The sequence below is a fragment of the Stieleria magnilauensis genome, assembly GCA_007753675.1.
Lineage (GTDB): Bacteria > Planctomycetota > Planctomycetia > Pirellulales > Pirellulaceae > Stieleria > Stieleria magnilauensis.
Genome location: CP036432.1, coordinates 5,758,856 through 5,874,198 on the forward strand (window position 1 = coordinate 5,758,856; position 115,343 = coordinate 5,874,198).

Here is a 115,343-nt window from a genome sequence, read left to right on the forward strand (position 1 = left end):
TCATCACCAGGATGACGTTAGGTCTGGACTCGGCGGCAACAGCGACCGTTACACTCGATAGACAGGCGACGATCCAAACGATGCTCTTCATGCTCATGTTGATTTCACCTTCCTATTCATTCCTGAGGTTTCGATGCCCGCTCGGAGCCAGCCATCTTAATGCACTCTGTGCGAGTTACGTACGATTGTGTCGTGGTAGCCGATAGCCGAGCAACTGGCGAGATAGCGCGGCGAATCGCGGTGGCCCGACAGCCGGCCCAGATCTCAAACTCTCTGCCGTACTCTGTCTCTTCTTTGGAATACTCTCGATGTCGCGCGGAACCGGCCAAAGTTGTTAACTGACGCCGGACGATTAACTCAGAGAGTTCGAGAGTATTCGTTGTGGGCCAAGGGGTAAGCTGCCACAAAGTACCTTCTCCGCGTCTCTCCGTCGGCTGAGCGAGAGAGGCGAGAAACACGGTCTAACGCCCGAAAGTCCCGGAAACCCGGGGATCAAACGCAAAAAGGCCGATGCGTGTGCATCGGCCTTTGGCGTTTACTGGCGGGCAGCATCATTTCGATACTGTCCGTGAAGGCTCAAATTTAACCTGCAGGACTGCTGACAAAACAGTTAGCTCAAATGAACGAAAACAGCGTATTTTGCGGCGTTTGGGGATCGCCCACGATCGAATCCGAAACCCGCGCTCGATCAAATTCGACTTGCTGAATTGGCATTCTTGGCCACTCAAGCTTTCCTAAAGCCGAGCATGCGAGGTTCTAATGAAGTCCAGGGCCTCGCCCCAGCCTTCCCACTTTCACCATTTTCCGTGTGGAGCCGAACGGGCAAACACTGCTATCCTATGCATCGATGGATGATCGTCATATTCGGAGAAAGTGATGTCAAACGAGTCGAAGATATTGCCGAGCGTCAGCACAGCCGGTCTGGAGGCGCTCGCTAGCTCAATGCTTGCCCCACGGTCCCAATCGCGACTTGATGACCTGTTGCAGCGCAACTCTGAAGGTGGACTTTCCAAGGAAGAAATTGACGAACTGGATTCTTTGTTGGAGCAGGTTGACGAGCTAAATTTGTCAAAGGCGCGAGCCGAATACACGCTTCGTCAACAACCGCAAACGGGTACGTCGTGACGGCATACGTGTCCGCAGAACTTCGCGCGCGAGTCAGTGAGTTCTTCGAAGCCCGCTGTGCCTACTGCCAAACGGCGGAGTCGCTTACCGTTACAATCTTTGAGATTGAACACCACGCAAGCAACGCTAAACCAACTACCAAATCAAATACAATGCTTTGATCAACATTGAAGCTTGTATCAATTTGGTTTTTTCAGATGTCTCCCACCTTCGATCGGTGCGCGATCTACACGCGGCAATCGCGAAGCAGCAGTAGCGTGCTGTCTTCCTGCGAAGCTCAGCAGCGAATCTGCAGGGACATGGCGGAGGTATTTAAGTGGAATATCGTCGACGTCTTCGAGGATCTGGGGCAGTCAAGTGAGACCCTGATGCGTCCGGCAATGCAACGGATGAGCACCAACGCCAGTTCACGCGGGAACATTCGGTATCGCCACTATCAGTGCCGATCCACAGCGGGAGGACGACCGCCGTGCCCGAGTGTTTGGTTAAATGCCTGGGACATGGAAGAGTTCGTCGCAGCGAGAATCGGCACTTGGGAGGCTTCACCTGAGCTGGCGAAAACGTTTCGTAATGATTGGCCCTCGATGGTTTCAGAATAGAAGTACCGGCTACTTCACGAGTACATCGTTAAAGTCACTTACAACGCGGACACAAGCGACGTTGATATGTAACCGTACACCAGAACCGTTGTAGGCGCGGGGTTTACCGTGGTGGGTTTTGTTTCGTTTCACCAAACGGAGAAAACTCATGCCCCGATCCAAAACTGCCAAGGTTTGGCAGGAACGGTTGCGTCGATTTGATCGCTCGCGAATGACCGTCGCCCAGTTCTGTCGAAATGAAGGCGTCTCGCAGCCGTCCTTCTATCAATGGAAGAAAAAGCTGCGCCAGTCGCCAGCACTCCTCGAGCCAGAGCCAGGCGAGCCGAACGTCCAGTTCGTGCCGCTTCGCCTACCTGGCCTGCCCGGCGATCAGGCTGGCGAGCCTGATCGGGTCGTCGGCCCGGCGACTGCCTGCACCACCATCGAACTTCCCGGCGGCATTCGAATCCGCGTGGAGGTCCCGACGGATCGGCAACCAAGCCAACAGCCGGAGGCCCGGCCATGATCGGGTTGCCCTCCGGTGTGCCGATTTATCTTTGCACCGAACCGGTCGATTTTCGCAAAGGCTTCGACGGACTGACCGGCATCGTCACCACTGCGATGAATCACAGCGTGACCGATGGTTCGTTGTTCCTGTTCGTCAATCGCAGACGCGATCGCATCAAAGCCCTGTGGTGGGAAACCGGCGGACTGACGCTCTGGTATCGAAGGCTCGAACAAGGCACCGTCGAAATACCAAAGGCAGAGGACGGCAGCTCGCACATCGTGATCGATAACGTCGAACTGGCCATGTGGATCGCAGGAGTGTCACTGAAAGCGGCCAAGACCCGACGCAAACGAATGGCAGCTTAGCCCATCGCCAATCGACTCGAAACGAACCGGCTCCACGAAATTTGTTTCGCGGAGTCGGTTTTTTTGCGCCTTGCTTTGCGCGATTTGGAGTGAAATTTATAATGTCGCCATCATGAATTCGAAGCCTCTTCCAAACGACATCGACGCTTGCCATCAACTGATTGCAGAGCTGCAATCGCAGGTCGGCGAACATCAACAGATCATTGGCAAGCAGGCCACCGAGCTATCGCTCAAAGACAAGCTGATCGAGGAGCAAGCTCATAGCGTCCTGGAACTCAAAGCCGATCACGACAAGCTCGACGAGAAGGTCATCGAGCTAAACCTGAAGATCGAAAAACTGCTCAAACAACTCTACGGGCGCAAGAGTGAACGACGCGTCGATGGCGAAGGCCAGTTGTTTTTGGATCTCGGAGAAGAGCCCACGCCCGAGGTGGTCAGCGCGCTGGAAGAAGCCATTCGCGAGGCCGAACAGATTGTCGATGACGCCGAAGAGGCAAACAAGAAACGCAGAAAGAAACGTCCGGAACCAAGCGACCGCAAGTTCCCCGAACACTTGCCGCGATACGAAAAGATCGTCGACCTGCCCGAAGCCCAACGCAAAGGCCTCATCCTGATCGGCTATGACGAAGTCGAGACGCTCGAAAGCACCGCCGGTGAACTGAAAGTCCGGGTGACCAAGTATGCCAAGTACGCTCACCCGACCGACAAATCACAAGGAATCGTCACTCCCGAGCGTCCCACCGGTCTGGTCGAAGGCGATCGCTTTGACGCCTCGATTGGAGTCGAAGTTGTGGCCTGGAAATACTTCTATCACCTGCCGTTTTATCGTCAGCAAGATCTGTTCGCCGGCAGTGGCTGGACGCCCAGTCGCAGCACATTGGGGAACATCGAAACGGCCGTCGAGTTCGCGCTTCGTCCGCTTGCTGATTACTTGCGAAGCGTTTTGAAGCACGATCGCACGGTCGGCTGCGACGACACCGGTGTGTTGTTGATCACACCGAAGGCCATGCCTGACCTATCGGAACATCCCCGCGGCAAGCGGATCGGCGAAGTGCTTGGAAATGCGATCGAGTCCGGCAAGCCAAGCATCAACGCAAACATGTGGGGCTACTACGCCTCACGTCTTCCGGTGGTGGTGTTCGATTTTACGGTGAGTCGTCACCGCGATGGACCGGATGATGTACTGAGTGATTTTAAAGGCAACGTCCTAGGAGACTGCTGGTCGGGTTTTCAAAAGATCGATCTACGAAGTGACTCGCGAATCACGTTCGCGGCATGCTGGGCGCATGCGCGTCGCAAGATCGATGAGTGTCGCGGTGCGTTCCCTCTGCAAGTGGCGAAGTTGGAGTCGCTGATTCGGATGCTTTACGACGTAGAAGACCAGATCAAGGAGCTTGACGATGCAGCGCGTCTTGCGCGACGTCAAAGCTTATCGCGTCATGTTCTCGACCAGATCGCGGAGTACCTCGACAGCGAAGCGATGCAGTCACCGTCGGTTCTTCCCAAGAGCAATCTCGGTGTGGCGGCTGGCTATGTGCGACGTCACTGGGAAGCACTGTGCCGCTTCACCGAGGACGCGACGATTCCGCTGGACAATAACGATTGCGAGCAGTTGATGAAACGCGTCGCCACGGGAAGGAAGAACTGGCTCTTTAAGGGCTCGGTGGCTTCAGGAGAGCGAGCAGCAAACCTGCTAACGATCATCGGCAGCGCGATCCGCAACGACTTGGACGTGCGAGCGTACTTGGACGATGTCTTACGGAGGGCGCTCGCCGGCGAGACAGACTGGTCCGTACTGACTCCCCACGCATGGAAAGCGGAGCACCCTGAATCGATTCGCGAGTACAGGCAGGACGAACGCCGCCAAGCCGCCGACCGCAAACGCACCCGCCGAGCCCGCCGCCGCCTCCTCAACAAGTCAACCAGACGTCGCTAACTGGTTCTGGTGTACGGTTACGCCTCAGAAGAGTTTCGCGATGGTGTAGCCAAGCTTGGGTGACGATGTCGGTGGCCGAATGGTTGCCATTGGTCGTGAGCTGCAAATCGGCCATGCTCAAATGATCCAGCACCACGTCGATCGCTCTGGGGGCGGACATCTGATCAATCATCGAAAGTGCATCGAGCAAATCTGGCGGCGCCTTTTCGCCGGGCGAAATTAGAATCGGCATCAATCGTTGGTGGTCGAGCCGTGAGGCTTTGCTCGGAGTTGGCAACTTCAACCCGCGAGACCTCAAGAACTCGGCGTGTGGTTTCAGCAGTGTGAGCAGACGAATCGGATCGATCGAGCGTACAACCTCGGGTTTAGAGAGACGCGTGAAGCGGAGGGTTGGCATTGATTTCCCTGTTTCAAAAACTGTTTTCACATGGTGCGGAGTAAGAAATGTCCTTCCCTGTTTGAAGCGAATCACCAGCAAGTCCAACAAGCTGCACGATACGAACCGGGTGGGGCGGCCGACGGATTCCACCGCCAAAGTTCCTGTATTGGGTCTCCATTCCGCTCATCCGTGGCCTGGTTCCTGAGCGTCCTAACAGCCACCCCATCTTTCCCGACTCGCAGCTGCTAGCATCTCAGCGACTTGTGACACCTCTGGTCACCAGCGAAAGAAAAATCGTTATTCCAATGAACGAACTCCGGCGCCGCTGTATTCGAGAAATGATTCTTGGCGGTCACCGGTCAAATGACTCGCAGTCCGGGTAGTTCAAGGGGTAGAGGCGGTGTGTGTTAACCGCCCGATCCCATTCCGTTTGTCTGGAGCGACCCTGATTTGGCTTTTACCAACCTCTCCGATATGCCGCAGGTCGATGTTCAACGCCGTCGCGAAATCGTCAATCTGCTTGCCGATGCGATCTTCGATTTCATCACGACGGCTGTGATCGAGCGTGCCAACACGACCAATCCTGGCGAACAAGAAACTTCGCAAAACTTATCAACAGATCGCTTGATCTCTTCGTCAACTGATCGCTCTCTGTGACACGCGGTAAACGACCGCGAGACAACCGATTCCCAGTCACGGAGAGAATATGAGTTTGAACATCAAGAAAGAGGTCGCTGCGCTAAGTCGCATGACGGTTGACCAGCTGCAAGACAAGTACTTCGATGTCTATGGCGAGACGACCAAAGGTCGCCACAAACAGTGGCTCATTAAAAGAATCGCCTGGCGAATGCAGGTGAATGAGTACGGAGGCTTGTCTGATCGAGCCCTTGCCCGCGCACGCGGAATCGCAAACACGGCTGACTTGCGCGTCATTCCGCCGTGCGATCCGACGGAGGTTCCAGAACGCATCCCCGATCGCATGCAACTACATCCTGAGAAGCAAGACGATCGACTTCCGGCACCGGGGCTAACAATTCCGCGAGTCTATAAAGGTGTTGAATACGTCGTAACCGTCATGGAAAGCGGCTTTGAGTTTGAAGGCGAGTTCTACAAATCGCTTTCCGCAATTGCCAAGAAGATCACCGGCCAACACTGGAACGGCTACCGCTTCTTCAAGCTCCAGAATCCGGAGCCACAACAATGAAGAAGGACAACCAAGCTAAAAAGCGGGTTTGTTGCGCGATCTACACACGCAAAAGCACCGAAGACGGACTTGAACAGGAGTTCAACAGCCTCGACGCACAACGTGACGCCGGCGAAGCCTACATTGCCAGCCAATTGCACGAGGGATGGGAGTGTTTGCCGACAAAATATGACGATGGCGGCTTCACAGGTGGCAATCTCGATCGGCCTGGTATGCAGCGACTAATGGCCGATATCGATGACGGAAAGATCGACTGCGTGGTCGTCTACAAGGTGGACCGCCTCAGCCGATCATTGATGGACTTCTCGCGAATTATGGAAAAGTTCGATGCCCGCGGCGTCGCGTTCGTTTCGGTGACCCAGCAATTCAACACTGCCAGCAGCATGGGCAGGCTGATCCTGAACGTGTTGTTATCTTTCGCCCAATTCGAGCGAGAAATGATTAGTGAACGGACGCGAGACAAAATCGCGGCTGCTCGCCGCCGTGGCAAATGGTCCGGTGGCATGCCGCTGCTTGGATACAACGTGATCGACTCCAAACTGGTTGTCATGTCCGAAGAGGCCGAACGTGTTCGACAAATCTTCAAACTCTATCTCCAGCACAATTCGCTGCTTCAGACCGTCAAAGAGACCAATGACCGCGGTTGGCGTACGAAATCATGGACCACGAAAAAAGGCACCGTCCGTGGTGGCAAGCTGTTCGAGAAAACTAACTTGCACACGCTGCTAACCAACCCGACGTACATCGGCCAGGTTCGCTACCGCGACGAGGTCCATCCTGGTGAGCACCAATCAATCGTTGACGAGTCGCTCTTCATGGCCGTGCAAAAACGCCTCCGCACCAACGGCCGCGGCAATGAAATATCACGCAACAAGCATGGCGCGTTGCTGCGGAGTCTTCTGCGGTGCAAGCACTGTGGCCGAGCGATGGTTCACAGCACGACCAGTAAGAGTAATCGGCGATATCGCTATTACGTCTGTGGCGGCGCCCAGAAAAGTGGTCACGCCAGCTGCCCATCGCCATCAATTCCCGCAGATCCAATCGAAGCATTCGTTGTTAGTGAAATCAAGGCGATTGCCAGTGACCACGAACTGATTGCCGACATCTATGAACAAATGCAGAGCAAGTCGAAAGCGAGGCGGGATGATCTCTTACGCGAGCGCGACGCCCTCATCGAATTTTTGCGTTCCTACCACGGACAACTCCAACACCTCGCCATCACAAACGGTCCGACGGAGCTGGTTGCCGATATACAAACTCGCATCTCGACCTCGGAGCGCCGCCATACCGAACTACAAGAACAGATCGCTGCCCTTGAGGCCAAAGCACCACGCCGCAGCGACATCGCTGATTCGCTCGCACGATTTGACGAGCTTTGGCAATCGATGAAATCCAAAGAACGCTGCAGCCTGGTCGAACTCCTCGTTGCCGGCATCGACTACGACGGCGTCCAAGGCAGCGTTGACATCCACTTCCACAGCACGGGCATTGCCACGCTTGGCACGGCCGCCGAAACACCGGAGAGCACTTCATGAACGAAACCACGTCCGTCAAACGAAGTTTCAACGTCCAGCGGAAAAGCCACGGCCGCCGCGCCGTCGTTTCTGGCACGGCCCCGACGCCGCCACCAGTCGGCCGTCTCCCGCGGATCACCCGCCTGATGGCATTGGCGATCCACTTCGACGACTTGCTACGGACCGGCGTCGTGCGTTCCCAAGCCGAACTCGCCAAACTCGGCCAGGTCACCCGCCCCCGGCTGACCCAAATCATGAACCTGCTCTATCTCTGTCCGAGCATCCAAGACGCGATCCTTTTCCATCCACCGATTACCTCTGGCCGTGATCCGATCACTGAACGTGATTTAAGAGCCGTTTCTCGGTCAGTGAATTGGCGGGAGCAGCGGCGGATATGGAGCCAGATCGGTGGCTGAGTCGCTGTCCTATGAAGCTGCTTAGCTGCTTTCGGTGTGGACGACCGCCTGCAGTTGGACAGTTGCAAAAGTCACCTCGGTTTGTCCAACCGCTGGCTCGAAGAAGAAACCGGAATTGCAGTCGGTCGATATCACCGACGCGAGCGAAAGCAATGGAGGTGCTCCTCAAGTCTTGTGTCAGTCTCCATTTCCTGATTGAGCTTTCTTGTCGCCTGATTCGGTTTGTTGGCTCTTGGCTCCCGCAGCGCTTCTTCCAACAGTGTCTCTCGGTCCGGCAAACCCCGGCCCGCCGGCCCCAACGTATCCGTGGCTGGCACCGGACTCGTCGGGACTGACCCAGAAGGCGTATAGGGCGCCGTTTTTGAGATGGAACCGGAACCGGACCCGTTTGCCGACAAGGGCCGAGAGATCGTTGTCTTCTTGCCAATTGACTTCCGCAAGTGTCTTGTCCCCGGAAACCGGATCACAGTTCTTTAGGGTAAACGGCTCGATCGCGTTCCCGCCCTCATCCAGTACTTCGACAGTCAATTCGCCCTCGGGGCAATCAACGTTCACGAACAGGTTCTTTCCCTGGAACGTCACCGGTCTCGTCGTAAGCGTTCCAACCTCTTTGCCTGCATTCATGGAGGCGAACCCGTCACGTCGCAGAATGGCTAAGCCGGTCGAGGCGTCTCGATCCCACGCATCGCCATGGCGCGGCTTGGCGTGGCCGCTGAAATAAAAGTACAGCTTGTCGCCCACGACCAGTGGGCCGCCGGCACATGACTGCACGTTGCCATACCTCCAGCTGCTTGCGTCCCAAGTGCAGGAAATGAACCGTTCCCGGCTCGGGCGGTCCCAGTGGAAACCGTCGCGGCTGAATCCTAGCAGGATGTCGTTTCGTTTTTGGAGGTTGAGTTCGCCGCATACTTCGTTCGATGGTCCCTGCCATATCGAGAATTGTCCGAGCATCAAGCTCTCGTACGGTGCCGCGTCCAGGTTGTACAATTGCGGGGCAATCTCAGAGAACCGTGAATCGGTGTGCCGAGGATCAAGTTTATCAGCCCCGGTCCAGTTCACAGACTCTCCCGTAGCCTCACCAAGGACCATCCTTTCTCCCTCGATGTGAGGTCCGTTGTATGTGACTTCGGACATCAAGTCTCCGACGGTCGGCCCTTCGATGTAGGATCGCGTCCTCCTCCCCTTGTCATCCTCCGTTCGTTGGCTGAGTACCCACACGTCCCGGAACGGATTATAGAAGGCGGTTGAGCGGTCGCCCCAAATCCTGGCTCGCTCATCCTTTGGCTCCGACCAATGAACCCCGTCGGCACTGCTGCGATAGGTGTAGAACCAGCCGATTTTATCGTCTTCAATATGAAAATCTTCGCTGGCAAAATACTTGAACTTCTCCTCCGTATTCGCGGCCCGATGATCCAGCCAAACCGTGCTCGAATTGACGCTCTCGGGGTGTAGTACCACGTTTGCGTGGTCCGTGCTCTCGGCGCGATTGGTCTTCCCGGCGGGATTGATTGCGAAGAAATCGAAACGGTCGGATGCCAGCATCGCCGCCGTCATTGTGAACACCCCGTTCCCACTCGCCGTGTCGAGAGTCCCGCGGTCGTCAAGGACAAAGCCTGCCTCGCCAAAGCCGATTTCGACGTGCTGGAGAGTCGAAAGGTCAATCTTCTTGCCTTGAGCGTCGATCGCCGTGAAGGAAACTTTATCGCCAGCGGTAACTTTTCTGGGAAGCTTCAAGCATACAGAACCGACCTCTCCGGAGACGCGTTTCAGCGGGCAATTCCCACCAGCGGCGAACGCGGCCGCGACGGATTTAAAGGGAGCATCTTCCTCCGGGTGCGCCAACACGCAGGCTAGCTCTCTGGGCAGGTCCGACGTTGCGCCGGGCTGGTTCCACCTCGGCGTTTCCCAATGGATTCCATCCCTGCTCGTCGCGTACAAGAGGGTGCTCTCGCCGCCCGAGTACCAGATCTTGAAAAGATTGTCGGCCGGATCGTACCACGCACCTCCGCTGAAGGGCGCTTGGTAGTCGCCGGGTCTGTCGCGCCGGATAACCGGGTTCTCCGCGCAGTACTCGGGCTGGTGGAAGGTGCGACGCAACGTGGTCGTTTCGATAAGAAAATCGTCGACAAAGAGCTGGCGCCCCACATCGATGGGAATGACCGCGGGGGGATGAGCAAGGTAAGGAACCGGCATCGGGTCGCGCGCTAATTCACCATAGTCCGGCGGCCATGCTTCCGGCAGCACGATGCCATTGTAGAGACATCTATCGACACTCACAGGACGATTCTGTTGCGGAGAGGTTGTGTTCGATCCCTCCTTTGATGGTCCTCGCTTATCGATGGTATTTTGGGAACAGCCGCACGTTAGCACGCAGAGTCCAACCATCAGTACTTTGAAGAGGCCTCGCAGCTCATCCATTACTCTTCATCCTTGTCATCGCGAGTCACATTGGCGTGTTCGTTGAACAGATTGCGCGCATCGGAACCAACCGATCGCGCCAGTGAATTGATCGGATCGTGGCGAACCGGACGATCTGTCTGTCGTAGCTTGCCTGCAAGCAGGGGCATCGCATTCGGATTGCTACTTCCACGTATCGGTTCCAAGGTATTGTATCCACCGTCGAACAGGGTGAGGGAGATGTATCGGATGGAGAATTGGATCGTCGCGGTGCATTTCCGTGCCGACTACAGGCGAGCCTCCCCTCTGATGAAGTTGCCTTTGTGTCCCCACGTCGCAGCGACGCCTTGCGCGCGGAGGTGAGGCACACCGCCTGCATTTCGCAGCCATTCGAACTCGCGTCGGTTGCATCGCCCTGCGCGACTTGGCTCATTTCCTTCGCCGCACAATTCCCTTCTATTCGGCTGGTTTCTGGGCGAACTCTGCAGATAGGTTTAGTCCCGAACTCGCTGCGAGTGCCCAAACTACAGCAGTCCTTTCGAGCTCAGCAGTTTCGAGGCTCGCTCAGGACACGCCTACTAGGGATTTGTGATCGTGACTCATGACGTTTTGTCCTGAGTCAGTTGGCAGCTGACGGCTTCTGCTCCCCGACAGTTGGACCGACGTGCCCAGTCAGCCCTTCGGGGTGATCTCTTCGCGGTGCTTGTTGAACTCGCGAATGGCTTCGATGAGGCCGGGGCGCGGGGCGAGGCCCTTGTCGAAGAAGCCCTGCTTGATGCCGCTTTTCTGGAAGCCGCCGGTGGAGTCGACGGGATTGCACCAGAAGGCGCCGATGAGGTAAGAGGTCGCCATGCCTTCGCGGAGGTAGGCGGTGTAGGCATCGCCGGCCGCCCTTGCGTTCTCTAAGGGCTTGTAGCCGCGGATGTTCTTGTCGCCGTCCACAAAGCGGATCGCGAAGTCGCAAATGAGGATGGGCTTGCCGGAGACCTTGTGGACGCGATCGAATTCCGCTTTCGGAAAGCCGGGATTGTAGTGGGGTTGGATCGCGATGGCGTCGACGTAGGGGAGCATCTCCTGGAGGACGTCGTAGTCGATCGTGAAGGGGGCGAAGCGGTCGCCGAAGATGAGGTGATTGGGATCGTACTTCCGGTTTGCCTCCCCAAGGACGCGGAAATACTCGGCAGCGATGCGGCGGAGGAAGGTCTGGTCGCGGGCTTCGGGGCCGTCCCCCTTCCAGGTTTCGAGGAAGGAGTCGTATGCTTTCCGGCCGGGGGCGCCCGCGGGAAGGTCGCGAGTGAATTCGACCCAATTGGTGCCCTGGTTGTTCTTCAGTCGCCAGACACCAAGATCGGTCCAGCAGTAGCCGATGAGGTTGGGGTTGTCCTTGTTCTGGTAGCAGAGGTGACGGATCTGACCATCGAGTCTCCACTGGACCTTGGGATCGAAGATGTCGACGTAGCTGAAGCTGCCGTCGCCGCGGTACATGGACATGGGGACGACGTGGTTCACGCTCGCGATGTAGGGCATGTCGTCCTTGAGCGAGTCGGGGCAGCCGTAGCCGTAGGCGTTGAAGCCGGCGTCCTTGCAGGCCTCGGCGATCTTCTCGTAGGGGTCGCCGATCTTCACCGTGCCGATGTGGGTGATACCGTGGGCAAAGAAAGGCTTGCCCTGCGAGTCGACGAGCCAGCTGCGACCGTCGATTTCCTCGAGGTGGATGAAGCCGGTGGCTTCTGCGGCGGTGGCGGCGGGGGGAACGAGCGAGGGAATGACGGCGGCGAGAACGAGGTGGACGAAGGATTTCATGATGAATTCCAATCGGTGGACTTACTGAAAGGTTAGAGTATTGCCGATCGTGCAAGAACTTTCCAACGCGATTGCACGGTCCTTCTTTGGCGGTCAGGCGGGGCGAGCGAACTGCTCACGATCGGCCTCATGACTTACAAGTCGCTATAACGGGACAGTCTCAAGCGAACGATCCTGCGGTTGCATCGACCGAAAGCTGCAATCGGCCTAGCTTCCTGCAGGCGGTGAAACAGACCTCCGCGCCGAATCGCCAACGGCTAACTGTCTCCGGTTGCATCGGCTGCCATTCGATGCATCGGTCACCCTCACCCAGTAGAGAAACAGGCAGTTGCAAACTGCGTGAGCAAGCTTTCGCCTGAGACTGTTAACCCGTGTGTTAACCGAGACTCCCTGTAAACCAGAGACTCTGAGAGTTCTGTTTTCAGAAAGTGTGAGCCCGGACCTGACCCCGAGGGTCGGGTTCGGGCTCGCACTTTCGGTTAGAGAACCGAGAGCGCGGCGAATTTGGGGTCCAGGGTGCCGAAAGGCCCCGGGAACCGGGGTTAAAACGAAAAACGCCCGCCGAGTGTTATTACCGGGCGGGCGTGAACCGTTGTGGCGAACAAAGTTCGCGAATTTTAAATCAGCTCCCCCGGCAGGACTCGAACCTGCATTCGCTCTGTTGGCTAGGCGTTGTGTCGGCGTCGGATTTGTGTTGTAAGTCATCTTGAGGGTGGGGGTTACTGAGACAGCACGTTGGATTGAGATTGTAACGAAGTTGGCCCGACGTTGCCAACATTGTCACTGATTTGTCACCGATTTTGGATACAAATTCCTCAGCGACCGCAGGCAACGCAAGACCGTGAAAACGGTTGTAGGTTCCAATCACAGTCGCCGTGCGAAGCGGCGGATAGGCAGTGATTGGTCAACGTGTCAGCACAGGTCGTCTGACGCTCTTGGCAGCTTTCGATGCATTCTTCCATGGATGCGGTTGCAGAACTCATTCGTTTCTCCTTTTGAAATCCTAGATGCGGCCCCGTTTCCGCTGAATAAGCGGTACGCAACTTGCATACCACTACGGGGTATATTGGAGAATGACTTTTTGACAGCTTGGAGAAATCGATGGACCACGCCAAAAATCACGAAACGTCATTGCCGGTCGCCGATCCGTCAATGCAAATTGATCCGGTTTGCGGCATGAAGGTGCCTAAAGACAGTCCCCGTTCGGCGGATTTCCAGGGCAAACACTACGTATTCTGTAGTGATGGATGTTTGAGTAAGTTCCAGGATGATCCCGCTGAGGTGCTGGCAAAACGAGCGCAAAAGGAGGCGGCAAGCGGTTCGATTTGTTGCGGTGGAGAAGCCACAATTCAGATCGGAGAATCCTCGACCACTTCGTCGTGCTGCGGTGGTCAACCATCGACCAAGGCGAGCGATTCTCCGGCAGACCCAACTGCCATTTACACCTGTCCCATGCATCCGGAGATCGAGCAGGCTGGGCCTGGCGATTGCCCAATTTGCGGGATGGATTTAGAGCCGAAGGTGGTTTCGTTGGCTGACGAGGGTGATGACCAACAGTACGCTGACATGAAACGTCGCTTTTGGGTTGGCGTCGCACTGTCAGTGCCACTGCTCATAATCGCGATGGGGCCGATGGTGGGATTGCGGATCGCGGATTGGATTAGCCAGACGATGTTTGGTTGGTTGCAATTGGCCCTCGCGACGCCAGTAGTTTTCTGGTGCGGATGGCCATTGTTGGTTCGCGGAGCCAAGTCGTTTCGCACAATGAACTTGAACATGTTCTCGCTGATCGCGGTGGGAACCTTGGCTGCGTACATGTTTAGCTTGGTCGTGGTGCTGCTTCCGGGGGTGATCCCGGAAGCCTTCTTCGAGAACGGTGTTCCACCGCTGTATTTTGAAGCGGCGGCGGTGATCATCACTTTGGTGTTGCTCGGACAAGTGCTGGAACTGCGAGCACGTCAGCAGACTGGCGGAGCAATTCGCGAACTCATGAAGCTTGCTCCCGATACGGCACACCGAATCACAGACGATGGCGAGGAAGACGTCTCGCTGGATTCAGTACACAAGGGTGATCGGTTGCGAGTTCGTCCCGGTGAGAAGGTTCCGGTCGATGGGAAAGTGCTTAGCGGGTCGAGCAGCGTCGATGAGTCGATGTTGACGGGCGAGCCGATGCCTGTGAAGAAGGTCGAGGGCGACGAAATCACTGGCGGAACGTTGAATCAGACCGGTGCACTTGTGATGGAAGCCGTCGGCGTCGGCGGGGACACGGTTCTCAGCCGCATCGTTCAGATGGTTGCAGACGCTCAACGAAGTCGTGCGCCGATTCAGAAACTGGTCGATGTGGTCGCTCGGTACTTTGTGCCAGCGGTGATCGTATGCTCGATTCTCGCGTTCATCGGATGGGCGGTGCTTGGTCCGCAGCCGCAACTGGCTCATGCGTTCGTAGCAGCCGTTGCAGTATTGATCATCGCATGCCCTTGTGCGTTGGGGCTGGCAACGCCGATGTCGGTGATGGTGGGCGTTGGCCGCGGTGCCAAGGAAGGCGTGCTGATCAAGAACGCAGAAGTCCTTGAGGTTATGGAGAAGGTCGACACGATCGTCGTCGACAAGACAGGTACACTCACGCAGGGCCGGCCGGAAGTGACCGGCGTCGAGACGTTTGGCAATTGGAATCAAGACGATGTGTTGACGTTGGCTGCGGCGGTCGAAGCGCAGAGCGAACATCCGCTAGCTCAGGCAGTCGTTCGTCGTGCCAAGGCGGGCGAGCTGCAGGCTGTGGAGGCACGTGAATTCAACAGTATTACCGGTGGCGGAGTTCAGGCGCGCGTCGATGATCATGATGTGTTGATCGGCAAGGCTGACTTGTTGGACGAACAGGGCATCGAGGGAGTCGATGCGGGAAGGGAAAAAGCGGGTTCGCATCAGGCCGAAGGCGCAACGGTTGTGTTTGTGGCGATCGATAACCAGTTGGCCGCTATCCTGGCAATCACGGACCCGATCAAGCAAAGCACGCCGGCAGCACTAAAGACGTTGCACGAACTGGGATTGAAGGTGGTGATGTTGACCGGCGACGCCGAACCGACCGCGAAAGCAGTCGCATCAAGGCTGGGTATCGACGAGTTTCATGCTGGGGTTTCTCCCGAGGAGAAGCATGATTTCGTTCGCAAGTTGAAGAAGGAAGGCAAGACGGTTGCGATGTGTGGGGATGGGATCAATGACGCTCCAGCTCTTGCCGAAGCGAATGTCGGCATCGCCATGGGCACGGGAACAGGCGTTGCGATTGAATCTGCGGGCGTCACGCTCGTCGGCGGCGATCTCCGCGGCGTTGCGGCGGCGGCGAACTTGAGCCGAAAAACGATGAGTAACATTCGCCAGAACTTGTTCTTCGCCTTCATCTACAACGCGCTGGGAATCCCAGTCGCAGCCGGATTGCTCTACCCATTCTTCGGCATATTGCTCAGCCCCATGATCGCAGCCGCAGCAATGAGTTTTAGTAGCGTATCGGTGATTGCAAATGCGTTAAGACTGCGGGCCGCAAAGCTCACCTGATCCTCGGCAGGAATCCATTTCCCATCACTAAGAGTTTTGGGCCATTGACGAAGCGATCGTGACGCCGCTGTAAAAGCGGGCGCAATTCCGTCAATCGTAAGCTTCGCAATTTGGCATACTTCGGCGCTTTCCTGCGTCTTTCTCTCTTCTCGCTCATCTAGGAGATCAACGACAGCTTTGGCGACATCTTCACTGGATCCATCGACTACCTTTCGGAGCGTGAAGAACTCGTCGATCAGGTCAGGAAACGCTTTGATCCGTAGAGTTAGCGAGATCGCTTTTTCTGATGTGATCTCAGGCCACCATTGCTTCGCAAAACTCACCAATTCACCTGATGGCGTTTTCTTGAGGAAGCTCTTCAGCGACTCTTCGGCTGCGGCTTGCCACTTTGCTTGATCGTCGATCAGACCCTGTGCGCCGCTGGTCAAGTCAGGAACCACATAGAACGTTACGCGATCAAATGGGCCGTCGAGACGCTTGTAAAATAGGTTGCTCACCAGCTTGGCAAGTTCAGCCTTGACTTGACTCGCGTCAACATTCTTCGAGAAACGCTTGCATTGAATGAGTTCAACATCGCCGTTGGCATGCCAACGAACAATGTCGCGTCCTTGATCTTTGGTCTTCCCGTAGTAAACGATCTTTTGGCCAGGATTCTCTGCTTTGAGAAGCAAGAAGCAGAGTATCTCGAACACATCACCGGAAAACTTCGAGAACGGTAGTTGCGTCTCGCCTTCGAGCCAGGGTGGCAACCCGAATGGTTCAAGTGATTTCAGTTCCAAACGAGCTTGCTCAATCGTTTGGCGTCTCGGTCTAGTCGGTTCTTGGTCTCCTTCGCTCGAATCATCGCTCACGTTTGGTGACACGGAAACGGCCAACTGTAGTAGTGCCGCGACTTTCTAGCCGCACTTGATATTAACAGTGCACTTCCCACCTCCCAAGGTCCGGGTTCGTTGCACGGGTTCCAGACGCTAAACGTGCTCACTATTTTACTGAGCTCTGGGGGCAGATCTGAAATTGGATTTGGTACAAACGGTTCAACCGCGCCTCTGAACGTCGTTGCTGCAGATGCAAGGTAATCGCAATTAGGCGTTCCACCTTCTGCAAACTCCAGGACGATCGTCGTGTTGGCTTCTTGGGGGATTTCTTCCGAAACACTAAACTGATGAAGCCGGTGCCTTTCATAGAACCACGCAAATCAGGCGAGGCTTGCATTTCCTTGCGCCACCGATAGGTGATTTCATGCGACGCTACGATGAATCGAGAAAAGACGATTTCGATCAGAGCCTTGAATTGGGTCGGGACAACCAAGAATGTCTCGACGGAATGAATGCTTGGTGTACCAACGTAGAAATCGCCCGGGAGAGCCAAGGGCTTTATGCCGAGATGAGCGGCCTTCCAATCGCGTCGCACTCGATAGGGTGTCCGCACGTTGAGCATAAATCGAGCTCGATGAATTTACGTTGGATCTTTAGCGAGTTCCTCAGCCAACATTGCCAGGGCTGCCCACACCACTCTCCCGCTGGTGACCCAAGTTGGGGAAATGAAATTATCGCTAGCCAGCGAAAGGCAGTTGAAGCTCGCGAGGGAAAGGAGGCGGATGAGACGGCTCGCATATCTGAGCTACGCGCCAATCTCGCTGACCAGAGCACACAGATAGGCGAAATGGCGTCGCCGGAAACGCGTGAGCTTATTCAGTTCTTGGAGCAGTTATTCTCCGAGGATGCATCGAAACGTGCTGCTGCGTCACAGCGACTGGTGGAATCTGCCAGCCTCGCGCCGGAACTGTTTCCCGACGCCAGCGTCACTCTGTTGATCACCTTGGCTTCCACCGACGATCATGCCGAATTGACGCTACCAACCTGCATCGCGCTAGCACGGGCATCGCAAAGCGTTCGTGCCGCGATGCTTCCCATGGCAACCGCGAACATCGAGAGAGGATTCTATACCGAGCTGACAGCCGAGTTGGTGGACGCACTCGGAGACACGGTTCAGTACCCACTTAGCGATACGCTTATCGACAGTCTGATCCGCACCCAGCATGATGACATGGCATTCCTTCTGTGGCATCGGTCGTCTCCGAGCTACCAATGGCACCTCAACGCCCTCCAAAGAAGCTACGACGCAGACCAGGAAAGTGTCAGGCAAGCGTTTCGGCTTGGTTTGCAGAACTTGGACGACCGTACCCGCATTCGATACTGCGGTGCCTTAAAGAGACTTCAGCGAAGCAGACCCAGCATCGCTGTGGATCTGATCGAATCGATTGCCCAATCTCTCTGTCTCTTTGAAACGAATGATAGTGGTTCCAATACGCCATCCGCAGAGATCGTCGGCGTCCTGCAACACGCATTCAAATTCGCTCCAGACCAAGTCGACGAAGAGCTGGCGAGTACTTTTGCCGGATCACGTCCCGCGGTCAAGGAAGACATCATCCGCGTATATTCTGATCTGCTTGATTGGGACGATGAGAAAACGAAAGAAGTCGATGATATCGCTCGTTCGCAACAGATTGCTTTTGGTCGACTTTTCGATTGGGTGAAAGACGACACGCTTGAACTTGATCTGAGAGGTGAAGCGGCCGAGGCTTTGGAAAACGCAGCGTCACATCGGCCGGTGGTAATCTCTGAGAAGTTCGACGCTATCTTGGGATACTTGGCCCTGATTGTTGCGATCAAAGAACCTCCTGAGCCCCCGCCAAAAATCATCATTCCTGGCGAGAGCGAAGATCCACGCCTCGCTGGTCTACAGGCCCATGGGCGAAAGCGTGAATGGTTGATGCTGAAAGACCGATTGATTCGCTGCTTGAAACACCTGACTGAGCAACAGAGTTCGGTTCACTTTGACACGGTTGCCGGGTGCCTTCAAAATCGTGATGCCAATGTGGGCGCGGAGCTGAAAGCGGTCTGCATGACACTCCTTGGGACGATTGGCGAGAACTACCAACTACGATCCAAGGCTCTACCGTTGCTGATGAAAGGACTCATGGATTATGAATCCGTTTGGGTTCGCGGACACGCTATCGACGCCACCTGTGAGATGTTTCGATATAGCAAGTCGCCGCCACCATCGAACATCATCGACATCATGAATGTTCACCTGCGAGACACCTACACGATGGTCCATAAGGCCGCTGTTGAGGTTGTCTCAAGAGGACCGCGATGGTTTGATGAGGATCAGGCACTGGACGCAATGACTGCACTGGCCACCCATTTGAAGGTCTACAAAGACGACCCAATTCAATTAGAGAGCATTTGCGAAGCCATCCTCGGTTTGGCACGTCAACACGATGGGCTCATGCACATCGCCATTGGATTGGTCAAGTCCACACTCCCAACCGGTGAAAGTCGCCCCGACCAAAAGATCATCGCGAATCTTGTGCGAACCTGCCCGCCAAATTCGCCGATCGCTGGAGTAGTATCTATTCTGATTGCGGAATTCCTGGCAAGAGTCCGTAGTCGGCGACTGAACGGATACGAGCACGACCGAAAGCGAATGTTTCAATGGCTTCATTCACTGCCCCCTAGGACGTACCAGCACATATCAAATCAACTGTTGAACGCCGCACGCGAAATGGCAGTTCACGACCCTTGGGAAACAACTCATTTCGCGAGTCTTTTTTCGCACTTCGGTGACTTCGCGAAAGAGAACTCGATACTAGATACAGTGAGGAACGCCATCCGCGATGAACCGAGGCACCAAGAGTTCCGAGACGACTTGTTGAAGCTCGCGACAGTCGCAAAAGGTAACGCGTGCTTGCGCACGGGCGACGTTGACTTGGCCATGGCGACCTTTGCGTCTCAGGGTGATCCGCAGTCATGAAAAAGTTTCTTAATGTTGACCTCCGTCAGGCCATCGACTCTTCCCAGGCAATCCTCGAAATCCGAGCGACTCTCTTCGCACTATCGTTGGACGACGACGATGCGTCAGATTGCGTCGCGAGCATGATCGAACGAGCGTCGAAAACAATTACCAAAGCGGCTGATCCTCGAATTCCCAATGGCTGGAAAGCGTTCATCGCAGGACTGAGACTGCTTGAGAATTCAATTCGCTGCCAAGCGATGGCGCGGTCTGGTGTTGGTGACTTGATCGCTGAAACAGCTCGAACGAAATTCTTGGTCGATGAGTTTAGTTCCAAGTTGTCGGAACTAGATCCGGGACCAGTCGCGAAATCAGATCACTCAGGTGCTAGCAGGTTGGAAGATCCATCCTTCTTACGCGAACTCTTGCTCGGAATCTCACTACCAAGTCTGTACTTGGCGGACGAGAAAGACCGCGAGAGAAGGGATCAATCGCATGAGATTGGTCCGGAACCGAAGCGACCGCTGGTGCGCGTGATCGCATTCCTGGACGATATTCCGATCGCGACGCCTCAGCTGCTCCGATCGGATCTGCTGTACTCGATTCGCTTCAAAATCAAGGGGTTAGAATGGCCGGTTGACTCGAAACGAGTTCGCCTGGATTTGTTGACCACTTGCCCGCAAGGAGAATACTCGATTTCGGAATTCATTTCGGACCAACCGCCTGTCGACAAGAACGGCGGATTTGAAGTCGAACTGAGCGGTCAAATTAAGTTCCAGTCTGGTCAAAGCAGTCTGCTGGATGATCTTGTGTTCGCGGTTCAGGTTGCGTTTGAATCAGATGACAACCATTGGACCGAAGTTCCAGCAATTGGACACACTGAGCTTCGGTTGAAAGTAACTGATGAGAGTCGGCAGCCCCTGCTTGTCGGAAACCGAAGCCTTGACCGTCATGTCAATGATTTGGCTACGAGTCTGATTTCGCAATGCCCCGCTGCAAAGGATGAGTTGCCAGAACTGCTCCCCATGCTTGGGGCGTTGACAAGGTTGCTCGCGACTTATGCTCAGGACGCCGTTTTCAAAGGGAAAGCAAGTGTTCTCGAGGCCGACTTCCAAAGACTTGTGAAGAGAGACTTGACGAATATTTTGGGGCAGGATGTCCAACAACACGTTGGTCAAGCGGGAGGTTTTACTGATATCCGATATCGCGGGGTGATTGTCGAGCTCAAGGTCGAATCCTCGAACGGAGACCGTGACCATTTAGTGGACACCTACGCTTCGCAAGCCACTCAATACACCGGAGCTGAGGCTAGGCAGGTGAGCATTCTGCTCGTGTTGGACTTAACGGAGAAAGTTCAGCCTCCTGGAGATATCCGCAACGACATCCGACTATTCGACGTGAAGACACACGGGCAAAACCAAGGCGGATTCCCGGCCAAGGCGTTCCTCTTCGTCGTCAACGGAAACACTCGGTCGCCGTCGAGTTACTCCAAATAGGACCTTCGCATGTCGTTATTGTAGCTGGATGATTCGATTTCGAAACGAATCACGGGATTGATCGACTTCGGTCATCTGCTGCGGTGGCCGACTTCGGTGCCACTATTTTCGCTACACGGGTCGACGAGTTCGAAGCCAGATGGGAGGCGTCCTACATTTGCGTCTCGGTAACGCTATTAAATTTGTCCTGCATCGACTGCTCGCGATCCGTGCGTGTTCCGACTTTGATGCTGGTGGTGATTCGCGGCGCGCCCATCGCGTGAACACGCTCGTGGCAACACTTTATTGCGGCGAACACTTCGTCCCAGTCACCCTCGATGTTGGTGCCGTACGCATGAAGCTGGTGCTTCAGCCCTGCTTCCTGCAAGACCTTTTGGCACTCAGCGACGTACTTGCCCACGGAGACACCCACGCCCATCGGCACGACGCACAAATCTATGATCACTTTCATCTCAACAGCCTCTCTCACGTTTCGGTCAAGTTTGATTCGCCTCGCCAAAGCCTACAATACCACGACGTAGCAACAGAATTTAGCCTGTGGTAAGTGGAACGCCACCTCCGGCTTCAGGAGCGAAAGGCGGGCGGATTGGAATTGACGAGGGGGAGCTAACAAAGCCTTCATTGGTTGTGGTAGAAACAAGAATCGAACTTTTTTTGAAATGCTGGTGGAAAATCATGACGACAATCTTTCACAATCCGAGGTGCTCGAAATCTCGTGCTGCTGTGGAGCTTTTGCGTTCACGTGAGATTGATTTCGAGTTGGTGAAGTATCTGGAAGCCCCGCCAAGCGAAAAACAGATTCGCGACATTGTCTTGGTTCAACGGAAAATGGAATTTGCGATCCAGTGAGTTGAACAGTGTGGCGGCATCCTGCCGGTAAGATCGGGCATCGTGCCCGAAGGTTTTTCGCATTGCCGAAACATCGAAGGGAAGAGGGCAGCATCCGAAGACACTGCCGCCCTTCGACGTTTCACTTGGCGCGGCGCTCGAGTTGGTCCTCACCAGAGCTCTATCCTCCGACCAAGCGGTCTGAGTTTCTCACATCAACCTGCGATTGCAAGTGTCGCTTTCGAAGATTCTCGTCGGCGCATGCGCGCTTCTTCGAGCTTTCGATCACGTTCGGCATGAATCGTATCGGCTAGACCGCAAAGGCAATCCGCCGGCGTGATGTAACCGATGGCGCTATGAAGCCTGACCTCGTTGTAATGATCAACCCAAGATGAAATTTGCTTTGCCGCTTCGTTGCGGTCTCGCGGGGGTTTGGGACGAATGCACTCCTTCTTGATGGTGCCGTGATACCGTTCCAACTTTCCATTGCTTTGCGGATAGTACGGGCTGGTCGTCACGTGCGTCATCCCACTGAATCGAACGAACGCCTTGAAGTCCTTGGCGATGAATTGTGGGCCATTGTCGCTAATGATTCGAGGCTTCACCTCCGGGTGTTTCTCCAACGCAGCCTGGCAGACGATTTCAACATCCACCTCGGTCATCGACTCGCGAAGATCGAAGTGAACGACGTAACGACTGAAGCCGTCGAGGATCGTAATCAGATAGTAAAATGTTCCACTGACATTGATGTACGAAATATCGATATGCCAGTGTTGATGCGGTTTTTCCGGCTGTTTGAAGCCTTGTCCCTTGGAAGACGAGGAGGCCGATTTGCGATCCAAACGCCCTGCTGCCTTTAAAACCCGGTAAACCGTTGAGGGCACGACGATCGCACCAAAATCTGGTTTCAGTATTCGTCGAAGCCTTGCCTCAGTGAACCCCTCTGCCAATAAATTCAGCCAGACTGGTTTTTCACTGCCCTGTTATGGAGATGGCAATGGCTTCCCAAATCGATGTGTTTCACGAGTGTTTTGATCAGGTCGGCGACCCGCGAGTCGCAGGCCGGACAATCCATCCACTTAACTCGATTCTGTTTTTGGTTGTCTCGGCGGTCATCGCAGGCGCGGACGGACCTGATGAGATCGAAAGCTTCGGTGGTGAGAAACTGGATTGGCTATCCAAATTCGCCGACTTTGATGCCGGCATTCCGTCTCACGATACCATCACGCGAGTGTTGTCCCTGATCAAACCAGCCGAGTTTCAGAAGGCGCTGCTTCAATGGCACGCTCATCTCTGCGAGATTAATTGGGATCACGCCAGCAAGGACGACAATCGTCCCGTTCACGTTGCGATCGATGGCAAGACGGTGCGCGGATCCTATACCGATGCGGAGAAATCTGATGCGATTCATATCGTCAGTGCCTGGGCGACCGCAAATGGTGTCACGCTTGGGCAAACCGAGGTCGACTCAAAGTCCAACGAAATCACGGCAATTCCCGAATTGCTCGATCTAATCGACTTACGCAATTCGATCGTGACGCTCGATGCCATGGGATGCCAAAAGTCGATTGCTGAAAAGATCGTCGAGGGAGGTGGCGACTATCTGTTCGCTGTCAAAGACAACCATCCCAAGCTCTGTGCTGCCATCGCCGATCACTTTGAGATGGCCCATAACGATGGGCTCACAGCCCACGGTGTTCGGGCAATGACGACCACAGGAAAGCAGGCCGCGCGTGAAGAGGAACGCTTCTATGCGACCTGCCCAATTCCAAAAGCACTTCGCGAACTGACCGACCAGTGGAAAGGAGCAAAAAGTATCTGCCAAGCGAATACTTGCACGACTCGTGGTGACCGGCAATCAAGCGATGTTCGCTACTACATTTCGAGCCGACCGGCGCGGGTGCATGAATTCTCAAATTGTGCTCGTAGCCATTGGAGTATAGAGAGCATGCACTGGGTCCTCGATGTCGTGTTTCATGAGGACTCCAGTCGGCTCCGAACCAAGAACGCGACATCGAACATGAGCTTTGCTCGTCGGTTTGTGACGACGCTTCTCAAGCGAGACACTCGGAAGAAGAGCCTCAGGCGGAAGCGAAAAATCGCTGGCTGGAACAGCGAATTCCTCGAGAAACTCCTGTTTGCAGCCTAATTTTGGTGCGATCGTCGTGCCGTTGAGGGACTGACAGCGACAACATCCTCGTCGAGCATCATGAAGCAGAGCCGACGATAACCTTCCAACGGATTTTTGTCGTGAAAGTCGATAACCGCCTTTCGTTCCCAATCCTCAAGCCACCAGTCCCGCGGGATTTTCCCGTTGTGATCGTTCTGTGTCCCGTAGCGTTGCTTCCAGGTAGAAAACTTGTTGGCGGCCAAATCCAGCCAAGCAAGAAGTTGCTTGGCTGGCAACTCCGTGCGGTCTTTCCAGTGGTTGACGTAGTCAACTATCTGGTCTCGTGTATCGTGAGGAACCCAGCGACCGGTTAGAGCTCCCCATTTTCTTTTTTTGCTCGAATGTTCTCCTCCATGAGCTCGGCAATGACTTCGTTCTTTGTATCCAGCTTGTCCTGGAGCTTCTGGATCTGGGCGTCTTGCTTGGCCGCCTGAGCCTTGGCCGAACGCGGAGAGCTGAACGCATTCTCAATCTGAGCCATGGCAGTCTTGATCCAATTGTGGATCATTGTTGGCTGAACATCGAGTTCATCGGCGATCTGAGAAACCGGGATCTGGTCGTTCAAATGCCTGCGAACGGCATCGGCCTTTTGAGTGTCAGTGAACGAACGTCGTTTTCTTCGAGACATTGGAATCCTCCTCAGGTGGTGAAGTTATCTCACCGGAGGCAAAATTCCAATTCCATGAGAGGCAAGACAACATCGTGAAGATGCTGGGTATCAAGCCGGCGGAGTTGGTGCTGAAAGGAGAGAAACTGTTTAAGGAGCTGAAGCTTGGCGAGCAAGAGCTATCGGACAAAGAATGGATCGCCATTCTCGCCTCCCATCCTTCACTGATCGAGCGTCCGATCGTCTTGCATGAGGGGCGAGCCGCGATCGGACGACCTCTCGAAAATGTGGTTGAGATCCTTGATCAATAACGGAGAACCCCAGTCGCAGCCGCGTTGCTGTATCCGTTCTTCGGCGTTTTGTTCAGCCCCATGATTGCAGCGGCAGCGATGAGTTGTAGCAGTGTGTCCGTGATTGCGAATCCGTTGAGTTTGCGAGCCGCGACGCTTGGTTGATTCTTAGAGAATGTTTTAGAACTCCTTCTAAAGGAGGGGCGAGCCTTAGCGAGGGGAAGATCCAGCGTAAACCCTCTCCTCGCTTCGGCTCGACTCTCCCAGAGGGAGAGTGAAATTGAGTCATCCTGTTTTAAAAACAGTCTCTGAAACATCTTTTGGCACCGGGCAAAGCTTACCCAATCGTTGCAAGTGGAATGAAAACCGATTCCACGACGAGTGCGATCAGCCGGGGCTATACCCAGCATGGGTATGTTGCCGAAGGTTGGAATACGACTCGGCATCATTCCAGGGATTCGGAATTAATGAAACGGAAACTACTTCAGTTGTTGATCGCGGTGACGGCGACGACGACTTTCCAAACGGCTGTTGCTCAGGAAGCCTCGATGGGGCAAATGATGAGCATGGATCAAACAATGGCGCAGTCACTCGGTGGTGCCGATGACCAAGTTCTACCCGAGAGCGACTTGCCGCCATTGCCGGACATGCCGAGTGGGTTTGCTGATTTCGATACCACGTATGACTACGCGGACAACGCAACGGTCGAAACTCATACGCTCGAAACTGTCTTGGCCCTGGCGGCCGGCAACAATCCAACCATCCAGCAAGCGAGATTGCACGTCTCGGCGGAAACTTCCAAGGCGTTGCAGGCAGGTTTATATCCCAACCCTGTCCTGATGTACGTCGGCGAAAAGATTGGTAGCGACGGAAGTGCCGGGGAGTTTCAGGGATTCGAGGTTTCTCAGCGTTTCGTAACGGCTGGCAAACTCCAACTGAGTCGATTGAAATACCGCCAACGCGCGCATGTTGCCGAACACCTCGCAATTGCCCAGACGTACCGCGTGACGAATGCCGTCGAAGTTCAGTTCGTTGAGGCATTGGCGGCTTCGATGCGACTCGAACTCCAGCGAGAGATTGAAAAGACGGCCGAGGACGGTGCGGTAACAACTCGTGAACAGTTCAACCAAGGCCAAGCCAATTTGACCGCAGTTCGACGAGCCAACGTCATGCTGCAAAAACAGCGTTTGGAACGCATGGCGACTGAAAATGAGTATCGCGATGCGTTGCGGCGATTGTCCGCTATTGTCGGCGCACCACTGTCCATAGGACCGATCGACGGTGAGCTGCGCCCGAGCAATGCACTGGAGTCCTTCGACATTGTTCTCTCTCGGTTGATTGCGGAAAGTCCCGAACTGTTGGCCGCGCGAGCAAAACTACGTGTGGACCAAACCACCGTCCGACGCGAGCAGATCGAATGGATACCGGACATCACGATCCAGGGTGGGCCGGGCTACAACTTCAGCAATGGCGACGACGTTTACAACGCGGGCGTCCAAATTGAGTTGCCGATTTACGATCGAAACCAGGGAACGATTCGTCAAGCCTGCCAGGACTTGCGACGTCAGCAATTCGAGATTCAGAGAATGGAATTGCATCTGAAAGAACGTCTGGCATCAGCCTATCGAACCTATGCTACTGCTTTGCAGCACGCGACGGAGTACGATCGAGTGGTGATTCCCGAACTGAGGGCGGCTTATCGACAATTGCTTGTCAGCTACAAAGACAACCGGATCGCTTGGCCGGATGTGTTGGAAGGTCAACGCGACTACTTTCAAGCCAGAATGCAACAGATTGATCAGTTCAAGCACGTTCGGCAACAGGAAACGATGATCAACGGATTTCTACTTGACGGCGGGTTGATGGCTGCTGAAGGCCCAGTTCCACCGGGACACATCGATGCGGTACCGAAGCCGCGGTAGTAAGAGAGGGAGACACAGAGACAAGGAGAGTGGGAGAAAACCGTTGCTTGCACAAGAGCTCCGTGTCTCCTTGTCTCCCACTCTCCTTGTCTTGAATTGTTTTCATTGATGTTCAGAAACTGAAACGAAGAAGAAAAATGTCAAACACCGAAGACCGCCGACGTTTCTTGACCGCCGGATCGCTGGCCGCCGCGACGGGAGTGGTTGGGAATTTGCTTGGTAGGAACGTACAGGCCCAAGAACCGATGCCAATGGACATGAAAGGAATGTCCTCGCACCAGCATGGCGAGCACACACCGCCCCAGATGCCAGCCGGCTCGGACGTTCAGGCTGAATACGATGGGTATTCCCGATTCAAGCCGTCACGCGGAAACGATCCCAACAGCGACTACTACCTTGGCAAGATGATGCCGGGTTTTCGGCCGGCGTCTGATGGTCCGGCTCCTTTTGAAGCGTCTGACTTGGACAAGCTTCCCTACAAGATGGTAGGTGGAGTGAAGGAGTTTCAACTTGTCCCGATGGCGGTTAAGCGAGAGTTCTTGCCAGGCTATGAGATGAACGTGTACGGCTACAACGGCAGCATGCCGGGGCCGACAATCGAAGTCACCCAAGGAGACCGTGTTCGGTTTGTTGTTACCAACGAACTGCCCGAAGACACGTATGTGCATTGGCACGGTTTGGAGCTTCCGGTTCAGTGGGACGGTGCGTCGGAGCTTTGCCAAGAACCGATCAAGCCGGGTGAGACTTTTGTTTACGAGTTCGACGTCCACGAAGAAGGGACATTTTTCTACCATTCGCATGTGCCGATGCAGGAAGCGTTTGGAATGGTGGGCTGGTTCATCGTCCATCCGAAAAAGGTCTTTGACCCACCGGTCGACCGTGATTTCGGATTGATCTTCCAGAATTTCTTTATCGACAGTTCGCAAACCATCGCCGACAGTTGGAAGATGGATTGGAACTGGCACACCATTAATGGTCGGAGCGGTCCTTACACGACACCGTTGGTTGTCAAGCATGGCGAGCGTGTGCGAGTTCGCATCATGAATTTCGCGCCGATGCAGCACCATCCGGTCCACCTTCATGGTCACACATTTTGGCTAACCGGTCGCGAAGGTGCTCGCACTCCGTACTCTGCTTGGATTCCGCGAAACACAGAACTGATCGGAATTGCTCAAGCAACCGACTTTGAATTCATCGCCAATAACCCTGGCGACTGGATGTTTCATTGCCACATGGTCCATCACATGATGAACCATATGACCGAGCAAGTCGGCCCGAGAATGCGGCAGGGAGTGTCGGTTGACCAGTACCTTGCAAACCTCGATTCTCGCCCACCTGTTGACGCGACGCGGCAAGGCCCCGGATTCGACACGCCGGGATATCCTCAAGAGATGAAAGGCATGAACATGTCGCCGTCGATGATGGAAAAGATCGGTTCGCGGCGTGCAATGATGGGGATGCGTCCGATGGCCGAAATGGCGGTCATGGGGTTGATGACTACGTTGAGAGTGATGCCGGAAGACTTGTATCACAAGGTAATGGAAACGGACCAGGAGGTTGAACCCGGCGAAGTTTTCAACGAGATCGTTCGGCGTTTTGGCGATCCAGCGAAATACAACCCTGGCATGAAGGGCATGAAGATGTAGTTCTCGGTGCTGCGTCGTTCCCGGAATTTTCCGGTGTCGTGGGACTGCCGATCGGGGCTAAGTTCGCTACACTAATTCGGTCCAGACGCACGCTCAACTCCCAATCCCCAGTTTTTGTCACTGTTGCTCCGTAATGCTTTCCGAGGATGATAAAAAGAAGTTGACCAATCGTCTTCGACGCGTCATTGGACAGGTCGAGGCCGTTGGCCGGATGATCGAAGACGACCAATACTGTGTCGATATCCTGATGCAGTTGTCTGCCGCGACTGGAGCCCTTGGAAAAGTTGGTCAAATCGTCCTTGAAAACCATCTAAAAACCTGTGTCGCGGAAGCTCTCGAAGGTGGTGAAGCTGCTGAACGAGAAAAAAAGCTCGAAGAGTTGATCAGTCTGTTCAGAAAATACGCAAGTGTGATTGATTGAGCTTCGCGGCTCGTCTTTCCGTGGCCTGCCCTGGCGAAACAGTTATCTGTGCTCAAAACCTGGGCATCGTGAAGTGGAAAGTTCGCAATTCGTCTCGTCGTGTGAAGTTTGAAGGAAGTTGGACCATCTAACCAGTGTTGCTCTGTCGCTATTGCGAACACACCTTCCAACTCCATAAGAATCGATGAAGTCACCGAAGATTTGGCGGCAACTTCCGCTATCGCGACAGCTTCTCATCGCGGTCAACTCCGTGCTGCTTGTCGTCGTGACGCTGTTCGTAGTGATCGACCACCGATTACGAATCGTTCGACACGTCGATCAGGCGCGGGTCGCATTGTCTGAAGAAGCGAAGACACTCTATGAAGCCGCAGTTGCGCTTGATGGCAGTGAAACACGTGCGGTGCAGAAGCTTGTGGATGATGTCTGCGCCCGAATGAACACCATGGATTCACCCGGTCACCACATCGCATTGCAGTGGCAGGGCGAGTTGCTGCAAGCGAATTCACATGGTCGAGCTTCACCGGAAATGATAGACGCGATGATCGCGTCAGCCAAAGATGTCGCCATGCGTCAGCCAATGAAGCAATCGATTGTTGTTGGTAGTTTTGCTGGTCCGGCAGGGGCAGTTTACGTTTCGGAGAAGCGTTCTAACTTGATCTCCTCGGCTCGTGAAGAATTGTTGCGTCAACTCAGCGCAGTAGTTATTGCTGGTGCCGTCGCAACAGCAGTCGTGAATCTGATGCTCTATTTGGTGGTGACCAAGCCGATGAGAAAGCTGGTAGCATCACTAAAAAGTGTCGGGGAAGGAAACCTAGATTCGCGAACGCAAAACCTTAGTTGTCGCGAATTGCGATATCTCGGCGACCAAATCAACGTCATGGCGGAACGCCTCGAATCATCCGATCGTGATCGACGATTGCATATGGCGAAGGCGCGCGAGATTCAGCAGAATTTGCGGCCCGATGTCATTCAAATTCCACAATTGAGGATCGACTCTTCGTTTGAACCCGCCGATGACGTGGGTGGTGATTACTACGACGTGATTGCGTTAAACGATTCACAGGTGTTGATTTGCCTCGCCGATGTCGCGGGCCACGGAGTCCCTGCTGCAATGGCGGCAACTTTGCTGAAGGCATTCGTTTGCGAAGCAGCCAAAGTGACCATCGAGCCGTCCGAGATTCTCTGCCGCGTAAATCGTCAGTATTGCGAGTACGTAGTGAGTGGTCACTTTGCAACAATGGTCCTGGTGCGAATAGATCTCGTTGAACGGCGAGTCGTCTATGCCAACGCTGGCCACGAATGGCCGTTTGTCCATCGCGGTGGATTGCCTGTCGAGCGACTTGAAGCTGGGGACTTGTTGCTGGGAGTGGAAGTTGATACGGAGTACGAGCAGGCGGCGATACCAATTCGTCCTGGAATGAAGATCGTCTTGGTTAGTGACGGAGTTACCGAGGCGTTTAACCCAAGCGAGGAACAATTTGGCACGCAGCGTGTCGAGCAGGTGATCGCATCAGGAATGAACGATCATGCCAACGAGTTAACGAAACGCTTTGAAGATTCGTTGAACGATTTTCGATCGGGGCGAGCGGCGTTTGATGACACGACGTTACTGGTAGTAGAAATTTTGTAGTGAATGGGTCAATTCAATTTCGTTGGTCCCCAGTGTAGCGTCCGAATTGAATACCTCCGGACAACGGTAGTCGCGAATGCCTTGCCGCGGTGAAACCACGGATACCAAATAGCGCACTGCATCTGAGAAATAGAAATCTCGTTTTGCCCGCGCTTTGCAATTGTCAGTAGTTGGTGCCTTCTGTGGTCAGCCCCAATCCCGATAGGGACGGTAAGCAACTCTTGTAAAGAAACGCATCAGTGACAACAGCTACCACCGACACCGCCACTAGATCGCGAACCGGGCTGCGAAGGCGTTGTGTAGCTGGCCACCGGCTGGGCGTTTGGCTGGTAATCCTGAGTCAGGTCAACATCCGTGTTGTACTCGATGTTTGATGCCGCCTGAGCCACGTAGCTTTCCATCGACGACCTGTCTTCCCTTTTTGCGAGCCAGGGCAGACGCCCCGTGGCGCAACCTGTGGTTGAAACCAGCAGACCGCCCAGGGCGAGCCGCATTACGTTCTGGGTCATTTTCATATTCATTTGACAGTCCATGTCATTCAAGGGTGCAAAAGGGCGGGGACGGCGTGACTATCGACCGTGAGCAAGTCGCGGTTTCCAGGGACACCGCCCCCGCGTTTTTTGAGCGGGGGAGTCTGGGATGTTTTTTCCATGCTCCATGTCTCCCCCGTTCCCAATCTATTCTTAACGTAGCTTCGGCGCATTGACTCCTTGTTGTGCGAGTACGGTCAACCACTTTTGAGGTTCAGCAGCAATCTTTTTTGCGCAGCCAGGGCAACAAATGTAGATCGCTTTACCAGCCGCGTGAACTTTGTAAGGGCCGCCCATCGCGTCGAGCGGTTCATCCATGACCGGGCACTTCTTTTGTGCCGCTATGAAAGGAGCGTCCTCGGCACTGACCTTAAAGATGCCGGCCCGCACTTGCTCTGTTCCCGCAGGAACTGAGCCCGCTGAGCCGCCGCCATAGACCAAGGAAAGATACTTGGCAGGATCGGCCTTGATCTTCTTGATGCAGCCTCTGCAGCACAAAAAGATCGGCTTGTCGCCGACGATGACCTTGATGGGATCGCCCATGCTACCAAGCGGTTCATCCATAACCGGGCAAGTCTTCTGCCGAGCAATCAATGCTGCGTCAGCTTGTGTTGCAGAAGTCACCGTGATGCTGGCAGTCGAAGAGTTTGCCCTCTGGCTCCCGACGCTCTGGTTCCCAGGTCCCGAGGGGGCCCCATAGACCATTGCGAGATACTTCGCGGGCTCGGCTTCGATCTTCTTGATACAACCTTTGCAGCACAGATAGATTGGTTTGTTACCGACGGTCACTTTTATCGGTGTTCCCATTCCACCAAGCGGTTCGTCCATGACGGGACAAACTTTTTGACGGGCAATCGCGTCGGCGTCTTCCACTGTTGCAGTCGTGACCGTGATTTGCGGACGTCCCGACGCGTACTTTGCCGGGTCGGACTTAACCGCATTGACGCAACCGCCACAGCAGACAAACAAACGTTGTCCGTTAACGTCCACAGCGACCGGGTCCCCCATGCTTCCGAGCGGCTTGCCGCTGACCGGGCAAATTTTCTGACGGGCGATTGCGGCTGCGGCAAGCTGAAGTTCGCTGGCGGGAACGGTTGCAACTTCATTCAGCGTCAAGGCTTGGGCACGAACAGCGTCTATGCCAACCAATTGAATGTCGATTTCGATCTGACGTCCAGCGATCTGAGAAAGGTTGATCGGCGCGGTCAAACCACCTTTTCCATCAGGAAGTAAATCGTAGCGATAGCGTTTTGCATTCCCCTCGACTCGCAATGATGCGGCACCGCGACCGCGATCAACCGAAACAGGCTGGCCGCTCCGGTCGAAAACGAACATCTGGATGCCGCCTTGCGAAACGACGGTTTCGAGCTGAAGTGCACCTGCTTGCTTTAAGGAGCCGCCGTGCGGTCCAGCAATCGGACGACCCATTTGAGCCGTCGCCGTCTGACCGGACATCGCGTGGTTGTGACCGGCGTGACTATGCTGAGCACAGGCGTTAGACGCCGAAACGACCGCGATCAGTGCGGTGGTGAGTAAGATTTTGTGATTCATTGGATTCAGTCCCTTTTTTTGTGCGCGACCGATTCCGTTAGGTCGCTTCAAAGTGTTACGGGTTAGATGCGCAGGCAATCGAATTCCTTCACGCCGTTGGAAAAACTTTTTAGGCAGCTTTCATTAACTCCTCCGTCGGCGTTTCTTCGGTTTTACCCCAGAGTTCATCTCTAATGCCGAATCGCATTTTCGTTTCCAAATATGCAGAATAGAGTGTCGGAACAATGAACGACGTGAACGGCTCGGCAAGCATTCCCCCGAATACGGGGATCGCCATTGCACGAGCGACGTCAGCACCGCGGCCGGTCGCGATCAATACGGGAATCAAAGCCGCTAGAGTCGTCACGGTGGTCATCATGCAGGGGCGAATACGTTTCAGTCCCGCTTCGTAGACCGTGTCCCGAATGTCCTGAACGCTGTTGATCTTTCGTTTTTGCAGCAATTGATGGATGTAGGTTGCCATCACGACACCGTCGTCGACGGCAAGGCCAAACAATGCGATGAACCCAACCCAGACAGCGGTATTCAGTTCAACGTTCATCCAAGCGACCAACATCATGCCGCCCGCGAAGGCGACCGGGATGCCAGTGAACACTGCCATTGCGATGGGAAGGTTGCGGAATTCGACATAGATCAGCAACAGGTTAATCATGATCACAACCGGAATGATCCACATCAGCCGTAAGTTGGCTTCGATCTGATTGCGGAAACTTCCCACCGCTTCGAGCGAGTAGCCCGCCGGAAGTCCCAAATGATCAGGATGAGAAACTGGAAGCGACTGAGCGAGTCGAAGCTGCTCTTCGATCGCAGAGACAGATTCCAGGTCACCTTTTGATCCGTTCGTCATGAACGAAACGTGAGCGACCAAGCGACCGTTTTCACTGTTGATTGCACCCGGCCCCCAAGTCGTTTCTAACGCCGCGAGTTCCTCAAGCGGAACCACGGCGCCGCTGTGTGTCACAACCGGAAGTCGATTGAGTTGGTCGATCCGCTCACGCAAGTCGCGGTTGTACCGCAGTCGCACAGGGTATCTTTCGCGGCCTTCGACAGTTTTAATCAGATTCATGCCGCCGAGCGCGGTTTCGATCACCTGGTTGACCATTGAGACGCTCAAGCCGTAACGCGATGCGGCCTCCCGGTCGACGGTGAACTCGATATAGGGCTTTCCAAGCACGATGTCAGGGTTCACAGTTCCCGAATTGATGTGCGGCGACTTTTTCAATGTTCCGGCAACATCCATTGCCGCACCGGCCAAGGTCTTTAGATCGTCCCCGTAAACTCGAATTGCCATTGGAGCCTTAATACCCGATTGCAGCATCACCACCCGGCCCTCGATCGGTTGCAGCGCTGAGGCGGGGGTAACACCGGGCAGGGTGGCGACCTTGTTAATTTCATCCCAAATGTCACGGGCCGTTACGCCTTCACGCCACTCGCTCTCTGGCTTCAGCATGACGTACGTTTCAACCATCGCAGCGGGGGCTGGGTCGAGTGCCGATTCCACGCGACCAATCTTGCCCAGCACATCCTTCACTTCAGGGATTTGCCCGATCAACACATCCTGCGTTTGCAGCACTTGCATCGCCTGCGAAAAACTGGCCGCCGGATAGAGTGTTGGCATGTAGAACCAACTCCCTTCATCGAGCGCGATCCAGTCATCACTTTGTAAACCGGTAAAGACATGTTTGGCGTCAACGTAGCCGGGGAAGTCATTTAGCTCCGCACCGAAAACGCGGGCCGTTCGCTCGACCGGTTGCAGTATGGTCGGCATGCCGAAATACGCTCCAAGGCCTAGCACCAGGAGCATGGCCGGGAACGACAATGCGAACGCTTTGTGATTCAGGGCGTGACGCAACCTGGCCGCATAAATCCAACGAACAAAACGGCTCGACGGAATTTCTTCAATCGGGCGAATGCGTTCACGAAACAATTGCCATCCAGCGATCAATCCAATCCCGGCCGCAAGAAGCGTGACGATCCATTGTTCAAGTCCTGCGAATGCACCCAAGTCATCGCCCCACAGAAAATGCGAAGTCACCGCCAGCAAAGTCGCAAATGCGATCGCTGCAGCCAATGCCGTTCGCTTGCGGTAATTTGCACTCCGCAGCATAATGCGACTGAGTGCCGGGACGATCGTCACCGCCGTGATCATGGCTGCCGCGATCGCGAATGTCTTCGTGTAGGCCAATGGTGAAAAGAGGCGGTAGTCACGTCCCGTCAGAAAGAAGACAGGCAAGAAGCTGACGATGGTTGTCGCCACCGCGGTCACCACTGCGGGCGCCACTTCGATCGTGGCTTCATAGACGACTTCCGATCGGGATTTTTCCCTGTCTCCCGCACTCCCGGTCTCTCCATTGTCTTTTTCCCAGTCAGCCAGATGCTGGTAAATGTTTTCCGAAACGATGATGCCCATATCGACCATCGTGCCGATGGCGATGGCGATTCCGGCGAGCGACATGATATTTGCCTCCACGCCAACGACATGCATCGCGATAAAGGACATGAGTACTGCCGCGGGCAGGCAAATCGCGACCACGAAACTGCTGCGGATGTGCAATAAGAACAGTAAGATGATAACAGCGGTGATGATGATCTCGTCACGCAATGCGTGCGTCAGTGTCGCCATCGTTTCGTCGATCAGGCCGCTGCGATCATAGACGCCGTGGATTTCCACGCCCTTCAGCGCGGGCGTGATCGCGGCAATTTTGGCTTTGACACGATCAATCACGACGCGTGGGTTTTCACCGTATCGCATGACCACCACGCCACCGACCGCTTCGGCGCCGTTGTAATCGAGAGCGCCGCGTCTGAAATCCGGACCAAGTTGAACTTGAGCGACGTCGCTGACGCGCACGGGAATGCCCTTGCGCTGCAAGATGACCGTCTCTTCGATGTCGGTAATCGCTTTGGACTTGTCGCCATCGGTTCCAAGGAAGCCCTTGCCACGAACAATAAACTCCATCCCCGTCGATTCGACCGTTTTTGCTCCTACATCAACATTCGATCCCTTAATCGCCGTCGCAAGTTTGTCGAGCGAGACGTTGTAGTAACGAAGTTTGTCGGGATCAACTTCGATTTGATATTGGCGAACGTAACCGCCGATCGAAGCGACTTCGCTGACACCTTCGACGGCTTGCAGTTCATACTTGATGACAAAGTCTTGCAAACTGCGAAGCTCTGCCAAGCTCATGCCTTTTTTGGGCGATTTTAGGGTGTAGTAATAGACCTGCCCAAGCCCCGTCGCGTCGGGGCCTAGCTGAGGAACAACTCCCTCGGGTAACTGAGACGCTGCACTACCAAGCTGTTCGGAGACACGGCTACGTGCCCAGTAGAAGTCGATCGAATCTTTGAACGTGACCTGGACAAAGCTATAGCCGAACATGCTTTTTCCACGGACGGACTCAGCGCCGGGAACGGCCAACAACGACACGCTCAACGGATAAGTGACTTGATCTTCAATGTCTTTCGGTGAACGCCCAGGCCACGGCGTCAGTACGATGACTTGGTTCTCGCCGACATTAGGAATCGCGTCGATCGGCACCGCCTTGAAAGCGAACCAACCGCCCACACTCAAGCCAATCGTGAGAAATACGACCAGCCAAGGTTCTTTGACGCAAAAGCGTATGATTAGGTTGAGCACCATCGACCTCCTTGGTTATTCAAATTGCCAACCGATTTACCCGTTCGAGATTCTGGTTGATCGTTCATTGCATCTCTCCCAATTCATCTCCGAACCCGATCACTTTGAAACTGACGGCTTCGCCCGTCGTGGTGACGTCGCTACGACTGACCGACATGTCGCGAACGGTCTCGCCGCAGGTCAGCATTTCGCTTCCCCAATACGGATTTTGCAGGTCTCCTCCAGGTTGCATCCAATCGCCACCGCCCCCAGGTACCATTGGGCAATAATAGTGCGTTAGCTTTGCTGCCGTCTTGGGGCCGCGTGTGACGGTTGCGGCATGCAAAAGCGCGTGGCTGACACTGCGGTAAGCTTCACGAGCGGTTTCGAGTGAACCGTCCATCCTTGACGCACCCCGCCGTGCACTTGCAAAACGTGACTGGGCGTCGTCTGGGACGTCTGGAAACATTTCGAGTTTGTTAAGAGCATCCAACAGTGTATTGAGCGCCACCGGTGGGGGCGTCCTGTCGGCCGCCATCGCGCACTGAATCTCGAAATAAGCATCGTAGGCACGATCGAACTGTACGCCCGACTCACCAGCCAACATGACCGGATCACGACTGGGGAGTTCGAGTGGGCCTGGTGAATAGCTGGGTGCTTTACTGGGGTCCATCAACGATGGATTGCCAGCAAGCTGCATTTGCGAGTCGATTAGAAAATTGCCGTTTGTTGCGACGGTTTCGCCTGCCGCCATCCCTTCGACGATAATTGCCTGTTCGTCGTTCATCGCTCCAACCGTGACGCGGCGAATCTCGAATCGTCCTGGTTCGGTCTCGACGTAGATGACACCCTGTTCACCGGTAAGCAACACTGAGTCTCGCGGCACTGTAACGACACGCTGCGACGGCACTGGCTCAGGCGAGTAGCCGAGCTGAGCCGTTGGTATCAAGTCCATGCCGCAAAGAGGACAGTCGCCAGGTTCGCCTCGGATCACTTGTGGGTGCATCGGGCTGATGAACTTGCCAGCAAGCGCCGGATCGTAAACCATGTCCGCAGGAATCGCGGGAACGCTGATGCGAGCCGTTGCGTAATCACCCGGACGCAGCTTTCCATCGTAATTCATCACTTCAACACGGACACGAACCGTACGAGTCGTCGGGTTGACGGTCGGATCAATGAACGCGACGCGGCCGGTAAAGACTTCGCCAGGCATCGACTGAATCTCAGCTTCAACTTGTTGGCCGAACCGAACCGATGCTGCATCGTCGGGAAACAAATCCAGCATCATCCAAACGGATGTCAGATCAGCGATGCGGTATATCTTTTGCCCGGTCTTAACGTAGTCGCCTTCGACCGCGGCCTTTTCCAAAACAGTTCCAGTCTGCGGGGATTTGATTCGGATACGTGATTCCGGCCTCCCACTTTTGCGGAGATCTTCGATCTGACCGGTAGTCATTCCTAGTTCACTCAAATTTTCGCGAGCCATTGCCTGCATGTTCGGGCTGTTGACACTAAAACGTCCAACCGACTTGCTTTCCAGGCTGGTGATGTATTCGGTTTGTGCGGAGTAGAGTTTCGGGCTGTAGATCAATGCCAGGTCATCGCCCTCGCGGACTTCGACGCCAACGTAGTCGGCGTACAATTCCTCCAAACGTCCGTCGATGTACGCGGAGATGGTCGAAAGTCGGCTTTCATCGAAATCGATCGAACCGATCGTGCGAATCGTTCGATTCACTTCACCCATCTTGCTGGTCGCAGTTTGAATCCCAACTAAACGGCGAGCAGACGATTCGATCGTGACCGAGATTCCGTCACCGCCGCCGCCCCCGGTTGCTTCGACCAACTCCATCGCACAGACGGGGCAGCGCCCCGGCTCTGTCGAAGGCGGCGTGCACATCATGGGGCAGATGTAACGTTTGTCTTCACCACCACCGGCGTCGGCAGCAGCCTCGCCATCAGCACCGCCAGAAAACCCATTGGCAGTCACCCATTCTGCGCGCTGGGCAACTCCAATCATCAATAGGATGAGTGCCGCGACGGCGACGACTGCGATAGCATTGACGCCGACACGGAGTAACCATCCCAATCCGTCCAGCCTGGAAGCCGCGGCGGGCGCGGGCTCGGCTTCCGATGTCGAACTCGGTTCGGTCGCAACAGGCGCATCCGAGGATTCCGAAGCACTCTCGACCGACTGGGTCTTGATTGCCGATGCTTGCGTTTCCACAGGCTGATCTGGGGGCAATTCGCCCTCCGCTGCTGGGATGTTGTCTTTATCGGTCATCTTGAAAACCTCCTTGTTCTCCGCAGTAGGCGAGTCGCTGCGTCGTGATTGGTTAGCGGGATTCATAATCGTAAATTCGAAGGAGCTATGAGCGCAAAAAAGTCATCAGGCAAGTCTTCCCGGAGCGTGTCTTCCGGTGCCGCCATCGAGTGGAACCCACCATCGAACGACAGCAGCTACCAACTGAACGGGCAATCCAACGGCGTACACGTTCTTCGCGAAACGTCAGACGCTGATTTCGGCTTCAGAACACGCTATGAAACGCGCGTGAAACTACAGTCGCAGGCGCAGCTTACAGCCGCCAGATGCAGAACTGGACTTGAGAGAAGTGTGGCGAAAGCAAGATCTCGCCAACATCGCGACGGCCTGGTCGCGGGAACATTGCCCCCCCGAAAAGGTCGGCCAAATTTGAATGCCGAATCGCCACGGACTGACGCGGTGAAACCGTTGGCCTAGGCGGTGCCGAATCACCAAGCGGCGGGCCTTCTACACCACAACGGCAAGTGGATGAAACTTCGTTGCTGGATTGCGTATCGCCCTCTTTGGCTTCGCAGCCCTCGAATGCCGCAGGTTCGACCGTGCTGATGGCAATGACTTTGAGTTCCAAAGTGGCATGGGAAAACATCGTCTGGTCGGAGCTGCCCCATGCATCATTGGACTCCGCTTCGACCGTGCAACAGCCATTTTCGCCGTCGGCGTTTTCGCCACCACCACAGCAACTGCATTTGTCGTCTCGTGAAGCGACTTCGCAGCATCCGCAGCCTTCGCACATGTACTCGGAAGCATAATTTACACCGCAATCTTCCGCGGAAACCAACGCCATCGTCGGCTGAATCATCATTGCGATGGTCAGTGAAAGATTAACGACGGTACGAATTAGACGCGAGCGAAACACTTTATCCTTCCGAAACAGATACCTAGACCCGGTATATTCTGTATATCGTAAATTTGGCCGAAAAGTTCAATAGGAATTGGCTGACTAGGCGGAAATCGAGCGCAAATTTCTAGCATATCAGGGATGGAACGCCATGGATTGGCAATCTAAGACACTCATAGCCAAGCAAGCGAAACGGCTAATCTTTGCTGCGGTAATCACTGCGTCAGCCTCTGGGTGTGCCTCGCAATCAGGCATTCGACTTTCCTCAAAAGCTGGCCAAGCGACGAATTCCGGGACGGAAGTGACCGATTTTCATTCAAGGAAGAACCGCAGTCGAACGCAATTAATGCATCAAGACAAGGTGGATGCCGTTCGGCCGGCTGGTTACACCGATGATGTGGTATCTGAGTCGCCACGGACGTTCACGCAGTCACCCGAAGACACCGCCGAGCATAGTTTCGGCGACCTGATGCAACTCGATTCGCCTCGCCATGGCGACAATGAAGCCACGCCGCCGGAGATTTCAAAAGCCAAACTTGAGGAATTCGAAGGCAATCGAGAGGGCGTGTCCGTCACTTCTCCCGCCGGCCAGCCGGTAGAATATTTTGTTCGACAAGCCCTGGCGGCTCACCCGAGCATTCGAGCCGCTCGACAACGTGTCGCCGCCGAACTCGACCGCATTCCACAAGTCACTGCACTCCCAGACCCACAATTCAACAACACGTTTTGGCCGTTTCACGACTACGCAACACAAACCGCCGCCGGTCGTATCGCTAACCAAATGTCGTTACAGCAGGGCGTGCCCTTCCCTGACAAACTGCGTGCCAAAGGTGCGATTGTAAGCCGCGAAGCTCAAATGGCGCAAGCGGAAGTCGAGCGCATCGAGCGTCAGATCACCGAGTCGGTGCGATTGGCATATTACGAAATTTGGTATGCTTCTCGAGCCATTCAAATAATCGAGGAAACACGAGACTTGGTAGACGACCTTACGAAGGTCGCCGAAGCTCGTTATCGGGCCGGAGGCACGCAGCAAGACGTGTTGCGTGCTCAGTTAGAAACGGACCGGCTGGACGATCAATTGGTGCAGCTCCAGAGACAAAAAGAAGTCTCCCAGGCGGACCTTGCATCCTTGCTGCAACAGCCAACGTCACTGTTGGCCGAAGCAACGTACGAACTTGGCATTGCTGACGCACCAATGCAGCTTGACGCTTTGATCGCACAGGCCGAGCAATGCAATCCAAGCTTACGCGGACTCGCTGCCGAGATTGCACGAGATCGTGAAAAGCAGCGACTCGCCTGTCTCCAGCGTTTCCCTGACTTCATGGTCGGTCTCAACTGGGGCATCGTGAGCGATGGCCATGATGTCATCAGTCCGGTCGCCAATGGGAATGACAATCTCAGCATTACGTTTGGCACAACACTTCCGATCTGGAGAGAAAAAATCAACGCAGGCGTTCGCGAAGCCGGTCGCCGCACTGGCAGTACGATGCAACGGCTTGAAGCAGAGCGTGATGAAATCTATGGACGACTGCGACGCTTGCTTGTGCAAGCTGATTCATTTGTCGAGCAAACAAACATTTACGAAGAACGTCTCATTCCTCGCACCGAAGACACGTTGAAGCTTGCGATTGCCGACTACCGAGGCGAACGGACCGACTTCTTTGCCTTGATCGAAACCTATCGTGAGCTGTTGATGTTCGAGATTCAGCTCGCTCGAATCAATGCCTCGCTTGCGGGCACAATCGCACAGATTGATCGGACCGTTGGATGTCCTTATTGAGAGGGGGAGTGGGGAAGCGAACAAACTCCAATGCGTTGGGTCATTTCATTGGCCCGCTCGTCAGCCGCCAGGATCATCATCTCCACCCCAGTCGCTCAAGCTCGTCCCGCAATTCTCGCCGTGCCCGGTTCAACCTTGAGCCTACGGTACCTTCAGGGATGTCCATGATCTCGGCGATCTCTGCATAGGAGAGTTCCTGTACTTTCTTCAGCGTCAATACCGCACGCAGTTCTGGCTCAAGCTTGGCAAGTCCAGTCTCCAGCATCTCGGCATCTTCTAAGCGAAGCCCACTTTGACTCATTTGGGATTCCGGTTCATGGCGAATCGTGTCGACGTTATCTCTCTTGCGACGTCGCAAAAATTGCAACGCCTCATTCGTCGCCACACGGTAAATCCACGTTTCCAAACTTGATCCGCCACTGAAGCGATCAAGTTTGCGAAAGATCCGCATGAACGCCAACTGCATCGCATCATCGGCGTCCTGGCGACCCACCATGCGAACCATCAGCGCAAAAACGCGACCGCTGCAACGCTCGTACAGCCGACCCATCGCATCATGGTCCCCGTCGATGCATTCGCGGATCAATGCGGCGGTTGCAGCGGCATCAACCGCCGGCCTCCCCGACTGTTGCTCGTTCGTAATGCGTGGATTACTCAATAAATTGCGTCTCCGGCGTACACAGCAGCAAAATGAGGAAATCCGGGCTTTTTCGTGAAGGACGCAACATCGCCCAGCATCGAATTCAGCGAGTGAGAATGAGACCTCACCAAAACATCCCCTGGTTTTCCAACAAAGGAACCCCGCAAATGAGTACAAAACCGTTCGGAATCGCTGCGCTGACCCTGGCCGCTATGTTCACCTTTGGATCGCTGGCTGCCCAGCCCGCGTCGGCACAAGGCAGCAAGACTCGCTCGACCGTCGAGCGACGGCAAAGTCCCGGAAAGGGTTTCTGGGCCAATCAGCGAACGTCGCGCAATATCCAACATGCCCGCGATTACTCGCGAAGCATCGGAAGCTACACAACCCAGGCGCCGGTGATCAACCCTGCGATCACGCACGCTGAATCGCAAATGCTGGGCATGCAACTCCAGGGGATCCAACGCGACATGGGCATCGTTCGCGAGGTGTACGTCGATAACCCGCAAGTCGTCGAGCAGGTCAAAGTCATCGACAACAAGCTCGCGGCAGCCTCGGAAACTCAAAAGATGCTGCACATGGAATGCTGCAAGGAAACCCCCGACGGCAAGATTTGCGGCGACATGGCCACGAAGTTGACGACCGCGCTGGACGAGATCAGGAAAGATCACGCCAAGTTGATGAAGATGACCGGCGACGACAAGCACGAAGGACACGCAGCACCCGATGCTAGCGAGTGATTTCGCAGCAGGCATGGCGTTCACGCACTTTCGTTGCATCCGTGCTCGCTTGATTTGATCGAGATTCAAAGGAATTGGCCGCCAAGTTTGTAATAAAACCAGTTCACGCGACCGAGAACATCGCTTGGACTGGGTTTTCATTCGTGCAGTAGCGCGGTTGCTTTGCGTAACTTACCGACCCGGTCGCCTCCCTAACGTCCCAATCCTCACGAAGGTCACAGTTTAAATATACCCGCACTGGGTATCAAGGGCAGGTGCCTGCCGTCGCGCTTCCCCTCCCAATACAGCCAACTAGGCTCCGAGGTCCAAGAAATGTTCACCCAACGTACACTGTCACTTGTCTCATTCGCTTGCGTGGCACTGATCGCGCTGTTGACAAGCGTCTCTTCCGTCGCACAAACGACTGGCGACACGCAAGCAAATCACTCCGATACGCCACCAGCCAAAGCAGAAGGCGGTGATCTCGCGTCGGAATTGCAAGCCCTGCGATTGAAAGTGGGGCAACTGGAAGCGGCTCTCAAGGCACAGCACCAAGCCCGTTACGCAACCGACGGTTCCATGCCGAGCATGTCGAGTAACAAAGCGATGGGTGGAATGAAGAACATGGGCAGTATGAAAAGCATGTCCCAGGACGCCAATGATTCGAGCGAGTCCGGCGGCATGTCGATGGGCTCTGGCGGCATGGGAATGGGGACGATGGGCGGCATGAAAAACATGTCTCAGGATTCCGGCAGCCAATCGTCCGGCATGGGAAAGGGCATGATGAGCAAAGGCATGGGCGGCATGGGGACGATGTCGATGATGAAAGGCAAGAAAGGAATGATGGGCATGGGAATGATGGGAATGAACCCCGCCATGAAATCGGATTCGATGGCCGGGATGGAGATGCCGTCCGCCTTACCTGGATTTCCAGGGGCATCGCATCTTTATCACATCGGCCAGACTGGATTCTTCCTCGATCATCCCGAACACATCACGCTGACCGACCAGCAGCAAAAGAAGCTGAACACGATCAAGGAATCCTCGTTGCTGGCGACTTCCACCTCGGAGCGCAAAATCGCTGAAGCCGAACAGGAACTGTGGGTACTGACCGCCGCTGACCAGCCAGATATCAGCAAGATCGAAGCCAAGGTAAAGGAAATCGCCAGCCTGACCGTTAACAACCGCATCGAGTTCATCCGTGCCGTCGGAAACGCTGCCGATATTCTGACCGAGGATCAACGCCAAACACTTGTCGGGATTGCGACGGACAACAACTAGCGGCAACTGGCAATCTGCAATGCAAACTTTACGAGGCTTTCACTCGAGATACTCCATGGCTATCGAACCGTCCGGTGACATCTTTGAGCAATCCCTCCTTCGACTCAATCACGCGGCGGAGTTCGCAAACATCGAGAGCGAGTCTCTTGAACGGTTGCGACACCCCAAGTCGATCCTGCAAGTTTCCATTCCCATCCGGATGGACGACGGATCACTACGAGTGTTTGAAGGTTACCGCGTTCGACACGATGATACGCGCGGCCCAACCAAGGGTGGCATTCGGTTCCATCCGGATATTCATCTGGGCGAAGTTAAAGCACTCGCGTTCTGGATGTCGTGCAAATGTGCGGTCGCAGGCATCCCGTTCGGCGGCGGAAAGGGTGATTGCACCGGTGATCGTCGAGGTTGCCAACGGGCCGACATCGACGGATGCCGATGTGATTCTGAATGCCAAGCAGACACTGGTGGTGCCGGACATCCTGGCAAACGCGGGTGGCGTGACGGTCAGCTATTTTGAATGGACACAGAACCGAGCCGGTTACTGCTGGACCGTTGATGAGGTTCACGAGCGTCTGCATCAGATCATGACGCGTGAGTTCAACACCATCTATGAGCTGATGACAACGAATCAAATCGACATGCGAACTTCGGCGTACACGCACGCGTTCAATCGCATTGGCAATGCGATTGAAGCGCAAGGCACGGAGCGTTTCTTTTCGTCTGAGCATGCGGTGCAAGGCCGTTAACGGCCTGCGAACTCACTTGCGATACAGCCGGGGACGCCGGCAAGCAGCCAAGTTTTCAAGTGATCATATTGACCGCTCCCTGGATCATGAACGTATGAAGACACTAAGCGTTTGATCCAGATTGGTCAAACGAGACGGCCAATCAATCGGCATGACCAGCAGGCTCGCCCTATGTTTCGGCGAATCCGTGATCTCAGCGTGAAGGAACCATGTGAAACACGCATCCAAATGGATGAAAGCGTGGCACTTGCATTGCAGACCGCCACGCTTGTTTACGCACTGGCCCGAACGGGCCTTCACGTTCCTTTCAAAAGGCGATTTCAAATGAAGAACGCATCAAAACTGAAGATAATGGCTGGCTTAGTTGTAGTAGCCGCAGCGATTTCATGGTCCTCACCCGCAATGGCTAGTGGCGGTCATGGGGGTGGAGGTCATGCAAGTGGCAGTCATGTGGGAAGTGGACATGGCTACGGAGGCCACGGCAGTTTCAGCCATGGCGGATACGGACACGGGGGTTACGGCCATGGATACAGGGGCTACGGGCACGGAGCCAGCTACTACGGAACCGGGCTTGGCTATGGAGTGGGTTACAGTGGCATTGGCTACGGCGGCTTTGGCTATGGCAGCTACTATCCCAGCTACACCCCAACCTATTCCAGCTACCGACCGGCGCTCGTTACCCCTCGCCGAGTACTGCATCGTCGCGTACGGTCGGGGTGCGGTTACTGATCCGTGGCCTGTAGGGAGGTTATCCAAGTCTGGTTGCCCCATCGCACTCCGCGATGGGGCTGCTTCGTCCAAGATGTTGCTGGACTCTGCATCGGATTTGCCACTTGAATCGCGGCATCCGATCTGCTTGCCAGTCTTCGTCGATGGCGACAATAAATCGGTTCCGCACGCCAGTCTCACTAACGCGGTTTCGATGACACTGGATGTGGTTGAAAAGCGTCCAGGTGTATTGGCGAGCTTGGTTCAATCGGCATCAGCTCGCCGCGCACGATGGCGACCTCGCGTGGTGCGTCGATTGCCAATGACACTCGACCGCCAGATGTCCGGTGTATCGTGATCGTTGTGTTCGTTCCGGGCAAGCAAATCGACTCGCCCATTTTGCGTGACAGAATTAGCATGAAATCGGTCCTTCGATAATTGGCTTGTTTGTGTTGTTTGGGCGACGCCGTTTTTAGGCAACGCTTCGGTATTTTGATTCATTTTGAAAAGGCGACTCGGTACCAAGCACCTGACGAATCCGAGCCGAAAGACGAAACAGGTCACCGCCGTACTCAATTAACTCTTCGATGCCCAAGAAGTCGGCCATGGCATAGTCGTGGACGGCAACCTCAGCACCGTACAAAACAACCCGGGTATCGCAATCGAGCATCGCCAACTTCGGAGCCAATTGCCGTGCCTTTTGGCACGGAAGGGCAAGCTGCGCCACGACGAGCTTGGGGCGATACTTTTCGCACGCCTTCAGTGCATCCGTAGCCGACAAGGCTCTGACGACGCGATAGCCAGCTTCGATCAGATCACCGGCCAATCGAGCGTAAACCTCGTCGCGTGGTTCGACGATGAATGCGATGGGACGGGGCGTTGATCGGCGACTTTGATGCGGTTTGGGCAGATTCTCCTGTTTGCGAGATGGCCGTGTTGGTGTCGAGCGAATGGGCGATTCTTGTTTCGAGGTCTTTCGATCAGCGGTTGTTGATCTCGCAAGCTTCTCGCCATTCATTTGTTCCGTCACGACAAAGGTGCCGTGGCAGTGCCCGCACGCAACTTCTTCGCCAACGAGTTTCGGGCGAACCTTCGCGGGGCGTCCGCATACCGGGCAGCCAATTAGGAGTGGCTCGGTGGCACCGCGTTGATAGCTTGCTGTTGCGATGGGCGCATATCGTTCTTGCATGATCATCTTGAAATCACTTTCCGTTTGAGAATGTCGTTTGGTTTGTTGCAGTGGAGCGAACGTCGGAAATGACGTGCACTACAAACGAAAACGACACAGGGCAACGCAAAGCGGCGCACCCGCCAGCACCGCGGGAGAAGCCTGCGGGACCGCGCGGGAAAGTGAACTGCCTGTCCAGTGCGAAGCAAAGACTCGCTCGCTCGCGAAAATCGGCGATGGAACTTCGGATTGTGGCTCAAGCCCCTGATCAGGCGATGATTGCTGACATCTACAAGGGCATGACTGGCAAGGTGCCGAGGAATCAGTTCCGCAGCAGCATTCCGGTGCAGACTCTGCTGAAGTAACGGACGAACCGACTTTCGACGGGCAATGCTCGCATTTGCAAGTGGAAGGCTGCGGTGCCCCGGCCGAGAACACGACGACGGCGATGAGGGCAGCAAGTTTCATTAGGCCAAAAAGCATTGGGTTCATGGGATCGTCCGTGATCGCGACTCATTCAACGCCCTGTTCTGGGCCAGTGTTGCGAGATTTGATGCACAAGAGGATGGAATCCTTCGCGGCAAATCAAAAATTTTCTAAACAAATTCGGAAGTGATTTGCAGCCGTTCAGGTTTGTTCGTGAAGAAACGGAAGGACTGCCGCATCCAAAGCGGTATTGACATCACACGAAATGAGAGAGTTCGCTCGATGCAAAGCCGTATTGCCGTTTTTCTTTTGCCGGTCGCCACAATGATGGTGGTTGGGTTGGCCGCGTCCGGAATCGCGTACGCCCAGATTTCGCCAGAAGAACACGCCAGCCACCATCCCGAAGAAGCTGCAAAAACGTTTGGCGAGTCAGGAATGGGTGGCATGGGCGGCAAGGAAATGGGTGGCCCGCCCGAAGGAACTGGGCCGGGAATGCTGGGCGGAAAAGGCGGTGGCATGGGAGGAATGATGGGAGGTGGCGAAGGCGGCGTCGGGATGATGGGTGGCGGCGGAATGGGTGGCATGATGGAAAAAATGGGTGCGCCCAAACCGAAAGACCTGTATCCATCGTTGATGGAATTGCCCGATTTGCCGATGGAGCGACGTGGCGAGTTGGAGCACGAGGCGCACCAGCGAATGATCGCGGGGACCCGGGTCTTGAGCGAAGGCTTTGACGAGCTTTCCATTTCAGCGGGCAGCGATGATTTCGTAGCCATGCAGGCTGCAACCGCCAAGATTCGCGAAGGACTCGGTGATTTTGAAAGTGGTTTAGCAGCCCATCGCGCACTTCGCGAAGGCAAAGCACCACGCAGTGTCGCCCTTCAGTGGTTCAAAAACGAAATGAACCTGAGTGACGGTACTCCAGTGGCAGCGTCGAACGCTTGGCTATGGGGCATGACACCGTTTCACACGATCGTGATGGTGATCCTGGTACTGTTCGCGGTAACCATGATCTGGATGTACTTCTTCAAAATGCGCCGCGCCGCTTCGCTGCTGGAACGACTAGCGTCGAGTGAAGGAGGTGGGAGTACGGGAGTAGGGGCGTCAGCGAGTGGAGGAGCAAAGCTGGGAGTTGGGAGGGGGGGAGGTGGGAGCAATACAACAACGACTCCCAACTCCCCTTCTTCAACCGACTGTTGCGACACCGATGATGGATGCGTTACCGAACAAGACGTCAAGGGCGTCAGTCACAACGGGTTGCTCGCCGTTGGCAAGAAGAAACTCTGTAAGTTGCGGGTTGCCAAGATCATTCAAGAAACAGAAGACGTGAAGACGTTTCGCTTTGTCGCCTGCCATGGGGGCGGCATTCCGTTCAGCTACCTGCCGGGTCAATTTCTGACGTTGACATTGCCGGTTGCCGAGACACCGATCAAACGCAGCTACACAATTTCATCTTCGCCGACCCAGGGCTACTTCTGCGAGGTCACTGTCAAACGTGAAGATAAAGGCGCGGGGTCTCGTTACCTGCATGACCAAGTGAAAGTCGGCGACACGTTGGAAGTCAAAGCCCCGAGTGGCAAGTTCGTCTTCTCGGGGAAGGAATCCGACGACATCGTATTGATCTCCGGTGGCGTCGGAATCACACCGATGATGAGCATCGCGAGAGCGCTCACGGACATGGCGTGGCCCGGCGAGATTCATTTTATCGCCGCGTGCCGCGATCCTGCACACTTCATCTTTGAATCGGAACTCAAACGACTTCAAGAGCAATTTGACAACCTGCACGTCCACGTCGCGATGAGTCGGATCAAGGAAGATCTTAACGGCTATACGAGCGGTCGCCTAAATAAAGAATTGCTGGCCGAGTGGGTGCCGAAAATCGCGTCAAAACGCATTCACATCTGTGGTGCTCCGGCCATGATGGAAGCCACCAAAGCGATGCTCGCGGAACTGGAAGTGCCAGCCGAGAGCATTCACACCGAAAACTTTGGTTCCACACAGAAGCCGAAGGCGAAGGTTGCAGAGAAACAAGAGGCTCGCCAAGAGAAAGCGACGGGAGCGAAGGTCACGTTCGCGACATCCAACAAGTCCACTTCGTTGCCTCCGGACGAAACGATTCTCGAAGCGTCCGAACGGATTGGAGTCGATATTGATTACTCATGCCGAGTCGGCACCTGTGGCGAATGCCGGGTGAAGCTGCTTTCGGGCAACGTGTCAATGGAGGTCGACGACGGTCTGGATCCGGACGAGAAAGAAGCGGGAATGATCCTGGCTTGTCAGTCGAAGTCGACAGAGGATGTGAGCGTGGAGGCGTAAGCAATGAAAGAACGCGAAACGATAGTCGTCACCGGCCTCGTCTTCCTCATGCTGCTCGCATGGCTTGGCTTTCCGCTACATCATTCTCATCGCTTCGCAGGCAGTTTTTGGGGAGGCGTTCTTGGCGTCACCGGGGCGCTGCTGATGCTGGTGCCCCTGGCTTACCTGGTCGTCAAACGCAACAAGCAGTTGAAGCAGGCCGTCACCAAACACGTTTCGATGCGAACGCTGCTCGCGTGGCATATCTATGCGGGCGTGTTGGGGCCGATTCTGGTCATCCTGCACAGTGGCCACAAATACAACAGTGCGCTGGGGATCACGCTGACGGCGATGACATTGCTGGTTGTTGTCAGTGGTTTCATTGGGCGATATCTGATGTCGGGATTCGCTACGGAGATCAAAGCCAAAAAGGCGATGCTCTCGGAATTGCAAACCGCCTACGACCAAGCGGTCGTGGAGGTTGGTTCTCATCCGGCGTCCGCAGAGAACTTGCGACCATTCTCAGGATTCTTCAGCCGTCTGACTGCTGGATTTTTCTTGTCGGAAGCGAGCGATACGGCGATCACGCAAGGCCAAAGCACGTTGGGCCGAAAAACGATCACACTCGTTCGCCTTGCCGAATCCATCGCGGATGTCGAATACGCGATCGCCACTCACCAAGATTTCAAACTCTGGTTCGGCAAGTGGCTGAAGTTTCACATCGTGATTTCGTTCGTTCTCTATGCCCTGATGTTTGTGCATGTGTACTACGCCGTCTACTTCGGTTTGCGGTGGTTTGAATAAGACTCGATCTCTATGAAACTGCACTTTAGGCGAAAAGTTATCGCAGACCGATTGATATTGCCACGAAAAAGGCCCTCAGAGAAAATGGAGGTTACCACACCAATCCACATCTCAAAGGGCCAAGGATGGCTAAGCGTAAACGCTCCGGCAGACCACCGCAAGCTCAACATTCTCGCAAATCCACGCCTTCCCAGCACGACAAGCGGCGAAGGCTTGACACACCGAATCCGAGTCGCAGACGAACCAAAACGGCAAGCATTCCGCTCAGCGGGACGATCGCAACTTTGGTCGCTTCGATGAGTGACTTGCTTGACAAACGAATCGGCTTTCGGTTGCCGATCGTTATCGCCGGGGCGATGCTCGCCGGTGGTCGCCGCACTGCCGCCAGTTGGTTTCGCTGCGGCGGCGTTAACGATGATTGGGACCGGTTCTACGAGATGCTTCAATCGATCGGGAGAAACACTGTCTCGTTGATGCTGCCGTTGGTTATGTTCATCTTCAAGAAGTTCGATCCCGGCGAGAACGGTCACTGGACGTTTGCCATCGATGATTCGCCCACCAAGCGATTTGGGCCGTACGTTGAAGCGGCTAACATTCACCACAATCCGACACCCGGCCCTGGCGACGGAGATTGGCTTTATGGTCATAACTGGGTTTGCTTGGCAATGGTCCTGAGCCATCCGCTGTTCGGAGTCATGGCGTTGCCGTTGCTCTCGCGACTGTACGTTCGGCAGGTTGACATCAACAAGCTGAAACAACGATATGACTGGGACTTTCGTACCAAACACCAACTCGCCATGGAGTTGCTTCGGCAAGTCTTTGGCACGCTTCGTGCGCTCGGCAGCAAAGCGAGATTCATTGTTGTGTTCGATGGCGCGTATGCGGCCAGGGACCTTGTGCGCCCGTTGATCGCTGAAGGTGCCACAGTAGTCACACGGCTTCGTCGCGATGCGAAGCTGTTCGATCTGCCGGCGAACAAACCGGGGCAGCGCGGTAGGCCTCGCAAGTATGGCAAGAATCGAATCAGCTTGGCCAAGCGAGCTGGACGCCGAGATGGCTGGAAAGCGATTACCTACTGTTGTCGAGGCGTACAGACGGAGGGACGTTACAAAACGTTCGTCGCGACCAGCAAGGTCGTGGGCGGTCAGGTTCGAGTCGTTTTGTTGGAGCATGCCAGTGGGAATTGGGCAGCGTACATCAGCACCGATCCGACGATGAGCGTGGAGGCAATCTTGCAAACGGTCTCTGACCGTTGGTCGATCGAAGAGCACTTTCACGACGTGAAGGAGATTTGGGGTGCCGGCGAGCAGCAGGTCCGAAACGTTTGGTCTAGCATTGCCTGCTGGAACTTGTGCGGGTGGATGTACAGCCTGGTTGAATTGGAGTGTTGGGACCTGTCGGCCGAACAGCTGGTTGATCGCAGTGACCGACCGTGGGACAATCCATCGCGTCGTCCCTCACACACAGATCGCCGTCGCCGAATCACCCGTGAAATGCTGCGTTCTGAATTTTTGAACGATCTGCATCTGGCTCCTGACGAAACAAAAATTCGCGACCGATTCGAACGCTTGCTCGCGTTTGCGGCGTGACGATCGACGACGCTACAGTCAATCACCTAAAGTGCAGTATGAAACGCAACCTACTTATATTTGTCACGCTCGCTGCGATCCTGTCGACCGCCTACGCCATCGGCGTTTTGCCCAAGTCCGCAACGGACGCTGTGTCGCACACGCTACACCGCTCGGTCAATCCCGGCACGCTGTCCGCCGCCCATGCGGACCTTGGGGACAATTGTCAAGCCTGCCATACGCCGGTGATGGGTGTTGACACCGCAAAGTGCATCCTGTGCCACGCCAACAACGAGTCGATTCTGCAACGACAGCCGACGGCCTTCCACGCCAGCGTCGGCTCCTGCAAACAATGCCACCTCGAACACCAAGGTCTTGATGCCAACCTGTCGGAGATGGACCACTCAATACTGACGTCGATCGGAATGAAGGCCATGCAAAACGCGGAAGCCGGGAGCGAGGAAGTGTCCGCTTATAACTTGCTCGTCGGAAAACTCAAGTTGGCTTCGCCACCACATGAGCGAATTAGCTTAGAAGAATCGGTGCTCGACTGCGCTTCGTGCCATTCCAACGATGACCAACATCAAAGCTTATTCGGCAGCGACTGCGCACAATGTCACGCAACCGATCGCTGGACGATTCCGGAGTACAAACATCCGTCAACCAGTTCGACCGACTGCAACCAGTGCCACCAAGCACCACCTAGCCACTACATGATGCACTTCAAGATGATCTCGGCAAAGGTCGCTGGTAAACCGCACGCCCGAGTCGAACAATGTCACCAATGCCACCAAACCACGAGTTGGAACGACATTCAACGCGCCGGTTGGTACAAGCACCATTAGCGATATCGTAACTGCCAAGTACTCGGTCTCTATACGGAATGTAAAATTGGAAAATGAAATTGTGATGAGTCCGCTACAAATCGATTTTGAAAATGAAAAGCTTCGGATAGTGGTATTGGGAACCGGCGCTTTGGGAATCAACCTCTTGCGCGGAATCATTGAAAGGCCAGAATTGGCTCAGATCGTGGGCTTTTTACCGGTAAGCAAAATCCCACGGCACTTTTCACTTGAAGAGCATCCTGTCCAACAGAAGTTATTGCAATACGCGCGCAGTCAGGGCGTGCACATTCTTGATTGTCCTGGCGTCAACAGTATCGGATTCCGACAAGAATTGGATTCGCTGAGACCACACATCGTATTGGTGGGTGGATGGCCCGAAATTCTGAAGGCTTCAGTACTCAACTCCGAAGGCACCGTTTTCGTCAACTGCCATGGATCAAAGTTGCCGAAGTATCGAGGAGCATTCCCGCACATAGCGTCGATTTTTTACGGTGACTGTCAGACCGCGATCACATTTCACCTGATCGACGCCGGCATCGATACCGGGGATATCCTTTTCCAGAAGGATGTTCCGATCGAAGAGGAGGAAACGGCATTGGCACTGTCAGCCCGCATGGCTGAACTGTTTGGGGAATCTATCGGAACTCTGCTGAGCACAATCATCTCTGGGCGTACAATCCCAAGAAAGCAGTTCGGCGAAGCGTCTTACATTCCAACGGCGAATCCGTGGTGGGGGTGGATTCAATGGCATTCCTCTCCCGAATCCATCGATCAAAGAATGCGAGCTCTCGACGGGTATCTGCCGATGTTCACTTCGCTCAATGGCATGGTGATTGGATTCGAGAAAGGAAGGGTTGTTCCGGCGCAAGATGGTCCTCGCGATTGGACGATTAAACAATCGACCGGCGATCGATGCCGGATGACTCCCGGTACGGTGATCTCAAGCGATCTGGACAAGTTAACGATTGCCACGCGCGATCCAGATTTCCTTGTTGAACTGAACAAGCCCGTGATTTATCCATCCACAAAGGGTTCTGAAGTGTACCAGGATATCGTACCTGGACATCAGCTCATCAGTCGCAAGTGCGGCAGCATATTAAGGGGACCAAGCGATATTGCCGAAGTTTTGAGGCACGAAACCGAATCATAGCGTTCAGCCAGCGTCGCCAAAGTGGCTCAGTTCCAAACCGCTATCGACAGTCAACCGCGTCCCATTGTTTAAACCATCTTTTGTGTAGTCTCTCGTGAAAACCACCCTCTTCGCACTCTATTTTCTCACCGCCACTTCACCCGTATGGATCGCGTTGCTCGCAGTGCCGCAAACGGACCATTCGTTTTCGAGCGAGGTGGCAAAGAACAGTGGCTTGATCGGGATCGGTATTCTGCTGATGCAGTTTGTCTTGGCGGCTCGACTACCGCTGACAAATCGCTTCTTTGGGCTCGATAGCGTGATGGTTTTTCATCGCTCGATGGGAATCTTCGCGTTTACATTGTTGCTGTTGCATCCCGTCCTACTAGCGTTCGGCGAGGGGAATTGGCAGTTGCTCTATGGCCTCGATCAGACGTGGTACATCTGGGCTGGTAAAACGACGCTGTTGCTCTTGCTCGTTCACATCTTGATCTCCGTGTTCCGTCGATCGCTGAAACTCAGTTTTGAGCGTTGGCGAATTTTGCACGATGCGATGGCCATCGGAATCATCGTCTTAGCATTGCTGCACAGTTGGTACGCTGGCGGTGATTTGTCCGCATTTCCGCTGCGGATTCTGTGGGTGATCCTTGGCACCGCGGCAATCACAGCGTTTATCTCGCATCGGCTCATCCGACCACGACGATTGGCTACCAAGCCGTACCGAGTTGAGGAAGTTCAGCAAGAATCGCCGAATGTCTGGACGTTACGTTTTGCGTTACCCGAAGGCGAAGTAGCCAACCACTTGCCTGGTCAGTTCCATTTCCTGACGTTTCCAAATTCTTCCGCTGTGCCTGCGGAGGAGCACCACTTTACGATTTCCTCCAGCCCGTCGCTCAGCGGATTCATCGAATCCACAATCAAAGCATCAGGCGATTTCACGAGTCAAGTCGGTGAAATTCAGCCTGGCGAAACTGCGATTGTGCAGGGCAACTTCGGTCGCTTCTCCTATGCATTGCACCAGGAGGAGTCCGAATTCGTGTTCATCGCTGGTGGTATTGGTGTCACGCCGCTAATGAGCATGCTTCGTCACATGCGAGACGTCGGTGACCTGCGCCCCGTGACGTTGATCTATGGCAACAAGACCGAGGCGGATATCGTGTTTCGCAGCGAGTTAACTGAGATGCGATCGACACAAAAACCGAAGCTGCGATTGGAACATGTGCTGTCCACCCCTGAGGAGACGTGGAGTGGCGAGTACGGGCATATTGACGGCATTCTACTCAACCGCTTGCTCGGTGGCGACCTAATGAAAACCGGCTTCTACATCTGCGGCCCAGCGGCGATGAGCGTCCAAGTCGTCAACGCGTTAAGGAATCTAAAAGTGCGGCGACGCAACATCCACACCGAGTCGTTTTCCTTAACAGAAGATACGGCGCCGACGAGTTCGCGAAGCGTGTGGCGGAAACGAGCGACGACTTTAACCGTGGCGATCACATTGGCCTTGATCATGGCAATTGCTGTGATGCGTGCCGGAGGAGCCACTAAACCCGGTGATGCACATGAGCATTCTCACAGCCACGGGCATTCGATGTGATTGCCCAGTCGCCTTCGGATGCACGTTCAACGTTTGCAGCCTGGCACACTCATCGTTCCGATCCAGCAGAATTTGTTGCCAGTCGACGATGTGAGGAAAATGGCGATGCATTCACTTGTAGGTTGACTCCAGCAAGCTGTCACTCTCTCCCGCACGCACAGTTGAAATTGCAATAATGCCGACCTGTCCACTGTCACCAAGGAGTCGTGCCATATCTTCCAATACATCCGGGATTCTCTCGAGCGGAAACCCGCAACTTGCAATGCCAACGCCTCGTCGAGTCCGCTTTTGTTAGGGTGTCACTGCTTGGGACATTCGCATCCCAGGCATGGCACCGCGACCGTGCGGATTCCAAGGCGTGCTGCTGTTCGGCGGAATCGGCTCGTCGGTATTCATCAGCTTGTCGTACAGTTCTGGCGGCAAAACACGAACAACCGAGAATAGACCTTTTACACCTTTGTACCAGCCGTCTCGCATCCCTTGTGTCTCTCGACGAGACGTTATTTTCTGCATGTCCTTCATCGTCATCTTCATGGCGTATTCATTGTCGCCTTCTGAAACCGCTTTCATACCCTCCATCTTCATACTGGACATTCCTTTCATGATTTGCGGATAACCTGGCACCTGAAAGCCGGGGTCATTCTTTACTTGGCGAATGATCGGACCTACCTGGGACGTCATATGGTTCATCATGTGATGGAACATGTGACAATGAAGCACCCAGTCGCCGGGATTGTTGGCGATAAACTCGACATCGCGGGACTGGGCCACGCCCACGACGACATTGTTGCTTGGAATCCATGCGGAATCGGGTATCCTTCCACCTTCAGTACCCGTGATCCAAAATGTGTGACCGTGCAAGTGCATCGGATGCTGGTGAAGTGTGCTGAAATTGATGAATCGTATGCGGACACGCTCGCCCAACTTGCATACTAGCGGCGTGGTGTAGGGGCCACTGCGACCGTTGAGCGTCAGGAAGTTCCAGTCCATTGCGTTGGAGTTGGGGATCGTTGCGTTGGGCAAGATCGAGAATTGCTGCGCGACCAGGACGAAGTCGCGATCAACTACAGGTGTGTGAACGACCTTTGGATGAATAATGAATGGCACGACCATGCCAACGGCTTCCTGCATCGCGACATCACGACGATCGCACCAAAATCTGGTTTCAGTATTCGTTGATGTCTTGCCTTGGTGAACCCCTCTGCTAATAAATTCAGCCGGACTGGTTTTTCACTGCCCTGGTATGGAGATGGCAATGGCTTCCCAAATTGACGTGTTTCACGAGTGTTTTGATCAGGTCAGCGACCCGCGAGTTGCCGGACGGACGATCCATCCGCTCAACTCGATTCTATTCTTGGTTGTCGCGGCGGTCATCGCAGGCGCGGATGGTCCCGATGAGATCGAAAGCTTCGGTGGAGAGAAACTCGACTGGCTCTCCAAGTTCGCTGACTTTGAAGCTGGAATCCCTTCTCACGACACCATCACGCGAGTGCTGTCGTTGATAAAGCCCGCGGAGTTTCAAAATGCGCTTCTGCAGTGGCACTCGCACCTTTGTGAACTTGCCCATGCATCTTCCGATTGCGATTCCAAAAATCACACAGGTCCCATCCACGTGGCGATCGATGGCAAGACGGTGCGAGGGTCCTACACCGATGCGGAAAAATCCAACGCGATTCACATCGTCAGTGCCTGGGCCACCGAGCATAGTGTCACGCTCGGACAAACCGAGGTCGACTCCAAGTCCAACGAAATCACGGCGATTCCCGAATTGCTCGATCTGATCGACGTGCGCAATTCGATCGTGACGCTCGATGCCATGGGATGCCAAAAGTCGATTGCTGAAAAGATCATCGAAGAAGGTGGCGACTATGTGTTCGCCGTCAAGGACAACCATCCCAAGCTTTGCGCCGCCATCGCTGACTACTTTGAGATGGCCCACAACGAAGGGCTCAAAGACCACGGTGTTCGAACCATCACCACGCTTGGAAAGCAGGCCGGGCGAGACGAAGAACGCTTCTATGCGACTTGTCCGATTCCCGAAGCGCTCCGCGAACTGACCGACCAATGGAAGGGAGCCAAAAGTATTTGCCAAGCGAATACATGCACCACTCGTGGCGACAAGCAATCAAGCGATGTCCGGTATTACATATCAAGCCGACCGGCAAGGGTGCGTGAATTTTCAAATTGCGCGCGTAAGCATTGGGGGATTGAGAGCATGCACTGGGTTCTCGATGTGGTGTTTCATGAAGACTCCAGTCGGCTCCGAACCAAAAACGCGACGTCGAACATGAGCTTTGCTCGCCGGTTTGTCACAACGCTCCTCAAGCGGGACACTCGGAAGAAGAGTCTCAAGCGGAAACGCAAAATCGCTGGCTGGAACACTGACTTTCTCGAAAAACTCCTGTTTGCAGCCTAATTTTGGTGCGATCGTCGTGATCGCGACATGCGGGTGCAGGAAGTAACTACCTTCCTGGTGGACGTCAAATTCATACACGAACGTTTCACCGGGCTTAACATAGTCCTGAGTCACAGCCGGAATCCCGTCCATGCTCACTGGCAATTCGAGTCCGTGAGGATGCAGTGTCGTCTCTTCCGGTAAGTCGTTGCGAAATACGATGCGCACTCGCTCGCCCTGCGTCATCTCCAAAACAGGACCTGGAAAGAGATCGTTATATCCGTAAGCGTCCATCCAAATCCCGGGAAGCAGTTCTCGGCGGGCCGGCGTCGCCCGAAGATGGAACTCACGGGCTCCCCGGACCATCTTTCCACTTAATTTCTCCAAGTCGGGCGCGATGACTTCAACCGCCGGTAGGCTTGGATCACGGTATCCTGGCACAAGCTTCCCGCGGTCAGTAGGGCTGCCGACCGGACCTCCAACCCCAGCGTGCAGACGAGGGAACTCACCGCCGTTTCCGTGCGCAACATGATCCATTTGCATTGCAGGGGGAGCGGTTTGTTCCTGTCCCGATACATTACCCGCCGCAAACATGCCAGCGGTGGCGGCGACGCCCTGTGTCAGGAAGTTTCGACGGCCATCATTATTTCCGCTCATAATTCATCCTTTCAATTAACTCTTTGACTCAGTGATTTGCCAATGGCGACGGCTACCGCGGTTTAGGTACGGCGTCAATGTGTCCACCGTTGATCGGGCTCGGAGGAATCGTCAGCCCACCGGTCAATAGCATGCCGCGAATCGCCACATCACTTTCACGATACATAACCAAATTGGCGACTTGTTCAATACGTAAGCCAAGATAAAAACGTTGAGCCATCAGGACATCCGGCCAAGGGGCACGGCGAGCCTTGTAGCTTTCGTGCAACAGCTCATAAGACTGCTTTGCTTTTGGCAAAATCGTTGTTTCATAGTCTTGAACTCTTTCCCACGACGATCGCACCAAAATTAGGCTGCAAACAGGAGTTTCTCGAGGAATTCGCTGTTCCAGCCAGCGATTTTTCGCTTCCGCCTGAGGCTCTTATTCCGAGTGTCTCGCTTGAGAAGCGTCGTCACAAACCGACGAGCAAAGCTCATGTTCGATGTCGCGTTCTTGGTTCGGAGCCGACTGGAGTCCTCATGAAACACGACATCGAGGACCCAGTGCATGCTCTCTATACTCCAATGGCTACGAGCACAATTTGAGAATTCATGCACCCGCGCCGGTCGGCTCGAAATGTAGTAGCGAACATCGCTTGATTGCCGGTCACCACGAGTCGTGCAAGTATTCGCTTGGCAGATACTTTTTGCTCCTTTCCACTGGTCGGTCAGTTCGCGAAGTGCTTTTGGAATTGGGCAGGTCGCATAGAAGCGTTCCTCTTCACGCGCGGCCTGCTTTCCTGTGGTCGTCATTGCCCGAACACCGTGGGCTGTGAGCCCATCGTTATGGGCCATCTCAAAGTGATCGGCGATGGCAGCACAGAGCTTGGGATGGTTGTCTTTGACAGCGAACAGATAGTCGCCACCTCCCTCGACGATCTTTTCAGCAATCGACTTTTGGCATCCCATGGCATCGAGCGTCACGATCGAATTGCGTAAGTCGATTAGATCGAGCAATTCGGGAATTGCCGTGATTTCGTTGGACTTTGAGTCGACCTCGGTTTGCCCAAGCGTGACACCATTTGCGGTCGCCCAGGCACTGACGATATGAATCGCATCAGATTTCTCCGCATCGGTATAGGATCCGCGCACCGTCTTGCCATCGATCGCAACGTGAACGGGACGATTGTCGTCCTTGCTGGCGTGATCCCAATTAATCTCGCAGAGATGAGCGTGCCATTGAAGCAGCGCCTTCTGAAACTCGGCTGGTTTGATCAGGGACAACACTCGCGTGATGGTATCGTGAGACGGAATGCCGGCATCAAAGTCGGCGAATTTGGATAGCCAATCCAGTTTCTCACCACCGAAGCTTTCGATCTCATCAGGTCCGTCCGCGCCTGCGATGACCGCCGAGACAACCAAAAACAGAATCGAGTTAAGTGGATGGATTGTCCGGCCTGCGACTCGCGGGTCGCCGACCTGATCAAAACACTCGTGAAACACATCGATTTGGGAAGCCATTGCCATCTCCATAACAGGGCAGTGAAAAACCAGTCTGGCTGAATTTATTGGCAGAGGGGTTCACTGAGGCAAGGCTTCGACGAATACTGAAACCAGATTTTGGTGCGATCGTCGTGAACTCTTTCCCAAGACGTTTGGTACATACGAAACTGCGTCGCGAGTCGGTTGCGCAATTCGAGTTCCAATCGTCGTGCTTCGGCATGCGCTTGCATTAAGTCGGCGCGAGCCTGACGAATGGTGCCTTGATTCCGATCAAAAATGGGTAGCGGAATCCCGAGCGTGAAAGTCGTTTGAGTCGTATCGGCAACGGGACTGCGAATGCTTGTGATGCCGGCGATGATATTCGGTATCGGCTCCGCCTGTTCTCGCTTGATGCTGATCTTATCGTGTTGTATTTTCTGCCATGACGCCTGAAGCTCTGGGCTCGACGACAAGAGGTTTGCCAGTGACGAATCCCAGTCGAGCGGTTCTTCGCTCGGTTCCAGCGATCCGTGCACAACTTGCGGGACTTGCTCTGGAATGCCCGCAAATGAACTCAGAGTCCTCCACGCGTGCGAAAATTCGTACTCGGCTTGCTTCAGATTTAATCGGTCGCGCTGCAGATCGACCTGTGCACGCAATAGCCCCGATTGATTCGTTTGACCAACATTCAGCATTTCCCCGTACGTTTGCAGGTTGTCTTCGCCGTTTCCAAGTAATTCACGATGTGTCTCTACCAATCGTTGCGCCGCGAGAGTGCGATAGAATTGAGCGCGCACGTCATTGAGTACGCGTGATTGCTGCGCATGTAGGTTGGTTTGTGCGATTTGCACTCTTTGGCACCACTTGGCCCGACTTAGTCGAAGCTTGCCGCCAGTAACGAACTCCTGCGAAATGAATCCGCCATTCCAGGTTTCGTCTCGACCTCCTCCGATGCTGTCGTATTCGCCTTCGTAGCCGACAACCGGATTGAGATAGAGTCCTGCTTGGTAGGCGGCCCCTTTGGCAGCGCGAACCTGGGCGGTTGCTTGAATCAGCGTGGGGTTATTTGCCAAAGCAAATGATTCAAATTCCGATAGAGACACACCCTGAGAATGAACGTCCAACTCGGATGTGACATGAACTTCCTCCGGCATCATGTGCATGTCGTAGTCGCTCATCGGTTGCTGAGCGAGGCTTGTCCCCGCAGTCAGCAGCCCAAGCGTCAAAGCCAATGTATATTTTCGCATCGCGATCCCTTCGCAAATGAATTCAGTCCGTTAAGACGAATATTCGGAACGATTACCGTCTGAAATCAGTTCAAAAGGATCATGCAAGATACATACCGGGGGTATGAGGCAGCGAATCGTTACAACCGTCAAAGGTCGTACAAAAAGTCGGCAGACAAATCGGAGGTACGGTCAAGAAACAAGGGGGCGCTGGCGTCCAGTGAAGTGCCTTGGTCATTACATGCGCCGAAGGCTGCGACAGGAATCATTCGCAGATGACCGATTCTTCAGGCATTCTGGTAATCATTGCCCGAGTAAATCGCCGGTCGTCGCCAGTTAACGTGAAGAATTGCCGATGTCGGTGCATCGAATGCGTTGACTGCAATCGGAACATCATACGGTTCAGTCGTAAGTACATGATTCCAACCTCTCCGTTGAGGAAAGCCATGAACAGCAAGCATTCAATCCCGACTGCGGAGTCGATCATGAATCGACATGTCCACGACTACCTTACCGAACACTTTCGTCCTGATTTGCACCGAATCATGAATCTACAAATTGTAGGCGGAAACAATTGAATGGACCTTTTGCATCGTCAAATTGCTTGCCATCAGTCGCCCTCAACTCTAGTGCTCGACATCGGTGGCGAAGGACGCCACAGCGAAGCTTGGAATCTGAATCCACGCCGTGTGCGAACACTCGGCCCAAATCGCGGCTCGCCAATTCCCAAACTCATTCTCGGTCGTGCAGAGGCGATCCCATTACGAAATCAAAGCGTTGATGTAATCCTTGTGGAGCGGACACCACTAAGAATCGAAGCGTTTTATGAAATCAGGCGAGTGATCCGCCGTGACGGAACAATCATACTCCGACACGCCGTGCCACCGATTGAGGAGCCTCATCGGACCGCATGCCAGTTGCTCCCGGATCGCGTTTCCCAGCACAGATATCGGATCTCTGGTCGATGGATGCAAGAAACGGTATTTCAGTGTAAAGATCACCGATGGATTCCGTGTGATTCATTGAACGAAAGGGATCACGCCCATGTCGGCTGACGCGTGTGGCTGTTGCGGAAAACCGCCTGGCGAATGCGATTGCTGGGAGTTTCCTGGTTGGGGAAAGGTCGAGAGGGTTCTTGACCTACCAAATCTACCCGCCGAGGAAACCGGCAAGAGTCCAACGCGTCTGGGGGTTTGGAAAGCGACCGCGATCTGCGGCAACGACATCACGTCGAGCTGTTTATACGTTTCTGCATTGGCGGCGTTGTACGCCGGACCACTGGCTCCGCTGGCACTGCTATTGGTCGCCGGCGTGTTGTTTCTTTTTCGTAGTATCTATGCCGAAGTTGGCAGCGCCCTGCCACTGAACGGCGGCGCGTACAACGTGTTGCTCAACACGACGACCAAATCACGGGCCGCACTTGCGGCCTGTTTGACATTGCTTTCGTACATCGCAACGGCCGTCATCAGTGGCAGCGAAGCAATGAACTATGCCTCGGAACTGTTGCCGACAATCAATGTGTTTTGGGCCACGGTAATCTTGCTGGGCGGATTCGCGGTTCTCAATGTGATGGGCATTTCGGATTCGGCAAGCGTGGCACTTGGCATTTTCGTGTTCCATTTGTGCACGCTAGCCGCGTTGGTTGCGATTGGGGTGATGGCGATCATTGGTGACCCCACAATCTTCGTTGAAAACATCCGCACACCCATGAACCAATGGCCTACGCCACGTTCTGGCGGCATGATGATCGCGTTAGTCTTCGGGTTCTCCGCTGCCATGCTCGGCATCAGCGGGTTTGAAAGTTCCGCGAACTACATCGAGGAGCAAAAGCCCGGCGTATTTCCGAAGACGCTGCGCAATATGTGGATCGCAGTTGCATTATTCAATCCAGTCATCAGTTTGCTCTCCTTTGCGTTGTTACCGATGTCAGAAATCGCGACCTACAAAGAGGCGCTTTTGTCAGAAATGGGGCGACGAGGTGTAATGAGTGTTGGCAGCTTTGAGGCGCACTCCTTTCTGCCGCGGATGGCTGCCGGTTGGATCAGTCTCGATGCCGTGGTCGTGCTCTCGGGTGCCGTGCTGACAAGCTATGTCGGTGTGACGGGATTGGTTCGGCGAATGAGCATGGACTTGTGTCTGCCACAATTCCTATTGCTTCAGAATCGTCGGCGTGGCACGAACCATTGGATCATCATCTCGTTCTTTCTACTCTGCTGCTCGATTCTGTTGATTACATCTGGCAAGATCGAAATGCTTGCTGGCGTATACACGCTATCGTTCCTTTCGTTGATGGCCTTGTTTGCATTAGGCAATCTGTTGTTAAAAGCGAGACGGCCTGATCTAAAACGTGCCACGCAGGCGAAGCGGCTGACGGTCGCTATCGCGTTGGGCGGGGTACTGTTGGCGCTGGTTGGCAATGTTGTGCTAAACCCCGATTATGTTCGTGTGTTTTTGCTTTACTTTGCGGCTGCCGTTGGCGTCGTTGCATTGATGCTCGTTCGTAACAAACTGCTCATCCAATTGCTCAAAGTGGCCAAGACGCTATGTGGCCTTCCACTACTAAGACGTTGCAAGACGGGTCACCAGATTGCGACGTTGCTTCAGGAGGTCCAGTGTCGAGCGATCATCTTTGTCGCTTCCGACGGGTCGCCCAATGAGATGCGTCGGGCAGCGGAATACGTTCGGCGGAATGAGCAGATGCGAATCCTGAAAGTCGCTTGGTGCTATGATGTCGAATCTGAAATACCGCAGGACATGCCGCAGATTCGCGAAGAGATTGATAAAGAGTTTCGCGATCTGCACATCGACCTGTTGTTGGTGCGCGGAAAACTCGGCCCTAGTTTATTGCGTGTGCTGGGGCAACGCATGGGGGTGCCGCTGAACTACATGTTCATCACTTCCGCCACGGCGGGTTTGATCGACGACCTTGCCGACTGGGGTGGTGTTCGCATCATCGCGTAATCGATCAACATTGCTAAATTAACGTATTTGCCGGTGATGGGACCTGATTTGCGATGTTATGGATTGCAAGAGAAACGTTCAACTATGGATACAACTTCCGTTACAATTGTCGCGCTGGCAATCATTCTTTACAGTCTCGTGTCAGCGCGATTGCGGCAGAGCGTTATAACGGCTCCGATCGTTTTCGTTTCATTCGGACTGTTTGTTGGCAATGCCGGATTTCGACTGATTGACTTCCGGCTGGAACACGACGTCATTCATTTGCTGGCGGAATTGACTTTGATCGTCGTGCTGTTCACGGATGCGTCCCGCATTGACTTAAAGCTTCTTCGCCGTGAACACGATTTGCCTGTTCGATTGTTGACGATTGGTCTACCGCTTTGCATGTTGATTGGAACGATCACTGCTTGGTGGTTGTTTCCTGAGTTTGGGTTTTGGCAAGCCGCGGTATTGGCGGCTGTTGTTGCACCAACCGACGCAGCTTTGGCACACGCTGTCGTGACGAACAAACTGGTGCCGACGCGAATTCGCCAAGCAATCAGCGTCGAAAGTGGCTTGAACGACGGGCTATGCCTACCACTGTTTCTAACATTCTTGTGTGCTGCGCGCGTCGCTGAGCATTTGGAAACAACTGCCTATTGGGTACAGTTCGCTGCGATGCAAATCGGGTTTGGACCACTGGTCGGTATCTGCGTTGGTTACATCGGTGGAAAACTGATTGAACGTTCGGCGATTCACAAGTGGATTAGTCATTCTTTTCTCGAACTGACGACCATCGCTCTGGCATTGGTTGCCTATGGAGCGGCGGAGTCGGTCGGCGGAAACGGCTTTATAGCGGCCTTCTGTGCGGGGCTGACTGTTGGGAACGTCTCGCGATCGATTTGCCGCGCCATCCATGAGTTTGCGGATGCGGAAGGGCAGTTACTCACTCTGCTGGTCTTTCTTATCTTTGGTGCCGTCCTATTGCCACAGGCCTACTCGAATCTCACATTCACCGGGATGCTCTTTGCAATTCTGGCGTTGACAGTGCTACGGATGTTGCCGGTGGCGATCAGTCTTATCGGTACTCGATTGAGAGGGGAAACACGTTGGTTTATCGGATGGTTCGGTCCCCGCGGCGTCGCATCGATCGTGTTCGCCTTGGTCCTGCTCAAAGAGATCGAGGTTCCCGCCCGGCAAGACATTTTTGCGATCGCAATGGCGACGGTCGCATTGAGTGTCTTTTGCCATGGATTGACAGCGTATCCGCTCGCAAAATGGTATGCAGTCCGAACCGAACGGGCCAAGGAAATCAGCGCAGCCATGGAACACGAACCCCTCAGCGAGATGCCCTTTCGCTGATTGCGATCAGGCTAGCGCAATCAACAATTACCTGTTCGCGGCCCTGGTGATTGTCTTACTCGTGACCACGTTGATCACACCGCCAACGTTAAAGTGGGCGATGCCCCAGCACGACATGTCGCGGCAACCGATGGCTTCCCAATCCATGCAACAGCCGATGGTTGCCTCCGGTGGCGGTGTCATCAATAACAAACTTTGCCCGGTGATGGGCGAACCGTTGGGTTCGATGGGCGATCTCGTTCCGGTGACAGTTGGCGGAGAAACGCTGTTTGTTTGCTGTCGTGGCTGCGTGAAAAAGGTGAAAGCCGATCCAGCCAAGTACTTCGCGATCGCTCGTAACGAATGAAGATAGATTTAACGTCGCTGGCTCGCCAGCATTTCAGTAAGAGAGTTTCTCGATCAAGGATGAATGAGATGAAAAACGTATTAACCACGGGTATTTTGCTGGTGATGTTGGCACTTGCCCTCACTGCGGGCGGCTGTGCCGCGTCGGGCAGCGGAGGCTATGGAGGGTCCGATGGTCACGCAGGCCACTCTCACTAAGCGCAGCTGGGAGTGGGGAGGTGGGAGCAAGGCAACTCCCAGGTCCCACCCCCCACTCCCACGACGATCGCACCAAAATCTGGTTTCAGTATTCGTCGAAGCCTTGCCTCAGTGAACCCCTCTGCCAATAAATTCAGCCAGACTGGTTTTTCACTGCCCTGTTATGGAGATGGCAATGGCTTCCCAAATCGATGTGTTTCACGAGTGTTTTGATCAGGTCGGCGACCCGCGAGTCGCAGGCCGGACAATCCATCCACTTAACTCGATTCTGTTTTTGGTTGTCTCGGCGGTCATCGCAGGCGCGGACGGACCTGATGAGATCGAAAGCTTCGGTGGTGAGAAACTGGATTGGCTATCCAAATTCGCCGACTTTGATGCCGGCATTCCGTCTCACGATACCATCACGCGAGTGTTGTCCCTGATCAAACCAGCCGAGTTTCAGAAGGCGCTGCTTCAATGGCACGCTCATCTCTGCGAGATTAATTGGGATCACGCCAGCAAGGACGACAATCGTCCCGTTCACGTTGCGATCGATGGCAAGACGGTGCGCGGATCCTATACCGATGCGGAGAAATCTGATGCGATTCATATCGTCAGTGCCTGGGCGACCGCAAATGGTGTCACGCTTGGGCAAACCGAGGTCGACTCAAAGTCCAACGAAATCACGGCAATTCCCGAATTGCTCGATCTAATCGACTTACGCAATTCGATCGTGACGCTCGATGCCATGGGATGCCAAAAGTCGATTGCTGAAAAGATCGTCGAGGGAGGTGGCGACTATCTGTTCGCTGTCAAAGACAACCATCCCAAGCTCTGTGCTGCCATCGCCGATCACTTTGAGATGGCCCATAACGATGGGCTCACAGCCCACGGTGTTCGGGCAATGACGACCACAGGAAAGCAGGCCGCGCGTGAAGAGGAACGCTTCTATGCGACCTGCCCAATTCCAAAAGCACTTCGCGAACTGACCGACCAGTGGAAAGGAGCAAAAAGTATCTGCCAAGCGAATACTTGCACGACTCGTGGTGACCGGCAATCAAGCGATGTTCGCTACTACATTTCGAGCCGACCGGCGCGGGTGCATGAATTCTCAAATTGTGCTCGTAGCCATTGGAGTATAGAGAGCATGCACTGGGTCCTCGATGTCGTGTTTCATGAGGACTCCAGTCGGCTCCGAACCAAGAACGCGACATCGAACATGAGCTTTGCTCGTCGGTTTGTGACGACGCTTCTCAAGCGAGACACTCGGAAGAAGAGCCTCAGGCGGAAGCGAAAAATCGCTGGCTGGAACAGCGAATTCCTCGAGAAACTCCTGTTTGCAGCCTAATTTTGGTGCGATCGTCGTGCCCCCACTCCCAATGGCTCATTTTTCCGTGAAATGGTAAACTTGCGTGAAGAAATTGTGGCTGGAGAGCATCGAAGGAGACTGCGGTAGATGCCTTGTCGCCAGCGCGTTTGAAGCAAGCAATTTGGCCGCCGATACGATTCCCGGCCACACACTCAATGACTTTCATCCGATCGAACACTGGTTTGTTCGGAAGTCGGAGTTTACTCAGGTTTGAATGACTACCATGCGTTGTGAAACTGTCGCCCCACAGCTTTCCGCCCACTTTGACGGCGAACTCTCCCAGAAATTGTCCCTTGAGATCGATTCGCACCTCGCGCATTGCGAGTCGTGCAGTGCGGAGTCTCGCAGCTTTGAGCGAATCAGTGACTTGCTCGGTGCAAGCAACCTCCATGAACTTCAACCGCCGTCGTGGGCAACCGTCGCCAAACGATTGCAAGCCGAGCAAGCAACACCGGTCACCTTGCCGAGCAACTCGCCATTCACAATTCCTGGTCGATCGAAGGTCAAGGACTTTATGGTGATCGTGGCTTCTCTGGCCGCGTCGATCTTGATTCTCGCCTGGACTTGGCGACCGGCTGACCAGCCGACTCAGGTGGCTCAGTCGGTCCATTCGAGCCATGCAGGTCCCGCGATAAACGCGACGGCCATCAATTTTCAAGAGACGGTTTCGCTACAACAGCAGGACACTGGATTGGCAATGCAAGCCCTGACGCAAAAGTACGAGGGCCGAGAAGCGTCGGCTGAGGAAGTCGTCAAGAATGTCGGCTTCCAACCGATAACGCAATCGTCTCTGTCCGACGGTGTGAAGTTGGTTTCGACCCAGCTTCTGAAAATGCCGCAGTGCAATTGCGTCGATGGTGTTTGCATGTGTGGTCCCGGCGAATGCAACTGCGTTGCTTGCGTGTGCCAGCGTCCTGACGGGTCGACTTTCCTAGTCGTCGAGCAGTGCCACGGCCAGAACGTCAACTTCGGCGAACTGCCAGTTCGGCTTGTGCAGCGTGGCAACCACGAACTGCAGGTGACCGGCAATGAAAAGGGGCTGGCAGTGACATGGACTGCCAACAAGACGCGGAGGCTTGCCGTTGGTTTACGCGATCTGAACGAGATGGATCAATTACTTGCCATCAACTGAGTTCATCCGATGGCCTTGGTATTCCGCATTTGTGCGGTCATTGCTCCGCCTGCGTTGAAGTGGTCGTTGCGGCGCAATCAAATTGCGACGCTTGCGGATCAACCCCAGTGAATCGCTCGATTCGATCGCTCGTAAGCTGAGGAGCAGAAGCCTGAGAAGCAGCGAAGGACGCGTCGTGATCAGAGTCGCGCTACCATTGACGATGAGCGACGACGGTGGGAAGAAAACCCGATTCCTCACCGGCAAAGCGTCGTCCACGGCTCACGAAATGCTGTCAATGAATGCCTGGGCAGAACTTTCAAAAGAATTGGATTTTCCGTGAAGGATTCTCGTTGGTTACGCATCTAACGCTTGAAATTGACCAGAATGTCGTTTTGCCGTTGTGCGGATTTTCACCGAGCGAGTCGGTACTCGCCAAGCCGGAGCAGCGGAACGGCGCCCAATACCTTTCCATTTGAAGGATGTCTGAATGAAGATTGCACGATTCGTTTTTACTTTCGCAGCTGCCGCCGCAGTTTTCGTTGGGGGCCTAAACTCCGCATCCGCGATCGCTCACGAAGGCCAAGATCATGCTGCAGGGCACGACCATGAAGCGATGATGAAGGCTGAGAAAACGATCAAAACTGCGCTTTCGTCACTGTCCGCAGAAGACCAGGAACTGGCAGCGGCTCAGCGGTTTTGTCCGATCATGACCTACGATCGCCTCGGCGCGATGGGCACACCGTTGAAGGTGATGATCGAAGGCAAACCGGTTTTCTTGTGCTGCAAAAGCTGCACGGAAGATGCCTTGAAAGGCGGAGCCAAGACCGTCAAGACTGCTGAGAAACTGCGCGACTCAACTGCAACGCTTGCCAAGTTGCCGATGAACGAACGCATGGCCGCCGAAGCACAAAAGTACTGCGCCGTTGCCAACACCAGCTTTCTCGGTTCAATGGGAGCGCCCATTAAATTGGTCGTCGAAGGCAAGCCCGTCTACTTATGCTGTAGCGGATGCACCAAGAAAGCCCAAGCCGACCCGGCCGCAGTTCTCGCCAAAGCTGAAGAACTGAAGAAGGCTGGTACGCTAGAAGGCCACGACCACGCAGCCCACGGACACGGCGATCAAAAGAACTAAGAGTCGCTCGATTCAATAGGAAGTTGGCACACTTGATGCTCTCTTGGGCATTTCGTGCGATAGGTCGCCGCAGTATCCTCTCTGCAGCGGCCTATCTGCTTTATTGGTTCATGCGCTCAGAGGGATTTATGGGCGGGCCGCAACCAACGGACTGTTGAGCTTGCTGGTTGAGGCTCGACTTCCTCGTTTTGCCCATCGGATGACTGGCAATTCCAAATAACGATGAATCAGATCCGATGCCACGTAGGTAATCGGGTACACGATCAACGTGCAGTAGACCGCAAGTAAGAAGCGATTGTTCATATTCGGGGCGACCTGCAGCAACCCGAATAAAGCTAATTCAATAGCAACCCAGTGAAGTAAGTAGGTGACATAACTCGTTCGCCCCAAGAACTGCATTGGCCTGGATAGTAAAATGGTTCGAGCCCATTCAAGTGCTCGCACTCGGTTTGCATGCACCCGATCGTACATTACGAGAGTCATTGTTGCGAACCAGATCTTGTATGGCAGGCTCGACTTCAAGAATGGAACTCTTCTGTCAAGTAATATCAACAGCGGCACTAGGCCGATGGAAGTTTCGCAGGTAAGAGTCCGTGGCAATTGTCCCGATCCGAGCGAGTTCGTTCTCAGCCAAGTGTTTTGTCGGCTTATCTGACGAGAACTTAGGCGATCGAAGAGTTCAATCCCTTGCTTTACTTCAAAGGAGCTGGGAGATAAAGAACCATTGCTCCCGATTCCAACCTCCTCTGCTAATCAGATTTCGTCCAACCGTAACAATGCGTACCACATCGGTGTATGTCGGTGTATGTCGGTGCGGTTTTTTCCGCGAGTCATCCAACTCCCTGACTCCCCCTCTCCGACAGGCCGCGGCAGAATCCCCACTGCTGGGGCCTATCTGCGTTTTTGGACATTTGTTTCCCAAACAAATGATGAAGAAAACAGTGTTGAACGGCATCTAAAAAAGCAAACGACCGTGCTTCCCATTCACGACGAAAACAAGGCGAAAAATGAGTCACTTCTGGCGAATGCTGCTGGGATGCATGATCCCAATACTCATGGTTTTTGTTTTGCCTTTGTTTGGGGTCAGCGAAGGCGTGACCCTAGCCGTATTCCTCGTTCTGATGCTCGGATGCCACTTACTCATGGTGCCAAACGATCACTCGGCCCACGTTGATCATCACCACAAACACGAGAGCAATGATCATGCAAACTCTTAGCATTAAACGATTCGGTTTCGCGATCGCCAGTGCCTCGGTGGTGTCGTACCTCGGATGTGTCTTCGTAATGTTGACCGTCCCAAAAGATGTCGCAATCCGGTTCTTCAATAGCCTTATGCACGGCGTTGATGTGACAACCATCATGCGTTGGGACATGCCAATCGGCGAGACAGTATTAGGTGCCGTTGGAATTTTCGTGTTGGGATGGTTGTTCGGTGCGTTGATCGCATGCTGCTATAACTGCTGCGGAAAAGAGAGCGGGAGTAGGGAAACTGGGAGTCGGGCGTGAAGGAGTTGGGAGACACAGAGTGTTTCTTAAACTCACGCTCCTAATCTCCCTGCTAACTCCCTATGGTCCGTCGTTTGCAGACGTGCAAGCTAACAGGACGCAATTCTTGAATGCAATAAACTAGGTTAAGGAATGAGTGATTCAGAATCATCTGGTGGCTACGAAAAAAACAGTCTGTCGCTAACCGGATCAGTTGCGATGGGGACTGGTGTGATGATCGGTGCGGGGATTTTTGCACTCACCGGACAAGTTGCCGAACAGGCGGGCGGCCTGTTCCCACTCGCTTTCGTTGCGGCGGCGGTCGTGGCGGGGTTCAGTGCCTACAGCTACGTGAAGATGGCCGAGCAGTATCCGTCGGCGGGCGGAATCGCGATGTTCTTGATGAAAGCTTACGGTAAAGGAACCGTAACGGCTGGCATGTCGCTGTTGATGTATTTTTCAATGGTCATCAACGAGAGCCTCGTTGCTCGAACCTTTGGTACGTACACATTGCAGTTGTTCGATGCGAAGGATAATCAGTTCCTCGTTCCCGTCTTGGGCGTTGGGCTACTGGTCGCTGCATTCATCGTCAACATACTCGGAAACAAATTCATCGGCACGTTTTCGACTGTTACGGCGGTCATCAAGATCGCAGGCATCCTCTTGTTTGCTGGCGCGGGCCTCTGGGTTTCGGGTTTGAATTTTGAAAGCGTGGGTGTGACGGAGCGTACATCCGGTGGCAGTTTCCTCTCCGCAATCGCTCTGGCACTGCTGGCCTACAAAGGATTCACGACAATTACTAACAGTGGATCTGAGATCACTCACCCGAAGAAGAACATTGGCCGATCGATCATCATTTCGCTCTCGATTTGTCTAGTCATCTACCTGCTTGTTGGATTCGCCGTGGCTGGCAATTTGTCCATCGCAGAAATCATCGAAAGCCGAGATTACGCACTTGCCGAAGCAGCACGACCGGCATTTGGGCAATGGGGGATGTATTTCACAGTGGGTCTCGCGATCGTCGCGACGATTTCCGGACTGATCGCCAGCACGTTTGCCGTTTCTCGAATGCTGGCCATGCTCAGTGAAATGAAGCTCGTGCCGCACAAGCACTTCGGAATGCCCGGCGGTATTCAAAAGCATACGCTTGTCTACACCGTCGTCTTTGCAGTCACGCTGACTATTCTCTTTGATCTATCGCGGATCGCATCGCTCGGAGCGATCTTCTACATCGTGATGGACATGGCGGTGCATTGGGGCGTGTTGCGTCATGTTCGCGAAAAGGTCAACGCCAATCGCTGGATGCCGATTACCGCAATCGTGCTCGACTCCATCATTCTCGGAGCGTTCCTTTGGATGAAAGCGACCAGCGACATGCTCGTCATCTGGGTCGCCCTGGGCGGAATTGTCTTCATCTTCGCTGGCGAAAAACTCTTCCTCTCTTGGACGGAAGATGACGACGACTCGAATCATGCGGACGGTCATGCTGCGTAGTTGTCTTGGCGGCAAGAGCAAACGAAACAAATACTCAGAGAATCAAACACGAGGAACATCATGGAAAAGAATTCAACACCAATCGGATGGCTCAACGTCCTCTTCATCCTTTGCCTCTTTTTGCCGGTTCTCGTTCTGTTGATGATGCCTGGCGGAACGATGATGGGCGGCTTCCTGTGGCTGCCGATCGTTCTGCTACTGTGCTTTTGGATGATCGCCAGTATGGCGGCGGCGGCACGTGCTGGGCAACAAGAAGAGACCGACCACACCGTCGACGATGGCATTCGCATGATTCCGGACGCCGAACAGCCGGATGCGATTCGCGCGGTGATGGATGTGCGAGTAGCGATGCGGCAAAATGGTGCCGGGATTTTTCGCGGACGGCTAACCACACCTGCCGATGAAGCGTTAGTTCGACTGGAATCGGACCTTGGCGAGAATGCTGTTCCCATGATTCAACAGGACGAAGAACTGGGAACTGCCATCGTTCTGATGAATCGACCAACCGAAGAAGCGGTCCTGGAACGACCAACCCGACTTTGGCTGCACTGGCTCCTATTTGGTTTGACGTTCTTAACGACGACCTGGGCGGGCGCACTGCACCAAGGCACCAATCTGCTGGAGCAACCCAGCGAAATCGCGGTTGGGCTTTGGTACTCCGTGGGCCTGATGTTGATCCTCGGCGTGCATGAGTTGGGCCACTACTTCATGGCCCGGCACCATGGATTGAATGTCTCGCCGCCGTTTTTCATACCTGTCCCTTTTGCGTTGGGAACTTTCGGTGCCTTCATTCAAATGAGGTCACCAACCAGGAATCGACGAGCATTGTTCGACGTTGCCGTGGCAGGCCCGCTGGCGGGACTCGTCATCGCGATACCGGCGTTGTTGATCGGTTTACAAACGACCGAAGTGCTGCCACCGGATGCGGAACCAGCGTCAGCGATGATGGGGCACGGCACGTCCGCGGGATCGTCTTTGCTCTTTGCCTTGATTTCCAAGATTGCCTTGGGCGATCAGCTTCAAGACGGGTATCTACTGCAACTCAGCCCGCTCGCTTTCGCCGGTTGGCTGGGTTTGTTGGTCACAGCGTTGAACCTGATGCCGATCGGTCAACTTGACGGAGGACACATGGCCCGAGCAATGTTCGGACGGCGCGTCGGAGAAACGATCAGCAGTGTCGCCATGTGGTCGCTATTCCTGCTGGCGATCTTTGTTTGGCCCGGACTGTTGTTCTTCGCCTTGTTCATCTACTTCATCGCCGGACGAGGAACACCGCCGCTCAACGACATCACACCGATCAGCCCCGGTCGACGCTGGATCGGCTACGCTACCTTCGTGATCCTGGCACTCATCCTGATCCCGCTGCCCCACAAATTCTGGCACGCAGCGGAGATTTATTGCCCGTACTTGTAAATTGTTCGGTCGTGGCGAACTCAGCAGATATGTTGTGGATACAACCAATTTATGAACCAGAAAAACGGCAAGCGTTGCTGCAGGAACCGTCGGAAGAAATCCACTTGAGGCTATTGATGAGCAGCATTCTTTCATCACTCAAACGTTTTACCGGCAGGACATCAGGATGATCGACTCAACGGCAAGAAACCGACTTCTTCCTTTGGTGGCATATTTTGCCAGCGCGTTTGTCCTGCATTTAGCCTGGGAAACTGCGCAAATGCCGTTGTTTGAATCTGGTGACGCACCCTTCCAGGACACTTTCTGGATGTGCTTCAAGGCAACCGCCACAGGTGACATGCTCTTCATGCTCGCGCTGTTTGCGACTATCGCGACGATTCACGAAGACATCTGGTGGCTCTCGAATCGAGAAAGTTACTTGCATCCCGCAACTTGGGTCGTTCAGATCGTAATAGGCGTCCTACTGGCCGTCAGTTTTGAACTGTGGGCCGTTCATGTTGTAAATCGCTGGGTCTATGATTCCATGCCGTTGGTCCCCATCCTTGGTGTCGGGATTACACCCATGTTGCAAATGACACTCATTCCCGTTGCTTCGACCGCAATCTGCCGGGTTGTGGCCAAGCGAAGTTGATAGTTCAAAACAACCATGCGCCGTGATTCCGTCCGTTTGACGAAATGACGTTCTGGTAAAACTCCGAACAATCGCACTCCGATAATTGTCTCCACGTCGTTAGGCGAGCCCCGTTTCGTCCTTCCGATCCGCTCGTGAAGAAGGTTAAGGAAACAAGCGTTTCGCAATACCACTGCACTCACTTCCATCTCACATCGCATCCGTTTGATTGCACCGAGTCGTGTACCGTGCGATGGGTGCCGCACGCAGCGACGTCGCACAGGAAAAGGAATACGGCCTGACAACTTCGGTTCCCCGAAACAGAGCTCCGGGGTTGATTCCAGGCTCACGCTTTCTGAAAAACATAACTCTCAGAGTCTCTGGTTCTTTGCCGACACCGGTTAACACGAAACGCCATCGCCTTCACGCAGGATTCGCAGATGTCGATGCATTGAGCACAGCAGCTTGGACAGTCGTTGTCACTCTTCTTTCCGCCCATGACTTCCAGGCATTCCGTGCTAGCGACCACACACTGCTGACACGCTTCGATACAACTTTTGAATTGGCTGACCAGCCTTTTTCAGCTCGGCAACTTTCGCAACCTACCCAATTCGTCAAGCCGTTCTACCGTGACGCGATCGGGCGTTCAGGCTCATTCTCTAAATCCGCGATCAACGCCTTCATCTGAGCAATTTCTTTTCTTTGCGCCTCAATGATCTCATCGGCTAATTCACGGACCCTTGGATCACTGATCTCAGCCCTTTCACTGGTCAGGATCGCGATTGAGTGGTGAGGGATCATAGCCTTCATCCAAGCGACGTCTTGAACCGTTTCTTGGCTCCGGACGAGGTACAAAGATCCAGTGAATACCACGATGCTGGTGACAGCAATCGCGATATTGGTCTTGGTGTCTTTGTACATCCCTAGCATGAACGACAGCATGATCATTGCCATGGTCGAACCCATCACCAACGCCATATAGAAGCGAGTCTCGCTCCAATAGACGTGATCGATGGCGTAAGTGTTCAGGTACATCAACAAGAGCATGACTGCGGTGGACGTTGCGATCATGGCTCCAAAAAGGCGATATTTGGACACGGTACTAATTCCTTTGGCTGTAAACTTGTTAGAGGCGATGGTGGCATATTTCGGCAAATCGCCATCCCGACTGACGCACTACGCAGATGGCGTGCCAACATCGATTTGTTCAAATCCGATGGGCGCGATCACCGGAGAGTTCGCAGTCATCGCAAATTCAACTGGCTAGATTGACGGCTCCGCGGCCAGCCTGTTCGATCTTCGCTCAAGCAGAAGCGAGCGAGTCATCGCATAAGAATCGCGCATCGAAGGATTGATGCCAAGGCTGACGCGTTCCCAACTGCGCTGGATGTGGACGTTTCGATCGTCGCTGACGAGTGGGGCCTTGCCACTTCGGTGGAACTAGATGACGTGGCAATGTGTGGATCGCGCTGTCGGGTGCCGGATGTTGCAGTTAGGTTATCGCGAATAGTTTCGTGCTAACGATTCAGTTTCGACGTCGGACGATTCGCATGGGGCCGATGATGTAGGAAGGATTTTGTTGATGGGCGACTGCAGCGGCTTGCTGGCTGTCGGTTGCTGGGACCACGACACTTAGTGGCCGTCCATATCCTCCCGCCTGTGGATACATCGTGACCTCCCACAGGTCAAAGAGACCGGCGTCGTAGGCTTGTAGATTTAACTGCAATTGCTGAATCTGCCGCAATCGCATTTGCTGTTGTTCGTACGCGCGTGTTTGCGCTTGTAGAAAGAACGACTCTTGCTCCTTTTCGTCATAGTCTTCCTTGGCCGCCAGCCAGCGTTCCCAGCCCGGCTTGAGCATCGCGAAGGTTTCGTCGGTGAAGAGGAAGAACGGGACGCAGTACAGATTGCTGTCCTCTAGTTCGATCATCACACCCGCACACTCGAAGGTTCGTGGTTTGCCTCGCTGATCGCGCGCCCAGTCTTCGAGTCCCTTTTCACCGTCAATTTCTTCGGACGTGAAATGCGCGACCAGCTTGGGAATGATGGCGCGGTAGACGCCAGGCATCTTGTCGAAGCGTTGGTTGTTGACGTAGACCTTCCCTAGCCGACGCTGAATGGTGACGCCGTGCTTGTCAAAGCCGACGATTCGCCCGGGGAGTTTCAGGCCAGACTTCAATTCCCAGACTTGATTGCCGCTGCCACCGCCGGTGATCGTGTCCTTCGTTTGGGTTTCGAGGTACTTGCGGTCCGAGTCTGACAATTGCTCGATCGGGACAGCGACCAAGTCATCGGGCTTTCGTTTCAGGACAACGGTCGTGTCGCTGTAACCGATCAGGTCGGCGTCGACTTGGTATTGCCCTGTTTTGTCGGACCATTCGCGAGCGAAAACGCTCGTTGTTGTGGTCAGTGTCAATAGGAACGTAATGGATCGTATGGTGTTCATCAGTCATTCCTTCGGAGAAAACTTAGGAGGTGGATGTACCGCTGCTGCGTGTCAGCACGACGACGCTACGAGGGTTTACGTGGTAGCGGCTGTTTTCGATCGCGACTTGCGATTCCCGACCAGCAATATCGAGCGGACTGGAAAGCGAAGTGTCGATTGCCCGCATCCAGATGTTTGAACTGTCGGCGTGAAGGTCAAAAACGCGTTGACGAGTCGATGCGTTAACCATCACGTACAGATCGGCTTCGCTCGCTGACCGGCCGGAGAGGTGATAGGCCAGAGTCTGCGACTCGGAGGACATATCCACTTCAGGCGATTCGGCACCGAACCAACGAATATCGTCACGCCAAAACGTGGAACTTCCAATTGTTGGATGCGTTTTGCGAAACGCGATCATCTTCTTGAAGAAGCGAAACACTTCTTGGTTTGCTTCGAGTCGACTCCAATCGAGCCAACTTGTTTCGTTGTCTTGGTTGTACGGATTGTTGTTGCCGCCCTGGGTTTGCATGAATTCGTCACCCATACGGAACATCGGCGTTCCGGCGGAAAGCATTAACAGACAGCAGAAGTTCTTGACTTGGCGTTTGCGTAGGTCGAGCACTTCTTGCGATGCTTCTGTATCGCCTTCCCAGCCGTTGTTGCAACGGAACTCCGTCGGGCCGTCTCGATTGTCTTCACCATTGGCCTCATTATGCTTTTCGTTGTACGAAACGAGATCGTAGATTGTGGAGCCATCATGGGACGCAATGAAATTGATACTTTGAAAAGGCCGGAATGACTGCGATGGATGATCGGGAAACAGGTCGCTGCTTCCGTACAGTCGTGTCATCAGGTCCGGCACCGTGCCAGCGTCACCACGAACGAACCGTTGCAAAGTATCGCGATAGCGGCCGTTCCACTGCATCCAGGTTTGCCCAGGAAAAGAGCTACCAAGCTGATAGAGTCCGGCGGCGTCCCATGGTTCGGCAATCAGTCGGACGTTGGCCAAGTCGGGATCACTGGCGATTTGGTCAAACAAGGGTGGCTGTTGCAGATTGACGTTTCCTTCCGAGTCTCGCGAAAAGACCGATGCAAGATCAAACCGGAAACCATCGACGTGCATTTCCTTGGCCCAATATCGCAGGCTATCGACGATGAGTGAGCGAACGGTCGGATGCGCCGTATCAAGTGTGTTGCCGGTTCCGCTGAAGTTTGCGTAGGGCGAGGCCGGATCATCCGACGCAACGTAGTAGACGTCGTTGTCAATTCCCCGGTAGCAGTAGGTCGGTCCGTGATGATCGCCTTCGCACGTGTGGTTGAAGACGACATCCAAAATGACTTCGATACCGGCTGCATGCAGTTCACGAACCATTTCGCGAAATTGGCTGTGTTGCTCGCAAGACGACTGATGAGCAGAATAGGCGTGGTGGGGCGAGAAAAAGTTCAAGGGCATGTAGCCCCAGTAGTTATTGTCTGCCGGGTCGAATTGGAAGACGGGCATCAATTCAACTGCGGTAACGCCGAGCTCCTTCAGGTACGGGATTTTCTCCACGACACCAGCGAATGTCCCCCGATTACTGGCCTCGACATTTGAAGAGGGATGCCGCGTGAAGCCACGAACGTGCATTTCGTAGATGACAAAATCGGAACCATGGCGGATTCGCTGTTCATCGCCCCAGTCAAACGGACATCTGCAAACGTCCAAACGCCCCAGCGGAACGCGGCCCGCGTTGGAGCCGGGCGAGCGTGCTGCCTCGCGATTGAAGCAATCGGGAAAATAGATGCTTCGCGAATACGGATCGAGCAAGACTTTCTCAGGGTCGAAAGCGTGCCATGGCAAAGCGGCACCCTCGACCGGCCCGTCAACTTGGTAAGCGTAGTATTCCGAGTCACCGGCTTCGGCGATGGGAACTCGACAATGCCAAATCGGTCCCGACTTGTTTCTCAGTGGATCAAGCGCCACGGAGTGCCACGGAACTCGCAGTTCATCCTTGAGGTACATCAGCAACGTTACGCTGCGAGCGTTCCCCCCGTGGAGTGCAAAGTTGTAGGACTGTTCGTGTTCCAGCCAAGTGACACCCAGCGGTCGCGGCGTGCCGTCGGCCCGCTCCCAATTTGGTCCGAGCGTTGGCCGATGCTGCGTCACCGATCTCACATCGGTGCCGCAGTGACGACAGTGGGATCGAATCGTCTTTTGAATCATTGAGCTATCCGGTTCTGGTGCCCTGATCGCGTGCGTTCAAACTCGACCTGCAGGCTCAGCAGTTCCGATCGCAACCGGTCGATCTGCCACTGCAAATGTTGCATCGGGTCGGCGGTGATTCCTGGCTGCTCGGCTCGCTCCAGCGCTAGTCGTGCGAGCTGCGCGGCAAGCTCTATTCGCTTCATCTGGTCGTCGCGAAGATATCCAGATGCTTTGCTTGCCCAAGCAAGCTGTTTCTCCGCGAGAATCGCGTCATTCTTTACCGATTGTAGATGACTTTTGTGCAGGTCGTGATCCGCATGTTTCCCGACCTGCTCAACCAACTTCGTCGCGTAGGCAACTTGGTTTTCAAGCCGCAGCAGCAATAGCTTCGAATTCAAGTTGGGAATTCGTCGATTGGCGGCCAACGCGGTTTGCAGATCGCGTTTGGCCAGCTCCAGATTCTTCTGGAAGTAGCGAGCGTCGATATCGGTGGCCGCGTGTTCGTTGTGCGCTTGTTCGTTCTGTGAGTTTTCCTGAGATATCGCAGCCGAAACTGCAAAGACAGCAATGACTCCAAAGACCAAGACGGCCAACATCCAGGTCTTCACACGCGTCGGTTGTGACGGAGTGTGTGATTCGCATTTTCGACACATTTTAGAACTCCAATGTAGAATAGGGTGATTGACCAGTGGGGACGGATAGAATCGGGCAAGCCGCATGGCGAGTGACTTGCTCGGACGTACTTCCTCGAAGCACGTCAAGAAAGCCGTGACGCCCTCCTGTCGTCATGACGATCAAGTCGGTGTTATGTCGTTCAGCAATTTTGAAAATCTCGGCGCTCGGGTCACCGGACGCCACCACGACCTCCCACGTCCAATCCTCTAAGTTCGGAAACGACAACGAATCAAAAACAGCATTGTCGTTTCCCACATGAACCAAAGTCGCTTCAACGGATTCGCACTTTAGAATTTGCGTCAGCTCCCAAGCCCAGGATATTGCCGACTGGGCGTCAGGCTGTTTGGCAACTGGAATCATGACTTTTTCAAAGCGACTTCGCCATCTTGCCGCCGCACAAAGCCCGGAATTTCATGCGGAACGAACAGGCAAGCTCGGTGCGAAATTCGGGCGACGCGTTTCGCGATGTCTTGATGCAACCAGCGATCAAGTCCATCCCGGTGATGCGTCGCCAGCACCACCAGATCCGGTTCGTGCCGATCCATGTGGTCCAGGATTGCGTCCACGGGAGCGTTGCCGCCCACGAGATGTTTGTGAACGCCGATCCCCAGACGCCCTACGTCTTCGGGCAATGCCCAATCCGGAAGCAATCCCCATTGCGCTAAAGTTTGGCATACTTGGGGGAAGTCTTCCCAATCGACCGATTCAGGATGTCGGTCCACATGAAGAATCTCAAGCAATGCGTTGGCGTTGACAGCCAGCTTCAGAGCATGAATGAACGCCGACTCCGCCCCACCCGAAAAATCGGTGGGGTGGAATATCCGTTGAAACGATTCAACGCGTGGCAAAACCTCGGTGACGGTTGTTTCCTGACTCATGACTGGCTCCCAAATCATTGCACTTCGCAGACGCGATTCATCGTGCCCATGTCGTTCGGAACACACTGCGGGCATTCGCCTTTAGCGTGACAATTCGCTTCACAGACCCAATCGCCATCAACCACAAATTTGAATTCGTATCGGCCAGCCGGAAGGTCCAGCTTCGCCGTCCATTTTCCGGCGTCGGCTTTAGCCATTGGCGTTGCATCGGCTTTCCAATCATTGAAAGTGCCCGCCAGGAATACTGCTTTGGCATCGGGAGCGTGGCAGGTAAACTCGGTTTCGCTGCTGTCTCTTTTGGCTTTCGACATCAGTAACTCCTAGAATACTAAGTGAAGGTGATTGATTGCCTTTTAGATGCACATCCCTCCGAATTCCTTCATTCGACATTTAGGTTTCATAGTAAGCCTTCACCACGTACTGCTGCACCATCCGCTGCGTGTTGAAATAGGATCCGTTCAGTGCAATTGCGTGCGACATGATTCGCAGCCATTGGTCGGGCTTTGTGTAGTACAGGGGGACGATCACTTGCTCCAATTTGTCGTATAGGGCATCTGCGTCCTCCTTGAAGCGGTCGACATTCGCAGGATTCGTTGACGCAGCATTTCCGAACGCCCAGCCAGTGGTGCCTTCGACACAACCTTCAATCCACCATCCATCCAAAATGCTCAGGCTTGGCACTCCGTTAATCGCAGCTTTCATTCCGCTGGTGCCCGATGCCTCCAGCGGTGGCTGCGGAGTGTTCAGCCAAACGTCGACGCCGGAAACGATCAGTCGAGCAAGTTCCCAGTCGTAGTTTTCCAAATAGACGAGTTTGACTGCGGGGTGCAGTTGATTCTTCGCTCGCACGATTTGTTGAATCAGATGCTTTCCCTCGACATCATGAGGGTGTGCCTTGCCAGCGAAGACGATCTGGATTGGCCCATGCTTCTCGACGATGCGGTGGAGTCGCTCTGGATCGCTGATCAAAAGGTTCGCTCGCTTATACGCTGTCGCGCGTCTAGCGAATCCAATCGTAAACGTCAGCGGATCGAACAAGTCATCTTGAGTCGCGTTGATCTCGTCGATCAACCGCAGCTTTGCGGCTCGGTGAGCCTGCCAGACTTCGTTGGGCGGCATCGCCAGCGCGCCGCGCAAACTGGCATTGTCCTCACGCCATCCTGGGAGAAAACGATCAAACAATTCGGAGAAGGAGGGGGACGCCCACGTCGCAACGTGAACGCCGTTGGTGATGTGGTCGATGGCGTAGTGATGGTTCGTGTCTTTGGGCACTAGCATGTGACGCGACACTTCCCCGTGCTTCTTTGCCACTCCGTTGACGTAGTGACTCAGGTTCAGGGCCAAGTACGTCATGTTCAGCTCGCCCGCACAGCAGAACACTTCGTGCATGTCGAATAGATCGGATCGGCCCAGCACTTGTTCGACGAGATCGAAACCAAAACGATCATGACCGGCGGGTACGGGGGTGTGTGTTGTGAAGACACACTGCTTCCGAACGGCCTGCACATCTTCCGAATTGAACATCTCGCGACCGAGAGACTTCGCTCGCTCATCAAGTAACTCGAGCACGAGAAGTGCGGCATGGCCCTCGTTCATGTGAAATTGAACGAGCGAATCAATGCGAAGTGATCGCAGAATACGAACCCCACCAATTCCCAGCACGACTTCCTGGCTCAAACGATGTCGACTATCGCCGCCGTAGAGTTGCTGCGTCAATGCTCGATCAGTGTCAGCGTTTTCATCCAAGTCGGTGTCCAAAAGCAAAACCGGAAGACGGTACCCTTCGCACCCGACCACGTCATACTGCCAAGCTCGGACATGGACCGTCCGTCCCTCGATTTCTACCTCTGCCCGCTGGGGCAGTTCCCGACAATGCTCTTCGATATTCCAATCAACCGGTTGTTCGTGCTGCCAGCCTTCGGCGTCAATTGTCTGCGACAAGTAGCCTTGTCGATGCAGCAATGTAACCGCAATCATCCGCACGCTCATATCGGCTGCCGCCCGCAACGTGTCGCCAGCAAGAACACCCAATCCGCCACTGTAGGTCGGCATCGCGGGATCGAGTGCAATCTCCATTGAGAAATAGGCGGCCGTTGGCAACGGTGTGTTCGTTTCGTTACTGGTCATCGGTTTGGTCGCCCGCCACTGCATGAATTACAGATTGTCACGTTCAACGTCTTTCACGAGCAGTCGATTCTGTACTCGCTGAACCCCATCGACCGTCCGTGCTAGTTCTTGCGCCATCTGCTTGAAAAAGAAGCTTGGCACGCTGCCGTCGATGACCAAAACACCATCGTCACATCGGCAAGAAATGTTTCGCAGCGCGGCGTACCCGCTTCTCGCCCATCGGCTCTGCACGCCCGCGACAACACGACACCCGCAGGGTTGAATGACGGGAAGCACGGTTAGCCTGGGCGACGATCGCTCTTCAGCGTCGTCGAATGGCAGTCCTGCATCCGCGCCGTCGCATTTTCCCACGCCGGCCGTTCGATCAACTTGTTTCACCGAGCGACCCGTTGGGGATGAGCAGCGCTGCTTTGTAGAAACAACACTCATGCGAACCTCCAGGCGATCGAGGGAAGCAAAATTTGCGAGTGACTCAGTAACGACAGCAGATCGCGAGAGTCAAGGCGTTATCGAAAGCGAAAATTCGCCAATGTTCATCGCCGCTACTGATCGTCGCTTTGGATCACCGCCGAGCTACCGCAGCAACTTCGTTTGATCGTGCAGCAGTACGCACGCTTTGCACAGCACGTGTTTCCGACCAACTCGGTCGATTCGATCGAATTGCCTTGCACCATGGCACCGGGTGCCGAATCGGATGCAGGCACACTCAACGCGGCGGTGCCAAAGAGTCCAAGAGCCAAAACACCGGCTGCTACTGATTTCAACAACATGACTTCCACCTCTAGTCGTCAGGGATTGGGAACCAAGACGTTTTGGCGGAACGTTTCCGCCGTCGTTCGTCTTTCCTTGGTTTTGATGCCCAGACGGCTTTACTTCTTCACAAAATCTCACAGGATTTTTCGTTCTGCTGGTTCGTCGAAAAAACGGGCATTCGCGTGAAGGGTCGCGGCGCAACCGCCATCCAAAGGGCTAGCCAAGTCATCTGGCGCATCATCAGATATTTCGCGGAGCAGTCATATGGATTGCCAACAAGCCAGCAAACTATTGTCGAACTACTATGACGGTGAACTATCTGGCGAACAGCAAATCAATGTCGATCGTCACATCAAGGGCTGCTCCGACTGTCTTGAGCACTTGACCTTTTTTGATGCGGTTTCCGAGGCGATCCGAAAGCTGTCTCTGGCCGCAACGCCTAAAGAATTGCTTTGGGAACGCATCGCAACGGAATTGGACGAAACGCCTCGATCTTTCGATCAGCGTGCTCTGCCAACCGCGCCGACCGCCGTGGCGAGAGAGCAATCTCGATGGCGGTGGACGATGTTATCCACCGCAGCCATCACGCTAATTGCGGTCGGTCTATACTGGGTGGCGCTCACCAATCATCAGCATGATGAACCGCTCCAGGCGTATCTGAACCTATTTGAAACAGACCCTGAGCTCGCTCAGCAGCACCTAGCAGAAACGTATACGGGTCGCTCCATTTTACCCGACCAGGCCGCGCAACTGGTCGGTTACCGTCCACGCAACGTGGACACACCGCCCAGTGGTTTCGTATGCGATGAGTTGGTCGTGCTGGACATGCCTTGCTGCAAATGCATCCAAGCCCTTTGGCAGCGCAAAGACCATACGCATCTGGCGGTCTTCGAGCACAAGTGTAAAGTGAATGATTGGTTTTCTAAAGATCCGAGCATCCAGATCGAGTGTGCCGGAATCATTTGTCGAGTTACGCAGATTGACGGGCAACTCGCCGCCTCATGGCGAGTAGGCTCCCGCATGATGACTGTTATCGGCGTAAGAGACACCGACGAACTGGCCCGGCTCATCGAAATCCTTTCGTAAATTTCATCCGCCGTCAGGATTGGCGAACTTAAGCCACTCGTGTTCGCGCAGAGTCTTACGAGACTTATCATTGAGTCGGACTGCAGTCGTACCCCCGTCGCCGGCGACCAATTCCAGAGCGTCGATCTCTCCGAGAGCATTCACTTTTTCGCGGACGATTGGAACGGCTATTCTGCAGCCGTTGAACGCATCTTCGGCCAAGCTGCTTACGTCGACGTAGTCGTATTCACCTTGTTGCAAAGAATTGACTCGGCGCAGCAGCAAAATGTGCCAAAGCTCATCGGCGGCTTCGTATCCACTCCGAGTCAAACGGAACACCTCTCGTTTGTACCCGAGATCCTCGGCGAAACCGCATTGCTCAAGTTGCTCCAAGCCACCCTCCCACTTGGCCTCGGAACGTTCGTCACCAGTATTCGTGAGGCAGATGCCACCCACAGATAACTCGTGGCCAGCTCGCATTCGGGACAGGAGGATTCGACTGCTGTCAGCCACGGATGCAACGGCAAGAATGGAACATGCTTCTGGTAAAAGCGTTACGTCGCGGCGGTCTGACTCAGCGGTTATCACCGCAAATTCGTTGCTGTCGAGAATCGCATTCATTGTCAGATCGAGTTGCTGTCGGAACAGACGAGCGAATTCCTCTGCTTCCGTGTACTGAAGATACAATCCGTCGGTTTTTACGCTGTCCTTGAACGAGCGGACTGCTTGGACTTGCTCCAAATCAGCCGCATTGGGAATGGGGCGGTCGCAGAAGAAAAGCAAGACTTTGTCATCGCCTTTTGTCTCGGAGAACTCATGGATTTCTTGAACCGTGCCAGACAGGGCTTTCGCGGTTGGCGTTCCGAGACGCGACCATAGGATTGCAACGAGCAGGTCGCAACGCTCCAGCAATTGAGCGTTAATCAAGTCTTGCGGATGCCCACCCTGCACAGCACGCGAGTGGGTCTCAACCCGAATCGGCTCGACGATTACGGATCGCGGCAGAGAATGGGCGGCATTCCATTCCTGAATGACTCGGCAAGCCTCTTCCCGTTCAAGATGGACATCGCCGGGGCTGGCTATAAATACACGGACGATGATTCCGTTTTGCATATTCTCGATACTCGCCTTTGAAGAGAGGAAGTTTTTGCATCGTGCAGGAAACTTTGCAGGAATCAAACAAAACGATGATTGTATTGGAGCATTCCGGAAATGGCAGCCATAGCAAGCAAGAAAACTCGGTTCCGGAAGGTCAGTTTCCAGCATGCCATCGTGCTAAAGTCCCAGCAATCGCAAGTTGGTAACGCTGGCAGCATACGCCACTCAACGCCCTGTCATTGCAGGTTCGCTATGGAGTTCATGTACGATAAATCCGACGGACCGATGACACGCCGCAACTGAGCTTCGAGCGACGGCGTCAAACAAATCAATGACGAGGTGAGCAGTTATTGCTCGATCATTCATAGTTCGTTGAGATCGATCGGTAAGCGAGCAGTCGCAGCGCGTTAAAGACGACGACGAGGGTACTTCCTTCGTGGAGGGCGACGGCGGGGCCGATGTTGAGACCTAGGATTGTTGCCGGTACGAGAAAGGCGACCATGCCGAGGCTCATCCATAGGTTCTGGCGGATGATGCGGCGGGTGGCTCGGCTGAGTCCAATAGCGAGTGGGAGATGGTCGAGGTTGTCGGCCATCAGTGCAACGTCGGCTGTTTCGAGCGCAACGTCGCTGCCGGCGGCTCCCATGGCGATGCCGACCGAAGCGGATGCCATCGCAGGGGCGTCGTTGACGCCGTCGCCTACCATCGCCACGCCGCCTTCACTTTGCAGCTTCTTGATCTCCGTGACTTTGTCGTCGGGCATCAGGTCGCCGCGTGCTTCGTCAAGACCAACTTCATTGGCGACCGCGTCGGCGACTTGCTGATTATCTCCGGAGATCATGATCATCCGCTGAATGCCGAGTTGACGCAGTTGTGCAATTGTTCGTTTCGATGCTTCACGCGGTGTGTCCATCAGTCCGATGACGCCGAGATAACGGTCGCCGCGACGAACAATCATGGTGGTTCGTCCGTGTTTTTCAAGTGACTCGACGATGGTTCGAACGCTATCGGGAAGCGGTGGACCATCGACCTCTGCGAATAAGTCGTCCTTGCCAATGTGAACCAATTCGCCTTCGACGGTCGCTTGAATCCCACGTCCAGTAATGCTCTTCAAATCGGTCGCTTCAGGGATGAAACCCGCGGCTAGCGCCGTCGGCTCACCAGACTCCCCTCCTTCCAGCTTCTTTCTCCCGTCTCGGACGACGGCTTTGGCGAGCGGGTGCTTACTGAGGTCTTCGACGGCGATCGCAAACCGCAAGAGTTCCGATTCGTCGACACCTTCGGTGGTGCGAACGTCAGTCACTTTGGGTTCGCCTTCGGTCAGTGTTCCGGTTTTATCGAACGCGATCGCATCGAGACTGCCGAGGCTTTCCAGTGGCCCGCCGCCTTTGACAAGGATTCCTCCGCGAGCTGCTCGGGCGACTCCGCTCAGAACTGCACTGGGTGTTGCGATCGCCAGGGCACAGGGGCTTGCTGCGACCAAAACAGCCATCGCTCGATAAAATGAATCGCTGAAACTTTCGTCGATGACCAACGGTGCAAACATCAGTAACACAACGCCAGTGATGACGGATGGGACAAAGTAACGCTCAAACTTCTTCGTAAACTTCTGAGTCGGTGAAACTCGCGTTTCCGCTTCGCTGACCATCGTAACAACGCGGGCGAGTGTGTTCTCGGACGCCGTCTTGGTGACTTGGATTTCGATGGAACCGGACTGATTGATCGTCCCAGCGAACGCACGATATTCGGCGGAAAGCGATTCGGGATCAGCTGCTGCGGCGTCAACGTCATCGACGGGGCGTTTGTCTACGGGAACACTCTCGCCGGTAATCGGTGCTTGGTTGATGCTCGATTCACCAGCGATCACGAAGCCATCGGCGGGGACGCGTTCATCGGGTTTGATCACGACGACGTCGCCAACGACCAATTCTTCGACGGGAACCTCAGTTTCCGTGCTGTCGCGGCGCACACGCGCGGTTCGAGGCGCGAGTTCCGACAGCGCTTCGATGGCACGCTTGGCCTTTCCCATCGCGTAGCCTTCCAAGGCGTGGCCAATGCTGAACAGAAACAGCAACAACGCTCCTTCGGCCCAGGCACCAAGCGACGCGGCACCTGCGGCGGCGACGATCATCAAGAAGTCAATTTCAAATTTACCAGCTCGAATTTTTTCAATTGCTTCGGTGACCGTGTAGTAGCCGCCGAAGAGATAGGCCGCGATGTAACAGCCCAAAGAAATCCATTCGTTGAGATGCGCAAAAGATTCGATCAACCATCCGACTAGCAACAACACGCCACAGAGGACTGCGAAGATCAATTCCGACCTGGGACCAAAAATACCGCCGTGAGCGTGGTCGTGTCCCGAGTGATCGTGTTCCGCCTCGTGACCTTCATCATCATGCTTGTGGCCGGCGTGATCGCCGACAACGTCCGCTGCTTCGCCGGTCCATTCGTTCAGAGCCTTTGCGATCGCGGATTCGCTGGTGGTCCGTTTGTCGTACTCGACGCGAACAGCGCCATCGGGTGACACGACCGCTTCAAGGACGCCGTCTACCCGTCCTAATCGCGACTCGATCGCGGAGGCTCGGCGGGCGTGTGTTGATCGCAACTTACTGAGCCAATGCCCATAACGCTGATCCAATTGCGCACCGGCACGCTTTGCGAGATCTCGCACTTCGCCAGTCGAAACCACACTCGGATCGTAGTGAATACAAATTCGATCGGGCGTCTCGGTACCCCTCTTAATCGCGTGAACCGAATCAATGCCAGCCTTCGCTTGCAGCAAGTCCGCCAGTCTGTCGACGCAGGCATCATCCGCCGAATCGACGGTCGGCAGCAAAAGGCCCAGTTGCATTTTTTCTTTATTCATCTTTTTCTTTCTCATTGTTTCCGATCATGACTAAATGCTTGCGTTTATTCGAGTGCATCAGCATTAACACCGGTTGCTCCGCGTCGGATCGTTCGCGAATTCGTTCGTAATGGTCAAGGATGCAAATGGCGTGCCCATTGGTACAGACTACTGCCATTGCGACGGCTAAGCCTTCGGTGTAGGAAATACTCCCCTTGGTTACGTGTGGCATCAGCGGACTCTGAGTTCATTCGGGAAGGTTTAATTCGCAAGGAATAGTCGTGCACCTAGCCGTGCGAAACACGATCTGCCGTGTTGCGAATTTCTTGCGACAGGCTACTGGCGTGAGGAGCGTTAGTAGGAAGCGAAGCAACACGTGTTGGCTCGGCGGCACACAAAAGCGATATCGCGGCAAGTTGAATTGCAGCGGCGGCTCCACGCGACAGCGACGCAAAACGTAACGCAGAGCGACTCATTGAATTCTCCGTCCTTGTCCGTCGAGTCGAAGTTGATTGGTTTGTGATTGCTGGTCGTGCTCCAGGCACTGGGCCACCAGCAGCGTAATATCGTCTTGAGAAGGTTGACCGCCAATGTGCGCGTTGACCCGATCGGCAAACGTGCGAGCAAGTTCCGCGATACAAGCGTGGCCGTCGTCCACTGCGAGCTGCTGGATTCGTGTGCGGCCAAACATTTCGCCTGATTCATTGGTCGCTTCACTGATCCCGTCGGTTAGCAGCATGAAGCGATCGCCGTGATGGAGCTGGATCGTTTCTGTTTTCCAATCCAACGTCTCGTCCACGCCAAGGGGTAAGCCGGTCGCTTCGATCGACTGCATTTCTCCTTCATGAATCAACAGCATGGGTTCGTGACCCGCGCTGGCAAACTTCAACTCTTTTGATTCCGCATTCCAACGCAACATGATTGCGGTTGCGAAGCCATCTTCGGCTAAGTAACGCGGCAGGGCTCGGTTGACGCGTCCCATCAGTTCGCCGGGATCGGTACAGCCGACTGCAGCCGAGTCGATGACTAATTTCAGAATCGAGGCACTCATAGCGGCTGGGATGCCGTGGCCGACAAGGTCAGCGACGTAGATCAACCACGACCCGTCGCGCAGCTTCATCACGTCGTAGATGTCACCGGCAACTTCTTCGGCGGGTTGGTAGTGCGTTGCGATGCGAAGACCGGGAACGTCAATTCTGTTGGGGAGCAAGTTGCGTTGAATTTGTTCGGCTCGCTTCATCGCTGTCGCCCGATTCGCTTGAGCGGCATTCAATGAATCTGCCATCGCGGAAATTGATTCACTCAAATCATTCAATTCCAAACTGAGGAATGAAGTCGGTTCGACCTCAAATTGTTGCGAACCGAGTCGTATCACTGATGCGGCAAGCTGCATCGTTGGTCTAGCGATCAGCCGCACGAGCACCACATCGACAATTACCGCCGCCAACGCCGCGATGCCCAACAACCAACTGACGTGCATCAGGATTTCACCTCGAACACTTCGTCGAATGTCTGCGGCCAACTCCGAAACTTCGACCGTTAGCAATCCTGACGAGAATCGTCCCGCGATCACCTCGAGGCTAAAGTTTGGCGCGTCGACCGAAACGGTTGAATCGATCGGGCCGGTGTGGGTGTGCAGCTTGCATCCATTCCAGCGGACGTCGATCCAATGCCCCGGCGAGTCCGGACCAGCGGTTTCGGCGCAACTGCTTTCCAGGAAAGCCGTGATTGCCGCAGTATCATCGGGATCACTCAAACGCAACAACGCACTTCCGATCACACCCGCTTCGTCGCTGAGTGTGATTCGTCGTTCATCAGTGGCACGCCGCATCTCTCGTCGGTAATCCGTCACCAGTAAGAGGCCAACGAGAAGGGCGAGTGGGATATTGACTGCCACCAGCAACAGCGACACCGTCGGGTAGGCCCGACGGTGATTCTTGGTCACGCGGTCGCCCATCAATCGTGTCCAGCAAGGCGTTGTTGCACGATGTGAACAATCTCGGTGCAACCGAACGCGCGCAGGCGGCTCGCAGAACCTTCAGGGGATTCATCCGGTGAAGGAAAACTGAGCAGCGCTACAGGAATTTGGTCAATCGAAGGATCATGGTACATGACCTCGACAACACCGTCACCGCTACCCCATAGCAAGTGCTGGTCAATAACCAACATGTCGAACGCGCCGGAACGGAGCGCTGACAAGCAAGATATTCCATCGGTGACTTCACTCGCACCGAAACCGACGTAGCGAAAGGCATCGGCATAGCGACGACGTTCGTCGGCGTCAGTGATGGCCACCAAAACATTCGCTGGGTCCGACTGTTCGGAACGAGAGGGCAAAGTGCGCGTCTCACGAGACTTGGGTTCCAGTCGCCAATGAGTGGCAATGCCTTCTTCGACGACCGTGTCTTCGTCATCGGGTGACACTTGTTCGCCGCGACAAATGGCGATTTCACGAGGAGCGTCGGTCGACAGTCTCGCTCGACTGCGACTTGCTTTCGCGATGGTGATCGTGGTTTCAGAACGGAGCAAACAAATCGATTGTCCAACCCTTCTTGATAGAACCAACATGGTTTGAAATTCCTTGAGGCGTAGACGGGATCATTCCGCCGTGAGTGTTGTGATGCCGGAATCATTTCCGGGCGACGCTGTGCTTTGGATCGAGCAAGTGGCTCAAATCAAAAAACGACAAAGCCGCGCACAAAGCTTCGGAGGCGTTTCAAACCAGACAGCGATCCGCCCGTCTTGGTGTCGTGATGCAACCAGCACTGCGTGATCCACTCGCGCGAGAAAGAAGTACTGGGCGTATACCTTGGCCCGCCGCGGTGACGGAGCTGACTCCGCATAGGCCAACGGGCTGGCCTCGCAGCATGAACACGGGAGGCCTGACGTCGACATCTCGGAATTGGTCGTGGTTGCCGCAGCAGTATGGCAGCCGCACATCGTCGCCGGCGAAGCGGTTGCGCAGCAGCGTGTTGCCGCGTCGTTTGAATGACCACATTGGCAGTGACGCGTCTGGCCGACCAGCGCCGTGATCAGGACAAGAACCGCCGCGAGGTGCACCGCAACTTGGTGGCGAACACATTTGCGCCGTGAGTGATGGAAGCAGCAATTCCCGCTCACCCGACTGACCTCCTCAGGCACCTTACGATGCCAAGGTGACACCACAACGACGGCACTGGCGAATCGTATTGACTACGCCATCGATTCTTCGCCGGAGTCGAAAACGCAAAAAACGTACGTTTTACGGGGGTTTTACGATTTGGTACGCGACCTGCATTACCGATCCCATGTTCCCCCGCTTCTCCTCCCAACGGATCTGAAAAATGAAACGCTTTTTGATGATTGCCTTCGCTGGTGCTGCCCTGACCTTTCTCATTCCGTCGGCTGACGTTACGGCTGCTGACTTCCATCATGGCGGTGGCCATGGCTACAGCGGCAGCCACGGGTATATTGGTCATGGTGGCGGTCACGTTAACTACGGGCACCGATACACCGGTGGCCACAGGTACTATGGCGGACACGGAGTCGTTACTCCCTACTATGGTTCGGGGTACGGCCGGTCCTCGTTCGGCTATGGTGGTGGCCACTACGCACCGAACTACCGCGCGTACCAACCGGCTCATCGCGGCCACGGTGGTGTGCATCTCGACGTAGGACGTTTGCATCTCGGAATCGGCGGTCATCACTGATCGAAGCCAGCCATCTGCGCAATTAATTACGACCGCGCGGATAACGACGAATAGACCGCGACGGCATCGCAGGACAGCCTGCGATGCGGTTGTCGTTCTCCAAAGCCTTCGTGTATCAATTGCTGGTTTCATTTACGCCCCTCTTCCGAGTTCGGGCAAATCGGGCATCGTGTCATCGCCGATTCGGGCAAGCGATTTCTTGAGTAGGACCGGAGTCATCAGCGTGGTGACGATAACCATGGCAACGACGGCGGAAAACAGCGAGCCAGAAAGAACGCCAAATCCCCTGCCTATACTTGCGAAAATGAGTCCGACCTCTCCTCGCGGAATCATCCCCAACCCAATCGTCCAACGATCCGCCCCACGTCCAGATACAATACCACAGGCCAATTTCCCGACGATCGCAACGACACTCAGGCCCAACGCAAGCCACAGAGTGTTGATATCGGTGAACGATCGGAGATCGACTTGCATCCCCATCAGTACAAAGAAGATGGGAGCAAATATCTTTTCCAGTGGCGCGATTAAGCCTTCCATGGAGTGTTGTGAATCAAACTTGAAATGGTCCTCTCGCAAAATCAAACCTGCCGCAAATGCTCCTACAATCGGGGCCAGTCCGATGATCCCCGCGACCCAAGCCAGAAGGAATGCCAACGCGAGCGGAAACAATAGCTTGAGATGACGCCCCCCAAAAGTCGTGAACACGGGAATCATCCATCCAACGAACTTTCCGCCACACAGAATTATTGCGACGAGGAAAAGCGTCGACAGCAAACCAATCTTGCTTATCTTAAGCACATCAACTTCCCCAGTGGATGCCACTCCGACAACAACCGTCATCAAGATGAGGCCGAGAATGTCATCTATGACCGCCGCGCCGAGAATAATCTTCGCTTCTCGAGTCTGTGTTTTCTTAAAATCTTGCAGGACGCGAGCGGTGATTCCAACGCTGGTCGCACAAAGCGTTGCTGCCAAGAAAAGATGGGCTACAACCGGGGACTCGGGCAGCAACCACCGGCTCGCAAAGTAACCTAGCACAAATGGGATAGTGACTCCGACGACGGCAACCAGCAATGCTCTCCAACCGACCGCGAGCATGTCATCGACCTGGGACTCCAATCCCACCATGAACAAGAGCAGAATGACACCTAGCTCCGAAAACAGCCAAATCGCAAAACCCATTGCGATGTAGCGTGGTCCTTCTTCCCCGGTCACAATCGTAATCAACCGGGCGGTTCTTCCGTGCTGGTTGACGGCATCGGCACCGAAAATCTGTTCGGCCGCCAGAGGCACGGACTCGCCGGAAAGCCAGACTTCGCTGAACAACGGGATTATATCGCCCAGATTCATCACCAGCGTAAAGAACGGAATTCCTAACCAAACGCCGATGTTCCCCAATAGCGTTCCGATCAACAGTTCCCCCAACACGGACGACTGTCCGACTCGTTCGGCGACCCATCGGCCTGAGGCGGCAAGCACAATAATGATCCCAAGCTCGAGCAGGATGGGTGAAAATGATAGTTGATGGTCTTCCGGGCTGTGAGCGTCAATGCTGTCTTTTGCGTCTACGTTCCTGTTTGAATTCTGCTCCGCTGGCGGGAATTCGGTTGCTTTGACCGAACGCATCGGGGCGGCATCACAGACGAGGTCACTCATCATCCCAGCCAGCATAAGGCTGAGAATCATGAAGACCATCGGCAGAGGGTTTCGATAAGCTGCACCAATCATGGATGCGTCGATCCGTGAAGCTTGCCATCGTTTGCTGCAGCTTGATTCGTCATTGCAAAACCTTGATTTGATTTCTGACGCCGGTGACTCCCGGCGTCGTGCTAACGATTGCCATGGCGAGAGCGCGATCGTCCAAATCCAAAACTGATGCTGTCAGTTCGGCGATCCCATGCGAATCCACCGTGACAGTCGAGTTTGGGAATCCCGACCTCGTTAGAGACTTGCTGATTCGCGTTTCGATGTAGTTTTTTATCACTTCGATTCCTGAATCTTGGGTAACGACTCAACGAGCTTATTGGCGTAGGCGACTCTCGACAACCTGAACAAGTTCTTCGATTGCAAGCGGGGAGCCGTTGCTGCGTCTGTGGCCCTTTCTTGAATCCACAGGGATTTCAATGATGACTGCCGGGACCGCTTGAATTTGCGGGTCATTCCTCAACACCTCGATGATGCCTTCGCCTTGCCCCAACGGAAGTTCCGTTTCCACTATCAAAATGTCGAACGCTCGGCAGCGTAAAGCATCCAGACACTCATTCGCGTCAGAAACGTTGGCTACGTTGAATCCCTCACTGGAGAGACGCGATGAATATTGGTATTGAAGCGTCGAATCAGAAATGGCCATGAGTACGGTTCTTCTTGCCTCTAACATCGTCGCTTGCATATCCTCTCTTCTCATTGTCTTGTCAACACAAACGTTTCGTTTTGCTATTCGCCCACCCTAGCCATGATTTCTTCGAACTTCGCCCAACGACGAAACTGACGTTTCATAATGCGGGCAATGCCATAGAGCACTAGCCCACCACCGAAGACGAGATACCACGAGGTTTCTACGGCGACTTTTCCTTGCTGCATCCTGTGCATCACGATTTCCAATCCAGGGAACGCCAATGCGATCACAGCAACTGCCGCTGATTCGGCGCGAATCACCTTGGGCCAATTCATTGGCAGTTCCGCGCTCCGCCACCGTATGATTCGAGGCACAAAAGCGGGGGTGCGATTTGCCCACCGGATGAACACTCGCCCGAACTTCTGCCGCAAGAATGCTTCCTCGGTAAACATGATTCGTTCGTAGTACAGCGCAAAAGACATCACATAAATCGCAATCAGCCATGGCGAAAGGGAATGCATCACAATCCCAAGCGCGATGAGGAAATTGCCGAGGTACAACGGATGCCGAAGGACTGAATAGAACCCAGACGTGTTCAGTGACTCGGCAATCTGTTCTTTCGTGTTGCGACCGGACGTTCCATCTGCCGCATGCCCTACCGTATGGCATCGTATGAAAAGACCAAGCAACGAAACGCAGAGACTGACGATGCCCCAAGCGAAATGCAAACTCGGATTCGTTTCGATCGTCGGGTATCGCGTCGCGGCGACGAAGATCAGCGGTAGGAAAGCGAATGGAAGATAGCTGCGCCAACGGAACAGCCAAACACCAGATCGTTCAAATTCTTCAATGAGGGGCATAGGAGTTGGGAGTTTAGAGGTCGGTTGGCTTGGGATCGTCCGGTTCCGCGGCGTCTTCGGTGGGCTCAAACCAGTGGTAAATTGACGGCAGCACAATTAGCGTTAGCAGACTGGATGTAATCACTCCACCGATGACGACGGTGGCCAGTGGGCGCTGGACCTCTGCACCGCTGCTGTTGGAAAATGCCATCGGCAAAAAACCGAGTGCGTCGGTGGTCGCTGTCATCAACACGGGACGCAGGCGGTCGACTGCGCCGGTGAAGACTGCGCTGCCGACTTCGCTGCCGGATTCACGTAGGGCACGGATGTGTTCAATCAACACCACACCGTTCATGACCGCGATGCCGAACAGGGCGATAAATCCCACCCCGGCGGAAATCGAAAACGGCATGTCACGAATCCATAACGCCAAAATCCCGCCAACGGTCGCGATCGGCACATTCAAGAAGATCAGCAGCGCGAGTTTGACCGAATGAAATGTCAGATACAGCAACGATCCAATCAGAAACAGCGCGAGCGGAACTGCGACGGACAAACGCCCGACGGCGTCTTGAAGGTTCTTGAATTGACCTCCCCACGTCACGCGATAACCGGGCGGCAGGTCCACCTGGGATTCAACGGCCGCTTGAGCTTCGCCCACAAAACCGGCCAAGTCGCGACCACGAACATTGACTTGAACCAAAAAGCGACGGCGAATTTCGTCCCGGCTGATTTGTGCGATGCCAGGACCAACGGTGATTTCAGCAAGTTGTTCGAGCGGTATCTGCCGACCACTCTTGTCCGCAATTCGCATCTTTTTGAGCGATTCCAGGTCTTTGCGGTACTTCGGTGCCAACCGGACCATCAACGGGAAACGCTTTTGGCCTTCAAAGACTTCGCCAGCGTCTTTGCCCCCAATCGTCGCGACCGCATCGAGCACGTCTCCGGCATTGATTCCGTAGCGCGCGATCTGATCTCGCAAAATCTTCACTTGGATGTAAGGCAGGCCGCCCGTTTGCTCGGGCTGGACGTCCGCCGCACCGGGTACTTGAGAGACAACGCCCGCGATTTCGTTTCCGATCTTTTGCAACGTTTCAAGATCGTCACCGTAGAGACTGATTCCGATATCGCTGCGAACACCGGAAAGCAATTCTTGAACACGCAATTCAATCGGCTGAGTGAAGCTGAAGTTATTTCCAGGAATTCGTTTGTACAGTGCTTCGCTCATCGCGGTGATCAGTTCTTGTTTGTCATCGAACCGCCACTCATCACGAGGCTTCATGATGACAAAAATGTCACTCGCCTCGACGCCCATCGGGTCGGTGGCGATTTCAGGGCGTCCGGTTTTTGACACGACCGATTCGACTTCGTCGCCGAATTCATCCAGCAACGTTTGTTCGATGTCGGTTGTCATCTCAATCGAACGTTCCAGTGAAACGCTGGGCAATCGCACGGCCTGAATTGCCATGTCACCTTCGTCAAGTTTCGGCACGAATTCCGCACCGAACCGACTGGCGATGAAGATGCCGACGGCCAGCGAGACGGTTGCGAAACAGACGATCGCCACCGGGTGCTTCATGCTGCGTCGCAACAACGGCTCGTACCCGCGCTTGGCCAGGCGAATCAAAAACGGGTCGTTTTGTGTAAACTTACGAGCCAAGAATAGCGATGCGAGAACCGGCATCACGGTCAATGAAAGGATCAATGCGCCCACGAGTGCCGACATGAAGCTGAACGCCATCGGGCCGAACATCTTTCCTTCGATGCCCTGCAACGACAGGATCGGAATGAAGACGATGATCACGATCGCACCAGCAAACAGAATCGGTCGTGCAACTTCGTGACCCGCTTCCCGAAAGACTTTCAGTGGCGCCTTTTGCAAATCAGGATTGCGTTGTTTCGCCAACCCTACTTGCCGAATCACGTTTTCGACCATCACCACGGCACCGTCAACGATAATCCCAAAGTCGAGCGCCCCCAGGCTCAACAGGTTGGCCGAGACGCCGAAGTATTTCATCGACATGAAAGTGAACAAGGCGGACAATGGAATTGCCGAGGCCACAATCAAACCGGCTCGCCAATCGCCAACTAGCAAGAACAACATGATGATGACCAGGATGGCACCCCCGCTGACGTTCTCGATAACGGTATCAACGGCCCGTTGGACCAGCTCGGTGCGGTCATAAAACGCTTCGATGTAGACCCCTTCGGGCAGCGACTTTTGAATTTCCGCCACTTCCGCTTTGACGTCTTGCACGACGACGCGAGAGTTCTCGCCGATCAACATCATCACGATTCCAACGACCGCTTCGCCTCGACCGTCGCGGGTGACGTAGCCCTGACGCAGCAGCGGCGCAAATCGAACATCGCCGATGTCGCGAACCAAGATCGGTGTTCCGTCTTCGCGGCTGTCCAACACGATGCTGCCGATATCGTCGAGCGACTCAACCAGCCCTTCGGCGCGGATCAGTCGTTGTTCTTCGTAGTGCTGGATGTATCCACCACCGGCGTTGGCGTTGTTGCGATCCAGGGCATCAAAGACTTGTTGAAGCGTGATGCCATAATTCAGCATCGCAGTAGGATCGACCTGGACTTCGTAGGTTTTCAGCTCACCACCAAACGTGTTGACTTCGATCACGCCGGGGACACCGCGGAGTTGAAAGGCCACGTTCCAGTCGAGAATGGTCCGAAGTTCTTGCAGGCTGTAGTCGTAGCCCTCTTTCGCTTGAACCTCAAACTGATAGATCTCGCCCATTCCTGTTGCGATCGGTCCCATTGTGGGTACACCGATGTCCGACGGAATGTCCGCGCGGGCTTCGGTCAATCGCTCGCCAACCAGTTGTCTGGCCCAGTAAATGTCAGTGCCTTCCTCGAACACAACGGTCACGTTGGAAAGGCCGAATCGAGTGACGCTGCGGATTTCGGTGACTTTCGGAATACCGCTCATCGCGGTCTCGACCGGAAACGTGACGAATTGCTCCATTTCGACCGGGCCGAGCGCCGGTGACGTGGTTAGAACCTGAACCTGAACATTGGTCAGGTCGGGCACTGCGTCGACGGGAAGCCGTAACATCGAATAGATGCCAGCGACCACCAACAGCACGACGCCCAAGAGGACGACGATGCGATTGTTCAGCGAGATGTCAATAATGCGATTTATCATGATGAATTAGTGACCGTGGCCGATCTCTCCTTTCATCAGTTCTGACTTCAGAGCGAATCCACCGGACGTCACCACTTTGTCGCCGACCTTCAAACCTTCGCGAATTTCGACAACGCCGTCAGATTTCGTCCCTGTGACGATGGGAACCATGAGAAATTCGGTTTCGCCTTGCTGAACGAAGACGACGGTTTTGTCCTCCACTTCCTGAATGGCCGATTCGGGCACCGCCAAAATGTTTTGAGAGTCTTCCGAGGGTATTTCAATTTCCACGAACATTCCCGGCTTCAAATGCCGATCCTCGTTTTCGGCAATCGCCTGTAGGCGGAGCGTACGGGTGTCCGGATCGAGAACGTCGCCGCGATAAAAGATTTTGGCAGTATGCGTATGCAATGAACCGTCGCTGGCCGTCGGAGCACGAAAGGTCAGCGTGTCGCCGAGCCCGGCGATCGCGGGTAGGTCCTTTTGATAGATGTCGGCTTGAACCCAAACGGTGGATAGGTCAGCGAGACGAAACATCTCGGTGTCGGTGCCAACTCGCTCGGCCAGAACCACATTCTTGGCAATGATGGTTCCCGCAAAGGGAGCGACGACTTCGTAGTGAGATAGGTGCCCGCTCTTCTCGTCAGGCTGAATGTTTTCAAGATCGTCATCGTCATAACCGAGGATGTTCAGCTTTGCCTTTGCGACTTCAACGGCCTGTGCCGCTTGTTGCACGGCCTGCTCGGCTTCCAGGGCATCCTGCGGGACGCCAAATCGCAACTGTTCCAGAACCGCGTTGAAACTCGCTTTGGCGGTATTGAGGTTGGCTCTTGCTTCGATCAACTGCTTTCCGGCGATCGCGCCAGTGTTGGCGATCGGTTCGATGCGATCGAAATCCGTTTGGGCTTGCACCAAGGTCGTGTAGGCACCGAGCAACTGTTCGCGATACTTTCCGATCGGCTTATCACCAAGCGTCTTTTCAATTTCCTCCGCCGAAGCGTTCCGATCGAGCGCGTCGATCAACTGCAAAGCATTCGTCTTCACCTGTTGAGCGAAGTCATTCGCCTGCTTGGCAAACTTTTCCTGCAACCTTGCTTGGTACAATTCCAGCTTGGCTGTACCCACCTCACGGCTGTCGATGATCGCGAGCGTCTGGCCCTCGTCGACGCGGTCGCCCAAATTCACGGGGACTTCATGCGCCCGCCCTTCGGTAATGGAATAGATGTTAGCGCTGCGGTCCTCGTTCAGTGTGAGCTTTCCCGTGGCCCAGGTTTGCATCGTCACTGTCTGACGGTTGACCGGCTGCACCTTCAGCTTGGAAGCTTCCCACATTTCTTTTGGCAATTGGACGACCGCTTCTTCCGCGCCACCCTCATCGTGGTCCCCTCCCTCATCATGACCGTGCCCGTCTTCGCCCTCGGCAGCCTCCGTGTCAGCGAGCGGTCCACCGGACCAATAAGGAACGCTAAAATAGACCGCTCCGCCGGCAAGCACCGCTGATGCGAGGCAGGCTCCAATGAGGGTTTTGTTGAACGTTGTTTTCTGCGGCATGGTGGCGAACTCTTCCGGCAAATGTTGTTTTCTTGTCGATCGAAATCCTTTTCGTCGAAAATAACTTAGATGGCAGTGTAAAAACGGTTCCCGGCCTCACGAGGCTAGTCGTATCCGAGGCCGGGAACCTCGCCGATCGCGGTAACACACCGCGACCGACTTGGGTAATCGAAGATTGATGATTGCCGATCGGAGATTGAAGAACGCAATCTGAAATCTTCAATCATCAATGGCTATGTCCTTCGTGGTCATGATCGTGTGAAATCTTACCGGTATACGATTTGCCGTCGATTTGCAGGATCACGGCTCCTTCGGCCCCGGCTTCCATCCATTGGTCCATCTCGGCCTGGGTCGACGTGAATCGCGATGACTTTCCGGATTCATCGTCGGGCTGAGGGTCGGCGGGAAGTTCAAACGATTTCACTTCGCCGTCATGCTTCAGGCTGACGGTTAGTTTTTCGGCTTCGATTGCGACCGGCTTCGTTGCCGATCCGTCGAGAACGTACATCGCTACCGCGCCGCTGCCGTGCATCATCTCGATGTGGAACGCCTCCTTACCGAGTTCGACGAGCTCCCCGCCATGTGGACCGTGTTCGGGGTGGCCTCCCATATCCATCATCGGTGGCATCTCGTCCATGACGATGGGCTCTGGCGATTCGACCGGTGTGTCATCGATCTGCACGTCACTTTTAGAACAGCCCATCACTGCGACAATCGCCAGCAACAGGGTGAATAATTGCATTTTCATCATGGCTCTTTCGGGTAAGGGGGGGGATCAAAAACGGAATGGGGAATCGGACGAAGTTACCGATTCCCCACTCCTTCAAGACGCACGTTTTAGTGAGCGTGCTTGGTTTCAAAGCCGAGCTTCTTCAACCAGCCTTCCCACTGATGGGCTTCTTTGTGGCTCTTCAGAGCCAATTGCTGCCACTTCGGGCAGCGGTAGTTCACGTCGGTGTGCCCGCCGTGCGAATCGACTTTGACTTCACAGCGAAGCTTCGTGAGCGTCTCGGCGAGCTTCTTACTCTGGTCGCCTTCGGCATGTGTCGTTTTCCACTTCTCCAAGCGGTATTCGACGAGTTCTTGAGCGGCAGCATTGGGCTCGGTTGCCTGAACCAACATGCTGCCCATCGCGACCGATGCGACCAAAACCGCGACTGCAAGTATCCGTACTTTCAACATTGACATTCCTCCGTGGGAGTCTTCTTCAAAACAAACAACATCGCTTCGGCAACGCACCGAAACGGCAAACCAATTCGCTCGTTCACAAAACGAGCACGAGGAACCATTCCCCATGTCAGTGATTCTTTCTTCATGTCGCAACAATCGGGCGATGAGGTTCTGTGCTGGTAGCTCCCAACCCGTGACTCCCCATCTCTTCCTGGTGGTCTTTGACAATCTGTTTCCCTGCCCCCTGTCCGATCGTCCAAAATAGTGCTGGACGAACAAAAAACTCCGCTAGCGTGCTGGTCAGCAGTCCGCCGACGATGACAGTCGCGATCGGGTACAAGATTTCTTTGCCGGGTTCACCGGCGGCCAGCGCGAGCGGTAGCAAACCAATCCCAGATGTCAGCGCCGTCATCAGCACCGGAGCCATCCGTTCCTGGCCCGCACGCCGGACCATTTCACGGGTCCACGATTCGCCTTCGTGCTCGACCAAGTGGATATAGTGGTTTAGCAGCAAGATCCCGTTGCGGCTGGCGATTCCGCACAGCGAAATGAATCCGACCATCGCAGCGACCGTCAGGTTTTGATCCGTGATCACGAGCGCCGCGACCGCACCGATAAATGCGGTCGGCAGAGCGACCAAGACTTGCAACGAAAAATTGGTGTTTCCGAACAGTGTGTAGAGCACCAGGAACATGCCTAGAAGCGTGATACCAGAAAGAACCAGCAAGCGCCGGGAAGCGGATTGTTGGCTTTCAAACTGACCGCCGTATTCAATGAAGTAGCCCGGTGGCAATTCCATTTCTGCCAACTTCTCCTTGATGTCACCCACCACGTCGACCACCCCTCGCTCGGACACGTTAGCTTGCAACACGATTCGCCGACGAACCTGTTCCCGCTTGATCATATTCGGTCCGCCGCTCTCATAGATGTTGGCAACTGAATCGAGCGGCACCGTTCCGCCGCTGGGCAACGGCACGGCCAATCGCTTGAGCTTCGAGACGTCTTCGCGATACGGTTCGTCCATCCGAACCATCAGGTCGAACGTCCTCTGACCGAGTAACACTTGGCTGACCACGGTTCCATTCATCGCTGTTTCTACTAGCTCCATCACGTCGGCAGGACGTAATCCATTTTGCTTGAGCGCACTTCGGTTCAACTCGATTCGCAACTGTGGGATGTTGGTTTGCTGTTCAATGACAACGTCCGCTAAGCCTTCGACGCCCGAAATGCGCTGTTTCATCTCGTCCGCTTTGTTGCGTAAGACGTCGAGGTCGTCGCCGAAAAGTTTGATCCCAATTTGAGCTTTAACACCCGAAATCATGTGACTGATCAAGTGAGCCAACGGCTGCTCGGTACTCGACACCACGCCGGGAATGTCCTCCATCGTTTCGCGAATGGTTTCAATGGTTTTCTCCCGATCCGCACCGTCGGCCATTTCAAGAAATAGCTCAGTGACGTTGACGCCTTCCGCATGTTCGTCGAGTTCCGCACGCCCCGTCTTGCGAGCGACTGACTTGACCGAGTCAATTTTCATCAACTGCTCTTGAGCGATTTCTCCAATTTTGTTGCTAGTCGCAAGCGACGTCCCCGGCGCTAGCAGCGCGTTGACTTGAACGGCTCCTTCATTAAACGGTGGCAGAAAGTCGTTTTCCAACTGACTCACCGCGAAAACTGAAAACGCCACCATTACGCCAGCGACACCCAGAACCGGCCCAGCAAAGCGAGTGCTGAAGCTAATGGCCAGCCCCGCAAGCCCTTTCAGACCTTCAAGCAACCGCCCCTCTTCGGCTTCTTCACCGCCAAGCAATCTCTCGATGGCGACCAGCGCGAACCAAATCGCAGGTGTCAACAGGATCGTCCACCACAGGGAATCGCCGGGCATTGCAAATGGCAGATGCAAGATATGGATCGCACGCGGCACGACCCAGTACATGGTTAGCGCTGCAATACCAAACGCAAGCATGGGAACGACAAATCGCCAGAACTTCTTGCCTGACAGCAATAATGACGCCAAGACGGGAGTCACGGTTAATGAAACGCCGAGCGACGCGATCAGCGATACCACGTATCCCATTGCAAGCGGCACGAACAATTTGCCTTCCATGCCTTCGAGCGCGAAGAGTGGAATAAAGACGAGTACGACAATCGCCGTTCCGTACACCACGCTACTTCGCACCTCGATGCTGGCCTCATAGACCACCCGCAGCAGCGGCCGAGGGTACTCCGAGTGACGGTTTTCTTTCAACCGTCGGAAGATATTTTCAACATCAACAATCGCATCATCGACCAGCTCACCGATCGCTACGGCCAAGCCACCTAACGTCATTGTGTTGATCGAAAGACCAAACGCGGCAAACACGCACGCGGTCGCGATGATCGACAACGGAATCGCGGTGAGCGTGATGAACGTGGTGCGAAAATTCAGCAGGAACAGGAATAGGATCACCAGCACCAGGACTCCGCCGTCGGCAAGAGCCTCGACAACGTTTTCAATCGCTCGGTCAATGAATGACCTTTGTGAATAGACATTGGCGATGCGAATGTCATCGGGAAGCGAGATTTTCAGTTCTGCGAGGGCTTCCGCGATGGCCGTATCGACAGCACGGGTGTCGCTGCCGGGTTGTTTGTTGATCGTCAAGACGACCGCTGGACCACCTTCGACCTCACCACCTTCCATTCGCATAAACGTTGAGGAGTCTCCGCGTTTGACCTGAGGCCCCTCAACAACTTTTGCGACATCCGCAAGCGTGATGGGACGGCCTTCACGCATCGTGATGGTGATTTCCCGCAAGTCATCCAAACTCGTAATTCGCCCCAGTCCACGTACCAGCAGTTCGTTGGCACCTCGTTCATCGAGATACCCGCCCGTCGCGTTCAAGTTAGAGTCGCTGACGGCTTGGTGAACATCGTCCATGTTCAGACCGAACGTACGCAGTGCATCGGGATCAACCAGCACCTGGTACTGCATCCGTCCACCGCCCATCGTGAAGACTTGCGACACACCTGGAATCGTCAGCAACCTTTGACGCACAACCCAGTCGGCCAGTGTCCGAACTTCCATCGGCTCAGTGACATCACCTTCGCTCCACATGCCGTACATGAGAATCTGGCCCATGATAGACGAGATTGGCGCGAGTGTCGGCTTGATTCCGTCGGGCAGATTCTCCGACGCAAGTTGCAATCGTTCGTTGACAATCTGGCGGTCGTTGTAAATGTCGGTTTCCCATCCGAATTCGACATAGATCACGGACAATCCGATGCCGCTGCTGCTGCGCACCGCTTCGACACCGCTGGCACCATTGAATGCCGTCTCCAGTGGAAACGTAATTAACGCCTCGACCTCTTCGGGAGCCATCCCTGGCGCTTCGGTCATGACAACGACGCGCGGGCGGTTCAAGTTTGGGAAGACGTCAATCGGCAACTTTGTCGTCTGCCACGCGCCTACACCAAGCATAATGCCAGCGAGCGCCAGAACGATCAGCCGGTTGTTCAATGAGAACTGAATGATTTTATCGAGCATGATATGTTTGCGAGTCCGTTGCGTTGTTCAAAAGGGGGAGTTCGGAGCTGGGAGTGGTTGTTTACTTTTCTTTCCCTCTCCTTCACTCCCAGCTTTTTCCTAGTGGTTGTGTCCAGCGTGTGGGTCAATCGCACCGCCTGACTTGTTCTTCAGCGCCATCTGCAACTGATGGGCGCCACTGACGGCGATTGACTGGCCCGGCCAAACTTGACCGTCGTTCTTGATGGCGACGTTGATGGAGTCAGCCGCAAGGACCTGAACGGCCACTCGATCGAAATGATCGTTGTTCTCCACGAACACGAAACGCTCTGGGCCTTCTTCTGCAACGGCATCCTTGGAAACTACAATCGCGTTGTCAAAGCCAGCGAATGGCACCCGCAGCTGCAAACGCTGGCCCGGCTTGTAACGCCAACTAACGAACCGTTGGCCTTCAATTTCCTCGGTTCTTTCGACCTCGTTTGTCAACGAGACGAAGAATGGCAACGAACGCGACTCCCGATTCACCTCGTTTCCGATGTAAACGATCTTCAAATTGTCAATGATGTGGGGCGGCCCCTGTTGCGTCTCGAATACGGCTTGAAGCATTGCTCCCGAGTTTGCCGCTTTCTGTAACGCTTCTCCATCTCTTTGGTAGGCTTCACCCTCAATCAGAATCTGGCTATAGTCGGACAGTCTGCCCAAATGTTGGCCCGCCTGGACCGACTCTCCGCGACTTACCTCTAGATTTGTGACTAGAAACTCGGCGTCGATATGTTCAGGATGAATGGGTGGAGGTTGCATGGATGCAAACCGCATGTCGCCAACGCTTGCTGACGTCAGACCCTCACTACTTGGAGCGTGAAGTGAATCGTGGTGTAGCGAGCGATCGGCATGAAGCGTCGGAGCATAAACCGTGACTTCGCGGATGAGCTCGCGCGTTTTTTCAATACGGTCGATTTGGTCGTCGGTTAATCCGTGCAGAAGCATCGACTGCTTTGCCGCCATCAATGCGGCTGTCAATTTGTCCCGCTCATACTCTCGCGCCAGCTTTGTTTTCCCAGCGATCGCACCAGTGCCAGAGATGGAAGCCAATCGCTGAATCTCACGTTGTTCAACGTCAAGCTGCCCCAAAGAAGTTAGGAATCTTTCCTGCGTGTCAACGAGATCTTGATGGGTCAGTCGCAAGGTAAACAGCGGGCGACCACTCTGAACCAACTCACCCCGTGAGATATTGATTGCATTGATGACGCCCGTCAGAGGCGAAGTGATGGCCACATGAGTACGGCCCGGCCAATCCGAAACCGACGCCGGAACTTCGATATACTCGTTGAACCGACCGACGGAGACTGTTTGCGTGGACAGCCTCAGGTTGGCACGCGCTTGGGCGCTCAGTTCTATTGAATTTAACTCATCATGGCCATCGTGGTCGTGACCTTCATGGCCGCCGCCACCGTGATCGTGCCCCGAGTGATCGTCATGGCCACCATCGCTGTGGTCATGACCTTCGTGGCCAGCCTCTTCCGAAGCGGCCACCAGCCCAAGCTTTTGCGGGTACTCGGTGAAGGCAAATCCGCCCGCGACGATGGCCACAAGAATTGCGGCAATCGTCAAGACTGGTCCAGCAAGCCTCGCAAAAAACGCCTTGATTTTGGACATAATTACTTCCAGGAATAGAGACGGGGAACTGTGATATCGCGAAGAAATAGGCGCGCGCTCGCCCGCTATACATTCGCTAGAAAGCCCGCAGTTCCGATTCAGCGCAGCAATGAACTACAAAGACGAAACATGACGGTTGCTGAAGAACAGAAACGGAAAAAACGATGAACCAGATCAGGTCCAACCTGCAACAGGGCAGCGTTTGTTCCGACTCCTCAACTAGAAAGGCTATTCAGTTAAATCAGCCACGTGCAAAGAGATGCACAGTGCGATAGAGAGTCTTCAACGCCGGCAAACTGCCGTTGGCGTTCTTGCTGCCAGCAGACAGTGCGGACCCGAGCCATGCTCGGATCAAAGTCGTACAAAATGTACCCAACAAAAACGGCGTCGCACACAAAGTCAACATCGCTGGAGGGAACAAAGCTGCACGATCCAGTTGAGTGGCAACCCGGCAAGCGGCCATCGCAGGGACCAGATTCACATCCTGGACATACAGGTGCGATATTCGTTTCGCTACCGGCGACAAACTCACTGGTGCAAGACCCTTCTGCTCCACGGCTGTGGTCGTGTCCCTCATGATCGTGGCAGCAATCATTATCGTGCTGGACACTTGGGTGACCGTCCGCATCGCAGACATCATCGTATACGCTGTGCGCGTGCGAATCACAACTAGCAGCATGATGCAACGAACACCCGAGTAACGAGTGCAGCAGCATGGCTACGACGGTAGTGATTCGACAAATGGCAAGCACGGGTGGTTCCTGCGATTACAAGGTATTCATATTGTCGGCATCTTTGTTAAAAAGGTCCATAGCGATTGCAGTCGCTCCGCATATTTTGAACAAATCGCCCAGGTTGACTTAGGCGGATCCCACAACCACCCTTCAGCGGACGGAAAATCACTGTTGGCTGAACGTCAGGCCCCGTAGGCTGTCGTCGCCGCTATTGTCGACGATCGGGTCCAAGGCACCCGTCAACACATAGCCATCGACGCGGGCGCGGGCTTGGCCGAGCAGTGCCTGGGCCGCGATGTACTGCAGATTGGTATCGAAATATGACCGTTGCGCAATCAAGACTTGAACATAGCTAGTTTCACCGGCCTTATAGGCGATCTCCGCCAGCTCAAGCCCCTCCTGCGCGTTCGGTAGGATATCTCTCGCGTACTTATCGACTGCCGCCAAGGAAGCGTCAAAATTGCCCGCGGCTGACGCGAGTCGTGCTTTGATCGCATTTTCGATGCGCTCGACCTCACGAGACGCGCGAACGTATTCTGCTCGCGCCGCCGAGAGATTGCCCTGGTTTTTGTTGAAAACAGGAATCGGCGCACCGATCTGTAAATTGATCAATCCGTTGTTCGTGCCGTTGTCCACACCGGCGGCAAATTGGACATCCAAGTTGGGGATCGGCTGGACTTCGTGGCGGCAAATGCTCGCCCGCGCCTGATTGACGCGAGCTTGAGCGGCTTGGTACTCAGGGCTGGAAACGACGATCGTCGAGGCAACGCTGTTCCAATCCATCGCTGACTCGTTTTGCGGCAAGCGACCTTGCAAATAGGTGGGAGACATTTCGGGTGTACCGGCCAATGCGGCTAATTCTCGCCAAGCGGCATTGAATCGAACTACCGCTTGCTGAAGCTGCAAGTCGACCTCGTTCTTCAGCACCTTGGCTTGAACAACATCCAATTGCGATCCCTCTTCCGCCTTTTTTCGCAGCTCAGCAAACTCGAGTCCTTTGTCGGAAACGGTCTGGAATTCTTGGATCAACTCCATCCGTCGCTGTGCGGCCAAGGCTTCAAAAAACTTGATCCGGATATCGGTGGCGACGCGGTACTTCTGGGCTTCGAGTTGCAGCAGTTGAGCACGGAGGGCTTCATTCAGCACGCTGCGGTTGAGTGCCAGCTTGTCTGCGGTGATGATCGTTTGAGAAATGAAGACTGTGTGCTGATCGGTTCCTTGATCGGCGAGTTGATTCGCTTGGTAGCCGATGCTCGGGTTGGCTCGCAGGCCGACTTGGGTCCGGAATCCGGCTGCTTTTTGCGTCGTTGCGACCAACTCGGCAATCGTTGGATTGTTGCCCAAGGCGAGCGACTCGAACTGTTCGACCGTCATGCCGCTGGTGTTCGCGATGCCGTTTTCTTGTTCAACAACGACTGGCTGCAAGAACTGCATGCCATCACCGTCCGATGTGTCGAGCGGCATGAAATCACTGAGCGACGATGTCGCTGGCTGCTGAGCCACCAACACAGGCGAGACTTCTTGGACAATGACATCGTCATAGGCAACTTGTTTGACGGTCGAGTTGGGTTCCGCCTTTGCAACTTCTAAATTTGCGTCGCGGACGCCTGCCGGCCCCTCCGAGTGGGACTGCCGTGCGGGCTGATGGGCCAATCCCGTATATTGGCTGATGGTACTGCATCCCGTTGACAGTCCTAGAGTGGCCAAAAGCAATAGACGTCGCGTCTGTTTGGTTCTGGCGATGATTGGTCGCGAATTGGACACCGAGTACTCCTCCTTGAATAGATCGACCAGCCTGCAATATCCATCGGCCCCGAAACTACCGAATTTCAAGCAGAATCGTCACAATCAGAGGTTAAATGCCGGATCGACGTTGTGGTGGTAACGATTGTGAGGGCATTGAGTCTGACCAGTCACCCTCTGGTAGTCCGCAAACGCCAAATTCCGTTCCAGAGGTTCAAAACGCGGACGGCGACCAGGCGATCTGCATGAGACGACCGGTCTAGTGATGTCCACCGAGAACGTGTGGAGCCCGACGGCTCAAGTCTTGACGCAGTCATTGAAAATCGCGTAGCTCATCTAAATCTGTATTTGCACGGCCGAATAAGTTGGTTCCGTTGATCGAATACGCCGATCAAGTCTTTCACGACTTTTACTCCATCAACGCAAGAAGAAGCTGGCAATGAGAACAAGGTATCTCAAACGAATCGCTCGATTAGCCATGATGGGGCTGATGGTGGCGATATTTGCGATGCCGACATCGTTGGTCCAAATTTGCCCATGTACGACGGTCTGTGGCGAAAGCCAGTGTGGTTGTCATGCATTGGTCACCGAATGCGGCATGGCGGGGGAACTGAACTGTTGTTCCGGAAGTCAAGCTTCGATGCCATGCGATACCGTTGTTAAACATGGATGTGGAATCGACTTGCTGGTGTGTCACTGCTCCGATCACTGTCCTTGTCCGTGCCAATGTGGCCAGCGAAATGATCAGGCAACCATCGGCTGCAATCGAACTGTCGTTCGGCAAACCGTTGAGCGGGGCATCGCGGGCGCGACCGTATTGCCTCTTACTGCACTGGTGCAGAGCCGTCTCTCGCGCATCAGCAATTCGCCAATTGTGCATGTGGCGACCGCACAGCAACGCTGTGCCACTCTCTCGCGTTTTCTCCTTTGAACGCCGCTCACTGAGCATGTTGTCTCGAAAGTCATCTAGGCTTTTGTTTGATGCCCGTCCAGTGTTGAACCCACCCAGCTCGGTTTAGGTTCATTCCTATTTGCAGCGTTGCAAAACCTTCGATGGACTTCGCGCTGCGCCGTTGTTGACCGCCCCCAGGGGCGACCTGCGATTCGGTGTGAATCGCTTTGCAGTTTCTTGTTTCCAACTCTAGAGAAAGGATTCTCGATCATGGCTAAGTTACTTTTCAGTTTGATGTTGGTGGCCGCCTTGGCCGCTGTGACTTCCGTGGGATGTGCTTCGACCGCCGGAGGAGGTGGAGGCGGTGGTAGCCACGCCGGACATAGTCACTAGCCACGGGACGCAAGCGATCAGGCGCAATCAATTGAGATCGGGTCTGATCACAAATCCCCAGTGGACCAGCCGGTCGTTGGCGGCCAGGAAGCCGTGTGTTCCGAAGCAAGGGAGTGCTGGCGGCCGGTTGGTTCCATTATTCAATTCCCCCCCAAAATCACTTGATGTCCCAGAGAACAAGTTTCATGCACCAGTCGTTTCAAAGGGCCTATTGGTCATCCTTAATTCAATCACCGAAGCAGGATTTCCTTGCTTCGATCGTTGTCTTCTTGGTCGCATTGCCGTTGTGCATGGGAATTGCAATCGCCTCGGGCGTCCCCGTCGCTGCGGGTTTGATCACCGGAATTGTCGGCGGCCTCGTCGTGGGTTGGTTCGCCGGAGCTCCGCTACAGGTCAGCGGACCAGCCGCTGGCTTGACGGTGATTGTCTTCGAGCTGGTGCGAGAGCATGGAATCGCAGCATTGGGTGTGGCCGTCCTGATCGGAGGCAGTCTTCAACTGGTCGCCGGAATGATGCGGCTAGGACAATGGTTCCGCGCAGTATCCCCCGCCGTTATTTACGGCATGCTTGCGGGCGTCGGTGTGCTAATCCTCGCCAGCCAATTCCACGTCATGCTGGATGATGCTCCGAAGTCCAATGGTCTATCGAATCTCGTCTCGATTCCGTCGGCCGCCTATTCTGCAGTCCTGAGTCACGATCAAGCCGCCGCCCTCGGGACGCTCGCCATCGTCATCCTGTTGGCGTGGAACAAACTGGCCAAAGGAAGACTGCGCTTGGTTCCGGCTCCCCTCGTCGCGATCGTATCAGCGTCAGTCTTTGCGGCATGCTGGCAACCCGACGTTCAATTCGTTCAAATGCCAGTGAGTCTAATGAGCGAGTTGCATTTCGCCTCGCCACAGGTTTTTCAGACGACTCCGTGGCAGGCGGTTCTGCAGGCAGGTGTGGTCATCGGAATCGTTGCCAGTGCGGAAACGTTGCTGTGTGCGTCAGCCGTTGAAAAGATGAAGCCAGACGTTCGGACCGATTACGACCGCGAGTTGGTCGCACAAGGCATTGGCAACATGATTTGCGGATTGCTTGGTTCACTGCCGATGACGGGCGTGATCGTGCGCAGCAGTGCGAACGTCGAGTCCGGCGGACAATCGCGTTTGTCCGCCATCTTGCACGGCGCGTGGTTGCTGGCGTTCGTCGTCGTGCTCGCTTCCGTCGTCGAGTTCATTCCGACCGCCGCCTTAGCCGCCATCCTTGTCTACACAGGAATCAAACTCGTCAATCTCAAAGCCATCAAGCAACTGAAGAGTCATGGTTACAGTGAAGTCGGGGTCTATCTTGCCACGCTCGGAACGATCGTTGCGACGGACTTGCTAACGGGCGTCGTGGTGGGGGTGGTGCTGTCCGCGGTCAAACTGCTTTATCGGTTTTCTCACCTTCACACCTTGGTCGTTCGCGGTGAAGGCAATTATTGCTTGCTTCACCTCAGTGGAGCGGCAACGTTTCTTCGCCTGCCTCAGTTGGCGAAAGCTCTCGATCGCTTGCCCGTCGCTAGCGAAGTTCACATCGACCTCACGGAGTTGGACCATATCGACCACGCATGTTTGGAACTTTTAATGACCTGGACTCAACAGCACGAACGTAGTGGTGGAACACTCATCGTCGATTGGGGATCGCTACACGCTGCTATCGACACGACCGCCGAGGCCGAAGAACAGCGGCAATCGACACTCGCCACAGCTCAGACAGCCGAGTCACGTCAAGCCGCTGCGTAGATATCACAAAAACCTACTTTCTGTTTGAATGTTACCTCGAAAATGAAATGGATTTCAGATGAGAAGCCAACCCGTTAGACGCTGCGTGCTTCTGGCAGCAGGATTGCTTTCGATCTCACTGCACGTCGGTTGCGCCGCTTTGCCCTGGCGAGCCAAACCGACACCGACGAACACGGCATGCGAAGACTACATCGAGCAATCGGTGGCGAACATTGACTATGAGGCCGCTGCCAACACGCCTTCGCCGCCGGTTCGATTATCCGGTTCACCACCGGCCAGTCCCTTAGACCGCGTTGCCGCCGCCTCAATCGACGAAAGCTGCACAAGTGGTTGCTGTCACTAGCAAGTCGTCGCGTCGCGACTACGAATCTCATCGGAACTCTTGCCACTTTTTCACAAATGCAACAGTCAATTCGGATAGACGAACCATGCAATCTCTCATCAACGGTATCCAACGATTCCAGGACGAAGTCTATTCCTCCAAGCAAGTATTGTTTCAGAGGCTTCGGTCCGGTCAAAGTCCGTCCACTCTCTTCATCACATGCTCTGATTCTCGGATTGACCCAGCTTTGCTCACGCAGACAGAACCAGGTGAGTTGTTTGTACTACGAAATGCGGGGAACATTGTGCCACCGTTTCGATCGCGACTCAGTGGTGCCGAAGACATGTGCGTCGCGGCGACAATTGAGTATGCCGTCAGCGAGTTGAAAGTGTCCGACATCATCATTTGCGGACATTCTCATTGCGCTGCAATGACTGATCTACTTGATCCCCAGCAGCTTGCGGACCTACCCGCAGTTCGTCGGTGGTTGGGCTACACCAATGTCGACTACCGACTCGCAGAGCTTGATCGCGACGAAGTGCATGATCCCAACGAACGCCTCGATGCTGTTGTTGAAGAAAATGTTCTCTGTCAAATGAGCAACCTCATGACACACCCGTGTGTTGCCCGAGCAGTCGCCGCCAACGCATTGAAAGTGTACGGATGGACTTATCGGTTGGAAACCGCTGAAGTCTTGGCTTGTAAATGGGCTACGTCGGAGTTTGTTCCAATCGCTCAGTTTGTGCCGGATGATCATTGCCTAAAAATGCGTGCAGCATGATCGCCGGAGGGGTAATGGTTGTGATGTCATGTTTAACGGCTAGAATGGGGGTTGGGTTGGTCTTCGCCAAGAGAATCGTCACGGTGGCTGATTGAAATGGCGTGGCCTTCACAGCATCCTTTTGGTGGAGCCCCAGCCATGAACATTCGATACTTGGTCGCTGCCTACGCGATCGCCGTCGCCGTCCCCGCTTTCGCACAACATCATCACGGTGGCCACTCGGGACACGGTTCGCACATCGGTCATGGGTCGCACTTGGGGCACGGTGGCATTCACCTCGGCCACGGTGGGCACTCGAATCACGGCATTCATTTGGGACACGGGTCGCACTTGGGGCATGGTGTTCACCTTGGGATTGGTCACGGATCACACCTGCATGGTGGAATCGTCGGCGGCCACATTGATCACCACAACCATATCGTGCAAGACTCGCACGGCCACGTTGTCGGCACTACACATCACGATGTCGTTCACACGGGTTGGTCGCACGTCGTTCCCACAATCCACGGGCATGGGCATGGACAATACTACGTCCAGGGCGATCAGCATTACTTCGCACCGATCGCTCCTGTTTCATCATCGGGGACCTATGTCGCCGCCAAGCCAGCCCTTGTCCCCTATGGTGGCTTCAATCAAACCGACGACTTGTCCGGTCGGTTGGAAACGTTAGCCAACGAGTTGTTGCTTGATCTCCATCACAACTATCAACACAATCCAGGGTTCGCCGAAACGTATCGCGAAGCCTATCAACTGCTCGACGCTGCCAAGTTCATCCATGCAGCCGACCACAACAACGATCGCGACGCAATTCGATCGCGTATCAATGGCACCGACCAACTGTTCCATCACATCCAGCAAGATGTACGAGGTTGGTCGCGGATACACCAACGCCAAATCGGATCGTTGGGGATCCTCTCAAAAATGGAACTGGTTGAAGCAACCTTGCATCATTTGATGAACGACGTTGGCGTCTCACCGTCAGGCGGCCCTGACAGTGCCCCGATGGCACCGCCTATTCTTGAGCAAGCTCCACCGCCTCCGGCGGTAGACGCTCAGCTTGGCAACACGCCGCCGCCACCGACGATCCAGTAGCAGCCGAATAAAACCGGGCCATAGAGCCGCACGTGATTATCGCGTCCAGTGGCACGGACCGTTCCGATGAAATCAAACAACAGATCAAAGGGACTCTGTTCCACAATTTTGAAATCAGTCACTCCACCCCGGAAATGAAACTTCCGAACAGGCTTGCGAAGATATGACGAAGCCGCCGTCATCACCAAAAATCAACAAGCCGTTGTCGGCTTCCGCTACCGTGGACGCCGACCGCCCTTAGCGGCTCGCGTTACCGCAAGCCGCTCGATCGGGCGTTGATTAGCAATTGCTAGTGATCATGGTCGCCATACTCGTGACGGGTCTCGAAGCCGTTTTGCTTTAGCCAGCCCATCAATTGGTCAGCAGTCTTGTGATTAGCAACGTGAACGTCACGCCAAGTCGGGGCACGAAACGCGATGTCGGAGTGTCCGTCGTGCGAGTCCACGCGAACTTCCGCGCCCACTTTTTTCAGCGTGTCGATCATCTGCTTTTCGTTGGCTGAGCCATCACCGTGCATGCGTTTCCATTTCACCATCCGAAACTCCACGACCTCGGGACCCTTGGCGTAGGCTGGATCGGGGTGAGCGTGTGACACATCGAAGCCAGACTTCGATAGCCAACCCGCCCATTGCTCGGCCATCTTGTGGTCCTTGACCTCCATTTCCTTCCATTGGGCGATACGATAGGTCACATCGGTGTGACCATCGTGGCTGTCCTGCTTGACTTCACAGCCAAGTTTCTTGACGGTCGCAGCATGCTGAGCCGCTTTGTTGGCATCGTCAAAGTGCATCGACTTCCACTCGGGCAAATAGAACGCCAACGTTTCACCTCTGTGGGCATGATCACCGTGGTCGTGTCCGTCGTGATCATGTCCGGCGTGGTCGTGGCCTTCATGTCCCGCCTCTTGGGCCGAGAGCGATCCGCCAGCCAAAGAGATCGCAGCACAAACAGCCATGGCAAACATCATTTTTGAAACTTTCATCTTCATGTCCTTCAAGTTTTGATTGGGTAGTTAAATTTCTAGCATTGGTCCAAAACCGTAGCGAAAGCCACCAAGGATTTCGGATCGTTGTATGACAGCCGCGATTCTTGCGGAATGCTGGTGCCACTTCCTAAGATGTTCAGCCGATTGTCAAAACGGCTGAGACGGGGAACTGCAGCGCGGCGAAACCCAAAAAACCGTAGCGCAAGCCGCCATGGAGTTCGGTTGCTATTCAGCGAATTGACGAAACTCCTGGCGAGATTCGTTACGCCTGCGTTTGCCGCAGATATTGTCGGACGATGCCTAGATTTGCCAGGATTGCAGCAGTGCGCAGCGACCACCGGCGGTCACACACCAGGCGGCTTCCGCCGATAAAGAATGAGCTGCCGACG

94 protein-coding genes and 3 pseudogenes (2 of these 97 running past the window's edge) are annotated in these 115,343 nt (G+C 54.6%); 47 read left to right on the top strand and 50 right to left on the bottom strand.

Features of this window, described 5'->3' with window-relative positions:
- Nucleotides 1–97 carry the 5' end (the start) of an arylsulfatase gene (locus tag TBK1r_RS20195; RefSeq protein ID WP_419580194.1) on the bottom strand. 1,619 nt of this gene lie to the left of the window's left edge, so 97 of the gene's 1,716 nt are visible here — the first part of the coding sequence; its start codon is at nucleotides 95–97; the stop codon falls past the left edge of the window.
- 1,225 nt (nucleotides 98–1,322) lie between these two features.
- Here TBK1r_RS20195 and TBK1r_RS20200 point away from each other — a divergent pair.
- The 4 genes from TBK1r_RS20200 to TBK1r_RS20215 all read left to right on the top strand — a co-directional run bounded on the left by TBK1r_RS20200 (nucleotide 1,323) and on the right by TBK1r_RS20215 (nucleotide 4,512).
- A complete protein-coding gene (locus TBK1r_RS20200) occupies nucleotides 1,323–1,724 on the top strand; it encodes a recombinase family protein (RefSeq protein ID WP_145214596.1) in 402 nt (133 codons plus the stop codon).
- A gap of 148 nt (nucleotides 1,725–1,872) precedes the next feature.
- Entirely contained in the window at nucleotides 1,873–2,229 is a 357-nt protein-coding gene (gene tnpA, locus TBK1r_RS20205; protein ID WP_145207197.1) for an IS66 family insertion sequence element accessory protein TnpA, read from the top strand.
- Nucleotides 2,226–2,576 carry an IS66 family insertion sequence element accessory protein TnpB gene (tnpB, locus tag TBK1r_RS20210; protein WP_145207196.1) on the top strand — a complete coding sequence of 117 codons (351 nt, stop codon included), beginning with the start codon at nucleotides 2,226–2,228 and terminating at the stop codon, nucleotides 2,574–2,576. The genes tnpA and tnpB overlap by 4 nt, the downstream gene beginning before the upstream one ends.
- Before the next feature lie 112 nt (nucleotides 2,577–2,688).
- Entirely contained in the window at nucleotides 2,689–4,512 is a 1,824-nt protein-coding gene (locus TBK1r_RS20215) for an IS66 family transposase (protein ID WP_145207195.1), read from the top strand.
- Here the strand turns inward: TBK1r_RS20215 and TBK1r_RS20220 are convergent.
- Nucleotides 4,487–4,984 (bottom strand): hypothetical protein, encoded by a 498-nt coding sequence (locus TBK1r_RS20220; RefSeq protein ID WP_419580195.1) that lies wholly within the window; start codon nucleotides 4,982–4,984, stop codon nucleotides 4,487–4,489. The two genes, TBK1r_RS20215 and TBK1r_RS20220, sit on opposite strands and share 26 nt — an antisense overlap.
- 357 nt (nucleotides 4,985–5,341) lie before the next feature.
- Here TBK1r_RS20220 and TBK1r_RS20225 point away from each other — a divergent pair, with 357 nt between their 5' ends.
- Genes TBK1r_RS20225 through TBK1r_RS20240 form a run of 4 tightly spaced genes read left to right on the top strand, consistent with a single transcriptional unit; the run spans nucleotide 5,342 to nucleotide 8,025 of the window.
- Nucleotides 5,342–5,548 carry a hypothetical protein gene (locus TBK1r_RS20225; RefSeq protein WP_145214602.1) on the top strand — a complete coding sequence of 69 codons (207 nt, stop codon included), beginning with the start codon at nucleotides 5,342–5,344 and terminating at the stop codon, nucleotides 5,546–5,548.
- A 49-nt stretch (nucleotides 5,549–5,597) separates the two neighbouring features.
- Nucleotides 5,598–6,095: a DUF2924 domain-containing protein gene (locus TBK1r_RS20230; protein ID WP_145214605.1), complete on the top strand. Its 498-nt coding sequence runs from the start codon at nucleotides 5,598–5,600 to the stop codon at nucleotides 6,093–6,095.
- A complete protein-coding gene (locus tag TBK1r_RS20235; RefSeq protein ID WP_145214608.1) occupies nucleotides 6,092–7,630 on the top strand; it encodes a recombinase family protein in 1,539 nt (512 codons plus the stop codon). Before TBK1r_RS20230 ends, TBK1r_RS20235 begins: the two co-directional genes overlap by 4 nt.
- Complete coding sequence (locus TBK1r_RS20240; RefSeq protein ID WP_145214610.1) at nucleotides 7,627–8,025, top strand: hypothetical protein; 399 nt, start codon at nucleotides 7,627–7,629, stop codon at nucleotides 8,023–8,025. Before TBK1r_RS20235 ends, TBK1r_RS20240 begins: the two co-directional genes overlap by 4 nt.
- Before the next feature lie 177 nt (nucleotides 8,026–8,202).
- Here TBK1r_RS20240 and TBK1r_RS20245 read toward each other — a convergent pair whose 3' ends face one another.
- From TBK1r_RS20245 to TBK1r_RS20250, 3 genes are all read right to left on the bottom strand, one after another.
- Nucleotides 8,203–10,443, bottom strand: coding sequence for a hypothetical protein (locus TBK1r_RS20245; RefSeq protein ID WP_145214613.1), 2,241 nt, complete (start codon nucleotides 10,441–10,443; stop codon nucleotides 8,203–8,205).
- Entirely contained in the window at nucleotides 10,443–10,592 is a 150-nt protein-coding gene (locus TBK1r_RS38805) for a hypothetical protein (protein WP_419580196.1), read from the bottom strand. The genes TBK1r_RS20245 and TBK1r_RS38805 overlap by 1 nt, the downstream gene beginning before the upstream one ends.
- A 502-nt stretch (nucleotides 10,593–11,094) precedes the next feature.
- A complete protein-coding gene (locus tag TBK1r_RS20250) occupies nucleotides 11,095–12,225 on the bottom strand; it encodes a beta-agarase (RefSeq protein ID WP_145214616.1) in 1,131 nt (376 codons plus the stop codon).
- A gap of 1,101 nt (nucleotides 12,226–13,326) precedes the next feature.
- Between TBK1r_RS20250 and TBK1r_RS20260 the strand changes: the two genes are divergently transcribed.
- Nucleotides 13,327–15,774 carry a heavy metal translocating P-type ATPase gene (locus tag TBK1r_RS20260; RefSeq protein WP_145214619.1) on the top strand — a complete coding sequence of 816 codons (2,448 nt, stop codon included), beginning with the start codon at nucleotides 13,327–13,329 and terminating at the stop codon, nucleotides 15,772–15,774.
- On the opposite strand, the gene TBK1r_RS20265 is transcribed toward TBK1r_RS20260, so the two are convergent.
- A complete protein-coding gene (locus tag TBK1r_RS20265; RefSeq protein WP_419580197.1) occupies nucleotides 15,660–16,637 on the bottom strand; it encodes a restriction endonuclease in 978 nt (325 codons plus the stop codon). The two genes, TBK1r_RS20260 and TBK1r_RS20265, sit on opposite strands and share 115 nt — an antisense overlap.
- A gap of 376 nt (nucleotides 16,638–17,013) precedes the next feature.
- Between TBK1r_RS20265 and TBK1r_RS20270 the strand changes: the two genes are divergently transcribed.
- Nucleotides 17,014–19,590 (top strand): hypothetical protein, encoded by a 2,577-nt coding sequence (locus tag TBK1r_RS20270; RefSeq protein ID WP_145214625.1) that lies wholly within the window; start codon nucleotides 17,014–17,016, stop codon nucleotides 19,588–19,590.
- Nucleotides 19,587–21,065 (top strand): hypothetical protein, encoded by a 1,479-nt coding sequence (locus TBK1r_RS20275; protein WP_145214628.1) that lies wholly within the window; start codon nucleotides 19,587–19,589, stop codon nucleotides 21,063–21,065. The genes TBK1r_RS20270 and TBK1r_RS20275 overlap by 4 nt, the downstream gene beginning before the upstream one ends.
- A 151-nt stretch (nucleotides 21,066–21,216) precedes the next feature.
- On the opposite strand, the gene TBK1r_RS20280 is transcribed toward TBK1r_RS20275, so the two are convergent.
- Both TBK1r_RS20280 and TBK1r_RS20290 read right to left on the bottom strand, forming a co-directional pair.
- Nucleotides 21,217–21,516, bottom strand: a complete 300-nt coding sequence (locus TBK1r_RS20280; RefSeq protein ID WP_145214631.1) for an MTH1187 family thiamine-binding protein — start codon at nucleotides 21,514–21,516, stop codon at nucleotides 21,217–21,219.
- A 592-nt stretch (nucleotides 21,517–22,108) separates the two neighbouring features.
- Nucleotides 22,109–22,777: a transposase gene (locus tag TBK1r_RS20290; RefSeq protein WP_419580198.1), complete on the bottom strand. Its 669-nt coding sequence runs from the start codon at nucleotides 22,775–22,777 to the stop codon at nucleotides 22,109–22,111.
- Between the two features lie 101 nt (nucleotides 22,778–22,878).
- Here TBK1r_RS20290 and TBK1r_RS20295 point away from each other — a divergent pair, with 101 nt between their 5' ends.
- Entirely contained in the window at nucleotides 22,879–24,042 is a 1,164-nt protein-coding gene (locus TBK1r_RS20295; RefSeq protein WP_145207505.1) for an ISAs1 family transposase, read from the top strand.
- Nucleotides 24,043–24,373: 331 nt separating this feature from the next.
- On the opposite strand, the gene TBK1r_RS20300 is transcribed toward TBK1r_RS20295, so the two are convergent.
- On the bottom strand, nucleotides 24,374–24,691 hold the full coding sequence (locus tag TBK1r_RS20300; protein WP_145214637.1) for a transposase: 318 nt from the start codon (nucleotides 24,689–24,691) through the stop codon (nucleotides 24,374–24,376).
- 80 nt (nucleotides 24,692–24,771) lie between these two features.
- Here TBK1r_RS20300 and TBK1r_RS20305 point away from each other — a divergent pair, with 80 nt between their 5' ends.
- From TBK1r_RS20305 to TBK1r_RS20325, 5 genes are all read left to right on the top strand, one after another.
- A complete protein-coding gene (locus tag TBK1r_RS20305; RefSeq protein ID WP_145222875.1) occupies nucleotides 24,772–24,981 on the top strand; it encodes an ArsC/Spx/MgsR family protein in 210 nt (69 codons plus the stop codon).
- Nucleotides 24,982–25,427: 446 nt separating this feature from the next.
- Nucleotides 25,428–26,882 carry a TolC family protein gene (locus tag TBK1r_RS20310; protein WP_419580199.1) on the top strand — a complete coding sequence of 485 codons (1,455 nt, stop codon included), beginning with the start codon at nucleotides 25,428–25,430 and terminating at the stop codon, nucleotides 26,880–26,882.
- Nucleotides 26,883–27,019: 137 nt separating this feature from the next.
- Nucleotides 27,020–28,528: a copper oxidase gene (locus TBK1r_RS20315; RefSeq protein ID WP_145214644.1), complete on the top strand. Its 1,509-nt coding sequence runs from the start codon at nucleotides 27,020–27,022 to the stop codon at nucleotides 28,526–28,528.
- Between the two features lie 133 nt (nucleotides 28,529–28,661).
- Complete coding sequence (locus TBK1r_RS20320; RefSeq protein WP_145214647.1) at nucleotides 28,662–28,949, top strand: metal-sensitive transcriptional regulator; 288 nt, start codon at nucleotides 28,662–28,664, stop codon at nucleotides 28,947–28,949.
- A gap of 184 nt (nucleotides 28,950–29,133) precedes the next feature.
- The gene (locus TBK1r_RS20325) at nucleotides 29,134–30,579 is read left to right on the top strand and encodes a SpoIIE family protein phosphatase (protein WP_145214650.1); all 1,446 of its coding nucleotides are present in this window, start codon (nucleotides 29,134–29,136) and stop codon (nucleotides 30,577–30,579) included.
- Between the two features lie 236 nt (nucleotides 30,580–30,815).
- Here the strand turns inward: TBK1r_RS20325 and TBK1r_RS20330 are convergent, their stop codons facing one another.
- The 5 genes from TBK1r_RS20330 to TBK1r_RS20350 form a co-directional block, all read right to left on the bottom strand.
- Nucleotides 30,816–31,100: a hypothetical protein gene (locus TBK1r_RS20330; protein ID WP_145214652.1), complete on the bottom strand. Its 285-nt coding sequence runs from the start codon at nucleotides 31,098–31,100 to the stop codon at nucleotides 30,816–30,818.
- A 162-nt stretch (nucleotides 31,101–31,262) separates the two neighbouring features.
- Nucleotides 31,263–32,660, bottom strand: a complete 1,398-nt coding sequence (locus tag TBK1r_RS20335) for a hypothetical protein (RefSeq protein ID WP_145214656.1) — start codon at nucleotides 32,658–32,660, stop codon at nucleotides 31,263–31,265.
- A gap of 109 nt (nucleotides 32,661–32,769) precedes the next feature.
- A complete protein-coding gene (locus TBK1r_RS20340) occupies nucleotides 32,770–36,297 on the bottom strand; it encodes an efflux RND transporter permease subunit (protein WP_145222876.1) in 3,528 nt (1,175 codons plus the stop codon).
- 64 nt (nucleotides 36,298–36,361) lie between these two features.
- Nucleotides 36,362–38,293 carry an efflux RND transporter periplasmic adaptor subunit gene (locus TBK1r_RS20345; RefSeq protein ID WP_259631872.1) on the bottom strand — a complete coding sequence of 644 codons (1,932 nt, stop codon included), beginning with the start codon at nucleotides 38,291–38,293 and terminating at the stop codon, nucleotides 36,362–36,364.
- 556 nt (nucleotides 38,294–38,849) lie between these two features.
- Nucleotides 38,850–39,398, bottom strand: coding sequence for a membrane or secreted protein (locus TBK1r_RS20350; protein WP_145214662.1), 549 nt, complete (start codon nucleotides 39,396–39,398; stop codon nucleotides 38,850–38,852).
- 382 nt (nucleotides 39,399–39,780) lie between these two features.
- Between TBK1r_RS20350 and TBK1r_RS20355 the strand changes: the two genes are divergently transcribed.
- A complete protein-coding gene (locus TBK1r_RS20355; protein ID WP_419580200.1) occupies nucleotides 39,781–41,214 on the top strand; it encodes a TolC family protein in 1,434 nt (477 codons plus the stop codon).
- Between the two features lie 76 nt (nucleotides 41,215–41,290).
- On the opposite strand, the gene TBK1r_RS20360 is transcribed toward TBK1r_RS20355, so the two are convergent.
- Nucleotides 41,291–41,719 (bottom strand): RNA polymerase sigma factor, encoded by a 429-nt coding sequence (locus TBK1r_RS20360; RefSeq protein WP_419581579.1) that lies wholly within the window; start codon nucleotides 41,717–41,719, stop codon nucleotides 41,291–41,293.
- Between the two features lie 302 nt (nucleotides 41,720–42,021).
- Here TBK1r_RS20360 and TBK1r_RS20365 point away from each other — a divergent pair, with 302 nt between their 5' ends.
- The 4 genes and pseudogenes from TBK1r_RS20365 (at nucleotide 42,022) to TBK1r_RS39475 (ending at nucleotide 44,597) form a co-directional block, all read left to right on the top strand.
- Entirely contained in the window at nucleotides 42,022–42,591 is a 570-nt protein-coding gene (locus TBK1r_RS20365) for a hypothetical protein (RefSeq protein WP_145214668.1), read from the top strand.
- A 594-nt stretch (nucleotides 42,592–43,185) separates the two neighbouring features.
- A complete protein-coding gene (locus tag TBK1r_RS20370) occupies nucleotides 43,186–43,851 on the top strand; it encodes a Spy/CpxP family protein refolding chaperone (RefSeq protein WP_419580201.1) in 666 nt (221 codons plus the stop codon).
- Nucleotides 43,852–44,050: 199 nt separating this feature from the next.
- Nucleotides 44,051–44,212 (top strand): annotated as a pseudogene (locus tag TBK1r_RS39470) (Glu/Leu/Phe/Val dehydrogenase dimerization domain-containing protein); the annotation flags it as partial.
- Between the two features lie 31 nt (nucleotides 44,213–44,243).
- Nucleotides 44,244–44,597, top strand: coding sequence for a Glu/Leu/Phe/Val dehydrogenase (locus TBK1r_RS39475; RefSeq protein WP_473772441.1), 354 nt, complete (start codon nucleotides 44,244–44,246; stop codon nucleotides 44,595–44,597).
- Between the two features lie 908 nt (nucleotides 44,598–45,505).
- On the opposite strand, the gene TBK1r_RS20385 is transcribed toward TBK1r_RS39475, so the two are convergent.
- Both TBK1r_RS20385 and TBK1r_RS20390 read right to left on the bottom strand, forming a co-directional pair.
- Entirely contained in the window at nucleotides 45,506–45,724 is a 219-nt protein-coding gene (locus TBK1r_RS20385; RefSeq protein WP_145214677.1) for a carbon storage regulator, read from the bottom strand.
- A gap of 53 nt (nucleotides 45,725–45,777) precedes the next feature.
- Nucleotides 45,778–46,335, bottom strand: coding sequence for a PleD family two-component system response regulator (locus TBK1r_RS20390; RefSeq protein WP_145214680.1), 558 nt, complete (start codon nucleotides 46,333–46,335; stop codon nucleotides 45,778–45,780).
- Nucleotides 46,336–46,709: 374 nt separating this feature from the next.
- Between TBK1r_RS20390 and TBK1r_RS38810 the strand changes: the two genes are divergently transcribed.
- The 7 genes from TBK1r_RS38810 to TBK1r_RS20420 all read left to right on the top strand — a co-directional run bounded on the left by TBK1r_RS38810 (nucleotide 46,710) and on the right by TBK1r_RS20420 (nucleotide 55,134).
- Nucleotides 46,710–46,838, top strand: a complete 129-nt coding sequence (locus TBK1r_RS38810; RefSeq protein WP_259631815.1) for a hypothetical protein — start codon at nucleotides 46,710–46,712, stop codon at nucleotides 46,836–46,838.
- A gap of 343 nt (nucleotides 46,839–47,181) precedes the next feature.
- Nucleotides 47,182–49,215, top strand: a complete 2,034-nt coding sequence (locus TBK1r_RS20395; protein ID WP_419580202.1) for a 2Fe-2S iron-sulfur cluster-binding protein — start codon at nucleotides 47,182–47,184, stop codon at nucleotides 49,213–49,215.
- Nucleotides 49,216–49,218: 3 nt separating this feature from the next.
- The gene (locus TBK1r_RS20400) at nucleotides 49,219–49,998 is read left to right on the top strand and encodes a hypothetical protein (RefSeq protein ID WP_145214683.1); all 780 of its coding nucleotides are present in this window, start codon (nucleotides 49,219–49,221) and stop codon (nucleotides 49,996–49,998) included.
- Between the two features lie 125 nt (nucleotides 49,999–50,123).
- On the top strand, nucleotides 50,124–51,587 hold the full coding sequence (locus TBK1r_RS20405; RefSeq protein ID WP_145213181.1) for an IS701 family transposase: 1,464 nt from the start codon (nucleotides 50,124–50,126) through the stop codon (nucleotides 51,585–51,587).
- Nucleotides 51,588–51,625: 38 nt separating this feature from the next.
- Nucleotides 51,626–52,411: a cytochrome c3 family protein gene (locus tag TBK1r_RS20410; protein ID WP_145214686.1), complete on the top strand. Its 786-nt coding sequence runs from the start codon at nucleotides 51,626–51,628 to the stop codon at nucleotides 52,409–52,411.
- Between the two features lie 46 nt (nucleotides 52,412–52,457).
- Nucleotides 52,458–53,561: a methionyl-tRNA formyltransferase gene (locus TBK1r_RS20415; protein ID WP_145214689.1), complete on the top strand. Its 1,104-nt coding sequence runs from the start codon at nucleotides 52,458–52,460 to the stop codon at nucleotides 53,559–53,561.
- A 94-nt stretch (nucleotides 53,562–53,655) separates the two neighbouring features.
- Nucleotides 53,656–55,134 (top strand): ferredoxin reductase family protein, encoded by a 1,479-nt coding sequence (locus tag TBK1r_RS20420; RefSeq protein WP_145214692.1) that lies wholly within the window; start codon nucleotides 53,656–53,658, stop codon nucleotides 55,132–55,134.
- 291 nt (nucleotides 55,135–55,425) lie between these two features.
- On the opposite strand, the gene TBK1r_RS20425 is transcribed toward TBK1r_RS20420, so the two are convergent.
- The gene (locus TBK1r_RS20425) at nucleotides 55,426–56,265 is read right to left on the bottom strand and encodes a multicopper oxidase domain-containing protein (RefSeq protein ID WP_419580204.1); all 840 of its coding nucleotides are present in this window, start codon (nucleotides 56,263–56,265) and stop codon (nucleotides 55,426–55,428) included.
- A 112-nt stretch (nucleotides 56,266–56,377) separates the two neighbouring features.
- Between TBK1r_RS20425 and TBK1r_RS20430 the strand changes: the two genes are divergently transcribed.
- Complete coding sequence (locus TBK1r_RS20430) at nucleotides 56,378–57,550, top strand: ISAs1 family transposase (RefSeq protein ID WP_145207480.1); 1,173 nt, start codon at nucleotides 56,378–56,380, stop codon at nucleotides 57,548–57,550.
- Between the two features lie 30 nt (nucleotides 57,551–57,580).
- Here the strand turns inward: TBK1r_RS20430 and TBK1r_RS20435 are convergent.
- From TBK1r_RS20435 to TBK1r_RS20450, 4 genes and pseudogenes are all read right to left on the bottom strand, one after another.
- A pseudogene (locus TBK1r_RS20435) lies at nucleotides 57,581–58,186 on the bottom strand (multicopper oxidase domain-containing protein); the annotation flags it as partial.
- 52 nt (nucleotides 58,187–58,238) lie between these two features.
- The gene (locus TBK1r_RS20440) at nucleotides 58,239–58,484 is read right to left on the bottom strand and encodes a hypothetical protein (RefSeq protein ID WP_145214695.1); all 246 of its coding nucleotides are present in this window, start codon (nucleotides 58,482–58,484) and stop codon (nucleotides 58,239–58,241) included.
- A gap of 50 nt (nucleotides 58,485–58,534) precedes the next feature.
- A complete protein-coding gene (locus tag TBK1r_RS20445) occupies nucleotides 58,535–59,698 on the bottom strand; it encodes an ISAs1 family transposase (RefSeq protein WP_145214698.1) in 1,164 nt (387 codons plus the stop codon).
- A gap of 32 nt (nucleotides 59,699–59,730) precedes the next feature.
- The gene (locus TBK1r_RS20450; RefSeq protein WP_419580205.1) at nucleotides 59,731–60,825 is read right to left on the bottom strand and encodes a TolC family protein; all 1,095 of its coding nucleotides are present in this window, start codon (nucleotides 60,823–60,825) and stop codon (nucleotides 59,731–59,733) included.
- Nucleotides 60,826–61,917: 1,092 nt separating this feature from the next.
- Between TBK1r_RS20450 and TBK1r_RS20455 the strand changes: the two genes are divergently transcribed.
- The 11 genes from TBK1r_RS20455 (at nucleotide 61,918) to TBK1r_RS20500 (ending at nucleotide 74,335) form a co-directional block, all read left to right on the top strand.
- The gene (locus TBK1r_RS20455; RefSeq protein WP_145214704.1) at nucleotides 61,918–63,834 is read left to right on the top strand and encodes an APC family permease; all 1,917 of its coding nucleotides are present in this window, start codon (nucleotides 61,918–61,920) and stop codon (nucleotides 63,832–63,834) included.
- 63 nt (nucleotides 63,835–63,897) lie between these two features.
- Complete coding sequence (locus TBK1r_RS20460; protein ID WP_419580206.1) at nucleotides 63,898–65,175, top strand: cation:proton antiporter; 1,278 nt, start codon at nucleotides 63,898–63,900, stop codon at nucleotides 65,173–65,175.
- A 46-nt stretch (nucleotides 65,176–65,221) separates the two neighbouring features.
- Nucleotides 65,222–65,521 (top strand): hypothetical protein, encoded by a 300-nt coding sequence (locus TBK1r_RS20465; protein WP_145214710.1) that lies wholly within the window; start codon nucleotides 65,222–65,224, stop codon nucleotides 65,519–65,521.
- Nucleotides 65,522–65,589: 68 nt separating this feature from the next.
- On the top strand, nucleotides 65,590–65,718 hold the full coding sequence (locus tag TBK1r_RS38815; RefSeq protein ID WP_419580207.1) for a hypothetical protein: 129 nt from the start codon (nucleotides 65,590–65,592) through the stop codon (nucleotides 65,716–65,718).
- Between the two features lie 163 nt (nucleotides 65,719–65,881).
- Entirely contained in the window at nucleotides 65,882–67,045 is a 1,164-nt protein-coding gene (locus TBK1r_RS20470) for an ISAs1 family transposase (protein ID WP_145207505.1), read from the top strand.
- 244 nt (nucleotides 67,046–67,289) lie between these two features.
- On the top strand, nucleotides 67,290–68,198 hold the full coding sequence (locus TBK1r_RS20475; protein WP_419580208.1) for an anti-sigma factor family protein: 909 nt from the start codon (nucleotides 67,290–67,292) through the stop codon (nucleotides 68,196–68,198).
- A gap of 469 nt (nucleotides 68,199–68,667) precedes the next feature.
- Nucleotides 68,668–69,312, top strand: coding sequence for a hypothetical protein (locus TBK1r_RS20480; protein WP_419580209.1), 645 nt, complete (start codon nucleotides 68,668–68,670; stop codon nucleotides 69,310–69,312).
- 1,203 nt (nucleotides 69,313–70,515) lie between these two features.
- Entirely contained in the window at nucleotides 70,516–70,818 is a 303-nt protein-coding gene (locus TBK1r_RS20485; RefSeq protein WP_145214717.1) for a DUF5676 family membrane protein, read from the top strand.
- Nucleotides 70,819–70,950: 132 nt separating this feature from the next.
- Nucleotides 70,951–72,291, top strand: a complete 1,341-nt coding sequence (locus tag TBK1r_RS20490) for an APC family permease (protein ID WP_145214720.1) — start codon at nucleotides 70,951–70,953, stop codon at nucleotides 72,289–72,291.
- A 60-nt stretch (nucleotides 72,292–72,351) separates the two neighbouring features.
- Nucleotides 72,352–73,704, top strand: a complete 1,353-nt coding sequence (locus TBK1r_RS20495; RefSeq protein WP_145214753.1) for a site-2 protease family protein — start codon at nucleotides 72,352–72,354, stop codon at nucleotides 73,702–73,704.
- 166 nt (nucleotides 73,705–73,870) lie between these two features.
- A complete protein-coding gene (locus tag TBK1r_RS20500; protein WP_145214755.1) occupies nucleotides 73,871–74,335 on the top strand; it encodes a hypothetical protein in 465 nt (154 codons plus the stop codon).
- A gap of 603 nt (nucleotides 74,336–74,938) precedes the next feature.
- Here TBK1r_RS20500 and TBK1r_RS20505 read toward each other — a convergent pair.
- The 10 genes from TBK1r_RS20505 to TBK1r_RS20545 all read right to left on the bottom strand — a co-directional run bounded on the left by TBK1r_RS20505 (nucleotide 74,939) and on the right by TBK1r_RS20545 (nucleotide 83,374).
- Nucleotides 74,939–75,412: a DUF305 domain-containing protein gene (locus tag TBK1r_RS20505; protein ID WP_145214757.1), complete on the bottom strand. Its 474-nt coding sequence runs from the start codon at nucleotides 75,410–75,412 to the stop codon at nucleotides 74,939–74,941.
- 427 nt (nucleotides 75,413–75,839) lie between these two features.
- Nucleotides 75,840–76,760 carry an SHD1 domain-containing protein gene (locus TBK1r_RS20510; RefSeq protein WP_145214759.1) on the bottom strand — a complete coding sequence of 307 codons (921 nt, stop codon included), beginning with the start codon at nucleotides 76,758–76,760 and terminating at the stop codon, nucleotides 75,840–75,842.
- 22 nt (nucleotides 76,761–76,782) lie between these two features.
- Nucleotides 76,783–78,942, bottom strand: coding sequence for a glycogen debranching protein (locus TBK1r_RS20515; RefSeq protein WP_145214761.1), 2,160 nt, complete (start codon nucleotides 78,940–78,942; stop codon nucleotides 76,783–76,785).
- The gene (locus tag TBK1r_RS20520) at nucleotides 78,939–79,577 is read right to left on the bottom strand and encodes a hypothetical protein (protein WP_419580210.1); all 639 of its coding nucleotides are present in this window, start codon (nucleotides 79,575–79,577) and stop codon (nucleotides 78,939–78,941) included. Before TBK1r_RS20520 ends, TBK1r_RS20515 begins: the two co-directional genes overlap by 4 nt.
- 1 nt (nucleotide 79,578) lies before the next feature.
- Nucleotides 79,579–79,959, bottom strand: coding sequence for a universal stress protein (locus tag TBK1r_RS38820; RefSeq protein WP_419580211.1), 381 nt, complete (start codon nucleotides 79,957–79,959; stop codon nucleotides 79,579–79,581).
- Nucleotides 79,956–80,477 carry a universal stress protein gene (locus TBK1r_RS38825; protein WP_419580212.1) on the bottom strand — a complete coding sequence of 174 codons (522 nt, stop codon included), beginning with the start codon at nucleotides 80,475–80,477 and terminating at the stop codon, nucleotides 79,956–79,958. Before TBK1r_RS38825 ends, TBK1r_RS38820 begins: the two co-directional genes overlap by 4 nt.
- 14 nt (nucleotides 80,478–80,491) lie before the next feature.
- The gene (locus tag TBK1r_RS20530) at nucleotides 80,492–80,788 is read right to left on the bottom strand and encodes a glycogen-binding domain-containing protein (RefSeq protein WP_145214763.1); all 297 of its coding nucleotides are present in this window, start codon (nucleotides 80,786–80,788) and stop codon (nucleotides 80,492–80,494) included.
- Nucleotides 80,789–80,867: 79 nt separating this feature from the next.
- Entirely contained in the window at nucleotides 80,868–82,604 is a 1,737-nt protein-coding gene (gene glgP, locus TBK1r_RS20535; RefSeq protein WP_145214765.1) for an alpha-glucan family phosphorylase, read from the bottom strand.
- A gap of 27 nt (nucleotides 82,605–82,631) precedes the next feature.
- On the bottom strand, nucleotides 82,632–83,033 hold the full coding sequence (locus tag TBK1r_RS20540) for a BON domain-containing protein (protein WP_145214767.1): 402 nt from the start codon (nucleotides 83,031–83,033) through the stop codon (nucleotides 82,632–82,634).
- Between the two features lie 113 nt (nucleotides 83,034–83,146).
- Nucleotides 83,147–83,374 carry a hypothetical protein gene (locus tag TBK1r_RS20545; protein ID WP_145214769.1) on the bottom strand — a complete coding sequence of 76 codons (228 nt, stop codon included), beginning with the start codon at nucleotides 83,372–83,374 and terminating at the stop codon, nucleotides 83,147–83,149.
- Between the two features lie 247 nt (nucleotides 83,375–83,621).
- Between TBK1r_RS20545 and TBK1r_RS20550 the strand changes: the two genes are divergently transcribed.
- The gene (locus TBK1r_RS20550; RefSeq protein ID WP_145214771.1) at nucleotides 83,622–84,443 is read left to right on the top strand and encodes an anti-sigma factor family protein; all 822 of its coding nucleotides are present in this window, start codon (nucleotides 83,622–83,624) and stop codon (nucleotides 84,441–84,443) included.
- Nucleotides 84,444–84,446: 3 nt separating this feature from the next.
- Here the strand turns inward: TBK1r_RS20550 and TBK1r_RS20555 are convergent, their stop codons facing one another.
- The 5 genes and pseudogenes from TBK1r_RS20555 to TBK1r_RS38835 all read right to left on the bottom strand — a co-directional run.
- Complete coding sequence (locus TBK1r_RS20555; RefSeq protein ID WP_145214773.1) at nucleotides 84,447–85,688, bottom strand: DUF4062 domain-containing protein; 1,242 nt, start codon at nucleotides 85,686–85,688, stop codon at nucleotides 84,447–84,449.
- Nucleotides 85,689–85,878: 190 nt separating this feature from the next.
- Nucleotides 85,879–88,386 (bottom strand): heavy metal translocating P-type ATPase, encoded by a 2,508-nt coding sequence (locus TBK1r_RS20560; protein WP_145214774.1) that lies wholly within the window; start codon nucleotides 88,384–88,386, stop codon nucleotides 85,879–85,881.
- Between the two features lie 451 nt (nucleotides 88,387–88,837).
- Nucleotides 88,838–90,310, bottom strand: coding sequence for a PP2C family protein-serine/threonine phosphatase (locus tag TBK1r_RS20565; protein ID WP_419580213.1), 1,473 nt, complete (start codon nucleotides 90,308–90,310; stop codon nucleotides 88,838–88,840).
- 11 nt (nucleotides 90,311–90,321) lie between these two features.
- Nucleotides 90,322–90,660, bottom strand: a complete 339-nt coding sequence (locus TBK1r_RS38830) for a response regulator transcription factor (protein WP_419581622.1) — start codon at nucleotides 90,658–90,660, stop codon at nucleotides 90,322–90,324.
- A 144-nt stretch (nucleotides 90,661–90,804) separates the two neighbouring features.
- Nucleotides 90,805–90,933: pseudogene (locus TBK1r_RS38835) on the bottom strand (carbon storage regulator); the annotation flags it as partial.
- Between the two features lie 755 nt (nucleotides 90,934–91,688).
- Between TBK1r_RS38835 and TBK1r_RS20575 the strand changes: the two are divergent.
- Nucleotides 91,689–92,054 (top strand): hypothetical protein, encoded by a 366-nt coding sequence (locus tag TBK1r_RS20575; RefSeq protein ID WP_145214780.1) that lies wholly within the window; start codon nucleotides 91,689–91,691, stop codon nucleotides 92,052–92,054.
- A 132-nt stretch (nucleotides 92,055–92,186) separates the two neighbouring features.
- Here TBK1r_RS20575 and TBK1r_RS20580 read toward each other — a convergent pair whose 3' ends face one another.
- The 11 genes from TBK1r_RS20580 to TBK1r_RS20630 form a co-directional block, all read right to left on the bottom strand.
- On the bottom strand, nucleotides 92,187–93,782 hold the full coding sequence (locus TBK1r_RS20580; RefSeq protein ID WP_145214782.1) for a cation:proton antiporter: 1,596 nt from the start codon (nucleotides 93,780–93,782) through the stop codon (nucleotides 92,187–92,189).
- A gap of 49 nt (nucleotides 93,783–93,831) precedes the next feature.
- Nucleotides 93,832–94,038, bottom strand: a complete 207-nt coding sequence (locus TBK1r_RS20585) for a BON domain-containing protein (RefSeq protein WP_407699770.1) — start codon at nucleotides 94,036–94,038, stop codon at nucleotides 93,832–93,834.
- A 36-nt stretch (nucleotides 94,039–94,074) separates the two neighbouring features.
- The gene (locus TBK1r_RS20590) at nucleotides 94,075–94,404 is read right to left on the bottom strand and encodes a response regulator (protein WP_419580214.1); all 330 of its coding nucleotides are present in this window, start codon (nucleotides 94,402–94,404) and stop codon (nucleotides 94,075–94,077) included.
- Nucleotides 94,405–94,487: 83 nt separating this feature from the next.
- Nucleotides 94,488–95,249, bottom strand: a complete 762-nt coding sequence (locus TBK1r_RS20595; RefSeq protein WP_145214787.1) for a methyltransferase family protein — start codon at nucleotides 95,247–95,249, stop codon at nucleotides 94,488–94,490.
- Nucleotides 95,250–95,262: 13 nt separating this feature from the next.
- A complete protein-coding gene (locus TBK1r_RS20600) occupies nucleotides 95,263–98,391 on the bottom strand; it encodes an efflux RND transporter permease subunit (protein ID WP_145214790.1) in 3,129 nt (1,042 codons plus the stop codon).
- A 6-nt stretch (nucleotides 98,392–98,397) separates the two neighbouring features.
- Nucleotides 98,398–99,921 (bottom strand): efflux RND transporter periplasmic adaptor subunit, encoded by a 1,524-nt coding sequence (locus TBK1r_RS20605; RefSeq protein ID WP_259631791.1) that lies wholly within the window; start codon nucleotides 99,919–99,921, stop codon nucleotides 98,398–98,400.
- Between the two features lie 226 nt (nucleotides 99,922–100,147).
- Entirely contained in the window at nucleotides 100,148–100,669 is a 522-nt protein-coding gene (locus tag TBK1r_RS20610; protein ID WP_145222886.1) for a hypothetical protein, read from the bottom strand.
- An 89-nt stretch (nucleotides 100,670–100,758) separates the two neighbouring features.
- Nucleotides 100,759–101,103 (bottom strand): hypothetical protein, encoded by a 345-nt coding sequence (locus tag TBK1r_RS20615; RefSeq protein WP_145214797.1) that lies wholly within the window; start codon nucleotides 101,101–101,103, stop codon nucleotides 100,759–100,761.
- Nucleotides 101,104–101,233: 130 nt separating this feature from the next.
- The gene (locus tag TBK1r_RS20620; protein ID WP_259631790.1) at nucleotides 101,234–104,611 is read right to left on the bottom strand and encodes an efflux RND transporter permease subunit; all 3,378 of its coding nucleotides are present in this window, start codon (nucleotides 104,609–104,611) and stop codon (nucleotides 101,234–101,236) included.
- 99 nt (nucleotides 104,612–104,710) lie between these two features.
- Nucleotides 104,711–106,246: an efflux RND transporter periplasmic adaptor subunit gene (locus tag TBK1r_RS20625; RefSeq protein ID WP_145214800.1), complete on the bottom strand. Its 1,536-nt coding sequence runs from the start codon at nucleotides 106,244–106,246 to the stop codon at nucleotides 104,711–104,713.
- 899 nt (nucleotides 106,247–107,145) lie between these two features.
- Nucleotides 107,146–108,744, bottom strand: coding sequence for a TolC family protein (locus tag TBK1r_RS20630; RefSeq protein ID WP_259631788.1), 1,599 nt, complete (start codon nucleotides 108,742–108,744; stop codon nucleotides 107,146–107,148).
- Between the two features lie 1,428 nt (nucleotides 108,745–110,172).
- On the opposite strand from TBK1r_RS20630, the gene TBK1r_RS20635 reads away from it, so the two are divergent.
- The 4 genes from TBK1r_RS20635 (at nucleotide 110,173) to TBK1r_RS20650 (ending at nucleotide 113,969) form a co-directional block, all read left to right on the top strand.
- Nucleotides 110,173–111,774, top strand: a complete 1,602-nt coding sequence (locus TBK1r_RS20635; RefSeq protein WP_259631787.1) for a SulP family inorganic anion transporter — start codon at nucleotides 110,173–110,175, stop codon at nucleotides 111,772–111,774.
- Nucleotides 111,775–111,832: 58 nt separating this feature from the next.
- A complete protein-coding gene (locus TBK1r_RS20640) occupies nucleotides 111,833–112,117 on the top strand; it encodes a hypothetical protein (protein ID WP_419580215.1) in 285 nt (94 codons plus the stop codon).
- Nucleotides 112,118–112,202: 85 nt separating this feature from the next.
- Nucleotides 112,203–112,877: a carbonic anhydrase gene (locus TBK1r_RS20645; RefSeq protein ID WP_145214805.1), complete on the top strand. Its 675-nt coding sequence runs from the start codon at nucleotides 112,203–112,205 to the stop codon at nucleotides 112,875–112,877.
- Nucleotides 112,878–113,015: 138 nt separating this feature from the next.
- Nucleotides 113,016–113,969: a hypothetical protein gene (locus tag TBK1r_RS20650; RefSeq protein WP_145214808.1), complete on the top strand. Its 954-nt coding sequence runs from the start codon at nucleotides 113,016–113,018 to the stop codon at nucleotides 113,967–113,969.
- Between the two features lie 289 nt (nucleotides 113,970–114,258).
- Here the strand turns inward: TBK1r_RS20650 and TBK1r_RS20655 are convergent, their stop codons facing one another.
- Both TBK1r_RS20655 and TBK1r_RS38840 read right to left on the bottom strand, forming a co-directional pair.
- Nucleotides 114,259–114,951, bottom strand: a complete 693-nt coding sequence (locus TBK1r_RS20655; protein WP_145214810.1) for a hypothetical protein — start codon at nucleotides 114,949–114,951, stop codon at nucleotides 114,259–114,261.
- 303 nt (nucleotides 114,952–115,254) lie between these two features.
- Nucleotides 115,255–115,343 carry the 3' portion of a hypothetical protein gene (locus TBK1r_RS38840; RefSeq protein ID WP_419580216.1) on the bottom strand. Its footprint extends 331 nt past the window's final position, so 89 of the gene's 420 nt are visible here — the last part of the coding sequence; its start codon lies beyond the right edge, outside the window — the gene reads right to left on this strand; the stop codon is at nucleotides 115,255–115,257.

What these genes read in the sequence shown, in the direction of transcription:
- TBK1r_RS20200 (WP_145214596.1), top strand. Translation starts at nt 1,323, where the DNA reads ATGTCTCCCACCTTCGATCGGTGCGCGATCTACACGCGGCAATCGCGA.
- tnpA (WP_145207197.1), top strand. Translation starts at nt 1,873, where the DNA reads ATGCCCCGATCCAAAACTGCCAAGGTTTGGCAGGAACGGTTGCGTCGA.
- tnpB (WP_145207196.1), top strand. Translation starts at nt 2,226, where the DNA reads ATGATCGGGTTGCCCTCCGGTGTGCCGATTTATCTTTGCACCGAACCG.
- TBK1r_RS20215 (WP_145207195.1), top strand. Translation starts at nt 2,689, where the DNA reads ATGAATTCGAAGCCTCTTCCAAACGACATCGACGCTTGCCATCAACTG.
- TBK1r_RS20230 (WP_145214605.1), top strand. Translation starts at nt 5,598, where the DNA reads ATGAGTTTGAACATCAAGAAAGAGGTCGCTGCGCTAAGTCGCATGACG.
- TBK1r_RS20235 (WP_145214608.1), top strand. Translation starts at nt 6,092, where the DNA reads ATGAAGAAGGACAACCAAGCTAAAAAGCGGGTTTGTTGCGCGATCTAC.
- TBK1r_RS20240 (WP_145214610.1), top strand. Translation starts at nt 7,627, where the DNA reads ATGAACGAAACCACGTCCGTCAAACGAAGTTTCAACGTCCAGCGGAAA.
- TBK1r_RS20245 (WP_145214613.1), bottom strand. Translation starts at nt 10,443, where the DNA reads ATGGATGAGCTGCGAGGCCTCTTCAAAGTACTGATGGTTGGACTCTGC.
- TBK1r_RS38805 (WP_419580196.1), bottom strand. Translation starts at nt 10,592, where the DNA reads ATGCCCCTGCTTGCAGGCAAGCTACGACAGACAGATCGTCCGGTTCGC.
- TBK1r_RS20250 (WP_145214616.1), bottom strand. Translation starts at nt 12,225, where the DNA reads ATGAAATCCTTCGTCCACCTCGTTCTCGCCGCCGTCATTCCCTCGCTC.
- TBK1r_RS20260 (WP_145214619.1), top strand. Translation starts at nt 13,327, where the DNA reads ATGGACCACGCCAAAAATCACGAAACGTCATTGCCGGTCGCCGATCCG.
- TBK1r_RS20270 (WP_145214625.1), top strand. Translation starts at nt 17,014, where the DNA reads ATGCGACGCTACGATGAATCGAGAAAAGACGATTTCGATCAGAGCCTT.
- TBK1r_RS20275 (WP_145214628.1), top strand. Translation starts at nt 19,587, where the DNA reads ATGAAAAAGTTTCTTAATGTTGACCTCCGTCAGGCCATCGACTCTTCC.
- TBK1r_RS20280 (WP_145214631.1), bottom strand. Translation starts at nt 21,516, where the DNA reads ATGAAAGTGATCATAGATTTGTGCGTCGTGCCGATGGGCGTGGGTGTC.
- TBK1r_RS20295 (WP_145207505.1), top strand. Translation starts at nt 22,879, where the DNA reads ATGGAGATGGCAATGGCTTCCCAAATCGATGTGTTTCACGAGTGTTTT.
- TBK1r_RS20300 (WP_145214637.1), bottom strand. Translation starts at nt 24,691, where the DNA reads ATGTCTCGAAGAAAACGACGTTCGTTCACTGACACTCAAAAGGCCGAT.
- TBK1r_RS20305 (WP_145222875.1), top strand. Translation starts at nt 24,772, where the DNA reads ATGCTGGGTATCAAGCCGGCGGAGTTGGTGCTGAAAGGAGAGAAACTG.
- TBK1r_RS20310 (WP_419580199.1), top strand. Translation starts at nt 25,428, where the DNA reads ATGAAACGGAAACTACTTCAGTTGTTGATCGCGGTGACGGCGACGACG.
- TBK1r_RS20315 (WP_145214644.1), top strand. Translation starts at nt 27,020, where the DNA reads ATGTCAAACACCGAAGACCGCCGACGTTTCTTGACCGCCGGATCGCTG.
- TBK1r_RS20320 (WP_145214647.1), top strand. Translation starts at nt 28,662, where the DNA reads ATGCTTTCCGAGGATGATAAAAAGAAGTTGACCAATCGTCTTCGACGC.
- TBK1r_RS20325 (WP_145214650.1), top strand. Translation starts at nt 29,134, where the DNA reads ATGAAGTCACCGAAGATTTGGCGGCAACTTCCGCTATCGCGACAGCTT.
- TBK1r_RS20330 (WP_145214652.1), bottom strand. Translation starts at nt 31,100, where the DNA reads ATGAATATGAAAATGACCCAGAACGTAATGCGGCTCGCCCTGGGCGGT.
- TBK1r_RS20335 (WP_145214656.1), bottom strand. Translation starts at nt 32,660, where the DNA reads ATGAATCACAAAATCTTACTCACCACCGCACTGATCGCGGTCGTTTCG.
- TBK1r_RS20345 (WP_259631872.1), bottom strand. Translation starts at nt 38,293, where the DNA reads ATGATTGGAGTTGCCCAGCGCGCAGAATGGGTGACTGCCAATGGGTTT.
- TBK1r_RS20350 (WP_145214662.1), bottom strand. Translation starts at nt 39,398, where the DNA reads ATGATGATTCAGCCGACGATGGCGTTGGTTTCCGCGGAAGATTGCGGT.
- TBK1r_RS20355 (WP_419580200.1), top strand. Translation starts at nt 39,781, where the DNA reads ATGCATCAAGACAAGGTGGATGCCGTTCGGCCGGCTGGTTACACCGAT.
- TBK1r_RS20360 (WP_419581579.1), bottom strand. Translation starts at nt 41,719, where the DNA reads ATGGTTCGCATGGTGGGTCGCCAGGACGCCGATGATGCGATGCAGTTG.
- TBK1r_RS20365 (WP_145214668.1), top strand. Translation starts at nt 42,022, where the DNA reads ATGAGTACAAAACCGTTCGGAATCGCTGCGCTGACCCTGGCCGCTATG.
- TBK1r_RS20370 (WP_419580201.1), top strand. Translation starts at nt 43,186, where the DNA reads ATGAAGAACATGGGCAGTATGAAAAGCATGTCCCAGGACGCCAATGAT.
- TBK1r_RS20385 (WP_145214677.1), bottom strand. Translation starts at nt 45,724, where the DNA reads ATGCTAATTCTGTCACGCAAAATGGGCGAGTCGATTTGCTTGCCCGGA.
- TBK1r_RS38810 (WP_259631815.1), top strand. Translation starts at nt 46,710, where the DNA reads ATGGAACTTCGGATTGTGGCTCAAGCCCCTGATCAGGCGATGATTGCT.
- TBK1r_RS20395 (WP_419580202.1), top strand. Translation starts at nt 47,182, where the DNA reads ATGCAAAGCCGTATTGCCGTTTTTCTTTTGCCGGTCGCCACAATGATG.
- TBK1r_RS20400 (WP_145214683.1), top strand. Translation starts at nt 49,219, where the DNA reads ATGAAAGAACGCGAAACGATAGTCGTCACCGGCCTCGTCTTCCTCATG.
- TBK1r_RS20405 (WP_145213181.1), top strand. Translation starts at nt 50,124, where the DNA reads ATGGCTAAGCGTAAACGCTCCGGCAGACCACCGCAAGCTCAACATTCT.
- TBK1r_RS20410 (WP_145214686.1), top strand. Translation starts at nt 51,626, where the DNA reads ATGAAACGCAACCTACTTATATTTGTCACGCTCGCTGCGATCCTGTCG.
- TBK1r_RS20425 (WP_419580204.1), bottom strand. Translation starts at nt 56,265, where the DNA reads ATGCAGGAAGCCGTTGGCATGGTCGTGCCATTCATTATTCATCCAAAG.
- TBK1r_RS20430 (WP_145207480.1), top strand. Translation starts at nt 56,378, where the DNA reads ATGGAGATGGCAATGGCTTCCCAAATTGACGTGTTTCACGAGTGTTTT.
- TBK1r_RS20445 (WP_145214698.1), bottom strand. Translation starts at nt 59,698, where the DNA reads ATGGAGATGGCAATGGCTTCCCAAATCGATGTGTTTCACGAGTGTTTT.
- TBK1r_RS20450 (WP_419580205.1), bottom strand. Translation starts at nt 60,825, where the DNA reads ATGAGCGACTACGACATGCACATGATGCCGGAGGAAGTTCATGTCACA.
- TBK1r_RS20455 (WP_145214704.1), top strand. Translation starts at nt 61,918, where the DNA reads ATGTCGGCTGACGCGTGTGGCTGTTGCGGAAAACCGCCTGGCGAATGC.
- TBK1r_RS38815 (WP_419580207.1), top strand. Translation starts at nt 65,590, where the DNA reads ATGAAAAACGTATTAACCACGGGTATTTTGCTGGTGATGTTGGCACTT.
- TBK1r_RS20470 (WP_145207505.1), top strand. Translation starts at nt 65,882, where the DNA reads ATGGAGATGGCAATGGCTTCCCAAATCGATGTGTTTCACGAGTGTTTT.
- TBK1r_RS20475 (WP_419580208.1), top strand. Translation starts at nt 67,290, where the DNA reads ATGCGTTGTGAAACTGTCGCCCCACAGCTTTCCGCCCACTTTGACGGC.
- TBK1r_RS20480 (WP_419580209.1), top strand. Translation starts at nt 68,668, where the DNA reads ATGAAGATTGCACGATTCGTTTTTACTTTCGCAGCTGCCGCCGCAGTT.
- TBK1r_RS20485 (WP_145214717.1), top strand. Translation starts at nt 70,516, where the DNA reads ATGCAAACTCTTAGCATTAAACGATTCGGTTTCGCGATCGCCAGTGCC.
- TBK1r_RS20490 (WP_145214720.1), top strand. Translation starts at nt 70,951, where the DNA reads ATGAGTGATTCAGAATCATCTGGTGGCTACGAAAAAAACAGTCTGTCG.
- TBK1r_RS20495 (WP_145214753.1), top strand. Translation starts at nt 72,352, where the DNA reads ATGGAAAAGAATTCAACACCAATCGGATGGCTCAACGTCCTCTTCATC.
- TBK1r_RS20500 (WP_145214755.1), top strand. Translation starts at nt 73,871, where the DNA reads ATGATCGACTCAACGGCAAGAAACCGACTTCTTCCTTTGGTGGCATAT.
- TBK1r_RS20510 (WP_145214759.1), bottom strand. Translation starts at nt 76,760, where the DNA reads ATGAACACCATACGATCCATTACGTTCCTATTGACACTGACCACAACA.
- TBK1r_RS20515 (WP_145214761.1), bottom strand. Translation starts at nt 78,942, where the DNA reads ATGATTCAAAAGACGATTCGATCCCACTGTCGTCACTGCGGCACCGAT.
- TBK1r_RS20520 (WP_419580210.1), bottom strand. Translation starts at nt 79,577, where the DNA reads ATGTGTCGAAAATGCGAATCACACACTCCGTCACAACCGACGCGTGTG.
- TBK1r_RS38820 (WP_419580211.1), bottom strand. Translation starts at nt 79,959, where the DNA reads ATGATTCCAGTTGCCAAACAGCCTGACGCCCAGTCGGCAATATCCTGG.
- TBK1r_RS38825 (WP_419580212.1), bottom strand. Translation starts at nt 80,477, where the DNA reads ATGAGTCAGGAAACAACCGTCACCGAGGTTTTGCCACGCGTTGAATCG.
- TBK1r_RS20530 (WP_145214763.1), bottom strand. Translation starts at nt 80,788, where the DNA reads ATGTCGAAAGCCAAAAGAGACAGCAGCGAAACCGAGTTTACCTGCCAC.
- glgP (WP_145214765.1), bottom strand. Translation starts at nt 82,604, where the DNA reads ATGACCAGTAACGAAACGAACACACCGTTGCCAACGGCCGCCTATTTC.
- TBK1r_RS20540 (WP_145214767.1), bottom strand. Translation starts at nt 83,033, where the DNA reads ATGAGTGTTGTTTCTACAAAGCAGCGCTGCTCATCCCCAACGGGTCGC.
- TBK1r_RS20545 (WP_145214769.1), bottom strand. Translation starts at nt 83,374, where the DNA reads ATGTTGTTGAAATCAGTAGCAGCCGGTGTTTTGGCTCTTGGACTCTTT.
- TBK1r_RS20550 (WP_145214771.1), top strand. Translation starts at nt 83,622, where the DNA reads ATGGATTGCCAACAAGCCAGCAAACTATTGTCGAACTACTATGACGGT.
- TBK1r_RS20555 (WP_145214773.1), bottom strand. Translation starts at nt 85,688, where the DNA reads ATGCTGGAAACTGACCTTCCGGAACCGAGTTTTCTTGCTTGCTATGGC.
- TBK1r_RS20560 (WP_145214774.1), bottom strand. Translation starts at nt 88,386, where the DNA reads ATGAATAAAGAAAAAATGCAACTGGGCCTTTTGCTGCCGACCGTCGAT.
- TBK1r_RS20575 (WP_145214780.1), top strand. Translation starts at nt 91,689, where the DNA reads ATGAAACGCTTTTTGATGATTGCCTTCGCTGGTGCTGCCCTGACCTTT.
- TBK1r_RS20580 (WP_145214782.1), bottom strand. Translation starts at nt 93,782, where the DNA reads ATGATTGGTGCAGCTTATCGAAACCCTCTGCCGATGGTCTTCATGATT.
- TBK1r_RS20590 (WP_419580214.1), bottom strand. Translation starts at nt 94,404, where the DNA reads ATGGCCATTTCTGATTCGACGCTTCAATACCAATATTCATCGCGTCTC.
- TBK1r_RS20595 (WP_145214787.1), bottom strand. Translation starts at nt 95,249, where the DNA reads ATGCCCCTCATTGAAGAATTTGAACGATCTGGTGTTTGGCTGTTCCGT.
- TBK1r_RS20600 (WP_145214790.1), bottom strand. Translation starts at nt 98,391, where the DNA reads ATGATAAATCGCATTATTGACATCTCGCTGAACAATCGCATCGTCGTC.
- TBK1r_RS20605 (WP_259631791.1), bottom strand. Translation starts at nt 99,921, where the DNA reads ATGCCGCAGAAAACAACGTTCAACAAAACCCTCATTGGAGCCTGCCTC.
- TBK1r_RS20610 (WP_145222886.1), bottom strand. Translation starts at nt 100,669, where the DNA reads ATGAAAATGCAATTATTCACCCTGTTGCTGGCGATTGTCGCAGTGATG.
- TBK1r_RS20615 (WP_145214797.1), bottom strand. Translation starts at nt 101,103, where the DNA reads ATGTTGAAAGTACGGATACTTGCAGTCGCGGTTTTGGTCGCATCGGTC.
- TBK1r_RS20620 (WP_259631790.1), bottom strand. Translation starts at nt 104,611, where the DNA reads ATGCTCGATAAAATCATTCAGTTCTCATTGAACAACCGGCTGATCGTT.
- TBK1r_RS20625 (WP_145214800.1), bottom strand. Translation starts at nt 106,246, where the DNA reads ATGTCCAAAATCAAGGCGTTTTTTGCGAGGCTTGCTGGACCAGTCTTG.
- TBK1r_RS20635 (WP_259631787.1), top strand. Translation starts at nt 110,173, where the DNA reads ATGTCCCAGAGAACAAGTTTCATGCACCAGTCGTTTCAAAGGGCCTAT.
- TBK1r_RS20640 (WP_419580215.1), top strand. Translation starts at nt 111,833, where the DNA reads ATGAGAAGCCAACCCGTTAGACGCTGCGTGCTTCTGGCAGCAGGATTG.
- TBK1r_RS20645 (WP_145214805.1), top strand. Translation starts at nt 112,203, where the DNA reads ATGCAATCTCTCATCAACGGTATCCAACGATTCCAGGACGAAGTCTAT.
- TBK1r_RS20650 (WP_145214808.1), top strand. Translation starts at nt 113,016, where the DNA reads ATGAACATTCGATACTTGGTCGCTGCCTACGCGATCGCCGTCGCCGTC.
- TBK1r_RS20655 (WP_145214810.1), bottom strand. Translation starts at nt 114,951, where the DNA reads ATGAAAGTTTCAAAAATGATGTTTGCCATGGCTGTTTGTGCTGCGATC.